Source organism: Alteribacillus bidgolensis, assembly GCF_002886255.1.
In the GTDB taxonomy this organism is placed as follows: Bacteria; Bacillota; Bacilli; order Bacillales; family Marinococcaceae; genus Alteribacillus; species Alteribacillus bidgolensis.
In genome coordinates, this window is record NZ_KZ614149.1 from 1,725,520 (window position 1) to 1,840,862 (window position 115,343).

Genomic DNA, 115,343 nt, shown 5'->3' on the forward strand with positions numbered 1-115,343 from the left:
CCAACAGATCGGTTTTTTCTATTTCTTCTTTCCGCCATTCTGTCAACCCATACACTGCTTTTTCTAATAAGGATGTCTCTGCGCTTGATCGTCCGTACCATTTCTCATAAACAGATGCATCTTTTAAACGAAGATCTCCGGAAAGATCTATTACTTTTGTGCCCGGCACGAGCTGACCGGTTAAATCAGCAGACACTCCAGGCGGTGTTGATAAAAACACGACATCATGATGTTTTAAATGTTCAACATTAATATCTTCTAGTGTTTCGTCTATAATTTCAGATACATGCGGATAACTTTCGGCCATTGTCTTTCCTTCTTGGGAAGAAGAAAAGACAGCTATTTTCTTTACTTCAGGATGATTGTGAAGCAATCGTATTAATTCTATTCCGCCATATCCAGTTGCTCCGACTATTGCAGCTTTCATAAACTTGCACCTCGTTTTATCTTTATACATTTTCCGTTGATGTTTATTATAAGTGTGAATATATATTAATGCAACTGTATTTTTATATTTTTTCTAATCTCTTTTTAATATTCTTTTAATACCTTTCTTCGTTAGGATTATTAAAAAAAACAAGCCATGTTCTGTATTTATGCCGGATATGTATTTATATACATTCTTTTGCATTTATTATTAGAAAAAATCGGTTTGCCGCCGAGTACTTATGGCGGAAGTTCTTTCCAGCTCTCCCTCACTTTTATTCAACACTTCTCTCAGATGGGCGGTGTTTTTTTAAGTTTTAAAAAAAATACTGCTTTCGTGCCAAAGCAGAAAACAGATGGCACAAAAACAGTATTTATTTTCTTATTCTAATGCTTGTCTAATTTTTTCTTCGGTCTCTTCGATTTCATCTCCCCAGAAATCATTTTCCTCCGAAGTAATTAATTCGCCGTTCTCATCAAAAACAGAAAAGCCGCGGACTGATGCATTCTCGCCTGCCATTTCTGCTTTTTCTATCGTCTCCATGGAAGCGTCAGATAAAAACGTATAAGTAAAACCGACTTCTTCTTTTAGCTCTTTATGCTGCTCTGGAGAATCATTACTAATCGCGTAAATATCTGCATCAAGATCATCAAAAGAGTCTATGTGCTGCTGCAGCTGCACGAGCTGCGATACACAGTGTCCTCAGTCAACACCCGTGAAATGGAAAAAGACTGTCGGCTGGTCTTTACCGGAGATACTGACGCCTTCCCATTCTTCATCTTGCAGCGTTAACTCTTCTTCCCCATCTCCGCCGCATGCAGCTAATGTTACAGCAGCAACAGCCAAGGTAACTAGAAAAAACGTTGTCTTTAAGAAATGATTCATGTATGATTCCCCTCCTTTTCTATTAATAATAAGAAACCATAAACAAGTGTATCACCTTGTCTATAGAAAGACTATTGATTTATCTTTATCAGCTGTTTGACAAACGTTTCAAATCTTCTACTATCGGATCAGCATCATTTTCAAGGCCGTCATAGCTGCGGATAACATTGCCTTCTGGGTCAATGAGAAAAAACTTAGTAGAGTGAATAATGTCATTTTGCTCTGGGTCTTTTTCTACTGTCGTTTGAAAGGTTTCGTTTGCTAACTTTTTTATTTCTTCATCACTGTACCCCGTTAGAAAGTGCCAGCTGCTAAAATCAGCTCCATAATTTTCTCCGTATTTTTTTAAGCGGTCCGGATTATCAAATTCTGGGTCCACAGAAAAGGAGACGAATTGTACATCCACCCCTTCTTGTTCCAGTTCTCCTTGCAGGTTAAGCATATTCGGTGTCATTAAATTACAAACGGTCGGACAGCTCGTGAAAATCATGTCAGCAATCCAGTACTTCCCTTCTAAATCTTCATTGGTTACCGTCTCTTCTGCCTGATTGGTATACGAAAAAGGCTTGACTTCTAAATCTAAGTGAGATAAATCTGATCCGTTTTCTGCAGGCTTCCCGCTATCGTACAGCCAGGCACACCCACTTAATAATAGGGTTAACAACCCAAGTGCTAATAATAAAAATTGTTGTTTCATATATCTCCCTCTTTACCTATCCTTTATAACTTTAATATTCATTAGGAAAACTTGGCTTTTCGCCAAGTCATTATGGCGGAAGACGTAGTTTTGCTTATACTTTTTTCCTTTAACAAAGTTTTTCTAAAGTATAAGTAAAGGACTTATCCGGCATACTTTCCGGGATAAGCCCTCTTCAGCCAGTGAAATAATATTCATACATCAGCGGTTTTTTAAATGATCTGCATGAGCTGGAATATCGCTGATAGTCAATTCGCCATCTTGCAGTTTTTCTTTGGTCAGCCACTGTTTAAACACATAACCAATTGTTGTTACGTATACAAATTCTTGTGTAATCTTCATTACTACACCTGCAAGCTGCTGATCTGGATGTGGATCTAAAAATGAAAAACCTCCGCCTGCATTGTTCATCAATCCAGCAGGAAGTTCAGCTCCCGGCGGAAGACAATAAGCCATCACATTAGACCAAACAGCAGGATTCGTGTATGTTTCATATAAGGGGCTTCCCGCAAATATAATAAGCGCACATGCCGGTGTGATTAATATGCCGTTTCCAAAAATATAAGCAATCCGCCGAAAATCAGATAACTGATTAGTAGAAGGCAGCGGCGCAAGCATATGCCACCACATCAGCCACGCTGTGCCAAAAAGCGCTATCTGATACAAGCTATGCAAAACAGGGGCTTGCATAATAGAGTCAAACACCATCGGTATATGATAAAACGAAAACAGCGCATTAAACCCAATCAAACCAATCACCGGACTCATAACAATCCGGTACGTCACATATGCTTTCTTTGTCCACTTATGCACCCACGTGTGCAGCACCCACTTGGGGATAGAAAGAATTAAAAGCGGAACAGCTGCAAAATAAGCTAACACCATTTGGGTCATATGAATAGTAATAATGGAATGACCTGCAATATACAATGGACTGCCCCAGCCAAGATACAGCGCAAGCAGGCCGAATAGGAAACAAAGCTTTTGTTTTATGGATATTTTTTCGGCCCCTATAAACCTATGGCGCGTTTTAACAGTTATCCAGTAATATACGAAAGCAACTGCTGCCAGTACGATGATTAGTTCGGGTGTCCATAGGGCTCGAAACGTAAATGTCGAAAAAAATTCGTTCATTATATGAGCGCTCCTCCTTTCCATGCCAAAGCATGCAGCGTGCGCTTTCAATTCGTTTTCAACTAAAGTAAAATAGATAACGGATCATTCTTCTCTAAATATAGCATATTTTTTTATAGTGTTATGCTTTCTCCATTGTAAATTCTTGATACTTTTCTTACAATCTGATGAACATGCATACACTAATACCGAACATTTATCATTATTGACAAAGAGCGGAGGAACCAATCTATGCGTAAACATTTAATTGTTTTAGACCTTGATGGTACATTGTTGAAAGATGACAAAACAATATCTACTCGTACGTATAAAACTTTGCAAAATGTGAAAAAGGAAGGACATATGATTGCAATCGCGACTGGCCGGCCATACCGGGCGAGTAAAATGTATTACCAGCAATTAGGCCTAGATACCCCGATTGTTAATTTTAATGGTGCCTATATCCATCATCCCGGCGACCGCTCCTTTGGCATTCATCACTCTCCGCTTGACTTAGAAACAGCGAAAACAATTATTGATACATGCCAGGCATTTCAAGTCAATAACATTATGGCAGAAGTGGTTGACGACGTCTTTTTGCACAATTACGATGAAACGTTTATTGATATGCTTGCATTAAGCACAGAGCCTGCAGCTCACGGAAATTTAAAAAACGTTCTTCATACAAATCCTACTTCCCTTCTCGTTTATCCGAAAAAGGAAAGTGCCGAAGCGTTAAGAGAATTAATTTCCGGAAGCCATGCTCAAGGAATTGAACAGCGTTCTTGGGGTGCTCCGCATCATTTAATAGAAATCATAAAAACGGGCAACAACAAAGCAGCTGGATTACAAAAAGTAGCAGAATATTGTAATGTTTCAATGGATGATGTAATTGCATTTGGAGATGAAAATAACGATCTGGAGATGCTTAGAGAAGCAGGTATCGGAGTAGCTATGAGCAATGGATCCAAAGAGGCACAGCAAGCAGCTGATGTGATCACAGCCGCAAATGAAGAAGATGGGATTGCCATTTTCCTAGAAGAAAAACTAAAATTACATTCCCAAACATAATGGATCAATAAGTCTTGCAAGAAATTGTGATAATATATACATGGTCTTATAAAACGCCCTGCTGATTATCAGTAAAGGAGGAAACACTGTTGAAAATTTATGAAATTCCTAACGATGCTGACCAAGAAACACGCGAGAAAGTAGCTGACTTGTTAATGGGGCAAATGGAATCCATTGGAAAAGAGAATGCGTATGAATTGCTAATGGATTCCATCAATCTTTCTTTAACGGAAAACTCTTGCGCCCATATATTTGTAGCGGAATATGAAAATACAATCCTCGGAGCAGCTTTTTTAAATCTCGGCATCAGTCTTGATAAAGGCGGATATTATATTTGGCTGAATGATTTGTTTGTACATAAAGAACACCGTAACCAGGGAATTGCCAAAAAACTGCTATTAAAAGTTATTTACTGGGCTGAAAATCATGGAATAAAAGGAATCGAATTAGAAACAGGTATAAGTAATGCAGCTACCAAAGCGTTGTATAACTCACTTGGTTTTTACGATGTCGTTTCCAAGCGGTATGGATTTAGATTTTAAGCTTCAGCCATAAATATTTTGTTCTTATTTATAAATTATATATTTCATATACAGGCAAAAAAGCAGTTTTCCAGAAAGCGGGGCAGGTAGTCTGCTTAAAACCACCATTCTTTCCCATGGTCATTTAGCGGCGCCAGGCCCCGTTTTTAAACAGTTTTTTTATCAAAAGGAAATCTCGAGATAATGTATCAGCCTTCTTTGAACTAACGAACATAATAAATAATCATGGTAAAACTGGCTGGTGTTTCCCCTATATTTTCGTATACGTGATCTTTGTTTGCTTCAAAGCGAAGCGCATCTCCTTTTTCTAGTGTAAAACAATTCTCATCAAAACGAACCTGCATCGTCCCTTCCTTTAAGAAAATATATTCTTCCACCCCTTTTGGATGAGCTTCTGAATAATAGCTTTTTAAAGGATCAATATCCACGTAAAACGCTTCAAACGGTGTATACTGGTCTTTTAAAAATACGGGTTTTACATGAAAGCCCCCATGGTCTCCTTCTAGCGTTTCGAGTTCCTTATAATCGACTCTAGTTACAGCTGGACGTTCTGCTTCAATAAAAGATGTAAAAGGAACGTTTAAACCGTTTGCAATTTTCCATAACGTCCCTACGGTTGGATTAGATTCTCCTCTTTCAATTTGTCCTAGCATAGGCTTGCTTACACCCGTTATGGAAGCAGCTTCCTCTAAATTTAATCCATTATGTTTTCTGATTTTTTTTAGCCGGCTGCCAATCTGAGCCGTTAATTGTTCTTTTTCCATATGATCACCTTGAAAGAATATTTAATATAACATACAATAAATATATTATAACATACAATATAATTGTTGATGGGAGAGGGGACCGATACATGAAAGCAGCCGTAACGCTAACAACCAATCATTCTTTTGCTGCTGGTATGAAAGATGGGGCCACTATTGCGCTCGGATATTTTCCCGCTGCCATAACTTTTGGTTTTATCGCTCAGACGACAGGGCTTACCGTCCAAGAAACAATGCTGATGAGTCTGCTCGTATTTGCAGGTGCTGCCCAGTACATGGCTCTCAGCCTGCTTGCAGCCGGCACAGGGGCTATTGAAATTATTTTTACAACGTTTATCGTAAATATCCGCCACTTTTTAATGAGCGCTTCTTTAAATGAAAAAGCCGTACAAGATCATCCATTAAAGAAAGCTGGATACGCGTTTGGTTTAACTGATGAGGTCTTTGCTGTGGCCTCTACCAAAGAAGGTACAGTTCATACCGGCTATGTTTATGGCGTGTTTTTCATATCGTATGCAAGCTGGGTCATTCATTCGGGAGTCGGGCATGCTGTCGGTCAGCTGCTTCCCGAGATGCTGCAGCAAAGCCTGACGTTTGCCTTGTATGCTTTATTTATTGCTTTGCTTGCTCCTTCTTTAAAAAAACACCGGAAAATCTTTTTTCTCGCAGCGTTAGCAGCCGTATTAAACAGTGTGTTTGCTTTGATTATGGCTGAAGGCTGGGCAATTATTTTAGCTACCTTAATAGCAGCTTCAGTGCTTGAATTCATCGAACCGCTGAACCATAAATACAATGGTGCCGGCAAGAAAAGCGGGGTGGAAAGAAAATGAGCATGGAATTACTATTCATTATTTTAGGTATGGCACTCGTAACATATATTCCAAGAATGCTTCCGCTTGTTTTTTTAAACGCCAAGAGCATTCCGCCCAGGTTAGAAGGAATTCTTAAAAATGTACCTTATGCTGCATTAGGTGCCCTCATCTTTCCGGGTGTGTTGACTATTCATGACAATATTCTTTTTGGACTTACCGGTATGGCTGCTGCATTTTTGATTTCCTTTTTAGGTGGAAATTTTATCTTCGTTGTACTAGGATCGATAGCTGTTCTGACAGTACTCACACCATTTTTTTAAACAAGTAAACGGCGGAACGTTCATGTTTTCCGCCGTTTTGTGCTGCGTTATTTAATCGTAAACGTATCTGATGTTTTTAATGGTTTTTCCGGCTTTTCTCCATTCACTTTTTGGGCAAGAACTTCAAATACGACCGTATAAGACCCTCTTTCTAACGATTTCTGCGAAATATCGTCAGACCATGTTTTGGACTCACCTGGATCTATTGTTGTTTGTTTTAAAGCCTGGGTGAACATTTTATCAGCTGAATATTGATAAACAGACTCTGACTGGCCGTCTTTTTTTATATCCACTTCTATTTCCTGGCCGCTATTAAAATTCAGCTCTAAGGGATGTTCTGAGATATTTTCGAGTTCCATTCGCCAGCTATCTGAATCCACATCAAATTCTCCTGTGAGCTTCCAATTTTCTCCCATACTTTTTTGTTCTCCTCCTCCTGTCTCATTTTCCTCGGATGTTGCGCAGGCTGCTCCTGAAAATGTTAAAAAGAATACTACCATAAAAAATAGTGTTTTATTCAAACTGATCACCCCTCTCCAAAAATCCGTTTTATATAGCAGGAAAGGAAAGTATTGGTCTAGCTTCTATAAGCATTTCTCGTTTAGCATGAAGATATTTCAAAGGGATAGGGGGTTTTAGCTGCATACTTTCAGAATAGATTCTCTACCTAAAAAACTACAGGTCTAACATATTCTGTCTACACATAGATCCATGACTGGGAAAACATTTTGCTCCGTTTAATCTTTACGAAACAGTCCAAATATACCAGCGGTGTTTACAATATTCGTAAAGGCATTTTCATCTACTTCATTAATAACTTGCTGCATAGCAAACAGTTCGTAACGCGTAATAACGATCATTAACACTTCTTTATCGGTAGCGTCGTATCCTCCTTTCGCAGGCATTCTTGTAATACCTCTTGTTATATGTTTATGAATCGCTTCTCTGAGTTCATCAGGTTTTTTGGTAACAATAAATGCTGTCACTTTTACGTGACGAGTATGAATCGTATCAATGACCCTTGAACCAACGTACAATGAAACAAGTGTATATAATGCACTTTCCCAATTAAATAGCATCCCCGCAGTCATAACTATAATACCGTTCATCGTCAAAAAGTATGTACCAACAGGCCTGTCACTCACCCGTGCTAACACAAGTGCTACAATATCGAGCCCTCCTGCAGATGCACCCCATTTCAGCGCTGTTCCCGCACCAACTGCGGTAATGACTCCTCCGAATACTCCGTTTAGCAAGATATCTTCTGAGAGTGTCTCAACTGGGATCACTTCAAGGAAAAATGTCTGTAAGGCTACGTGCAAAAAGCTGTAAAAAGTGAACAGTTTTCCAACTTTCATCCAGCCGAGTATGGCAATAGGGATGTTAATAAGAAATAAAAACATACCCGTTGAAAGCGGGAGCAGCTCAGCTAAAATTTGGGCAATCCCTGCGGCACCGCTGGCAAATACGTTTGCCGGAATTAAAAATAGATTTAAACCAATTGCCGTAATAAAGGAACCTAAAATAATTACGGTTACTTTTTGTAACTCTTGTGATAAGGTAGTATTCCTCGTAATCATGGGTTTAACACCCCCTATCCATATTTGAAGTTCATTTTATATATAATCGGCCACCCAATCTGTCATTGCAATTATTCCATCGCGTGACACCTTATGCCCGGCGGAAGGATCAAGTTGATAAACCAGACTAGCATCCTCTTTCCGATACTCTTTGATTTTTTCATAAAATGCGTACGATTCATCATAAGGAACTTCTTCATCGTCACGTCCATGCCAAAAGAAAAGAGGTCTGTCTCCTAACGTTTGCTCGTTTTGGGAAAGATCATATTCAATTAGCTTTTGCACTTGTTTTTCTACATCCTCTTCAGACAACGGCAGCGCCCCTTGCTGTTCGAGCCTTGTAATTTGCTTTCTTGCAAACACTTCCCATGCCGGGTTTCCCATTAACACAATACCGCCCTTTATCCACGGAAATGCTGTTAAAGCTCCGCACGTTAAAATACCGCCCATAGAAGTGCCTCCGACAAATAACCGTTCCTCTTGTACCAAGTTCTTTTCTTCCAACTCATTTCTTATCATTTCTGTTTCTTTTAAACTTTTCAAAACGATCGACCAAAATTCCAGTAATCTTTGTTTTTCTGTGAGTCCTTGATTCCTTTCACCGTGGTGAATGGCTTCTGGTAAAATGACTCTTATATCTTTTTTTGCCAGCCGAAAAGCAACATGCAAGTTGTGTTCCTTTCCGCTTGAAAACCCATGCCAGAAGATCAATGTCGGTAAAGGCTTTTGTTCATATTCTGCTTTACAAATATGTAATGCCGGTATGGCAGACAATAATTCTTCCTTTATAGTAACCATTAGCATCTTCCTTTTGTAGTATTGAATGATTCATCATCATAAGTCAGATAATCCTTTTTTATTGTACTTGATTGAAGTTAGGCTTAAAAGAGTAAATCTTCTCTTAAACGATGAAAAAGCTGTTCCTCCGTTACAATCAAATAGCGGGGGAACAGCTTTGTGTTTCTCTTTTAGATGTCTTTTTGCTTATTTTTCTTCCATCGTTGAGCGAAGTGGTTCTTCCTCTTCTTCTTGTGCTTTGTTATAGTGGTGTACTGAATGCATGGCACCCTCTGAAACCATTTTATTATCTTCAAAATCGTACGGTTCCGAATGACCGACTTTTTCGTTTAATTGTTCATCTTCATCTTCTTTCGTATTGCCTTTCCATTTTGCAATCGTGCGTTGGGAAGCTTGTTTTAAACGGCCGCGCTTATCCTCATCTCGTAGCAAAAATGTAGCTGTACCTACTACGCCAGCTACTGCTGATGAAAGTAGTACACTTCTTTTCCTCATAGGTTATTCCCCCTGTCCTAAAAATATACTTTAAACTGCTGCTATCCTTTTTCCCTCTTTAAAGAAGAATAAACCTAAAAGTGATGGAAAATTAATTATTTACCTTTCATATCCCTCTAGTTGAAAGGCCCACAAACCGATGCGTTCTACATTACGGTCATCATCTGCAATAAACCAAAGGCTGCCACCGTTCACATGATAGATATACACTGTTTTCCCATCTGCTTTTTCTTCTACATACTCCGATCCATGGGCTCGTCTTACATCAAACAACGAATCTCCTACCGTAACTCCCTTTGCCGTTTCATAGGAAGAAGAAGAAATAATGATATAGGTCAGCTCATCGTCCTTTATTTCTAATTGTAATTCAGGAACATCCCCGGAACGTTTTTTTCCATAACGGTCGGTGTATGTAAATTCATGCATACCTCCATAGAAACCTATATAATCGGCAGGTTGTCCATATCCTGTATTCCAATGGACATCGAAATGGCTGTTTACCTCATCCATCGAATCGCCTATTTGAAGATTGTCCACGGTGAGCAAATCAGCTGTTTCTAAATGAAGCCTTCCCGGATTATCAAGCCATTCCGCTTTTATTCCAAAGGATTGCAAGTCATTTACTCGTACGACTTCTCTGTTGTTAATTTTTTCTATGTCGTTATTTTGTTCTAAGTATTCATATGGGGAAGATCTTTCTGTATACGGCAGATCTTCCTCTATTTCAGCTTTATTATTTAAGGCTTTCACCGCAGCTTGAGCAGTCACATAAAGTATTCCTTCATGAAATATCGGCTGTCCTGCATAGGTTTGAATCTGCCCATCTATGTATAGTACATGTTCCTCCTCGTCCACTTCCTGCTCCTGCGAAGGAGGCTCTGTCTCCGTTGAAAACGGCATTGCTGCTTGTGCACCATCCGTTTGACACACTAGTGCTCCCAATAAAAGAACTTGTACAAACCATGTTTTTTTCTTCATCCCCGTTCCTCTCCTGCTCTCTCTATTTAAGTCTCCGTCTTTATTATATCGTATAATAAATCAAAATAGATAGCAGAAAAAACAGGCCTTTTTTTATTTTTATAAGACCTGTATTTTTCTCTTTATGCTCGCATTTTTCCAGTAATAAGCCTGTAGATGAGTACAATTAATGCGACAACAAGTAAAATATGAACTAATCCTCCTGCGATTTCAAACACTAACCCTAATAACCACAAAGCAATTAGAATACCAATAATCGTCCAAAACAATCTTAGTCCTCCCTTTCATTGTTTTTGCACGTAGTATTCCTTATTTTCTTTTTCTTAAAACAAAAACATTCTAAATATCAAAAAAGAACGGGCTGTCTATAACCCGCTCTTTTCCTTACCTCTTATTATATAATTGTTCAATTTCTTCCACCGGGTTTTCCATGCCAGTTTCCGTTTCATTATCCCAAGCCAGCATGCCTCCAGCAAAATTTTTCACGTTAACAATCCCGTTATCTTTAAAATAAAGAGCTGTGTGATGGCTTCTGCTTCCACTTCTGCAAACGAGAACATAACTTTCATCTTTTTTGATCTGGTCAATGACCTCCGGGACTTGATTCATTGGAAGCAGCGGCACCCCCGGTATATGTCCTTCTATATATTCCGAAGGTTCTCTTACATCAATAATAATCGGCGATTTTTCTTCTGTTTCATACAAACGTTTTAATTCTTCCTTTTCAATCTGTTCGATGCCCTCTAAATCATATGCCATGTTTATCCCTCTCTTTTAGGTTAAATCATCATCAGGCGGCTAAGTTCTTAATTTTAACAACCGGTAGGTGTGACTGACAAATACTTTCGCAACGGCGTACGTCGGTACGGCAAGCAGCAGTCCGACAATACCGGCAAAACGTGCAGCTACAAGCAATAATAAAATAATAGTTAAAGGATGAATTTGCAGTTTTCTTCCCATTACTTGCGGCGAGATGAAATTGCTTTCAATCTGCTGGACAATTACTACAACAATGATAACAAGTAAAGCCATAAATGGCGAATCAAGCAAACCAACAATGACGCCCGGAAACGTTCCAATCCACGGACCAATAAACGGAATAATATTGGTAAACATCGCTACGGCTGCCAAAACAAGCGGATAATCTAAACCGATAATAACATAGCCGATGTAGACACAAATTCCTACAAAAAAACTAACAATAATTTGCCCTTGTATATAAGAGCTTAACGCCGTATCCATATCACTTAAAATGCGGCGGCCTTCTTTTTCTTGTTTGGCCGGAAGAAGTCGTAAAATAAACTCTGGCGCCTTTTCACCTTCTTTCAGCATATAGAAAAGAATAAATGGAAGGATAATAATCACAATGACAACACTAGTTATCATCCCAACGACACTAGCAATGTTGCTGCCTAAATTAGATAACGCTTCGTTAGCGTATTCTGCTGCTCGAGATGTAACTTCACTCCACGAAAATCCTTCCATTTCATCAAGGAATCGATTAAACCACTCCTGGTTCTGAAGTTCCACAATCATACGCTGCGCTTCATTAATAAGACGCGGCGCATTATTGACCAGACCAGTAAATTGGTTTTGAAGAGCAGGCCCGACAAGCAAAATTAAGAAGGTAAGAATGCCTGCTGTGGATAAGTATATAATCAAAATAGAAAGACCTCTTGGTATTTTCAGCTTTCCAGACAGCAAGTGTACGACTGGACGAAATAAATAAAACAAAACACCTGCAATAATAATTGGAGCAAATAAAGTCGACACCAGCACGACAATAGGCTGAAAAATAAAGTCCACCAGCGTGCCTAAGTATACAATAAGCAGTAACAATATAATTCCGTAACAAACGTGAAAAAACTTCCCTTGAGGCATCTCATCACCACATCATTTAAATTTCGCATCCTGATTATATCATAATGTTATTCAAAAACATTGTCGACATGATGGATGCTTTTTTATTTCCCTTCCCTGTTTGAACCAAAAGGCTTCATGCAAGCCAAATCTAGCAGTTGCTCCAGAGATCGGTTCTTTAAACGTTTTTTAGACCAGGATGGTAAATTTCACTCAATTATGGAGCCTGAATTATTCCATTTCTCAGTTTTACCAGCTCCAGTATCACTTCTTAGTAACTACTTTGGACTTCTTTTCCCTTCTTAGGGATCCAACATCACGGATTGAGGATGATCGTTTTGAGGTTAACTTTGCTTTCTTGTTTTTCCTATTTCTCATAGTTTTTCCGGGCTGTTGCGAAGAGGCGTTCCATTTATAAGAAAAACCCTGACAGTTGTTTCTGTCAGAGCTTTATGAATGTAACGTTTTGTCGTTGCACTTTTTACAAGACTGTCTTTTAATCAGCCGGTGCGGGATAATCACAGATTTCGGTTGTATATGTTTATCCAGCATTTTATCAAATAAACATTCTACAGCTGTAGAGCCAAGGTCAAAAATATGGATGTCTACTGTTGTCATTGGCGGAGATGATAATTCAGAAATCATGACGTTGTTAAAGCTGATGATCGAAAGCTCATCCGGGACGTTAACCCCCATATCAGAAAGCATGCGAAGGACCCCAAAGGCCATGAGATCATCAGCAACAACAAGGGCGGTCGGCCGCTCCTGCAAAGACATTAATTCAATAACAGCCTCCTGGCCGCCTTCTTCCAGTTCATCATGGTAGACAATATAAGAATCATTTACTTCTATCCCGGCCTGCTCTAAAGCTTTTTTATACCCCTTCATATGGTCGATCGTGACGACATATTCCATATTGCCCCCAATAAAGGCAATCTGACGATGACCGAGAAGTGATAAATATTCCGTAACCATTTTCGCTGCTTTAAAATTATCATTATTCACATGCGTTACTTCTTCATCTGGTAAATCATATGGTCTGCCGATCAATACAAACGGAAAATTCTTTTTCATTAAATAAGGCATAATCAAGCCATTTTTACGGGAATACAACAAGACAATTCCGTCTACTCGCTGTTCTTCCACCATTTGAACGACTTCTTCAAACCTTTCTTCTTCCGTTTGGCCTGTTGACAAGTATAAGCCATATCCTTTTTGATAAGCCTTTGTGCTAATCCCTCGTATGACTTCTGGGAAAAACGGATTTTGAAAAGCTACTTTCGCTGAACTCGGCATTATAATCCCAATGGTTTTCGTGCTTTTATTGGCGAGACTTCTTGCATGAAAGTTGGGATGATAGCCGAGCTCTTCCATTGCCTCTCGTACTCTTATTTTTGTGGCATGGCTTATTCTGTTACTATTTGCAATTACTCGTGATACTGTTGACGCGGCAACGTTCGCTTTTTTTGCCACATCTTTAATCGTAACCGCCAACTGTATCACCTCCTCTACTTCTGCCAGTACTGTTTCGCCTGCTGTGTTGTCTTCTCTTAAGATTTTCGGCCGTTCGTTCATTATAACACGATACACAGCGTTTGTGGGTTTATATCAGGAAACCGTTTTCTTATTTTGCATTCTCTTCTAGTTCGTTTTAGGTTTAACCTTTCGTAGCGCCTGCGGTCAGGCCAGAAATCAGCCAGCGTTGCAGGATGAGATAAATTGTTGCAATTGGTAAGGCAATCAGAACAGAGCCTGCTGCAAAACGAGTAAAGTTATTAGAAAATTGATCGTTCACAAAGTTATACAACCCTAACGCTAACGTATAGTTCTCTTCGCTTCTCAAGATGATACTTGGCAAAATAAAATCCATAAACGGTGCCATGAAGTTAAAAAGCAGCACGACGGCAAGAATAGGTTTAGCAAGCGGCAGCATAATTGTGAAGAATACGCGGAAATGCCCAGCGCCGTCCATGCGAGCAGACTCATCCAATTCACGCGGAATCGTATCGAAATACCCTTTCACAAGAAACGCATTCATCGGAATAGCCCCGCCAATGTAAATAAGTGATAGACCTAACAGGCTGTCCAGGAGTCCAATTATGTTTAATAAAATGTAAAGAGCAACCATCCCCATTAAAACCGGGAACATTTGTAACAGTAAAAAGGCATAAATGCCATACTTCCGGCCGACAAAGCGGTACCGGGAAAACGCATAAGCTGTAAGAGCAATAATAAACGTGGCACTGATTGTTGTTGCTGTGGCTACAATCAAAGTGTTCTGATACCACTTCAAGTAAAGACTGTTTGGATCAGTAAATAACCATACATAATGCTCTAGCGAAAAATTCTTCGGTATAATACTTGACGAATAAAGACTTGCACCCTGGTTAAAAGAAATACCCAGCGTCCATAGAAGTGGATACATAATGATCACAAACATAATGAGAATGATCGTATAGCTACCTGTAAGTTCAAGTCGTTCTTTCATTTTTCTGCTCATTATACTTGTCCCTCCTCTTTAAATGAACGACTGCGACGGAATTGGAAAAAGGCAAAGATAGCAACCATCATCCCCATAATTATCGATACCACTGCAGCCATACTGTACATACTGTTTTGGAAAGTTAAATCATAAACCCAGGAAATAAGAATATCGGTACCACCTGCTTCCTGGCCTCGAACAGCCGGTCCGCCCTCATTAAACAGATAAATGATATTAAAGTTATTAAAGTTAAACGAATACTGCATAATTAATAGTGGCGCGGTTGCAAATAAAACGTGCGGTAACGTAATATACCGAAACTTCTGCCATTTGCTGCCGCCGTCCACATCTGCTGCTTCATACCAATCAGACGAAATGCTTTGCAGCACCCCTGTAAAGAGAGCATAAACAAATGGAAACCCAAGCCAAACTTGAATCATTATAATTGCGGTCTTCGCCCAAAACGGATCAGACATCCACGGCAGACCAAAACCGAGTAAAGGTTCGAGAATATCTCGGTTTATCGCACCAAAGTTATCATTAAATAAAGCAGAAAAAATCATAATCGTTACAAACGCAGGCACTGCCCAAGGCAAAATAAATACGGTACGAATCGTTCTTTTAAATTTAATCCGTTTATCATTAACAATAATTGCAAGAAGAAGTGCTAAAGCAATTTGAAGGGTGGTCGCACCAAATGTCCACGTAAGCGTCCAACTGAAAACGGATACAAATGTGTCACGCCAAATGGGTACGTTTACAATATCCATGAAATTTTGAAAACCAACCCACTCCAATAGATTCCCTGGAGGCGCATTGTAGCGATCGTAGTTTGTGAAAGCCAGTAAAACCATAAATAAAAGCGGAAATACAACGACAAAAACAAGCAAAATTAAACCTGGCGTAACTAATAGATAAGGAAAAGCATTGTCAAACCAATCACTAAGTGCCGTTCGAACAGACGGAATTTTCCATCCGTTTTGAATTTTTACTGCGTCGCGACGGGCGTCGATAACACAAGCTGCATAAAACCCTATAGCTACTACTGTTAAAAAAAGAGACAAAATCCCCTGGATAAGAAGGGTTCGGGAATCATCCACCCCCTGCATCGTACCGAGTGTAAAAAGCCCCCAATACCCGATATTTAAAAATTGAGCAAAAGTAAGAACAAATGCTGTCGCTAGGACAAGCATAATTGACCCTTTAATTATGCGCCGGTTGTAAAACTGGCCAATTCCCGGTATAAGTCCAAGGAGCGTTGCAACATTGACATTATGTTTTTTCACTTGCGGGCGAGGTTCTCTTGGATCCTTCTGAATGTTTTCTTCTTGTGATTGACGTAACGGCTCTCCCACTTAAATCACTCCTTTACATTTTGTTTAGGATAGGAGCTGTCCCATAAGTCAGTTCTCGGCAAATACAACTGGAATATACTCGCTTTCCTTGGGCGACGGTTCAGCCTCCTCGTTAGCAAAAACCGCTCACTGCTGGTCTTCACACTGTCCTATTTCCAGCAGGAGTCCCGAACATTCCAGTTGCTATAACCTTTTGAGACAGTCCCTTGTTTGTTTACTTTGCTTGCATTTCAATTTCAGCCTGAATTTCTTCCACGGCTTCATTTAATACTTCTTCAGGATCATTTCCATCCGCAATATATTCGTGAGCATCTCCCATCGGTTCCCATACCTGAGCCATTTCTGGAATGTTAGGCATTGGCTCAGCGTATTGAGTCTGTTCTGCAAACCCATTAAAATGTTCGTTTTCCTGCAAAACATCAGATTCTACGACTTCAGTGACTGCTGGAATTTGCCCAGATGCTTCATGGTATTTCTTTGCATTTTCGGTGTTCGTGATATGAAGCCCCAGCTGAGAAGCCCAATATTTATCCTCAGAATAATTAGATACGAGCCATCCTTTTACTCCTGAAAAAGAATTCAGCGGATCCCCATCATCTGTAGTCGGCAGCGGCGCAACCCCTAAATTTTCGGAACCAATTGCTTTTACGTAGTCTTTAACAGCCCACGTGCCGTTTATCACTGCTCCGACTTTTCCATCTTCAAACAACCCATTTAAAATATCATCGTTAATACCTTTAGGTATATAGTCATTTTGGTACCAGGATTGAATCATTTCAGCACCTTCGACAGCTCCTTCATTTGCCAGTCCGATATCGGAAGAGTCATATGTCCCGTCCTCATCCTGGTTAAATACATATCCGCCTTCTGCTGTCATAAAGGGATAAGTATAATAGAAGTTTGCCGCTTCCATTAAAAACCCATATTCTTCATTCGAAGCGTCCGTTAATTCTTCTGCAATTTCTTCTAAATCACTGATTGTTTCTGGAGCCTCCTCGACAAGTTCTTTATTATACAAAAGGGCATATGTTTCTGTAACATCAGGAACTCCATACAATTCTCCCTCATAACTCATCGCTTCAATCGCTGAATCTTCATAAATAGATAGCTGTTCTTCATCGGCTTGAATGGGAGACACCAATCCTTGCAAATTTGCTTCCCCGATCATGTCATGCGGTTGGTAAAATAAATCCGGGCCGTTTCCAGAAGGTCCATCTAGAGAAACCTTATCCAATTGCTCGTCCATTGGATGGTGCTCAATTTCTACAGAAATACCGGTCTCTTCTGTGAATTCTTCTGTTACCTCTTCATAAAATTCCTTTTGGTTATCATCGTCATTGACCCAAACCTTTAAGGATTCAGGCTTTTCAGGTTCTTCCCCTTCAGAGACATCCGCTTCGTCAGCGCCAGTTTCTTCACGGTCGGGGCCGCAAGCAGCTAAAATAAATATCATTGCAGTAAGTAAAATCATCGACAACCATGTTGCTTTTTTCATATTTTAATCCCCCTCTAATTCTTGATTTTTTACACACTCAAATGGACTGACACTAAATAAACCACTGATCACCCCTTCATACATTGCAATTACCTTCCATGAGCAACCGCTTGCATTAGTTAGTTTTAAATAAATCGCCCTTTTTGCGCAAGCGATTTCATTTCCGTTATAGTAATGATTGTACACATGAATTTTTCAATTAACAAGAGGAATTTGATTTTTTTGAAATTTTCATAGTCAAACTTCATCTATCACAAATTGTGCATTAATTGTGCACAACTAAGTACTGGATAATTTGTAAAATAATTAGTACGATGAAAAAAAGCTTTTTTCTCAGAAAGGACCATTTGTTTTATGTTAAAAAAACTTAAAAAACTGTTTCCTTCTCTTGTAATGGAAGATGAAGTCCCTCCTGCTGAAAGGCATTTATATGTTTTTTATAAAACGAGCACCCAAGAAAAAGCTGGTATTAAAAAAGAAGAGCTAACAAAAAAAGAAAGAGAAATGCTTGGAGTATTTTTAGATAAAGAGAATCCGGTTAAATCTTTTTATCCGCTTGATAGAGAATGGTATGCTTATTTAACAGAAGATGCCTCTCCTCCTTCCTCTTTGCAGCACGTTTCCTCTTTACGTTTTTTTCAGTTAGAAGGGAAAAAATTGTATGCCAATCAATTAGATCTTCAGGAGGCGTTGCATGTTTATTTTGATGTAGATGTAAAATGTGTTTTTTTACATACCCATTCTCTTTTAGTCATCGTCTCCGATACTTTAGAACAGCTTCCAGGTACGTTTGATGCGGAGGAGCTTGCCGGCATTCTTGCAGTAGATCTGCTGTTGGATGTAAGTGTTTATTCAGGAAGACGTGTTCATGCAACCGAAGATGTTCGTGCAGCTTATCAGCAAGAGAAGCAGTTATTTGAGCATGCTCGTCATCTCTTTCCTAAAAAGAGAGCTTTTCATGGCTATGAAGTTTTGCCGTTTGTGTTTCCCTTGCTGGAAAACAATCAACAAATACAGCTGTTTTCTTACGCTTTTGCTGGACTTAAACAAGACGACGAATTAATAGAAACGCTCTACCATTTCTTCTTATCTAATTTAAACATCAGTTTAACGGCTAAAGAGCTTCATATGCACCGAAACACCTTACAATACAGATTAGATAAATTCATAGAACAGACCGGCATTGATATGAAACAGTTTCCAAATGCGGCTGCTCTTTATGTATTGATAAAAAAGCTATGGGAGTAAGACATAACCTTGTTTTACTCCCAAATTTTTTTGCACGGTTAGAAAGGGAAGAAAAATCTTTAAATTATCAAAGGCTTTCCTAAACTGGGGACTGCTGATGTTTCAGATCTTCTTCCTTTGGAATCAGCCTTCCTTTCAGCTTATAGCACTTTAGATACCTATAGAGAACGGTGTTTCAAAATACGCAGGCTTTAACTTCTACAACTTTTTTAAAATACAAAGCATTTAATGAAAAGATTCCAGAGAAATACTTGCCAACAAATGTCCCCTCCCCTGTGGAGAGCAGGTCTTTCTAAACACTCCAGTATCTTTACTATCAAGTTGTCGAAAAACCAAATTTCCCTAGCCTTTTTTCGTCACATTGCACAAAAGATAGCGTTTTCTTTTTGTACAACTTCCCCATATGAAAGCGCTGCCGTTAACGATATACTCGTAATCAAATGAACAACACATAAAACAAAAGAAAGGATGAGGAACATGGCTGAAATTCAATTAAATCATATTGACAAAATATATGACGGAGGGGAACAAGCCGTCACTGATTTTAATCTAGATATCAAAGATAAAGAGTTTATTGTTTTTGTCGGACCTTCCGGCTGTGGTAAATCGACGACATTGCGAATGATCGCAGGACTAGAAGACATTACAGATGGGGATCTTTTAATTGATAATAATAGAATGAATGATATTCCTCCAAAAGACCGGGATATCGCAATGGTTTTCCAAAATTACGCTTTATACCCTCATATGAATGTGTTTGACAACATGGCATTTGGCCTGAAACTGCGCAAGTTTAAAAAAGAGGAAATTAAAAAACGTGTAGATAACGCTGCCAAAATTCTCGGTCTAGAAGAATATTTAGATCGTAAACCGAAAGCGTTATCAGGCGGTCAGCGTCAGCGTGTTGCATTAGGTCGTGCCATCGTTCGTGATCCGAAAGTGTTCTTGATGGATGAACCACTTTCTAACCTCGATGCTAAGCTTCGTGTACAAATGCGTGCTGAAATCATCAAGCTGCATAAGCGTTTAGATTCTACAACAATTTACGTAACGCATGACCAGACCGAAGCGATGACGATGGCGACAAGAATTGTCATCTTAAAGGATGGCTTTATTCAACAAGTGGGAACACCAAAAGAGGTATACGACTTTCCAGAAAATATGTTTGTCGGCGGTTTTATCGGATCCCCGTCCATGAACTTTATGGAAGGAAAATTAGATGGAAATCGGTTTAAGATCGGCGATGTCTCCGTTACTGTCCCGGAAGGAAAAATGAAAGTTCTTCGCGACCAGGGATATGGTAAGAAAAATATCATTCTCGGCGTCCGTCCAGAAGATATTCACGATGAACCTTTATTTCTTGAATCATCTCCGGGATCTAAAGTTTCTATGAACATTGAAGTATCGGAAATGAACGGGGCGGAATCGATATTGTACAGTAACTTGGGCGGCCAGCAAATTATCGCACGAGTGGATTCCCGTTCAGATATCGCTGCTGGTAATACCGTTGACATGGCCCTTGACATGAACAAAGTGCATTTCTTTGATCCTGATACAGAAGCTTGTATTCGATAATTTTGGCCCCCCTTATATTTATATAGATAGCGGAGCTGACCCGTTTTTCGATAAATCCATCGAAGCAGTCAGTTCTGCTTTTCTTTTAACTTTTAAAAGGAGTAGTGTTTGCTATGGAATTTACAGCCGTTTCGCATGAACCGAAATATCGTGATTCATATGCTTTGGACGCTCAAACGTTAGAAATACGGGTAAAAACAAAAAAAGGGGATGTTCAACATGCTGATCTCATTTTTGGCGACCCGTATCTATGGGAAGATGAGCAGTGGGTGAAACACAGTAAAGCTATGCACTACAGTGGAAGTTCGGAATGGTATGACTTCTGGACGGTTCGTATCCATCCTTTATATCAACGCGTTCGTTACGGTTTCACTTTCAGATCCGGCCAACAAACATGGACCTTTACAGAAAAAGGATGGTATAACGAGCCTCCAAAAGATACCGATGAATATTTTTGTTTCCCTTTTATGAATGCTGTAGAAGTGTTTCGTGCACCTAAATGGGTCGAAGAAACCGTATGGTATCAAATTTTTCCGGAACGCTTCCATAATGGCGATTCTTCTCTCAGCCCAGAAGGAACACCGCCGTGGGGGAGTAAACCCCCAACACCATCAAACTTCTTTGGTGGAGACTTAAAGGGAGTAGAAGAAAAACTAGATCACCTCATAGAACTAGGGGTCAACGGTATTTATTTCACCCCGATTTTCAAAGCGCTTTCAAACCATAAGTACGACACGATCGATTACTTTGAAGTTGACCCGCATTTCGGTGATACAGACAGCTTAAAATCATTAATTGATGCCTGTCATAAACGCGGCATACGTGTGATGTTTGATGCCGTATTCAATCATAGCGGCTTTTATTTTCCACCCTTTCAAGATGTATTAAAACACGGATCCGAGTCAAAGTATAAAGATTGGTTTCATATTAAAGATTTCCCGGTGAAAACGAGCCCTGCAGCAAATTATGACACCTTTGCTTTTACACCGCAGATGCCTAAATTAAACACCGAACACCCTGAAGTAAAAGAATACTTACTTGATGTTGCAACCTATTGGATAAAAGAATTTGACATCGATGGCTGGCGTCTTGATGTTGCAAATGAAGTTGATCATACTTTTTGGAGAGAATTTCGCATGAGGACAAAAGCGATAAAACCCGACCTCTTCATATTAGGAGAAATTTGGCATGACAGTATGCCCTGGCTGCAGGGGGATCAGTTTGACAGTGTTATGAACTATCCTTTTACAGAAGCCGCATTAGATTTTGTTGCAAAAGGCCGTATTTCTTCACACACGTTTGCGCAAAGGATTGCGCATATTTTGCACCAATATCCTTCTCCAGTCCATCGCGTTGCCTTTAATTTGTTAGGGAGCCATGATACGCCTAGAGTACTTACAGAGGCTGGCCACAATGTATCAAAGGTGAAAATGCTATATTTACTGCTTTTTGCTTTTCCTGGAACCCCATGTATTTATTACGGAGATGAAATCGGTTTAACTGGAGAGCATGATCCTGGCTGCAGAAAATGTATGGTATGGGAAAAAGATCAGCAAAACAGAGACTTATTTGCTTTTTTACAGCAACTGATCACCCTGCGAAAACAACACTCTTCTTTTAGTCCGCAGGCAGACTTATCTATCGAACATGCTGATGCCGATACGAATCTGCTTGTTCTAAAAAAGACAAACAACAACAAGGAAATCTACTTGGTGATGAATCCTTCTTTTCATTCACAATCCATGAATCTTTCTTTTTTTGAATCGACACATAAGGAAACGCTGATAGAGGAAGGGATAACTTTCGAAAATGAATCCATTTATTTAAAGCCTTATTCCTTTTTCGTCCTTCATTAACCGGTTTTTATTTTATGAGAAGGTGCTTGTATGCCATCGTCTACCAATAAACGTAACATGTCTCTTTTTGCGATTACATGGCCCATATTCATAGAAATACTGCTTCATATGGTGATGGGAAACGCCGACACGTTAATGCTGAGCCAATACAGTGACAATGCTGTTGCTGCCGTCGGTATTTCCAATCAAATCATCTCCGTTGTTATAGTGATGTTCGGATTTATTACGGCCGGTACCGGCATATTGGTTGCCCAGCAATTAGGTGCCGGCAACCTTGAAAAAGCCGGAAAAGCAAGTGTTGTATCGCTAGTCACCAATCTTTCTTTCGGCCTGTTGTTAAGTACGTTTCTCCTTTTAGGTGGCGGTTATGTTTTAAAAATGATGAATGTTCCAGAAGAAATTATGGAGGATGCCCGCCTTTATATTCAGATCGTAGGAGCTTTTATATTCATACAAGCACTCCTTATGACTCTCGGTGCTATTTTGCGCAGTCATGGCTACACGAAGGATTCGATGTATGTCACGATTGGTATGAACATCATTAATATAGTTGGAAATTTCATTCTCATTTTTGGCGTTTTCGGACTGCCTGCTTTAGGTGTGACCGGGGTAGCAATTTCCACCGTAGCAAGCCGTCTGCTCGGATTTGTTGTATTGTTTGCAGTTGTTTATAAGCGAACCAAAGACCATTTGTGTTTCCATCAAATCTGGAAAGGTCCAAAAAAAGAATTAAAGCAACTACTATCCATCGGTATCCCTTCTGCTGGTGAGCATCTTTCTTATAATACATCACAAATGGCGATTACTTATTTTGTGGTACAAATGGGAACCGAAGCTTTAACGACAAGAGTATACACCCAAAATATTACGATGTTCGTTTTTTTGTTCTCCGTTGCAGTAGGTCAAGGAAATCAAATTTTAATCGGTCATTTTACGGGTGGTGGAGAATGGGAGCGGGCCAACAAAAGATGTATACGCAGTATATGGCTTGCTGCAGGGATTTCCACCTTTATTGCTGTGATTGTATACCTAAATAGCAGCATAATATTCTCTTTGTTTACTGACAATTCGGAAATTATTGCAACTGGCTCCGTCCTTCTTCTCATTAATATCTTTTTAGAACCAGGAAGAGCGTTCAATCTCGTTGTAATAAATTCTCTTCGGGCAGCTGGCGATGTTCGTTTTCCTGTATATATAGGCATTCTTTCGATGTGGGGTATCGCCGTCATGCTATCTTACGCATTTGGCCTCGAGGCAGGGCTTGCTCTAGCTGGCATTTGGATTGCTATGACCGCAGACGAATGGCTGCGCGGCTTGCTAATGATATGGCGATGGAACAAAGGCCATTGGCGTAGTATGTCCTTTACACAAAAAAAATCAGAACAAGCTTAACAAAAAAAGTTCATCTCCTGTTCGTCATCTTTCGCCAATCTTTGCGCCAGTAAAACTTTGACAATACCAATTTTTTCTGATTAAATAAAATGTGAATATACGATTATATCACAAGATATAAGGGGGAAACAAAATGCACAAGAAGTGGTCATTACTACTTATTATGCTCTTCACGTTTGGAATGCTGCTTGCAGCCTGCGGCGGCGGTGATGAAGGCGGAGAAAATGACGGTGAAGCAGGAGGAGATTCCGGAGATAACGGTGGTGAAGAAGAAGCAGCCGGAGAAGACGCCATGACGGAATTACAGCTTGGAACGGGGTCAACTGGTGGAACATATTATCCTCTTGGTCAAGAAATTGCGAATGTTCTGAATGATAACGTAGACATCGAAGGTTTTGATGTTAGTTCCGTGTCATCTGACGCATCTGTGGACAACCTTGCTCAAATCAGCCGTGGTGATATGCAGCTTGGCATGACTGTTCACCTTACTGCTCTTCAAGCTCTTGAAGGTGAAGGTGACTTTGACGGTACCGTAATCGATAATTTTGGATTTATGGGACATATTTATCCAGAAGTAATGCAAGTTGTAACCACTGAAGATACTGGTGTTACTTCTATTGAAGAATTAGAAGGAAAAAGTGTAAACCTTGGGCCTCCTGGAAGTGCTACGAACTCTGCAGCCAAACTTATTCTTGAAGCTCATGGTCTCGAAGAAGGCGATTATGACGCTTATGAGGAAGGATTTGGAGATGCAGCTGGCCGTCTGCAAGACGGCAATTTACATGCGAACTTCGGCCTGCTTGGTTTGCCTGCAGGGAACGTAACAGAGCTTTCCACTCAGCGAGATGTTGTTATCCTTCCAATTGAAGGCGAAGCGCTTGACTATATAGAAGAAAATAGTGATTACGGTCAGCTTGATATTGAAGCAGATGTTTATGACTTCCTTGATGAACCAGTAAGCACGGTAACGGCTTACGCTGTTCTTGTAGGTTCTACTGATCAAGTTGATGAAGAAACAGCTTATGAAATTACAAAGCAGCTATATGAAAATGCAGACAGCATTTCTCACGAACAAGGACAATTCATGACAATGGAAAATATCATGAATGGTTCAGACGGTATGCCGCTTCACCCTGGTTCTGAAAGATATTTTGAAGAAGAAGGGCTCCTAGACGGAGACGGCGCTGATGAGGAAGAAGACGCCGATGCAGACGAAGGTACTGAAGAAGATACTGAAGGTGGGGAAGAGGAAACGGAAGAAGAGGAAGAATAATATCATACTAAGAGAGGGATTTCCAAATACTTTCGGGAATCCCTCTTATTATTGAATAACAAAACACTTGATCTACATTATTTTCACACTTTTGTCCCCCCGTCAGATTCCGATATATATTGTTCATGGGCTGTACGGTCACTGTTTCGTTTATCGGGTATCACACGATGAATATCGAATAATTTTGATCATTAATAAATTCTATACCCGATCTTCAATGCTCGATTTAGTAAAAATCAGTATTAAAATTTTTAGAAAATACAAAGGATTTTTTTCTCTCCTGCCTAATATTATAATATAGTAAACTAGCATTACCTAGTTTTGTCGACAGACAAAATGAAAATTATTTGTTATGATATTGAAGTCACAGTCTTTGGCGGCTATGGACAGCCTATTTTATCCCCCTTTAATTAGATGAAATATTCAAAAAACTTTGTTGAGGTGGTGACGTTTAATGGCGAATAATAAACAAACCAACCAAGAGTTAACCCAGGATGAATTGTTGAAAAAATACGACAAAGAATCTACATACCGGACGAATCTTGGAAAATGGGGAATTTTAGTCACAGTTATCGGGGTAGCATTAACAATCTTTCATTTATGGACAGCCAGCAACCCTTACCGTTCTGTTATTCAAGGTGCTATTCACTTAGCTGGCGGTTTATCGCTCATCTTTTTGCTATATCCTGCTAAAAAATCCATAACAGACCGTAAAGGTATTGCTTGGTATGATATCATACTGGCATTTACAGCTTTATTTGCCAACTTTTATATCGTTTTTAATTATGATGATTTGTTCCGTTCTTCTGTGGTGACAGGTTTTGAAACCTTCGATAAAGCGGTAGCCATAGTTTTTATTATCCTTCTATTAGAAGCAACCCGACGTGCTGTAGGACTTCCAATTATCATTATCGCAATGCTTGCCATTGCATATGGTCTTTGGGGAAATGGCATTCCCTACTTCGGGCACGCAGGATTCTCATTTGACCGGCTGATGACTGACCTGGTGTATTCCAGTGAAGCGATATTTGGTACACCTGTACAAATATCATCCACCTATATTTACTTGTTTTTATTTTTTGGTGTTATGCTCGTAAAAACAAATATTGGTCAATTTTTTAATGACCTTGCATTTGGTTTGACGGGCAGATTTACCGGCGGCACAGCAAAAGCAGCTGTATTTGCTTCCGGTCTGCAAGGTATGGTAACCGGAAGTTCCGTTGCTAACACAGTAAGTTCTGGTTCCTTTACTATACCGATGATGAAGCGAGCAGGATTTAAACCTGAATTTGCAGCGGCAACAGAAGCTTCTGCATCCACCGGGGGGCAGATTATGCCGCCGATTATGGGGGCTGCTGCCTTTATTATGATAGAAACGATTGGTGTTCCCTATAATGAGATTATACTTGTAGCACTCATTCCAGCTCTGCTTTATTTCTCAGGTGTTTTTATAGGGACACATTTTGAAGCCAGAAAGCAGCATATTTATGGCCTCCCTAAAAGCGAACTGCCTTCTGCCAAGGAATTATTGAAAAAAACAGATCTCTTGCTTCCATTGGTCGCTATTTTGTTCATGCTGTATAGCGGTTATACTCCGACCACTGCGGCTTTGTGGGGAATTTTCACAGCATTTATGATTAGTTTTTTCCGTAAAGAAACGCGGTTGTCCATTAAAGATATGCTTTATACTCTCGAACAAGGGGCGCGAATTGCCCTTCCCGTTATAGCAGCTGTTGCAACGGCTGGCATTATTGTCGGAGTAGTGGTGTTTACAGGTCTTGGCGGCAAAATTGCCAATGGGATTATTGATTTGGCAGGAGGACAGTTCTTCCTTGTTATGTTCTTTACAATGATCGCCTGTATTATTCTTGGCATGGGACTGCCTACTACCGCAAATTATGTTGTCACAGCTTCATTGGCAGCGCCGGCTTTAATTGCGTTAGATGTTCCTATTATTGCAGCTCACTTCTTTGTCTTTTACTTTGGTATTGTTGCAGATATAACGCCGCCTGTTTGTCTAGCTGCTTACGCAGGCGCTGGTATTGCACGGGCCAACCCGATGAAAGCAGGGGTAACATCTGTTAAACTAGCGATTGCCGCATTTGTTATCCCTTATATATTCGTATCAAATCCAGTACTTGTTCTGCAGGACGCCACAGCAGCTACGTTGATTCCTGCATTAATAACAGCAATAATAGGAATGATGGGTATTAGTGCTGGAATGATTAATTATTTTGTTATTAATAACAATATTCTCGAGCGTTTGATGCTGCTTGCCGGCGGTATTATGCTGCTCTTGCCGGATCTCTATATTTCCATTCCTGGTCTTGGATTAATTGTATTAGTTTACTTGATTCAACGATTCAGAAAAGAAAGACAAGGTAAGCAGGAAGCTGTAGTATCTTAAAAACAAAAGCACAATTGCCTTGAAATGTTATCCTCCATTGAAAAGTTATAGTTCCTAGATGAGAAAAAAAGCCGGAAGGATGGTGTTATTCCATCCATTCGGCTCTTTTTAATCATAAAAAACGTCAAATGTTTCCCATAATCCTTCGAGTTCTTTCAAGCGTGCTTCAACCTTTTTGTGCTCCGAACGGGTGACCGCCGTAATTAAGGCACTCACTATACTTAACGGAGCGGAAAATGAATCGATAAACGAGTTAATTTCAGTAGCGGCCAGCAATTTACGATCTCCATAAGGAACAAGCGGTGACAATAAGTGATCAGTCAATACTAATGTTTTCGCTCCGCGCTGTTTTGCATACTTTAATACTTCCACCGTCCGTTTCGTATAACGAGAAAAACCAAACCCAATAACTAAATCATCCGAAGTAATATCAAGCAAATGTTCAGATACCCCATCTGCTTCCCTCAACATTTCCGTATTTTGTAAGACGAGATCAAGATAAAATTCCAAAAATGATCCGATGCTCACTGCACTGCGGTAAGCGATAATGTAAATTCGATTTGCTCTTATAATATCATTTACAGCAGCTTCAAATACTTTTGAATCCATTTGCTGAAGCGTTTCTTTCAAATTTTGCATATCATCTGCGAGTATTTCAGTTACAGCATTCTCAGGCTGATCTTCTTCATCTGTTGTATGAGCAAACACTTCAGCTGAAGTCCATTTTCGCTGCAGGGCTTCCTGCAAATGGCGCTGCATATCTGGATACCCATTAAAATCCAAAAAAACAGCAAACCGAATGACTGTAGCCTCCCCCACTCCCGCATTTTTCGCCAATTTGGATGCGGTCAAAAAGGGGGCTGTTTCTGAATAATTAATTAAGTAATTTGCAATTTTTTTCTGGGATTTGCTCATTTGATCTTGAAGTTCCATAATGCGTTGATAAACATCACTTTCAAGCATGGCAGCCCTCATTCCTTTTAAAACCAATTAATTTGTTCAGAAAGGAGGGCAAAAGCGCTAAGGGCAAGGTATTATAACACCTTTACACTTCTATAGTCAGCCAGGAATCAAAACAGGCTGACAAATCAACTGATATCCGCTGCATTTCTCAGCAAACATCTATCAACACCTCCTGGGCAAATAAATACTTCGCGTTTTACCCAATCCTGAACATTTGTTTTAAAAACGAGCACCTTCATAAACCTCCCTCAGCACTTCATCATATGCATCTAACGTTTGATTAATGTCTTCATCGCTATGAGCTGTCGACACACTATAACGATTCATCGGCTTCACGTAAATCCCTTTGCCCAGTAATCGAAAATCTATTTCTTTTCGAGTGGCCAGGTCGGTTTTTTGAAGGTCTCGATAGTTTCGTATCTTTTCTTTATTATTTAATACTACACTAAAAATAGACCCTATGCCAACCGCCTCGCCTTGTACGCCGTACTTGCGAAGCTTTTCGTTAATGCCGTTTTTCAACTTTTCAGTCTGCTTTAAGACGTCATCTAATTCTTTTTCTAAAATGTCGAGAACCGCCATGCCTGCTGCAAGAATCATAGGATGGCCATTATACGTGCCGCTATGAAACAATACATCTTTGGATGATGAACGTTTGCTTTGGCTGCTGTCAAAAACATCTGATCCTTGTGAAGGAGCACTATGCATCATAATTTCTTTCTTTCCCCCGACGACGCCTACCGGGTAACCTCCTCCAATTGCTTTTCCTAACGCCGTTAGATCAGGCTTAATGCCATAGATATTCTGAGCTCCGCCAAGACCAGTACGGTAACCCGTTTTAACCTCATCAAAGATGAGAACCATTCCTAATTCCTCTGTGATTTGACGTAAACCTTTCATAAATGATTTTTCTGCAGGTATAAATCCTGCCTGCACGGGTTCAATCATAACAGCGCCAATTTCATCTTTATGCTGCAATAATATTTTTTTACATGCTTTCAAATTGTTAAAAGGCAATGTAATTGTATTTCTAGCATGGGAAGGATGCATTCCTTTAGATTCAGGCAATGAATAAGGAGCATCTGCATTCCCGGCTTCTCGAACAGATGGACTTACACTTACAAGCATTTGATCATATCCGCCGTGATAATGGCCTTCAAATTTTGCTATTTTATGTTTTCCTGTATGGGCTGCTGCAAGCCTTAAGGAGAGTAATGTTGCTTCTGTACCTGAATTTGTATAACGCAGCAGTTCCATGCTCGGAAAGTGCTTTTGAAGTCTTTTCCCCATTTCTACTTCAAGATAATGAGGTGTTCCAAACAACCATGTACCGTCTCTGTCCATTTGTTCCATAATGGCTTTTTTCACATGCTCGTGTCCATGTCCTGTTACAAGCGAGCCGTAACTCATTAAATAATCAATATACTCATTTTCATCCATATCAGTCAGCTTCGAACCTTTTCCGTGTTTCATGACAACAGGATGCGGCTCAAAATATTTAATATTTGCCGTTACTCCGCCCGGCATTACTTCTTCTGCTTCCTCCATAAATGCTTGAGAAGAAGGTGTTTCCTCCTTGTAATCTAAAATGGGATGTTCTACTTTCTGAACGGCCATTTTTTACGCTCCTCTTCTTATGAATTTTTCACTTCATATATATTTATATATGAATTATACATTTCATTCTAATGGAAGAACAAGTTTTTGTGAAGTGTTAATTTCATTTAATTTATTTTTGAAGTTTATATTTCACATTATATGAATTTGTTATTTCAATATCCACATTTTATGAATGTCAAACTTCAATTTGGGCTTTTTACCTTTTTTATTAGAAACTTTTCCTTCATTTTCTTTTACAATTTAAATTTTTCTTTCTTTTTTGACTATTTTTAACCCTCACTGTTATACTTCAACTGAATACCTTAATGATGTACAAATTAAGTTTTAGAAAGGTGTGGGGGCTTTTGGCACAACCAAAGTACATTACTAAAATTGATCAAATTAAAGAAATTCCAGATGAGGAACGTGAACGATTAAAAAAAATCACTGAAAAATTTGTGTTTCGTGTAAACGAATACTATTTAAGCCTTATTGATTGGGAAGATCCGAATGATCCCATTAAAAACTTAGTCATCCCAAATGAAGGAGAGCTTTCTGAATACGGACGCTGGGATGCTTCTGATGAAGATACTAACTACGCAGTACCAGGCTGTCAGCATAAGTATGAAACGACTGCCCTTTTAATCTGTTCTGAAGTGTGCGGAGCCTATTGCCGCTATTGTTTCCGTAAACGCTTGTTCCGTAATGATGTAAAAGAAGCAATGTCTGACGTGGATCCTGGACTAGAATATATCCGCAATCATCCAGAGATTAATAATGTGCTGCTTACAGGCGGAGACCCTTTAATTCTTGCAACAAAGAAACTTCGTTACATTATTGAAGAGCTGCGCAGCATTCCGCACGTAAAAATTATCCGTATCGGTTCAAAGCTTCCTGTCTTTAACCCGATGAGAATTTATGAAGATGAATCTCTTTTGGAACTCATTCGTGAATATTCCACGCCGGATAACCGCATTTATATTATGGCTCATGTTAACCATCCGCGTGAAATTACAGAAGAAGCGAAAAAAGCATTTGAAGCACTGCATGATGCAGGAGCAATAGTGGTGAATCAGACACCTGTATTAAAAGGTATCAACGCCAATCCAGACGACCTGGCGGAGCTGCTCGATAAGTTGTCCTGGGCGGGCGTAACTCCTTATTATTTCTTTATTAATCGCCCGGTAGCCGGAAACAACGACTTTGTGCTTACTTTAAAAGAAGCATATGATGCTGTGGAAGAAGCTAAAGCAAAGACGAGCGGACTTGGAAAACGTATCCGTCTTTCCATGAGTCATACTTCTGGAAAAATCGAAATTTTGGCAATTGAAGACGGAAAAGCATATCTAAAATATCACCAATCCCGCGACGGCAATTACGGTAAATTTATGGTACTTGACTACCCAGATAATGCTGCCTGGTTTGACGACCTTCCAGGCAATGAACAGTATTGGGAGAAGCCAAAGAAAAAGGTAGAAGAAGTTGTGTCTGTTAATGAAATGCCTGATATGCCGCAAAAACGAAAAAGAAAACCGAAAACGGCTGCAAAATAAGCAGCAAAAAGAGCTGTCCTCATCTGTACTGCACCCCAAAAGTTAGAGTAAAATCTAACTTTTGGGGTGTTTCTTTATGGCTAAATATAGTGAACAATTTAAGTTAATGGTAGTAAGAGAATATCAAGAGGGTTATTTGGGATATGACATGTTGGCTAAGAAGCATTGCATGACAAACAGTTCACCAATTAAAAGGTGGGTGAAACTATACGAGAAATTTGGGATAGAAGGATTAAAAAGGATACGACAAAAGAAAGTTTATTCTGTTCAATTCAAGCTGGAAGTATTAAGCTTTTATGAAGAGAACAGGTTCTTCAGAAACGGAAACAGCCCTTTAGTTTGGTATAACAAACCCTCCAATGATAAGTTCATGGCTCAAGGGTGGCATTATCAACATAGAAGTTGGGTTAAGACACTAAAGAAAAATAATGTGTTTCAGAGTATGTCGCGGAAAGGTAACTGTATAGATAATTCTCCTATGGAGAACTTCTTCGGTCTATTAAAACAAGAGATGTATCACGGTGAGGCACGATCCTCATATGAAGATTTAAAAAAGAAAATTGAAGAACATATCGATTATTATAATAACAAGCGTATAAAGCAAAAATTGACAGGTATGAGTCCAGTTCAATACCGGATTCATACTTGCCAATTAGCTGCTTAATATAAAACTCTAACTTTTGGGGGTCACCTCAATCAGGATAGCTCTTTTTCGATGTGAGAATCGACTATAAGCTTCATTTTTAAAAGGATTTTGCTGCATTTGGTACTCAACAACTTGCGATACAGTTATAAACCGTTCTCTCAAACCTATATCTTCTTTTGCTGTACCGGTATTCCGGCACCGTTCGATCCATTAAAAAATAATCTTTCCCATCAATGACAAAAAGTCTATTCTCTTTATGTGTCGCTTCCCTTCCTTGTTTTGTTAAATCCCTTTTTTCTACTGGGGCATATGTTTGTAGATTTGTAATCAGGAAGCTAAAACGAGTTTCATTGTTCGACAATTTTCCTTCTCCTCATCTTTTTTCATGTTAAAATAGACTCAAATGCAGACAGAGGAAGAAGGATGTGTACAAACATGAACAGGTTTTATCTCTTTATGATTTTGTTTCTTTTTATAATAGCCGGCTGCAGTTCCTCGTCTTCAGAAGAAAGGCTAAAGGAAGAACTCAGCACTTCCTTCTCTAACTCACTTTATGAAATAGAATTTGAAAACCTAGAAGAAAGCCGATATGAAGGCAAAGATGGATTTTTCTTACACTACTCTATTACTTCCCCGGATGAAAGCCGCGAACTTTCTCCGTCTGATATAGACATGACATTTTCTAAAGTTATTGAAGATGAATTCGGAAATGAACACTCTCAATATCAAAACACTGAAATGAAACAAGATCAAGAAAAAAATAACGTACTCTATGTTAAGCAATTTTTTACGAACAATCTTCATCATGACAGCAATCAATTGATTTCAACAGCACAATTAGTTTTACATCCTAACAAAACAGTTCGCTTTGAACAGGTAAAAAAGGACATCGTTCCTATTACCCGCGATGAATTAACGATTCAAGACATAGAATGGGATGACAATAAGCTCACTTTAACCGTAACAGACGTATTAGATATTCAAAATGTAGAATGGAGTTTATTATCTGAAGGAGAGCAGATTTATCCTGTCTTTTCTAACTCTATAGCCGAAGAAGAGCATTATTATAAAGGAGAATTTGAATTTGCTGCTGTACTAGAAGAACCATTTACAATCATTGCCGAACGTTCCGATACTTATGAATTAATTTGGGAGTTGCCGTTTGTCATTCCGGTCGATTAGAAAACATCCTAATCATTTTATTGTTTTAAAAAAATAGAGCAGCCTGTAAAGAGGCATGCTCTATTTTTTATTCACTGTATTTTTTAACTGTCCAATTCCAACTGATTGTACCACTACTTCATCACCGTCATTCAGATACTTCGGGGGATTAAACCCTTTTCCTACACCTGCAGGCGTTCCTGTGGCTATAATGTCTCCTGGTTCTAAGGTCATTCCCCGGGAAATAACTTCAATTAACTGAGAGATAGAAAAAATCATCTTATCGGTAGTTGTTTCTTGTCGAATTTCATCATTTACGAGCGTCTTTAACGACATTGTTTTCCCTTTCCAATGTTTGACGGGCACAATCGCCGGTCCCATTGGACAAAATGTGTCAAGACTTTTCCCTAGAAAAAACTGCTTATGCCGGGTTTGTAAATCTCTTGCTGTCACATCATTTAACAGTGTGCAGCCAAATATATAATCTTCTGCTTCTTCTGCTTTGATGCCTTTGCCTGTTTTTCCAATAATGACAGCAATTTCTCCTTCATAATCTAACGCATCCGTCACATCAGTATGAGGATCAATAGGTTCTTCTGGGCCTATTACGGTTGTCGGTGACTTCGTAAAAATGATCGGGTGATCAGGAATATCTGCAGCACTCCCCATTTCCATGGCGTGGTCTGCATAGTTTTTCCCTGCACAAATAATATTTTTTCTCGGAACTGGAATAGGTGCTTTCAACGTTATTTCCATAGAAGAAAGCGGATAAACATAGGAAGCATCTAAATGGTTATGCGCTGAAGCAGCTATTTTCTCGGCCTCTGCCAAAAAATTTTCTCCGTCATCAATCGCTTCTAACATTGTGCGAGGAAAACGATAATCCACATTGTATGCTTTTCCAGCTTCCTGTAGGTCAATGACATATTCTTCGTTCACTAGTGCTGCTGCTTTTTCCTCCTTATTTATTTCGATGGTAACTAGTTTCATATGACTGCCCCTTTCTTTACCTTAATAACTGAAATAACTGAGGAAAGGTTCTATCTTTTGCGTTAAATAAAATCTTTAACCCAGCACCGCCCTATCACTAGCCATTTTTTCGCCGCGGATTTTCTGAAATTCATTTAATAATTTTTCGATCGTTAACGATTGTTTGTCATTGCCATCTACATCTAAAATAATCTGTCCTTTATCCATCATAATTAATCGATTACCTAGATCAAGAGCTTGCTGCATGTTATGGGTGACCATTAATGTAGTCAGTTTGAATTTTTTTACGACTTCTGCTGTGATGTTGGTTATAAGCTCCGCTCGTGACGGGTCAAGCGCTGCCGTGTGCTCATCCAAAAGCAGAATCTTTGGTTCTGTGAATGTCGCCATTAATAATGATAAAGCTTGGCGTTCCCCGCCTGATAGAAGTCCTACTTTGGCTGTCAGCCGATCTTCTAACCCTAGATTTAATGTCTCCAGATGTTCCTTGAAAAGGGATTTTCTTTTTTTACTGACTCCTGGTTTCAAGCTGCGTTTTTTATTGCGCGACCAAGCCATTGCCAAGTTCTCTTCAATCGTCATCGAAGGGGCTGTTCCTGCCATTGGATCTTGAAACACTCTGCCAATTAATTGAGAACGCTGATATTCTTGAAGATGAGTCACCTGATTATTGTCTATGAGCACATCGCCTGTGTCAGGCAGGAGTGAACCGGAAATGATGTTCATTAGCGTTGACTTTCCGGCACCGTTACTTCCGATCACCGTTAGAAAGTCACCTTGGTTTAAATCTAGATTAACATGTTGCAACGCCTTTTTTTCATCCATCGTCCCTTCATTAAAAGTTAACGAGGCTTGATTAAGTTGCAGCATTACCTTTCTCCCCTTTCTCCGTGTCAGCCATCTCGGTGATTTCTCGCCTTTTGCGCAGTCTTCTGCGTTTTTCACGCTGTGCTTCAAGTATTTTTGGTGTAATTAATGCCGCTACCACAATAACTGCTGTAATTAATTTCATATCCCCGGTTTCCAAAAAGTCTACCCGCAAAGCCATCGACACGACTATACGATAAATAATAGCTCCGCCAATAACAGCAAGCGTCGTGCGTGCAATAGATTTCGTTCCAAAAAGGGCTTCGCCAATAATGACAGAAGCAAGACCTATAATAATCATCCCGATCCCCATACCAGCGTCTGCAAATCCGCCATGCTGAGCAATTAAGGCACCAGAAAGAGCAACAAATGCATTGGAAAGACCCAGCCCTGCTATGATGAGAATATCTGTGTTAGCTGAAAAACTGCGGATCATTTTTTTGTTATCCCCAGTAGCCCGTAATGCAAGACCAACTTCTGTCTTTAAAAAATAATCGGTAAGAAATTTGATGATGAATGTAATAATTAAAGAGAAAAATATTATTCCCCATGTTTTTGGTGTTCCTGAAACTCCAAGGGCGGCAATTATATTGTTAAATGGGGCACTCAAGTTTAAATTCTCCCAAAATGAGGTAATCGACGTAAAAAGAGTCGTTTCATTTAATAATGGAATATTGGATTTCCCCATGATACGCAAATTTATCGAATACAACGCGATCATCATCAAAATTCCCGACAATAACGGGTTAATTTTTCCTTTCGTATGCAAAAGTCCGGTTACACATCCTGCTAAAAACCCGGCAATCACCGCGACGATCGTAGCGATAAGCGGAGACTGTCCATTTATGATCATTACAGCAGCCACTGCTGCCCCTGTAACAAAGCTTCCGTCTACGGTCAAGTCCGGAAAATCCAGGACTCGGAAGGACAAATAGACGCCAAGCGCCATAAGAGCATATATAATACCAGATTCCACTGCTCCAAACATGGAAACAAACATATTTTCCTTCCCCCATTCTCTATCCAAAGAAAAGCATAAGCTCCTTGCTCGCCATTATAGAGAAACCCTCATGTGTGCGGCCGGGTGCTTACGCTAGACTTAAAAGACGCTATCATTTTATTCTTTTCTAACAGTATAAACAAAAAGCCTGGCCTGTTGCCCCTTCAAGAGGCTGGCCAAGCCTGATGCTTTATTCGTTTATAAATTGAGCTTCTTCTTCCCAGTCTTCATGGATCTCTACCCCTTGGGCCTCTGCTGCTTCTTTATTTATAAATAACTCCATATCTTCAGGATATTCAGCAGGAATATCAGCCGGTGTCTTCTCCCCGCTTAATACATCTGCTGCCATTTCACCGGCACGGTAGCCAATCGTATGATAGTCAATACCAAACGTGGCAAACCCGCCGCGCTCGAGAGAATCGGGTTCTCCTACGACCAATGGAACATCTTGCGTTTCAGCCACATCCACTACCGTCTCCAGTGCAGATACAACCGTGTTATCTGTAACAATGTACATCACATCTACATCACCAACCAGTGACTCAGCTGCCTGCTGTACTTCGGCAGAAGATGAAACACTTCTTGTAGTTGACTCTAGTTCGGTCCCTTCCATAGCCGCTTCAACTGCTTCAATTTGAGAAACAGAATTTTGTTCGCCTGAATTATAAATCAACCCTACGTTTGATTCAGGAAAGTATTCTGAAATAAAATCTACCGTCATCTCAATCGCTTCCGGATGTAAATCCATGACCCCTGTTATTAATTCACCTGGAGAGTCTACATCTTCAATTAAACCCGCATCTACAGCATCTGTTACCGAAGTAAAAATAATTGGCGTTTCAGAGCTTGCCTGGAATGCTGCTTGTGCACTTGGCGTAGAATTGGCAAAAATTAAATCTACATCCTCTGACACAAAGTTATTAGCAATGGTCGCTGTATTGCTCTGATCATTCTGTGCGTTTTGATAATCAAATTCTATGTTTTCTCCTTCTGTGTAGCCTTGATCTGCCAATCCTTCTTTAAAACCTTCATAAGCTTCATCTAAAGAAGGATGTTCCACAAACTGGGTGGCACCAACAACGACGCTGTCTTCTGTCTCCGCTTCTGTTTCTTCTTCCTCTTCGCCGCCTGCACCTGAATCGTCTTCACCAGCAGTATCCTCTTCTCCTTCTCCGCACGCTGCTAAAACGGTGAAAGATAAAGCCCCAGTTAAAAGGAAATACAGCCACTTTTTTTTCATTCTCTTTCTCCCCCTATTTATATGTAGGAATTTTCAAATATTTATATTTATCTTATAGGATTCTATAAAACTTGTAAACAATAATTTTTTAATAGTAAAACGATTGAGAAAATCGGTAAAACATGCTTTAGAAAAACCCGGCTTGCCGCCGAATTCTTTAGCAGCAAACCTTAGTTTTACTTACACTTTGATCTTTTAGCAAAGTTAAACTTTCCGAAAGTAAAATAAGGACATCTGTCCATTAAACAGATGCCCAACAACTTTCTTAAGAAAGCAATTCTATGTCCACAGCCACTCCTGGAAAATCAATTGTATTGTCCGTTTCTACATTTTCTTGAATAGATGGTTTCCATTCCTTTTCATATATTTCAGGAAAAGCAAATCTAGCACGATTTGAAAAAATGTTGTTTCCTATAATATAGCCGTTATATTCATCGACTAAGGAAGCTCCATCCTCAATAACAAATGTCATTCGGTAGGACTCCCCTTTGATTTCATCTTCCACCGTATATCCAAAATCATAAAGCCGTTCTAGCACCACATAGTCACCAAATGGAATAATCACAGCCTGTTCTGTTTCTATTCGTTCGGTACCTTCTACAGATAACACCCGTTCTCCTTGCGATGCTCTGTCTGTATAGACTTCCGTTACAAACAAATATAAAGACGCCATCATGACTGCAAGTATGATGGAAGCCAGCCTTTCCACATTCTTCCTGGAATTTTCCTTTTTTTTCATAAAAGAATGAAGAGCAAGACCTAAAAGAAATGTTACCATTAAAATAATGAGTGATAATAATAGATGAAACAACCAAGGTTCAAGTGTCAAAATCATTTCTACCATCCTTTGAACAGCCATAAATTTTCATTACTACTACTTAGGGAGAAATGAAAGCCGAACATATGATATCATATTCCTAGTGTTTTATGCGATGAAACAGCAGTAAAAGGAGCGATTTTGTTTGAATGTCGTTGTAAGTACATTAAATGCTAAATATATTCATACCTGCTTGGCTCTTCGTTATTTAAAAGCTTTTGCAAAACCCGATTATACTGTAGAGATTGCAGAGTATACCATTAAAGATCCAGCCATGAACATTGTAACAGACCTGTTTGAGAAAAAGCCGGATGTTATTGGTTTTTCCTGCTACATTTGGAATATTGAAGAAACAATCCAAGTCGTGTCTATGCTAAAGAAAATAGATCCCGCTATAACCATCGTATTGGGTGGACCAGAAGTCTCGTATGACACGGACTACTGGATGAAACGACTGCCTGAAGTAGATTTTATCGTGATGGGAGAGGGGGAAGAAACGTTTAAACATCTTCTTGAGGAACTTACCGGGGAACAAAAGTATCATATGGTGTTCGGAACAGCTTACCGTAAAAACGGCAGAGTCAGAATGAATCCGCCTCGTCCAAAAGTTCCACTTGAAGATCTGCCAAGTCCGTACCGTTTTGATGAAGACAAAAAGGCATTATCCAAACGGATTACTTATTTTGAAACGAGCCGCGGCTGTCCGTTCAGCTGTCAATTTTGTCTTTCTTCTATTGAAAATGGGGTTCGTTATTTTGATATAGAAGAAGTTAAAAAAGACCTGCTTTATTTAATAGAAAACGGTGCAAAAATGGTGAAGTTTGTGGATCGTACGTTTAACATTCAGCGCGAGTATGCAAAAGAGATCTTTCAATTTTTAATAGACAACCATCAAGGCTGTCAGTTTCAATTTGAAATCACAGCAGATATTATGCCGCCTGAACTGCTTACCTTTTTAAATGAAAACGCACCTCCGGGGATTTTCCGGTTTGAAATTGGCGTTCAATCGACCAATGATGCAACAAATAAATTAGTAAAACGCCATCAAAATCTTAAAAAATTAGAACGAACCGTAACGATGGTAAAAGAAGGCGGAAAAATTGAACAGCACCTTGACCTTATCGCTGGACTGCCGGAAGAAGATTATGACCGTTTTAAACAAACGTTTAATGATGTGTTTGCAATGGGACCAGAAGAACTGCAGCTCGGGTTTCTAAAAATGCTCAGAGGCACGGGATTACGCATTCGTTCTGAAGACCACGGCTATGTCTATATGAACAACGCTCCATATGAAATGCTAAGCAATGACGTCTTGAGTTTTGCAGACATTGCCAGAATTAAACGAGTAGAAGACATTTTAGAAAAGTATTGGAACGACCACCGCATGGATCACACGATTGAATTCCTTGTCAATCAAAGCTTTCCGAGTGCCTTTGACTTCTTCCAGGAATTCGGCGATTACTGGCATCAAAAAGGGTGGGGCCGCATCGGACACCAGCTTGAAGACCTTTTCCTCCGCCTTGAGGAATTTTTAAAGCATCACGGTGTGAAAAATCTCTCGGTGATCAAAGGATTAATGACCTATGATTATTTCTTGCACCAAAAGCATAAGCCGCGGAAATCATGGGGAACACCAGAGCTTACAAAAGAAGAGCAAACTGTATTAATGAATTTGTTTGCCGAACAGCCCGAACTCCCTCATTTACCCGTTTCTTTGAAGAAACAGGATTGGCATAAACACACAGTGACCGAACTGCTTCCGTTTTCCCTGCATGCTTATCTTGAAACAGGCAGAATCGTAAATAAGGAAGAAATACTGCTTGTTCATTATGACGTGAAAAATCAAAAACAAACGGCTAGGTTTATTCCATTTGAAATCATTTTAGAAAAACTTGGCTTGCCGCCAAGTCCAAATGGCGGAAACCGTAGTTTTTCTTATACTTTGATCCATTAGCAAAAGTTAAACTTTCCTAAAGTGCAAGAAAACCGCCCAGCTGCAGTTAAATAGTATGTCAGGTACAAAAATAAACCTGTAAAGGAGATGTCTGAATGAAGGCAGCTCCTTTCTTTTTATGCTTTTTAATGGAGCAAAAACCCACTACACCTGTAGTCTTTCTTTTACTTTGATCCTTTAGCAAAGTTAAACTTTTCTAAAGTACAAAGAGGCTCCCGCCTTAGCCGAGCCCCTCCTATTTTTTCCTGCTCAATTCTGCTGATTTTCATTTATATTTAAAAAACGTCTGCGAGACAGAGAGTTATCATTTTTTGGAACACGCAATATGAGCACATCATTAGAAAAAGATGCTGTGATTTCGTCCCCTTTTATTGACCCAAGATAAATCTTCTTATGAAATTCTTCGTATTGTGATGTTTGACGAAAAAATTTATTACCTTCGACTTTATCTGTTTGATTATGAACGGCTTTGATTGCCACATACTCATTCCCATACTCAATATGGATTCCGTCACTTTGAAAACCTGGCAGCATCGCTTCTACTACAAAGCAGCTGCCTTCGTCCCGAACGTCTATATTAAACCTGTCTCCTACTCCTTTAATCGAAGATAAGAAATCTTCTTGAAAAAAATCATGGAATGTATCAAATACTTCTCTAAAAAGTTCTGAATGCCGTCTTCCAGGCCGATTAGTCATACAACATGCCCCCTTTGCTTTTCTCATCAACTATCATATGAAACTTCGGCAAAAGTTTATAAACATCAGCCCAACTATTGAAATTAGTGATTGCCGCATACCCGCTTCTGCCATAACCATTTTCCAATTCATGAATAAAATGGAGTATAGAAAGTAAATATTTTTCACACAATGATTTTGAAAGCGTATACAAACGCCTAAGTGGAGGTGAATAACATGGGACTGTTTTCTTCAATTAAAGAATGGAACAAAGCGAGACAGGAAAAGTATTTAGCGGATATGGAAGCAAAAGGAATATGTCCGGACTGCCGCGGCAGAGGTTTTGACCTTTATTATCCAGTTGAATATTATAATACGACTCCTTCGGTAGAATGTCCCGGCTGTAACGGCAGCGGCTTGTTTTCCGATTGGACCAACCAAACCGGCCAATAAAGCAAGAGGCGGCTGAAGAGACCGTGCCATGTATACACATGAGATGATGTCCATTTACAAAAATGATTTTCTATTTCTTTCTGCTTCAGATAAGTCAAAATCCAAACCGCTTCTCATTCCTTCGTTGCCTAAACAGTTTGCAGTCTATCTCTTCTCCTTATTCATCAACAGCGGCGATTTGTAATAAGTTAACAGGACCAAAAGACATATTAACTTTGTCTTTAAAAATTGGTACAAAAATGCATTAGAAGGCTTATTTGGAAGTCATTTTTTTTGTTTTTTACTAATAAAAAATGTAAAATCCACACCAAAACTTTGCCCTGCCATACCGTTTTCTTCCCCGTTACATTAATATAAAGCCCCAATATTCTAATCTATACAGGTAAAAAATCGCTTCTATTATTTCAAGAAGCACCCCTATTTTTACTATTCCATTCGTTTTTCAACTTTGAATACATATGGAGATCAATATAGCCGTCTTCTACTTTTTCGTATTGTCTCAACGTACCCTCAAATTCAAAATCGAGTTTATCTAAAACGTTTAAAGAATGAATATTTTCCGGCTGCACTTTTGCTTCTATCCTATTTAAATTAAGATCATTAAATCCATCATGTAATAAGGCAAAAACAGCTTCTGAGGCATAACCTTTTCCCAAAAACGTCTGCCTAAATCATAGGCAATTTCAGCTCTAGCGTTTTCAAAGTCAAAATAATTATAACCGCACGTACCAATAATTTGATTTGTCTTTTTTAAGAGTATTGAATAACGAATAGCACGATTTTTTGAAGCCAACTCATTAAGAAAACGAATCATTTCTTTTGCTTGTTCAACATCTTGAAAAGTCTTGATATTCATAAACTCAGTAACATGTGGGTCAGACCAGTAATTATACAATGTTGGTGCATCACTTATTTTCATTTGGCGTAATATTAATCTTTCTGATTGTAATTCAGTATTCAATGAATGAATGCCTCCATTTTTCATATAACTCATCACTCTTTTTCACTGAAATCCTCCATATGTTTTAATAAACATGCAGGATTCCCGCCCACCACAGTGTTATCGGGTACATCTTTTGTTACGACAGACCCGGAAGCGATGACCGCATTATCCCCTATCGTAACACCAGGATTTATGATGGCTCTTCCTCCAATCCACACGTTATGGCCGATATGAACGGGTTTTCCAAATTCTGCACCTGTTTTTCTATCGTGCGGACTCAAAGGATGTGTCGCTGTGTACACATGAACACCTGGTCCCATCAAACAATTATTTCCTATGTAAATTTTGCAAACATCCAAAAAAACACAATCAAAATTGGCAAAGAAGTTGTCTCCAACGGATATGTTATATCCATAATCACAGCGAAAAGGTGGTTCTATATAGACGTTTTCTCCTGCATCACCCAACAGTTCGTTTAATAGTTCTGTTCGTCTGCTTTCTTCGGTTTCTGTTGTTTCATTGAATAGTCTTGTAAGCTTACGAGCATGCAAGCGTTCTCTATGTAGTTCCGGGTCATCAGCACGATACCATTCACCATACAGCATTTTTTCCTTTTCTGATTTCCCCATTCTATTTTTCCTTCCTTTCTTTAGAGACCTATATTCTAAAACGATCAGAACAACCGGTTTGCTGCCAAACAAATATTCTTGTTAATGAATCATTTTTTCACTTAACAATAAAATTAACGCAACGAGAAAAAAAGATGCGGCCAGCCACGTATGATAATATTCTTTTTGTTGACGATTAAATAGCCATTCTTCTATGCCCCTGATAATGTTGAGTGCAAAGAAGTAGATAAATAAAATAATATAGGCAGGAATGGTATTTATGGCAGCAAAAATACTAATCCCGAAAACAATAATGAGTACTATTTCCGTTATTAAAAAAAAAAGCGATTACGACCTTCCCAATTATTATGGAAAAATCTTTTTCCGGACTTTGTGTGAAGTTTTTTCCGTAAATACATGTCGATAGAAAAATAAATGACTACAAGTATCAAAAACATAATTATCGTCAACTCTTACTCATCCTTTCTCTTCATCCTGTAGAAGTCCTTTAAGAAATTCAACCGATGCAATCACACTCTCGTCTTTATTGTTAAGGAGATCAAATGTATACTCACTATCCGGTAATTTATAGTCTTCTTCCATATTTACATGAAGCGTATAAGGTTCCTCAACGAAATGTTCCTCTGTCCATTCAAAAGATCCTCCGCCCTCCACCGCTTCCCCGTCTGGACCACGGTAGGAAGAGCGTGCTGATAAAATATGATACCGATAACCATCTTCTTTTGTTACAGCTCCTACGAAAAATACATTTTCTCTGTCTTCAGCAAATAATATGTGTTCATTCGCTTTTTTGGTGATCCACGCTGTATTTTTTCCATATGTTCTCTTCTTCCACAAACCCTTTCGCAGCTTCTTCTGCACTATTATAAACGGGAACTTCCTTATCCGATTCTACAGATTCGCCGCTGCATCCACTTGAAAGAAAAACAGCTGTAGTTATTAACATGAAAATAGCGGTTTTCACCTGATCACCCCTTCTTTATAAAAGTTATAAAAAATATTTTTCAGCCATGATGATATTTCTGTCTCTGCTTCTTCTTTTGATCTCATATAAGCAGACAAAAAATTTTCTATATTCTAACATTACGACGAAATCAAAGGAAACAAGCTTCACATAATTATTTTCGTATCATCATAACATGTGATAGGGAGAAATTGTCATTACAGGAGGAAGCTATGAGTCAACAATATACCTGGCAGCAAATCCAAAACATGCAGCAAATGTTTCAAGCTAATATGAAAGACGAATCATACCCGATGTATCCGAACTATGGAAAAATAACGCGTTACCGGGAAGTTCCGGTAACAGTACCCGAACAGCGGCAATTCCGTCAGCCTGGATTCGAAAAATGGATGGTGCCAAAACCTATTATTGAAAATCCCCATTACAAGGGAAGCGAAAAGCTCCAGGGTAAAGCTGCTCTTATTACGGGAGGGGACAGCGGAATAGGGGCAGCGGCTGCGATTGCTTTTGCTAAGGAAGGTGCAGACGTCGCCATCTCGTATCTAGATGAACATGAAGATGCCAACCGGACAAAAGAGCGCATCGAAGAATTAGGGCAACGTTGTATCCTTTTGCCTGGAGATATTCGAGAAAAAAGCCAATGTGTGGAAATAGTGGAGAAGACCATAGAGAAATTAGGCAGTATTAATGTGCTGTGCAACCATGTCGGCATTCAATTTCAGCAATTAAGCCTGCTTGATATTACCGATGAACAGTTTGATGAAACATTTAAAGTAAATGTCTACTCTCATTTCTACACGACCCGGGCAGCGCTTCCCCATATGAAAGCGGGAAGCTCTATCATTAATACATCCTCTGTTGTGGCATATGCCGGAAACGAACAGCTGATTGATTATACGGCAACAAAAGCAGCAAACGTTGGCTTTACCCGTGCCTTAGCTAACAACGTTATAAACCAAGGGATCCGTGTAAACGCGGTGGCTCCTGGGCGAGTATGGACGCCGCTAATTCCGGCAAGTTTTTCAGCTGATGAAGTTACTCAAGTTGATAATCCAATGGACCGGCAAGGACAGCCATTTGAACTCGCGCCAGCTTATGTGTACCTTGCTTCTGATGATTCTCGTTTTATGACCGGTCAAGTGCTTCATGTCAACGGCGGGGAATCAATTGAATAGAAAAAGAGGTGAATCTATTGCTTTATACATTCAGCCCAGAAGTAAGGCTGCTGCTTGTAAACGAATCCGATGAAACAGTAGAAGTAACGTATCTTTCTTATGATTTTGTATTACCCAAGATTGGCCCGAGACCGCCTTATTTTGCGCACCCATCTTCTGAACCTTATTACCCTGTTATTTAGAACCTAAGAAAAAAATAATCATAATAATAGTTAGTATTTCTTTTAAATCCTATTTTTTCGTAAAGTCTTTGAGCTGTCATATTTTCCTTTCCTGTTTCGAGCGAAATCGTTTTTGCATCTGTCTTCTCAGCATACTCCACCGCTTTTTTTAACAATTTTTCCATATTCCTTTTTTCGCACCTTTTCTTTTACAAATAAATCGTTTAATACCTACGTCCGCTTCATACTTACAGACGAAAAAGATGGATAGAGCTGCACAAAGCCAACGGGGTCGTTTTTATCAAGAGCTATGAAAACGACTGATTCTTTATTTATTAATCTCTGTTTCAAATACTCCCTTGCCCTTCTCTGTCCGACGGCTGTTGAAAAAAATGCGGTATAAATCAAATAGTTCGGTTAGAGAATCAAGTTCCTTCCATGTTACTTTTTGAATTGTCATTAGCTACCACTCTTTTCTCCACAATTTTGCTTCCATCTTATCGACAGCTTTTTTATCAACAATAGAATATGAAAAAACAGTAACGATGCAAAGATACCAAGAATCAATAGAAAACAAGTTTCTCTCGTCCAACCGCTGTTTAAAAAAGAAACATACCAAAAATAATTTACAATGAGCCCGCTGCTTCCATATATAAGAAGTGATACAGCATAACTGTTTATTTTCTTCTTATTCATGACTAGTTTATCAGCTAAATGTGAAACAGGGATGCCTCCAATAAAAAACACAGGCACAGAGTATACAAAATATAAAATCATCAAGTTTGTAAGAGAAAAGGTGAGAACATTACTCTGCTGAGAAGTAAAGATATACATGCCAGCGTTACTGACAGATAAAAGCACTTATAAATGCCGTTAATACTTTTTCGATCACTTTCATGTAATGCCTCCAAATAACCGCATCTTTAGTCTCTTTTTTTTACGAATCAGCAACTGTTATCGTATGCGTCTTTTCGTGTGTCGTTATTTCTATCCTCCATTGATTACGATCCGGTTGATAGTCTATGTCGGTTATAGCCAGAATTCCTTGTATATTTTTTTCATCAAGCGCTTGCTTTACCGCTTCTTGTTCTGTGAGGTGTGCACCTTCTGGCTTTTCACTTGGAAGAACTTCCATATGATCCGCCTTCGATTGACCGGGATATGACTCAGCCACTACTTCATACCACACTTCTACTTTATGCCCTATGTCTGCGTTATCTGCCGCATTGGAAAACCAAATCGCGCTGAAAAATTCCTCTTGCCCGCCGGTTTCACTGTAATCCTTCGGTTCTGACGCCACCACAAGAACCTCACTTCCTCTTTTGTCGACCACATACCCCGTCATTCCCGGTGCGGAACCTGTTTTTTCATTGCAAGCAGTCATTACCATTCCTGTGAGAAAAAAAAATAAAAAATAGTAGATTTCTCTTCATACCGTTTCCTCCCCATTAAACCATCTCTAAAGAAAAACGTTTCTTATCCATATAAAACTATTTTTTCACTCACCTGTTTTTCTTTTGATGGATCATACCATTCCACTACAGCGTATATTTCGTTGACATCCTCTAGCGTGATAGGTTGGCCTTTATTATTAAAATACGTTCCGCCTTCCACTCTTCCAGTAGTCATGTCTGCCATATTTACATGGCCAGAAACAGACTTCCCTTGAATTTTTCTATCTTCATTATTTATGACAGCATAAACATCAAACGAAAAAAATTCTGATTGAAACTCATCAGTATCTTTCATATGTAGTTCTCCATCACCAGCAATCAAACGCTCTGGCATGATTTTGAGCTGATAATTGTGTATTTCCCATGTCGAGCTGTCTCCCATTAACGTTAAATAATAATTGTCTTTTCCGGTTGTTTCTTTTAATGGAAATATTACAACAGCAGCTAAAAGAATGAATGCCAGACAGATAAAGACAGGTGAATATTTTTTGCCAAACATATAAATCTCCTTTTTGTTTTGTTTATATATCATTCAAGTGTAAGTTATCATTGCAATCATTTTCTAAAGAAATAGTACTGGAAATTTGTGCTAACATGAACAAATATGATTCTACTAGATAGCTAAAATATTCAGCCCGCTGCTGTGATAGTGATGAGGTCAGCATACTTTAAAGCTGTTAGAAAATAAGGGGAAGCCAAACGAATCAGCCGGCGTGTACAAGCGCTGTAAAGGCCTCACATTTAGGCAGGAACTTAGAGTAGGCTATTCCTAAAAATTAAATGTATAAACAACTCTGCGTATAAACGGCATAGGTTGAAAAAATCATTCATAGATAGGTTTTCCGGTTCCGGGTCAGGCGAAGGGCAAGAGCGATTTCAGGTCCGACCTATCCCCAGCTTCCTTCCATCACTGCCACTCCCTATTTATTCACCTGCTTCAGGTGGAAGATTTCGAATAAACGTTTCCAAAAATAATCGGAAAAATTCGTTATAATCCATCTGTAATGCGATCTTATGTTTTATTTCTTCTTCCCCATCCAACATTGCTTGATCTGCCTCATATCTTGGACGAAAATCAGCGATGCTTGCTCCCCGTCCCGGCCCAGAACTGGTTTCGATATATATTTCTCGTTCCACAAAAGAAAACATCTCCGGATTAGTTATATACATAAACGGCAGTAAGTCATGAAACAAGGCTCCATTCAATCCTGGAATGAGCTCTTGATAGGCATCGTAGTAAAAATTGTACATTAATTGCAGCGGCTGCTTAAGTTTTTCTAGAGGCGAATACATAATAATATAATCTATCATTTCCGGGGTAACGTAGGCGCTGTTGGTTACATTTAAAGGAAAAACATGGGTTTTTATATTCTCAAAGACAAATTTAGCTGCAACAGGATCTCCATAAAAATTAGCCTCAGCAGCCGGTGTAATATTGCCTGGTGTTAAAAAAGCGCCTCCCATTATAAAATAATTCTTTGCCTGCTCCATCTTCTGTTTTCCGAGCATATAGCCAATCATTAACCCTGTATTCCGGCCAATTTCCACTACCGATACATCTTCATATTTATTAAAAACATCATAGACATCTGTAAAATTAGTTAACTGGTATCCTAATCCTTCGGGTTCAAAATCACCTAACCCTTCTACGCCATGTATTTCTGGATAAAACTCCACATACACATCCGAAACTGGCTGGTTAGCTCCTCCATATATCGGTATATCCACTTCTAACAAATTCAATATCGTTGCAATGTTTCTCGTCGCAATTTCTACTTCAACATTGCCATAACCTGCTACAATACCGACTACATTAATATCTGGATGGAGCACACTATAGATAATCGCAAAAGCATCGTCTACACCGGGGTCTGCAAATAAAAGAACATTTTTCAAAGCATTCCGCCCTTTTTCCTTTATTTGTAATGTCTATTATGATGTAACTATGCCAAGAGAGACTCCTTTATGCGAGAAAGTTTAATAGTGTTGTTCTAAAAATTGTTTTATCTCCGCGTTTATTTGCGTTAGTATCTGTTCTGAAGGAAAATGACCCATTTCAAAGGATCGACAGGTAACGAGATTAGGAATAATTTTTTTGCGGTATTCACCACGTGTTTTTCAGGAAAGAAAACGTCTTGTATACCAGCTATAACCATAGTCGGTGCATTATAATGCAGAAGCTCTTTTGCTTGTGTTAATTTAGGCATATCTTGTTCTAATGAAACACTTTTGAACACTTCACCGATAATCTTTTTATCTAGTGAACTCATGCTGTTCAGCGACATGGTATCGGCCAAGGCAATTAAATATTTTTCTGATGAGGTAAGACAGAATAACATTAACGGAATCAATATTTCTTTTATCATTTTCCATTTAGAACCGAGCGAAAGACCTGCTGGAGACAGCAAAATGGAGCATTCTATTTTGTGTGGAAGATAAGCAGCCAGCAAAAAATGCTCCCTTTTAAACAGAAGGTGAGCATTTTCTAAAGAGTGTTTTATTTTCTTTATTCCTTATCGTCGAATGCTTGTTGGATTTTAGGCATTAAATCATCCCACTCTGCATCCATTGTTTTATTAACTGTTACAAAATCGTTGTAGCCAAAGATGTTGTCCACGCCTTCAATTTGCAGCAGCGCTTTTGCAATAGGATGATCGGTTTCATCGCCTTTTTTAAGAGAGGTGCTGCCATCAAAAATCACTTGGTCTGCTGTAAATTTCACCGCATTTGGGTTCGGTGTCGATTGAGCTTGTACTTCCATAGGTTTCGTTAGTCCCCTTTCGATTTATCACACTTTAAAATGAGTCTATTTATAAAATATAACACTTTAAGCCAAATTTTAAAAATCTTATTTGTTATGACGTCCGCCAGTACTCTGTATTTCGTCTTTGCCGTTTATGACATCATCGGACATATGATAAGCATAAGAATAATTGGGTTCCTCTTCAAACGTAACATAAAACAGATAATGGCTGTCAAAAGTAGATTCACTCTTTTGGATATCCCAACCCCTGTCAGGGTAGGTTACTTCTAAATGAGCATCTAATATTTCCATCCTTTTTGGCACTTCATGATTTATAGTAACATAAGGACGGACAACCCACATACCAATTCCTGCGGCTGTAATGATAAAAATCATAACAGAAAATGTATATAAGAGCACCTTTTGCTTTTTAGAAATAAAAAGGATAACAGCAAACAAAATGGTGATGAAGTAAGCCGTGATTTTAGTAAATTGGACTTCTAAATAATGGGTTTCTGGAGCAATATTGTGACGATAAAACCACCCGAGCAATACCATAATCATCAAAAAGGCAATAAAGAACACGATCCTGATTTTCAAACGCCTCCCACCTTTTTCACAGATTAATTTACATTAATATCTTTTGTCGTTAACTGGCGCCTTAACAGCCATATACAAAAAGGTGTGATAAACGTAAGCAGTCCGATCGTGGTAAAAGCAATTCCCCAATTATAAATGTCCAGCAAAAGACCAAACAATACCGGAGAAAAGATCGTAGCACTAAACCCCATGACCGATTGAATTCCAAGTGCAGTGCCGATAATATCAGGATCAGCAATTTCGGTTAATGCGGTGTTATATATCGGAGAATCAGCAATAATCGTAAATCCATAAATAAAGACAACCGGAAGCAGTATCCAGATTGGAATTTCAATGAACCAGCCAACAGTTAAGGAACAAACAATACTGACAAAAATAAATAATTGGATAACGTTAAGCCGTCCGAACCAGTCAGACATCTTACCGCCAAGAAACGTAGCAAATCCGCCTGCCATAATAACGAGTGATCCTGTAAGATTCCCATAACTCACGGCATTTTCTACATCATTATTTGCAAAATAATAGACGAGAAACGGCCCGATCCAGGCCCACATTGCGTAAAGCTCCCAGCAATGCCCAGTGTAACTGACGTTAACGAGTAGATTTTTCTTCGTCAGCACTCGTTTCAACAATGCCATATTTAAACGCTTGCCTTCTATATGTAAGTTATTTGGAATATTAGAAAAGAAAAGCATTGCCGATGCCGCCAGAGCAGAACAAGACGTAATCAAAATAACCCCCTGCCAGCCAGTTAAGTTAATAAGCATTCCCGAGACAAGGAGTGAAAAACCGGAGCCGATCACCAACGAACCTACATAAACACCCATCGCTGCTCCTCTTTTTTCTGGAGGAGCCATTTGCGCAACGATTTTCATACCCGGCACATAAATCCCTGCTATCCCAATTCCGGACAATAAGCGCAGCAGAAGAGCAGAAATAAAACCGTCAGCCAAAAAAACAAATAAAATGCCTGACATTCCAGCTAACAACGCACCGTACATAAACGAATACTTTGGATTGTATTTATCACTTAAAAAACTATAGAAAAATACCGCCGCCACATAGCCTATATGAAAAAAAGAAACAATGATTCCGGACTGAGTTGGGGATAACCCCCACTCTCCTTCTACAATGGGCATTACCGCAGAAAAATTAAACCATACTTGCATCGCTAGAAATTGTGCAATAGCTAACCTCCATAACAACGAATTCAACGTACTGGCCACCTTTACCATAAAATGTCTTATTTCATTATAACTGATCGCCTAAATATTTCGAATTTTTTGCTTCATCTATCAGATTTTATACCTTTCTGGTGATATTTGTAGATAATTTCATGGCTGTTTTTTGCAGGAAAATGCCCTGTTTGCCACAAATGTATTAAGTAGATAATTATAAACTTAAGAAAGGTGGTCGTTGTTGGTGAACCGTGATCTCACATTGAAACAAATCGCAGAAGGCATCCCTAAGTCGGTATTAAATGCGTCAGACAAGGACCTGGAAGGGTTTCAAGAAATCCTTGACCAAACGATAAAAGTAAGAGAAGCACACAAAGATCTACAGCGGATGGTACAAACTTATTCGAATCCTAAAAAACCATCTCCTTCCGCTATGCAGCAATCTTCTTAAGCATTCTGATCAAACAATTCCCACGGCCCTCTTTTCTATTTATATAAACAAAAGTCAGCAGCATTTGCCTACTCTAAAAAGAAACAACAGTAAAAAGGGTCAGACCCATACAGGACCTGACCCATTGGATTTTTTTATATTTCATCTAAGGGACGATTGTGTGCTCGCTTATCTGCCTCTCTGGCACGTTCTTGTGCTTCTAAGTCATCCGTATCAGCAAGCTCTTCGGAATATTCCACATCTAATCCGTCATTAGCGACAATATCTTTTTTCGGCGTCTGCGACAGTCTTGCTTTATTTTTATGTTTATTATTTCTTGTTTGTCCTCTTGTCATCCTAAACACTCCCTTTCTTTTTTATTAATGTTCCTCCATGTCATATTATTATTCGTCTCTTATCAAGCGCTTATTTCCGTTTCAACTCTTTATTTCCATATTTTATTCAGGATAACCGTTTTCCAATACATTATTATTAACGCTTCTACGATAACCGGAAAAGGAATACCTTCTCGCTGGGCTGCTAAGCTAATCGCCAATTGTGTTGGGATGACGTTTTGGTGAAACGTGACAGCCGCTATATATAGAAGGACTTAATAATGATATAAAAAAGCTAAAATAGCGCAACATTCGAATAAGAGTCGTAAAATGGTACGGCTGTGTATAATCCTCTGATGCTTGTAAAAATTGAGCAATCGTTACGGGAACGACCAAATTAAATGGTGTGCCATCAACAAAAATGCCCACACGACCCTCTAATATATTTCCGGCTCTGTCTCCGCCATTGGTACTTCCCTGAACAGCATGTGAAATTCCATCCACAAAAATGACACTATCACCAGATAACAAAGCCTCATACACATTATCCATGGATGATATCGTCTTTGCTTTACTGATGGATCGTGCTCGTTCTTTTATGTACTCATACAGCTCTTCTTCATTTATTTCCTCTAATAATTCTGCTTGTAAGCATTTATCTATAAATTCATCAACCATACGTTCATCAACTAATCCATCAAGATATACAACAGTCGCACGAACACTGTGATGTTCCAACATTTTAAAAGAACGTATCATTACATCACTGCTGTTTCCAAAGTCCTCTTTTATCACTGTTATATTATGGGTAAGATCAGATGAAAGGCGGGTCGGTCTTTTATTCTTTTGTTTTCTATCTCTCTTACTAATGTTTTGGGGTAATCTTCTTCGATTAAATCTTCTTTTATGGACCAACAGTGATTCCCCCCCAACGATTGCTCGAGTTATTACGCTCCATTTTGTATAATAAAGTTAAGAACCCTCTGTCCTTTATTTTTAGTAATGAAAATTTACAATTCTTTCTTTCCAAGGTAGTTTTTCCGAAAAACATTAAATTATGTTAATTGATGTGTGAAAATATAATCGGTGGGATATTGGGGGTATGACCCTTGTTAAATCATTATTTAAGGGTCATTGTCTTTTTCAAGAGATGAACATTTAGGTGGAATACAGCAATGAACATAGTAGAAAAATTATATTCTATCATTATTTTGACAGCTGTTTTTATAGGACTGGTTATAGGACAATTTGAAATAATTAAGTCACATGCCAATTGGTTGATTTTTCCATTATTACTAGTGATGCTCTATTTTACTTTTATATCAATACCTTTAAAAAGCATAAAAAAATCGTCTCAAAATAGAAAATTTACATTTACATCACTTGTGATAAACTTTGTCTGGACGCCTGTATTCGCCTGGGGACTAGCTTCTCTTTTTTTATCGGATCATCCCGCACTGGCGATCGGGTTTATTATGCTGATGGTGACTCCATGTACGGATTGGTACTTAATTTTCACCGGAATAGCAAAAGGAAATACCCCCTTGTCTGCTTCGATTTTGCCGATAAACTTACTATTGCAGCTTTTGCTATTGCCGTTTTATTTATTTGTATTCAGCGGTACCGCTGGCTTTGTAGACTTCTCTATCCTGGCTGAAAGCATATTGCTTGTCTTATTACTGCCTTTACTGCTTGCTGTTATAACAAATACTTTTTTCCCCGGTCCTTTAAAAGAAAAAATACAATCCATGGCAGTTAACACTCCGATTGTTTTTTTAAGTTTAGCCATTGCTGCTATGTTTGCATCAAATGGCCACCTGCTGCTTGAACACCTGGATCTATTATGGAAATTGACGCTTCCCGTTTTAGTATTTTTTGCGGTTAATTTTTTGGCTGGTTTAAAAGTGGGCAGTGTAATGAAATTTGCGTATCAAGACAAAGTAAGCCTCAGTTTAACGACATTAGCAAGAAACTCACCAATTGCACTTGCTGTTGCTTTGACTGCCTTTCCAGGGGAGCCGTTTATCGCCTTAACCTTAATCATCGGACCGCTGCTTGAGCTGCCGCTGTTAGCCGGGATCAGCCAATTATTATTACTTACACGCAAATATTAATCGGTCTTGGTTTCTTTTAGCATAATATTTTTCATTTTCTCTGTACCATATGTTCCAGGATTCAAGACATTTTCTGATATATAATAAGTCGTCCGAAATGAAGTGCCTTCGTTTAAATGGATACGTATAAAGGTACGGCTGCTGTTCTTTCGTTTTTTCTCAATGTCTTCAGCGCCTGTGTAGTCTAACGAAAGGAAATCTTCTATGAAAGCGTTTGTATTCATTGATGTAAAATCGGGTATGTGACTCCCGTCTTCTATGTTAGAAGTGTACCTGTTTAATTGGCTGTAGTTACATATTGTGTTATAGAATAACATATTAACAAAAACTTATAAATAAGTGTTGGGGTGGGTAATCGGTAAAACTACTCCATATTTAAATATAGAAGGTGCTGAAAATTCCCCCTCAGCCGCGTATCGTTGGAATGGAACCTTGCCAGCAAGTATACCAACATTTTAATCCCCACCTTGAGCTGGTATATTTTCCTGTGCAGCTCACAATGACATGGTCAAGGACTTCAAAATCCTTTTATTCTTATTGGTGGGTTGATTGGCAAGGTTGATGATTGTATTTATAAAAGCAAAAACATTTGCATTTTATATTTGCTTTTTTAAGTAACAATCAACCTTAACACTTAGTTTCTCGTAGAATTATAGGTATTAGCAACCTTTAGTTATGTCATAGCTCGATTGAATTAGTGGGACTCATTTTACTTAAGTAAAGTGAAGAGCCCTAAACCTCCTATATATATTAATTCACCAGAACATAAGTAAAAACTAATAAATATCATGATTGAAAACTCCTACTTTGTTATGCTTTTTCAAGAACCTAAGTATAGTAAATTATAGGAGAAGGAGGATGAAACTGTATGATAGAATTTATTTTCTCTAATTTCTTTTTGTTAGTAATAATCTTTTTGGTGATTATACTGGGTTACAAGTTAATGTATCGGAAAAAGTAAATTTTAAAAACTTGTTTTAACCCAACAGGTTCAATATTCTCTTCGATTTCTTTTTGGGTGTCCTCATCGAGTATTAGTTCCAACCTTTCTTGAAAAGCAGCATTCTCATTTGCCTTCTCCTTAGCTTTTTCATTCATCTGCATTTTCGTTGGCAAAAGATAAACTAGTTACATTGAAGAACATAATAAAAGCCGAAATGATAATTAATAGTTTTTTCATAGTTTCTCTCCTCCTTTCAAAAAGAAGGTTACCATTTTTTTACATTATAATGAATCTACATACACCACTGAAGACGGGATAACCATTAAACGAAGTTTTGAATTTGAAGAAGTAGAAGAGGTTGAAAGCATCTCAGAAGACTTTGGAGAAGTATCGATTTTAAGTAGTTATCCTTCCACATCTATATGCGTCTATGGAGATAGTAAAATAGAAGATAAATACTACATAGACAATATATCTGTTCTATACGTAGATTCGTCATTAAGAGTATATTTTGTTGATGATGAAGTTGATCAAATTATGCGTTGGAATTATTTTAACCTAAAGGTAACTAATGGAGACTATGCAAATAAATCTACTAGCATTCCCAATCCGATAGGGTCCAGACCAAAAGCTGTTGGAACTGCTAAAGTCACTAGTGGGAACTTTGGAGAAGGGAACACAACAGATTTCAGATATGAAATTCTCTTTAATCCATTATCCACATCAGCTGTATACTAACATACTAAAACTAATTACAAGGGGTTTCATATTTTTATCATAGGATACTCAATCAACTCTAATAATTAGGATCTTATTTACAAGAATATTACGTTAAAAAGATGATCTCTGTGTTTCGCAGGGGGCATCTTTTTTTATCCCATAAAATGATAATATAATGTCAAAGAGATCTTTATAAATAACCCTGAAAGAATAACGCCCATAATAGATTCCTTACAAGACCAGGCTTTGTTATTGTGGAAGGTGAATCATATGAAGAATAAAATCAGACCATAAACGAAGTGAATAAACAAATTACTATCACCTATAAGACAGAAACTGATTCTCCTAGTGATGTTTGAGAGTTTGCTGAAGATTAGGATAATAATATACTATTAATAAGACGGAATCAGCGTAGCTTCTGCTGCCTTTCGTAAGCTGGATGGATTTGCAAAGGAGATGGATCGAAAGGATATCACCAGGACAGCTTTGATGCGTGATGTGGTTGAGCAGCTGATCCATAAACCTGTCGGGAACTGATGCAAGAAAAGTTATAGCAGAGCTTCGGCTACAAAGTGCGTATATGAATATCAGACAGCTTTTGATAAAGATATGTTAAACGAAAGAATACAAAAATATTTTAGGGAAAAGGAGGAATGATGATAAAATAAATCGCAAATGAAGGCATATTTCACAAATGATGTTTCCTAATCGACTGTAAACATTTAAAGCTAATGTTTAACTTATGGTCTTGATGTTGAACTAATGAATGATGTTGCTAAGGTGGTCTTTTTATGGATGAGCAAAGAAAAAATCTTCTTTTTTATATGACAATGGGAACGATTGGACTTCTGGCCATTGCTTTAGCCAGTATTCAAAATATATCACAAATGAATCATACGGGGCATTTAGCTATGTTTGGTTTTATTTTTATTAGTTTATATATCGAATACTTGGAAAAGAAGGTTGGAATAGAGAAAAGAATTCGTCGGTTAAACAAAATGGCATTTGTGATTGTATTTCTGGGCATTAGCTTCATGTATATTATGTAATAATCTTTTTGGTCTTTTTATAATTAAGAAAACAGAAAATGATAGCGTTATCAGAGTATAACAACAGCAATCCCTTCTTGTTGACGTTCCTTTATCTTTCGGCGTTCAAATTCGGCTGTTGCAGAAAAAATAGAAATGATTAAGTCACTGTAAGGATTAACTTCTCGTGTGTCAATCCGTTCCTTTAATGTAACAAGACCCGCCTGTTTTTCTCGTAGTTGCTTTATGACTTCGAGAATATGAATCTGTGAACGTCCAAAACGTGTAAGGTCATGACACACAATCACATCTTTAAAACGAATTTGCTTCAGCAATTTTTCAAATTCGGATCTTTCTTTTGCTCCACTTTCCTTTTCAACAACAATATGTTCACATCCATAGTTTTCTAACTCTTTAATCTGCCGATCTAAATTTTGATCAGTTGAACTCACCCTTGCATAACCAATAATCATTATTTATTCATCCCCCGTTTCTTTATAGGGATTGATTTCAAAACATACCTACAATTATTGAACAACCCTTATTAAACATTTAACATATTGATTTTAACACACTTTGAAATGTTTAATAAGGGTGTACTTTTAATGAACATCCGAACATACAAAACCCTTCAACGCTCATGTCGTTGAAGGGTTTACTAAACAATCGCGCCCGTTTGTTTAAGATCACACACTTTGTCAATACAAACTTAACGTCGAGGTTTCCGTACATTAGAGTTGTGAAGAAGAATCTGCCGATTCAGGGATTCTGGATGTTTGTTCATTAACTACAAACACGGTCAAAAAGACTATAATGTTGGCTACACCACATAAAATCCCAACCCATAAAAAGCTTCCGCCATAAAGTAAAGTGGCTGCTATAGCTGTAAATAACCCTGAACCTGCATACATGGCTGAACTATTAAGCGACATGACAGTTCCCCTTACAGTTGGGCTTAATTCAGAAATCAGCGCTGTTAATGCTGATTGTCCTAAACCATAAACGGTTGCCCAAACCACATTAATCAAAATAGCTGTTATAAAGCTTTTCGTAATAATGGAAAGAGCAAATACCGAAACAGCAACAATTATACTGGAACTTAGAATGGTACTTTTTTTACCAAAACGATCAGCTAACTGTCCGCCAACAACACTTCCAATCACACTACCTATGCCTGCAACCATAAGTACTAATCCAATTTGACCTGAGGTTAAACCATAATTTAAGTCATAAAAAACACCGACATTGGCAAACATACCTTGCAGTCCACCAAAGTACAAAAGGGTTGCCAACAGAGCGAAAAATACCGATGTATTTGAAAAGGCGGTACCGAACTGATTGAATAACCCTTTTATTGGTTGATTCGTTACCTTTTCCTTACGAGGATCTTTTGGTATTGATATCCAAATGGCGATTATGGTAACCAATGAAATCAGACCTATTAACCAGAATGTCCAGCGCCACGTAAACCATTGGGCAATATAACCTCCAATGGGTACACCGATAATGGATGCAGATATAAGAGCACCAGTGACAACACCCATAGCTCGACCCCGATGTGCATAAGAATAATGGTCACCGACAATAGCGTATACACCCGGCTCAATCATTCCAGCTCCAATGCCCGAGAGAATACGAAAAATCATTAAAACAGTAAAGGTCTCGGCAATACCTGTTAAAGCTGTGGCTACGCAAAAAGAGACATTCCCAATAACAACATTTTTTTGCGTCCCCAACGGTCAGATATTGCCCCAAAAATCGGGGCTGAAATGGCATATGCCACAGCATATGATGTTACTAACAGACCACCTAAATCAATAGGTAAATTCGTATCTTTCACCATTGTTGGAATTAACGGGACGGTTACTATTGTGTCGAAACCAACTAAAAATGAACACAAAGCTAAGACAGGTAATAACAACTTATTATTATATTTGTTGGTACTCATATGTTAATCTCCTTCTGTTCATTATGACTAGCTTTCTTTTCTTTAAACCGATTAATTTGTTCTTCTAACCGGTATTTTACTGTAGCCAATGTGTTCATTTGAGAATTAACCTCAGCCAACTTTTCTTCGTAAGTTAGCAGTAAATCTTCACAAAGGTCATCCATTTCCGGATTGGGGTTGTTACCTTTACAATTTAGAATTCCTTCAATTTGTTCAGTTGTTAGGCCTAAGCCTAAATATAATTGTATTGTCTTGATTCGATCGATGGCAGATTCATCAAAATCTCTATAACCATTATCGAGGCGATTTGGGATAATTAGATTTTTCTTCTCATAATGTCTGATAGATCGAACACTCGCCCCTGTTTTTCTAGATAATTCACCTATTTTCAATTAAAACCCTCCTCCAGATGTGTTCAACCCTATTCTAAAGTATGACATTAGTGTTAGGGTCAATAAAAAATCAAGCTTTTTAAAACTAGGATATATATGCTATTTTTAAAAAGTCAACCAGAAAAGGAATTCCGGTTGACCTTATAATTTCAAGGGTTTTTTATTTTTGGAAATGGACCTTATTTCGCAATATGGCCCTTTTCATGCAGAAAGGTACATTTCCTTACTCCGGAAATGCCCGTAGGTGATATGACCAGAACAAGATGCTTATTTATTTATTTTTATTGATCATAGATTTTGTTAATTCAATAAATGCAGAAACTGATGGAGAAACATCATTAAGGTTCGGCAGGGCCAATCCTATCGTTCGAAAGCACTCCTCCTTTAACTCAAACGAGTTCAGATTATTATTGCCGTGTATCACTATTTCTGGAACGATGCTTATACCTAGGTCTTTTTGCACCATAGCGATAATCGTTTGATTATCTGCAACTTCACAATAAACATTAGGCTTAAGATTAACTTTTTTAAAAAGTTCCTTTATCAATTCATCACATCCCGCTTTTGGCATGATAAAGGGATCAGATGCTATTTCCTGAATACTTATCTTTTTTTGTTTGTAAAGGGATAAACGCTGGGCAAAATAACATAAAGATGATCGTCAAATAATGGAATAAAATCCAGGTTCTCGGCATCATAATTAGTCAGAAAACTAACATCAATGATATTGGATGATACCATTTGTTTGAGTTCATTGTACCCACCTTCAAAAAATTCAACTTGTATCGCAGGATACTCAGACTTAAATTTTTCTAAAATGGAAGGTAACAAGTATGCCGCGACACTCGGAAACGTACCAATTCTAATTACACACCAACTTCCAAACCATTTAATCGACCCGCCTCTTGTTTCATTTTTTCTGAAAGATTCAGTATTTGTCTTATAAAATCAATGATTCTCTCCCCTTCCGAAGTTAGCGAAACTCCTAATCGCCCCCTTTTGGGGTACAAACAGCAAAACGCGGAAAAACAACGTTAAGAGTTACTTTTCAAAAAAAGAGGTCGTATAATTCTACACGTGTATGCTTCATGTGATAAAAGCCCTTTTATTGAGGAGTGATTTTATGCGTAAATTATATATTAGCTTAGTGTTATCTTTTTTATTATTACTATCTATAAGTGGTGTAGTAATGGGGTCTAATCAGCAGGAAGATCCAGAAAACCTTGGTAAACAAGAAGTAGAGGAGTCTGTAGAATTCCATGAAGCTCCATTATATTTTAAAGATGAAAACGACGAAGTTATTCTCGAGATTAATACTAAAGACATGAAAGATCGTCCAAAATGGGTAGCCAATAAATTAATGGATGAAGGACTCGAAATGGAAGAACTTCCTATAGGATTACAGGCAGAAGTAACTGGAAAAACATCCGAAAGAAATAGTAAAAGAAAGAAAAGAAAACAACAAAGGACAAAGTCAATAATTATCGAGATCCCTGATTTCGGGGATCTCATTTTCAAAAAATTGTTGGCTCATTTGTGGCTTCTTTTTCAGACCTCTAAACCAATGATGTACGCCTGCTTCCGTTAAACGGTTCGATCTTTGGGAAGGAAAAACATACGGTCTGTCTTTTTTTCGTCGTTTTTCATCTTCTTTAGCCACTTTCCCTTCTATGTTGTATAAATCTGCAATGGTTTGAGCTCTAGGGTTTTCACGTACTTGATAGACTTTTTCATCGGCAAGCACCCGAAAGTCAGCATTATAACCTTTAATACTGTAAATTTCCGTACCTACAGGCAGAAATGCTGCATCTCCATTTTTCATTTTATGATTAAAACATGCATTGTCCGGCATTTCATACTCCACTTCTCCAATCACTTTTCCTTTTTCCAATTCTGCTCCCTCATTCGTACCTTCCACTTCTACTGTATATTGCAGATCGTTTATCATTAGCACATCCATCCAGGAAATTGCAGCATCAGGACAATTCCTTATCGTGTTCGTGACATTCGAGCATGAAGCTAAAAGGATCACGAGCATGGAAATATAAAAAAACATTTCCAGTTCATGGTCTCACCTCTTTGAAAAAAAACAGACGTGACAGAAGCGGAAATGTTTCAATACTTGATCCTGTTTCATTGTTTTTATGATACAATATAATTACATTATTTTCCTTATATAGGTGGTTTTATGCAAACTGCATCTTGGATTTTGTTGACAATCGTATTTCTTCTATATTTTACAGGAAGCCAATGGTTAAAAAGAAAATTTCATATTGCTGATAAGCGTAAAAGGAGCCGCCATAAATTATTTACAGGAATGGAAATAACGATAAATGGTTTAGGCTTAGCTGCAATATTTCTTATGTCTAACATTGCTATGATTCCCTTCGTTTTGGTATTCCTCATCATGTTTATACGAGGAATCGAGGAATTGATTTTTCACCGGAAAGAAAAAATATACTATCAGTATTGGTTACGGGCATGTGCTTCCATCTTAATTTTCCTGGTTTTCCATATTACCACCGATTTAAAATGGTTACAGTAAAAATCAACGCATATCTGTATGTTTTCTTGCATATTTTCTTACCTTTTCGAGCATTTGCTGTCTTTTAGTATCCGAAGCTTGTATCACATCACCAAAATGTAAAAATGGCAGACAGTCAAATCCGCAAAAAGAGAATATTTCTTCTTTCCAAGTTTCTTCAATACGACATTTACTTCCTTTTTCAATGAATTTCTCCTCAGGGGTGCCTGTTGTATAGATCATCGCTGCTTTTTTGCCTTTCATTCGAGGTACCGGTGTTTCTCCTTCTAATTCATAAGCAAAACCGTAAGACAGGACGCGGTCTAAAAATCCTTTACCAGCAGCAGGAAAACTCCCCCACCACAACGGAAAAATAAACGTAATAACGTCCGCCCATTCCATTTTTTCATGCTCTTTTTTTATAACATCAGGATATCTCCCCTCAAGAGAAGCGTTATACTCATCGGGAAACAAATGAGGAGAAAGGTCAAGCTCAGCAATAGTACGAATATCTATCTCTTTTCCTTGTTTTTTTAATTCATCAGCATAAGTATCGAGAATAGCCCCGTTAAAACTTTGGCGGTCTGGGTGCATAAACCAAATTAAAAATCGATTCATAGATATCTCCCCTTTCTTTACAATTCATTAACAAATATTAAAAAACAACGAAATGTTGAAATATATGCTCTTTTTCTGTTTATTTTTATAAAATGAGGATATAGAACTGGCAGATATTGGCTTATCCAAAAATAAATAGCGGAGGCGAAGGCAACATGAATAAAATGCTGACAGGACTTACTGTGTGGACCTTATTTCTGGTCTTAATGGGAGTATTTTTTCCGATCCCTACAACCACTGACCTAGGCATTATAGGAAAGATCCTGCAGAGCATTACGATTTACGGATTTTTCTCTTTAACCCCGATTGTATTCTACGGTTCCATTGTATCGCTTGCGTCCGACTGGCTTGCCCGCCGGATTAAGTGGCACTTTCAGCCTCTATCTTTTTTCTTTCACATTGCAGGGGCTTGTACTGCTTATATTGTAACGCAGAATATAGATATTACCCTTATGGCTGTATTAGCTGCCGTTCTTTTCTTTGTTGCCGACAGGTTTTTCATGCTGCTGAAAGATTCTTCCCAAAGGTTTTATCTTGTAAAAAACCTGCCGATTGTGCTTGGATTTGTCGGTGTTACTATTATGGTATTTGGCTCCTCCTTCGTTTAATGGGGAACACTTTTTAAGAGGTCTTTCCCCTGCTGCTTCCCCTTCTTTGTTCTTTATTAAATATATAATTTTTCGCATAAATGATGCGCCCACACCCATGGCCAGCCAGTAAAATATATATGTTTCCGACCTAAAAAGGCTGTCTCCAATTAAACAGTGAATCACCAGTTTTGGGCAGCCTTTTGTTTATATATAAATTTCTCGATGCAGGCCGATCCCCAGCCTTCAACATCGTCAATATTATTATTCATGCTATTTCTGAACGAAGTTGTTTGTTTATTTTGTTTTTGTTGTTCCATTGAAATAATACAATAACCGCAAACAATGTAAACCCTATAATATTAGTGACGGTTCCCCCGGTAATTAATAATAACGCACTAGCTATTAATATTAACCGCTGAACCCAGCCTGTCTTCGTAATAAAATAGCCAATAAAAACAGCGGCCAATGCTGAAATGCCAACTATCCTATTAGTATAGCACCAACCATCTCAAACAAATTTCCTTGTCCTAGAAAAGCAGGATTATAAATAAACATAAATGGTATAAGAAAACCTGCAAATCCCACTTTACACGCACTTAAAGCTGTTTTCAGCCAATGTGCTTTTGCAATACCTGCAGTAATAAAAGCTGCTAACCAAACGGGCGGGGTAATACCGGATAGGTATAGCAAAGTAAAGAATAAACATATGGGTTGACAATAAAGACAACTATAAGCTGTTAAACGCAGGGGCACTAACTGAAGCAGCTAACATATATGCCGCTATGGTCGGCACTCCCATGTCTAATACGATCGTTACAATCATTCCTAATACTAACTTTAACAGAGATGTTTCCCCTATTTGGCTGATAATACTAGAAAGTTTGCTTCCAATCCCTGTCATTCCTATCCGTTGCAATCACTTGAGCGACCGCTAATATTACAGCAATTAACGTGACCGTTTTTGCGCCTTGTATCGAAGCTTCTTTCAATTTAAAGATTGACTCTTTCCATTGATTTTGTAAGAAAGACTGAATGATAAATAAAACTGCTGCACTTATTATTGCCCAATAAGCACTAAACGCTGGTGTATAGCCAATATACTAAGAGCAGTATTAAAACAAACATCGGAACAAAGAGAGTAAGAGCTTCTCCTTTTAAAAAAACATCTTTTAAATGAGGCATATCTTTTGCGTCTTTAAGTTTGAGGTTTAATTTTTTCGCCTCAAAATGAACGGATGCCCATAACCCTAAACAAAATAAGATAGCCGGAATGATCGCCGCTGTTGCCACAATGACATAATTTATTTGCATTACTTCCGCTAAAACAAAAGCGGCTGCACCCATTATCGGTGGAAATATTTACCCGCCGCAAGATGCTGCTTCTACCCCTCCTGCGAATACACTTCAAAACGGCCTTCTAACGTTATCTTTCTTTTTTGTAAAAATATTTTAAATTTATATTGACGAAAACCCTTACATTTAATAAAGTATAACTATGAAGTAATCGTTTACGTAACCGTTTAAATAAGGAAAGAGGAATTTCGGATGGCGTCTATTAAAGAAGTAGCAAAGAAAGCAAACGTTTCCACTGCGACGGTTTCTCATGTAATTAATGGGACACGGTTTGTCGCCGACCCTACGAAAGAAAAAGTATTTCAAGCAATGAAAGAACTTGATTATCGTCCGAATATGGTTGCACGAAGCTTAAGAAGCCGTAAATCTTATACAATCGGCCTGCTTGTTCCACTGGTAGCAGATGATACTTCGAATTTTTTCTTTATGTCTATTGCAAATGGAATAGAACAAGTTTTAAAAGAAAATGGGTACAACCTAATATTAAGCAACTCCAATGAAAATATCGAAACGGAACGTGAACAAATTGAAGTATTCAATACTCAGTTTATCGATGGATTGGTGATTGCTCCTGTCAACGGTATGGATGCAAATTATGAAAAAGACCTATTAGGAGATTACCCTGTCGTCGTCATTGACCGCAAACCTTCTGAATTTCAGGGCGATGTCGTTTTAGTTAACAATAGAAAAGCAACATATGATGCCGTATCTTCCTTGCTGAAAAAAGGGCACCGCAGCATTGGTTATATTTCCGGTGCTCTTGGTATTACTACTAGTGATGAAAGGCTTGGTGGTTATAAAGATGCGTTAAAAGAATACAGCGTTCCATTTGAACACCGCTTCATTAAAGAAGGTCCCGCAACCTTCCGCTCTGGCTATGAGCTGGCATCCAAGCTACTCAAAGAAGGAGTTACTGCTCTTTTTGCAGCCAATAACGTAATGACAATGGGAGCCATGTCCTTTTTACAAGAACAAAAAGTAAACATCCCAAATGAAATAGCAGTGATTGGATACGATGACTATGATTGGATGAAAGTCATGTCTCCTCCCCTATCAGTTGTCAAACAGCCTTCCTTTGAACTCGGTAAAAAGGCTGTAGAGCAGCTGCTTAAACGAATGGAAGGGTCATTAGAAGAATCAAAAGAGGTATTGTTAGAAGCTGAATTTATTGAAAGAGGTTCCTCATAAGGCACCTTTTCTTTTTAAAACTTAGGTAAACGATTACGCAAACGTTTACTAACTATTGGAGGTGAAACAGAGCTTTCTGGAAATATGGTTACTACACCACAAATGTTTAGGGGGAAAAAAAATGAAAAAATTTCGGTATGCTGTAATTAGTTCCATGCTTGCTGTATCCGTCTCGCTTACCGCCTGCAGCAGCGGAGAAAGTGGAGAAGAAGCATTGCCAAGTGAACCATCTTCATCAGACGATAATACTTCAGCAGATTCCACCGAAAACGAAGATGAAGGGGCAGATGATACGGTTAATACAGGTGATGTAGAAACTTCAGTGGAAGCAACAGGTGACGAAGATGTCGTTTTAGAGTTTTGGATTCATCAAACCGGCGAAGATGAAACAAATGTTTATATCGAGCGAATTGATGATTTTAATGAAGCCCATGAAGACATTCATGTCGAAGCTGAAGTAATTATTGATGACGGCGCGAGTGCTTATAGTGACAGTATTAATGCTGCTCTTGTTGCCGGAAATCTTCCTGATGTGATGGCAGTAGATGGACCATATGTAGCTAGCTTTGCGGATGCAGGTGTCATTCAGCCAATTGATGAATTTGTGGATGAAGAAACAAAAGAACAGTATGTTGATTCCATTATTGAACAAGGAACGTATCAAAACGAATTGTACTCACTAGGAGCTATGGAAGCCTCTGTGATGCTTTACTACAATAAAGATATATTAGAAGAAGAAGGTATTGAACCTGCTTCTTCCCTTGAAGACGCTTGGACTTGGGATGAACTAATGAATAACGCCAACCAGCTTACAACCGATGACCGCTATGGCCTTAACCTGTTTATGGATTACGACGTCGGTGAATGGCTAACGTTTATGGGAGCTCCTCTTATCTGGTCGAATGGCGGTGAATTAATTTCTGAAGATGGCACAGTCGTAGATGGCCATCTAAACAGTTCTGAAAATATCGAATCATTTGAATATATTGCATCTTTATTTGAAGACGGTGTTGTTTCAGAAAGCCCAGGACAGACTCAATTTGAAGAAGGGAAAGCTGCCCTTGCACTCGGGGGTCCATGGATCGCTGTTTCAGCGGAAGATGCTGAAATGAATTGGGGTATGATGCCTTACCCATATGTCGGAGAAAAGGTTTCTCCATCTGGCAGCATGGCTTATGCCGTAACCTCTATTACGGACCATCCACAAGAAGCAGCAGAGCTGATGAAATGGATGACAAACGAAGAATCAAGTATTGCTGTAGCAGAAGCAACTGGCATGCCGCCCGCACAAGCTTCCGCATTTGAAAAAATGGAAAAATTTAATGAAAAGCCATGGAGCATTATGAAAGAACAAGTTACTGAAACAGCAAAAGCGAGACCTTCTACCCCTGCTTATCCTGTTTTAACCGATGCCTTTGCTCAAATCTTCCATGCAGCAGCCTTAGGAGAAGATGTCGAAAAAGTCGCTGAACAGCAAGTATCAAGGGTCGAACGTGAGCTGCGGAAATTTGATTAATCATTTCATAAGGCTGTCTCAAAGATAAGTTTAGAGTATGACGGTTATCTAGCTGCTGGAATATGCGAGACTCTGCCGGAAATAGAGCAGTGTGAAGTACCTGCAGTGAAGGTTTGCTCAGAGAAAGCTAAACCATTGCCTTCGGAAGTATATTCCAGCTGCGCTTGCCGAGAACTGACTATAATCTTCTAATATTCAACTAGACAAGACTAAAGGAGGTATTGCTTATATGGAAAAAGAGTCTGTCAAAACGAAAACATCCTATTTTCCCAAACCCTATGCCGTAAAGGGTGGACGTTCTATGCCTAAGAAAAAGAAACGATTATTTCGCAAAAGTTCCTTTCGGGAAGCAGTAACCGGCTACTTTTTCTTGCTGCCAGCTCTTATTTTACTAGGAGTGTTTTTACTTTATCCAATGGCCTCTGCTTTTTATTACAGCTTTACGGACTTCTATATTTTAACTCCTGATGAAAAATCATTTATTGGTCTGGAAAATTTCACTTTCATTTTTCAAGATGCTGAATTTAGGCAAGCTTTTTGGAATACCGTTTATTTCACCATTATTGTTGTGCCCGTTCAGCTTGCGGTTGCTCTTGGTCTGGCTTTATTAATCAATCAAAAATTAAAGTTTCGCATTTTTTTCCGAACTGCTTTTTTCTCACCGGTTGTCATGTCTCTTGTCGTTGTTTCTATCTTATGGACGTTTATGTATAACCCAAATGAAGGGCTCATCAACGAGTTTTTAGGAATGGTCGGCATACCAAGTCAGCCGTTTCTCACCAGTCCCGACCAAGCCATGAATTCCATTATAGTCATGTCGGTCTGGCAGGGAGCTGGTTTTCAAATGATGATTTTTCTAGCAGGTCTGCAAAATATTCCAAATCATTTGTATGAAGCAGCGGACATAGATGGTGCGAACCGCTGGCATAAATTTTGGAACATTACGTTACCCGGCCTTCGAAATGTTGCCCTATTTATTTTTATAACGATTACGATAGCTGCATTCAAATTGCTGGTGCAGCCGATGATTATGACGCAAGGTGGTCCGCTCGGATCAACTAAATCCCTAGTCTACCACATTTATGAAACAGGTTTTAACTACCGTGACGTTGGCTACGCCTCCGCTATGGCCGTGATTTTTACAGTGATTGTTTTAATCATTACGATTGTACAGCGAATATTGATTCGTGAGGAGAGGGGGTAAGAATCGTGAAAAAGAAACGGCTTATTCATCGTGTGACTATGTACGTTATATTAACTTTTTTAAGCTTTTTGTTTTTGTTCCCGCTTATTTGGATGCTGTTTTCTTCTTTGAAAGACGAATTTCAAATCTTTCGGGATATGTCCTCATTAAAGGCTTTTCTTCCTCCTCGTCCCAGTGAAGTGGAAGGCGGGTATTTTCAAAACTATATAGCAGCCTTTCAGCGGGTTGATTTATTCGACTACATCATTAATAGCTTAATTTATACGATTGGCATTATTGTGTTTGGTCTGATTGTAAATTCCATGGCAGGCTATGCCCTCGCTCGTTTTCGTTTTCCATTTGCCGGTTTTTGGCTTGGAGTAATCATTGCTACCTTGATTATCCCGCCTGAAAGTATCTTTCTTCCATTATATGTACTCGTTTACGACTTAGGCTGGGTCAACACGTATACGGGGTTGATTGTACCTTTTATTGCTAATGCCTTTGCTATATTTTTATTCCGTCAGTTTTTCCTTGATTTTCCAAGGGAACTTGAAGAAGCTGCAAAAATGGATGGCTGTTCGCAACTGGGTATCTTTTTTCGTATCATTGTTCCCCTTTCCAAACCTGTCTTTGCAACGGTAGCCATCGTTTTATTTATTAATCACTGGAACGACTTTTTATGGCCGCTTGTCGTAGCTTCCGATGAAAGCATACGTACGATTCAAATCGGTTTACAGTATTTCATGAATGAACCACCCATTCAGTGGGGACAGGTGATGGCAGCGTTAACAGTTGCCACCATTCCTATGCTGATTATCTTTATTTTCTTGCAACGCTACTATGTACAGGGGTTAACTCACACAGGTACGAAAAACTAAAAAACGAAATAACGAGAGAGGAGTGGGTAAACCAATGCTGAAGAAAAATTCATCATCTAATGGCACCTATTATCAAGAAATATATAGACCACATCTACATTTTACACCTGAAACGATGTGGATGAATGACCCAAACGGTCTTGTCTACTACAAAGGAGAGTATCATCTGTTTTATCAATATCATCCAAACAGTAAAAAATGGGGCCCGATGCATTGGGGACACGCAGTAAGCCGTGATTTACTATCATGGGAGCATCTCCCTATTGCCCTGTTTCCAGACGAGAATGGCCTGATTTTTTCTGGAAGCTGCGTGGTAGACTGGAATAATACGAGTGGTTTTTTTGAAGAAGAAGGGCTTGTCGCAATGTTTACACACGCAGATGGGGATATACAATCGCAAAGCATTGCTTACAGTAAAGACCGGGGGCGGACATGGAAAAAATATGACGGAAACCCAGTCATTAAAAACCCGGGAATAACCGATTTCCGTGATCCTAAAGTTTTATGGCACGAGGAGACAGAACAATGGATCATGGTACTGACGATAGGACGAAAAGTAAGATTTTACTCATCTTCTAACCTTATTGAATGGAATATCATTAGTGAATTTGGTGCAGGATGGGGTGCGCAAGTAGGCATTTGGGAATGTCCAGATTTATTTCCTTTAACCAATGAAGAGACCGGGGAAACCAAATGGATATTGCAAGTTGGTATAGATAAAGGCGCTCATGCCGGAGGATCGGGCACCCAATATTTTGTTGGACATTTTGATGGAACAACTTTCACACCTGCGCATGAAAAAGAAGATGTTCGCTGGCTTGACTTTGGAAAAGATTTTTATGCAGCCCAATCGTTTTCGGATGTCCCAGACAATAGGCAAATTATTATTGCGTGGATGAGTAACTGGGAATACGCAAATGACGTACCAACCGATCCTTGGAGAAGTGCTATGAGTCTTCCACGGGAATTATCTCTTAGAAAAGAAAACGGAAAAGATATTATTGTTCAATCTCCTGTAAAAGAGATTAAAAATTTATATGCTGCTTCTCATAGCATCGACGATCTATATTTAAAGGATACCGAGCTTTTTAAAATGAGACAGCCTCAAGCTCCGTTTGCACTTGAAATGGAAGTGGATATAGAAGCGGGGAAAATGGAGTTTCACTTTTTCACTGCTCAGGAAGGCAGCAGTTTTGTTTTTGGAATAGACAAAGAACGTCAGAAGACATATATTAAGAGGACCCATCATGAGACCGTTACATTTGCAGCTTCTTATGAGGGATTGTTTGAGTCCGATCTTCCAAAGACTCTTCCTATTAACCTGCAAGTTGTTTGTGATCGTTCATCAGTTGAGATCTTTTTAAATAACGGACAGCAAGTATGGACAAATTTATTTTTGCCGGTCTTATCACCTGACTTTGAAATCATGTTGCAAGCTATAAATGGCTCGGGTACCGCAAAACAGGTAAGGCTGCAAGAGTTAAAATCAGTGTGGGATAAAACGACAGCCACTAAATCATGAAACAAAAGGAGCTGACAGCATGAACAATACAGGAGCTTTTATTTATCAAGTGTGTGAGTGGTTCATGCGCCTTGCGATCGCAAACCTTTTATGGATTTTCTTCACGTTGCTTGGTGGATTCTTTTTAGGTATTTATCCTGCTTCAGCGGCATGTACGGCGTTGTTGCATTGTTGGATGGAAGGAAAGCGCCCAGCCCCTGTTCCATTCTTTTGGAAAACATACAAACGTTCATTCACACGTGCTAATGCTCTGTTTCTACCAGCCCTCATAGCTGTATCTCTTTTAATGGTCAACCTTTATACCAGCCTGCACTTTGAAGGTGTGTGGTTTTATTTGTTTGTTAGCAGTACCGCTGTTTTTTTGCTTGCTCTTGGATTATTCTTACTTCTTGCTTTGCTTCCACTAAGCGAAGAAAAAGCATGGAAAACCGTACTTATTAAAACGTTTCGTACCCTTTTTCTTTATCCCGGGTTATTATGTTTCCTGGTGGGCGGAATCATTATTTTAGGCGCCTGTATACGTGTTGTACCAGGCATTCTCCCATTATACTCGGTAAATATTGTTCTGCTTATGAATATTTATTTATTCTCTCTTTCAGAGAAAAAGGATTCTGTTCCCATTGAATCAACCTAAAAAAGCTGTCCTTCCAGCGGTTAAACCTGCTAGAAGGACAGTATTTTTGTAATTACCGCGCCAACCAAAAAGTAAGGTGTACTCCTATTCCGTTTTATTGGCGGTAGATTTCCATCAGCTGTTTTACTGCTTGAGCTAGAGGGAGCTCGCCCGCTGTTACTTTTTGTTTGAAGGAAGGCAAATGAGATTTCACCTTTTCGGTTTGATAAAAGGACATTTTTAACTCATCTTCAATCAAGCGGTCCATCCATTCTGATAATTGAGAGGCTCGGCGTTCCTGAAAAAATCCGCTTTCTTTCATTTTTTCTTCATAGCCTTTTATGATTTCCCAAATATGAGGAACCCCTTCTCCTGTAAGAGCAGAAACGGTATAAGCTTTCGTTTCCCATCCGGGAGTTGCGGGTTGTAAATAATGAAGCAGGCGGTTATACTCTGCTTTTGCATTGAGAGCAGCTTGCTTGTTTTTTCCATCTGCTTTGTTAATAAAAATAGCATCGGCGATTTCCATGATGCCTTTTTTCATTCCTTGCAGTTCATCTCCGCCGCCAGTCAGCATGAGAACTAAAAAGAAATCAACCATAGAACGGACGGTGATTTCGCTCTGCCCCACTCCGACAGTTTCTACAAAAATGACATCATAACCGGCTGCTTCACAGATCAGCATTGTTTCTCTGCTTTTTCTTGCTACACCGCCTAGTGTTCCACCAGATGGGGACGGACGGACATAGGCATTAGGATGCTTAGACAAGGTTTCCATTCTTGTTTTATCCCCAAGTATACTTCCCCTGCTCACGCTAGAAGAGGGGTCAACGGCAAGTACTGCTAGATGGTGCCCCGCTTCACACAACATCGATCCAAACTTCTCAATCAGTGTGCTTTTCCCTGCTCCAGGCACACCAGTGATGCCTACTCTAACTGCTTTTCCTGTGTATGGCATAAGTTGTTTCAGCACTTGCTGGGCCGTTTCAAAATGCTTCGGAGAATTGCTTTCTACAAGTGTAATCGCCCGGGCAATCACTGCCCGGTCGCGATTTAGCACCCCGTTTACATATTCTTCTACAGAAAGAGATCTTCTTCGTTTTGTGCGTGGCCGCTGCTGATTGTCCATACGGGCCCTCCTTTCTCGCTGGCCCTTTCCATTTAATCCTCTTCTTCTAATCGTTTATTTACTTCTTCCATTACTTGCTTTGCTGCGGCAGGGATTACGGTACCTGGCCCAAAAATAGCGGCTGCTCCTTTTTCTTTTAATTCTTCATAATCCTGCGCCGGTATCACACCGCCTATAATGACGACAATATCTTCTCTTCCCAACTTTTTCAACTCTTCTACTACTTGAGGAAGCAGTGTTTTATGCCCTGCTGCAAGCGAACTCATCCCGAGAATATGAACATCATTTTCGACCGCTTGGATCGCAGCTTCTTCCGGCGTTTGGAAAAGCGGACCGATGTCCACGTCAAAACCAAGATCAGCAAAGGCAGTTGAAATAACCTTCGCCCCGCGGTCATGGCCGTCCTGACCCATTTTAGCGATCATAATACGTGGTCGTCTGCCTTCTGCTTCGGCGAATTCATCGGTTAACTGTCTTACGTCGTCCATTAATTCTTCCTCTCCAAATTCCGCACTGTACACTCCGCTGATCGAGCGTGTCACAGCCTGATGTCTTCCAGAAACTTTTTCGATGGCATTTGAAATTTCTCCAAGGCTTGCTCTTGCTCTAGCAGCATCTACAGCCAGTTTTAATAAATTTTCTTTGCCATCTTCTGCCGCTTTTGTCAACGCGTGTACCATTTCTTTTACTTTTTCTTCATTCCGTTCAGTACGCAGCCTCTTAAGACGTTCCATTTGCGATTGGCGTACGGCTGAATTATCAATATCTAAAATATCAAGCGGGTCTTCTTTTTCTAAACGATATTTATTAATACCGACAACCGTTTCCCTGCCAGAGTCAATGTGAGCCTGGCGGCGGGCAGCTGCTTCTTCGATTCTCATTTTAGGAAGGCCTGTTTCGATCGCTTTTGTCATACCGCCAGCTTCATCAATCTCTTCAATATGCTCCCAGGCTTTCTTAACAAGTTCGGCCGTTAACGTTTCCACATAGTATGATCCGCCCCATGGGTCTACTACGTTTGTAATGCCTGTTTCTTCCTGAAGGTAAAGCTGCGTATTTCTTGCAATCCTCGCTGAAAAATCCGTAGGCAGAGCGATTGCTTCATCAAGTGCATTTGTATGAAGCGATTGGGTATGCCCCATAGCGGCTGCCATTGCCTCGAGACATGTCCTTACGACATTGTTGTATGGATCTTGCTCCGTTAAACTCCAGCCCGAGGTTTGAGAGTGCGTACGCAGTGCCATCGACTTTGCATTTTTCGGGTTAAAAGGTTTCATTAAGCGGGCCCACAGCAGCCTGGCTGCCCGCATCTTCGCTATTTCCATAAAGTGATTCATTCCAATTGCCCAGAAAAACGAAAGTCTAGGTGCAAACTGATCAATATCAAGGCCTGCTTTCAAACCTGTGCGGACGTATTCCAATCCATCTGCAAGCGTATAACCAAGCTCAAGGTCAGCAGTAGCCCCAGCTTCCTGCATATGATAACCCGAAATCGAAATGCTGTTAAACTTTGGCATGTTTTCTGACGTATAAGCAAAAATGTCAGCAATGATGCGCATTGACATTTCCGGCGGGTAAATGTACGTATTACGAACCATGTATTCTTTTAAAATATCATTTTGAATCGTGCCGGTCAGCTGTTCTTGTTTTACCCCTTGCTCTTCTGCTGCAACGATATAAAAGGCCATTACCGGTAAAACGGCGCCGTTCATTGTCATGGATACAGACATTTGATCGAGCGGAATACCGTCAAACAGTACTTTCATATCAAGAATGGAATCGACAGCAACACCAGCCTTTCCGACATCTCCGACTACACGGGGATGATCTGAATCATAACCGCGGTGCGTGGCAAGGTCAAAGGCGATAGAGAGTCCTTTTTGACCAGCGGCTAGATTGCGGCGGTAAAATGCGTTGGATTCTTCTGCTGTTGAATAACCTGCATACTGCCTTACTGTCCAGGGCCTTGTTTTATACATGGCAGGATAAGGTCCTCTTAAAAAGGGAGCAATACCAGAGACATAGTTTGTATGCGGAAGGCCTTTTGTATCCTCTTTTGTATAAAGCGGCTTCAGCGCTATATTCTCTACTGTTGGAGAAGCCAGGTCTTCAGCATTTTTACCCGTTTTTGCTTGTACTTCTTCCTCCCATTTCGAAAGATCATGAGAAGCAAGCACGTCGTTATAATGAATTTTTGTAAAATCCGGAGTTGTCATTGAATAGACGCTCCTTTCGTACGCTGCAGCCAGCTTAATGTTTCATAGACGTTGGAATGACGATGAATCGTGCCGTCCAATCCTTTATCAGAAAGAATATTTTCTTGATCTTCTGATAATTTCCCAGCCAATAGCACTATTTTTTCTGGTGTTTTCTCTTTTATCAATTCTATAATCCCGGCTGCAAGTGCTTCATATGCTCCGTCTTGCCCGCATAAAACAACAATGGATTCCTCACTTGATATAGCAGCAGTGCTCGCTTCTATTGCATCATCTGTTCCTTCTGTCTGGTTTACTTGGAAACCGCCCGTTTGCAAAAATCCTGTTGAAAAGTCTGCTCGTGCTTTATGGTCAGCAAGAGGACCTAATGTAACCAGTAAAGCGGACAGAGGTTTATTGGTATCTTCTTGATATGCTTTAGCTGATTGACGGAGCTTTTCAAATGTTTCTGCTTCTCGTACTGGCCGTAAAGGGGTAATAAAGCTGCTGCTGTTATGTTGTGCCAGATCAGAGAGCAAAGCACCCTTTTTGGCAGCGTCTACCGCTTCTTCTATGATGCTTTTTTCTCCTTTCTTCCATTCCACCCCAGCTCTGTTTCTTTTTTTAGATTGATTGTTTTCTAGAAATGCTGATACTTGTTTTTCGTCATCCTCAGGCTTTACCGATACAGCTTTTTCATTGATATCCGGGTATTTGTTAACCCCAACATATACTTTGCGCTGTTCCTGTACTTGTTTTTCTTTATTCTTGCGTCCTTTGATGACACGTTCTTGTACATTTCCATCAAGCAGGTTTTGTTCTAGGCCCCCGTTTGCTTCGACCTCTTGAAACAAAGACCATGCTTTTTCTGCTAGTTCATGGGTTAATTTCTCTACATAGTACGAACCGCCTGCAGGGTCCATCGTACGACCAAGGTAGGCCTCCTTTTGTAAAATAATCTGGGTGTTGCGGGCAATTCGTTTGGCAAAAGAAGAGGGGCGCTGAAAAGCTGCATCAAATGGGGTTACATCTAAACAGTCAGCGCCTCCGGCCACTGCTGCAAAAGCTTCGGTCGTCGTACGGAGCATGTTGACATAAGGAGCATATACGGTCTTTGTTCTTTTAGAGGTCGTTCCTTGAAGAGACATGCTTCGTTTCTCTTCCCTGATTCCAAATGCACTTTGAACATTAGACCAAAGTCCACGAGCCGCGCGAAACTTAGCCATCTCCATAAAAAAGTTTGAACCAGCTGGAAAACGAAATTGGAAATAGGATACACTCTTTTCCGGTGAAATACCTCTATCGTTTAGTTCTTTTATATAAGAAACGGCAGCAGCCATTGCATAAGCAAGCTCCTCAACAGCACTAGCTCCGCTGTTATGGTATGGTTCACTTGAAATAAGCACTGTTTTTACGTGTATGCTCCTGTTTTCACACCATTTTATTATCTCTGCTGCGTGATTATAGCACGTACTCAGCGGTGCAGGAAGCTCTCCTGCCTTTACCCAGCTGCCAAGTGGATCGGATGCAGCGCTTCCTGAAGCTGGGGAAGAAACGTCAGCTTTCTGAAGCGCTGCAGCCCATAAAGAAAAAAGCGGAAGCGGATCGGCACCTGTTTCAAAATAAATAGGCGTGTTTTCTAAATCAACACCTTGGAAAAGCGTAAGTATATCCTCTGTATCTGAAACAAGGATTCCTGTATCACTTATCTGATTGCCCTTCATCTCTTTTCCTTCTTTTACCCCGTTATTCCAGCTCAAATTCACTGCATGTTGTCCTTTTTGCAGCCCTTCTTTTATTTCTTGGTTGGCCGCTTCAGGTGTACGTTCCCAAACGGTTTGGGCTGCTTTCCATGGGAGGGAACGTTCAGAAGCTGCACGGATACCTCTTATGTGAGGAGACTGACCAGGCAGCGTGTCAGCATAAGGGAGATTCTCTCTGTCTTCTGCTCGATAGAGCGGTTTTAATGTAATTCCTTCATCTGTTTTCGTATAGAGGAGCTTTTCTACTGACTTTCCTTTTAATGAAGCTTCTGCAGCTTCGTACCAGGCTTTTTCGTCAGGAACTGGAAAATCACAAATATTTTTCAACACCGAGCGGAGTGTTTCATCCATTTTTGTTTCCCCCTCTTTTTACAAAGGAATATTCCCGTGTTTTTTCTTAGGATTTTGTTTCTTTTTGTTTTGCAGCATTTCAAGCGCACTGGCAAGCGATTTTCTCGTGTCGCGCGGATCGATAACATCATCTACCATGCCATTACCGGCTGCAATATACGGATTGGCAAACCGTTCACGGTATTCCTGGATTTTATCTTGGCGCGTTTTTTCAGGATCAGGACTTTCTTTTATTTCTTTGGCAAAAATAATATTGGCAGCCCCTTCTGGCCCCATAACTGCTATTTCAGCGTTAGGCCAGGCAAAAACCATGTCTGCGCCAATTGCTTTGCTGTTTAGTGCTACATAAGCCCCGCCAAAGGCTTTTCTCAAAATCACCGTTATTTTGGGAACAGTTGCTTCGGAATAGGCATATAAAATTTTTGCCCCGTGCCGGATAATGCCGCCGTGTTCCTGTTGCACACCTGGGATAAATCCGCTGACGTCTTCAAAAGTAATAAGCGGAATATTAAAACAATCACAGAAGCGGATAAAACGGGAACACTTATCCGAGGAATCGATATCAAGGCCGCCCGCCATCATTTTTGGATTATTCGCAACAATTCCGACAGTCTCTCCGTTTATTCTTCCAAACCCTACAACAATATTTTTGGCAAATCCGGGCTGTACTTCCATAAAATTCTCGTCATCTAAGAGCAGCTTAATTACTTTTCTTACGTCATATACTTTTGTACTATCTACCGGTACGATATCGAGCAGTTCTTCCACTCGTTCTTCTACACCCGCTTCTTGTTTAGGTGGTTGAGCCGGCGCTTTTTCTTGATGATTAGAAGGAAGATATTGAATCAGCCGGCGTACTTCCTGAAGCACTTCTTCTTCCGTGGAAGCGGTGAAATGAGCATTACCGCTTTTACTTGAATGCACCTTAGCTCCTCCTAAATCTTCGGAGTTAATTTTTGCCCCCGTTACACTCTCAATTACTTTTGGGCCGGTTATAAACATTTGGCTTGTTTTTTCTACCATAAAAACAAAGTCCGTAATCGCCGGGGAATATACTGCGCCCCCTGCACACGGTCCCATAATGACAGAGATTTGCGGAACGACGCCTGAATAAATAGAATTGCGGTAAAAAACATGGCCGTAACCGTCTAAAGATAGGACGCCTTCTTGAATACGAGCCCCGCCAGAATCATTTAACCCGATAATCGGCGCTCCATTTTCTGCTGCAAGATCCATCATTTTTGCAATTTTTAAGGCGTGCATTTCTCCTAGCGCCCCGCCGTATACGGTAAAGTCCTGCGCAAATAGAAAGATTAATTTTCCATACACTTTTGCATACCCAGTAACTACACCTTCTCCTGGTGCTTCTGCTTTACCATAATCCATTCCGCGGTTTTCGATAAACGGATTCAGTTCGACAAAGCTTCCTTCATCTACAAGAAGATCAATTCTCTCTCGTGCGGTCAGCTTTCCCCGGTCATGCTGTGCATCAATTCGGTCTTCCCCGCCGCCTAGTTTGACTTTTTCTTTTTTTCGTTCCATTTCATCAATCCGGTCAAACATATCACTCATTGAAAACAGCCTCCTTTTCTATGTACTTGTCACTTTTGTGTTAAAACGCTTTCATTGCTTTTGCCATAAAAGGGGTATCTTCTAAAAAGATGCCCCTGACATGTGTATGGTTAAGCTGTTTTTACAAGGAACAGCGGCTGGCCGTATTCGACAAGCTCCCCATTTTCAACGAGAATTTCTACAATTTCTCCAGAAATTTCTGCTTCAAGTTCATTCATCAATTTCATTGCTTCTACAATGCAAACAACCGATTCTTCGCCTACTTTGTCTCCTTCTTTCACATACGGATCAGCATCTGGAGACGGAGAACGGTAGAATGTACCGACCATTGGAGATGTTATTTCTTCTAGAGAATCATCTTTAGCTTCCGGTGTTTCTGCTTGTTCTGGCGCTTTTGCTGGTGATTCTTCTTTAGGCGCAGCCGGTGCTGGTGCTTCCGGCTGCGGGACACTAGGAGCTGCTTGCGGCTGTGGAGTTTGAATGGTTTCAACAGCTGCTGCCCGTACCGCTCCTTCTTTTTTGATTGTAATCTTTTCTTTGTTCTCTCCGCGGATTTCAATCTCTCCTATGCTGGATTTGTCTAGTGCCCGAATCAATTCTTTAATTTCGTTTACTTTATACATGTTTTCCTACACTCCCTTATTGAGGATTAAAAATAATTACATTACACGATTAGTTCGTAAAAAGAAACGTTGATAAGCAGGTTCTTTTCTTGCTTGTTCGGTTAGAAGCGACTGCATGATCAAATCTGCATAAATGTCTGCTATTTCTTTCACCGAATATTGTCCGTCGGCTTTGTACCATTTGTACGTCCAGTTAATCATGCCGAAAATAGCCATCGATGTGATCGGGACAGGCAGTTCATCTCTGAATTCTCCTCTTTCTTTGCCTTCTTTTACGACAGAAAACATCATATCTTTGTAGACATCACGCTTTTTTTTAATACTATCAAAATAGTCTGGTGATAAATACAAACTTTCTTGATAAAAAACAGTGACGTGAGCTCGGTATACTTCAAACATTTTCACGAAAGAACGCACGGTTTCATAAAGTTTTTCCGCCGGTGTATGATAGCTGGCATGAGCTTCTGCTGCTTTATCAATGACATATGTAATAAACGAGTCATGGATGGTGTAAAGAAGCTCATCTTTCGATTTAAAATTGTGATAAAACCCGCCTTTAGAGGTGTTGCTTTCTTTTACTATTTTATCCACTGTTACCGCATGAAAGCCATTTTCTTCAAAAAGTTGAAGAGCAGCCTCTGTAATCCTTTGCTTCGTGGATTTCGCCGGCATTCTTATCACCTGCTTTCGGTCTTAATCCATAATTTGGTGCTGCTCAAGAAATTTTGTGTTAAAATCTCCTTCTTTGAAAGAAGGATGATCCATTAATTTCATATGGAACGGAATTGTTGTATCCACACCTTCTACAACAAATTCTGATAATGCTCTTTTCATCCGGGAAATTGCTTCATCTCTTGTTTTTCCTCTTACAATTAATTTAGCAACCATCGAATCATAGAACGGCGTAATAGAATATCCTGGATAGACAGCGCTGTCTATACGCACGCCCAGACCGCCCGGCGGAAGATACATTTCAATTTTCCCTGGGGACGGCATAAAGTTTTTGGCAGGATTTTCTGCATTTATTCTGCATTCAATAGCCCAACCGTCAATTTGAATGTTCTCTTGTTCAACTGATAATTTTTCTCCTGCAGCAGCGCGGATTTGTTCTTTAATTAAATCTATACCAGTTACTTCTTCGGTTACGGGATGCTCTACTTGAATTCGAGTATTCATCTCCATAAAGTAAAACTTTTTATGTTTATCAAGCAAAAATTCCACCGTGCCTGCTCCGCAATAATCCACTGCTCTTGCGGCTTTAATAGCAGCTTTTCCCATAGCCTGTCTTGTCTCTTCATCGAGAGCAGGGGATGGTGCTTCCTCAACCAGCTTTTGATGTCTTCGCTGAATAGAACAATCTCTTTCTCCAAAATGAACCACATTTCCGTGAGAGTCTGCCATAATTTGAATTTCTACATGACGAGGCTCTTCTACAAATTTTTCCATATACACTCCGCTGTCCCCAAAAGCGGTGGCTGCTTCTTGCTGAGCCATGTTTATCGCTTTTTTCAAATCTTCCGGGTCTTCAGCGACTCTCATCCCTTTTCCGCCGCCGCCGGCTGTTGCTTTTACAATCACCGGATAACCGATGTCTTCTGCTGTTTTTACAGCTTCTTCTTCGTTTTCAATAATTCCATCCGTACCGGGAACGATCGGCACTCCTGCTGCTTCCATCGTATCACGGGCAACTGCTTTGGCCCCCATTTTGCTGATTGCTTCTGGGGATGGTCCGATAAATGCAAGGTCGTGATCAGCACAAATTTCTGCAAACTCAGCGTTTTCTGCAAGAAAACCATACCCCGGGTGCACTGCATCTGCCCCTGTTTTAAGAGCGGTGGAAATGAGATTCGTTTTTTTCAAATAACTTTCTGCAGAGGAGCTCGGCCCTACGCAATACGCTTCATCTGCCATAAGTACATGCAGAGCTTCTCGGTCTGCTTCGGAATGAACAGCAACTGTTTCTATACCTAGCTCGCGGCAGGCACGAATAATACGTACAGCAATTTCACCCCGGTTAGCTATTAGTATTCTCTTAAACATCAAATGCACCTTCTCTCTGTTTTTGCTTCTTCTTATTGTTTTCAAGGTAAGCGATTACATACTAAAACACTCAAGACCGACCAGTCAGTCTGTATTTAGATTGTAAAAAAAAATTCGTAATCTGTCAAATATAATAAGAAACGTTTTGTTACTCCTACTCCTATAGTTTAAAAATTTTTATCATGGAACACAAGAAAAAATTCAGCTTACCCTTACACGTCCAGCCTTCATGATGAAATATTGTTAAAACCTGGCAGAGCCAGGCTTCCATTATTTAATGAAATATTTATCATTTTCCTTTGATAAGCGGCATTGTTACACAGCGAAAAGAACCGCCGGATTTAATGATTTCTGAGAAAGGGATTTCTAGTACCTCAAACCCCATCTCTTTCATATCTTCATTCACCTTTTTATTTTCTGGAAGACTTATTACTGTTTTATTACCTATTGACAATACATTTGTCCCTAGTCTAAATTGTTCCTCTTCTGTCACCGTAATAGTACGGTAACGCATGCATATATCGCGGACAATATCATTAGAAAGGGCGTCGGGATAAAGCAGCGCCGTTCCTGGAGAAAGAATGTTAAAAATACAATCTAAGTGAAGATATTTTTTATCAAAAGGTATGGTTATTATTTTTTTCGCAGGAAACAGTTCTTCTAACTGTTTTACTGCTTGTTCACTCGTACGGCTGCTATCCCCTACATAGATTACGTCCTCGTCAATTAACACATCTCCGCCCTCAATAGAACCATCATTTATTGATAAATAGTCCCAATGATGGTCTTGGAGCCAAGATTTAAATTCCTTTATTTCCGGCTCTCTAATATCCGTCTCCATTTTACCAGTAATAATACCTTTTTCTGTGGCAAAGCCGAGATCTCTTGTAAATACCTGCTCTGGCAACTTTGATAGCGCAGGAATAAGCTGAACGGTTACCCCGTGGTTTTTTAATGTTTCAATTAGAAATTGATGTTCTTCTATCGCTTTATCTTGATCAATATTTTCATCTTCATAAGACTTTTGGACCTCATTTATCGGTTTTTTAATACGCATTTCCTCTGGAGAGCACATCAATACTTCCTTTAGCACACCGTATTCTGTATAAGCAGAGCCTTGTCGTTTGTTTGTCATTCTCTCGTCTCCTTTCTCTCCCCTCTAGTCATACCCTTTTTCAAACTAAAATAAAAAATAGCAACGTTTAAAAACGTGCTGAAAGTGGTAAAAATGATATATCAGTATAAGATGGGATGGTGAAAATGAGTACATTAAACAACGAAGAAATTGAAAAAAAATTAAGTGATCTAAATGGATGGAATAGGGCTGATGCAAAAACAATCGAGAGAAATTTCTCGTTTAAGAAATTTCTTACCGGCATTGCATTTGTTGAGAAAATTGCTCATCATGCCGAAAACGTGCAGCATCACCCAAATATCATCATTGATCACACTTCAGTCACTGTGAGGCTTTCAACACTGGATGAAGGCGGGATCACAAAAAAAGATGTAGACTCTGCTGCTGCTTACAACCAAATCTTTCATGAAGTAAACGCGTAATCATTATAAAAGCGGAAAACATCACATTTATACACAGCATACTATGGTTATATACAATAACCGCTTTCGTTAGAGGTGAGAGAGCATGGATTTTCAACAGGAAAGAATGAAACAAATGATTGAACATGACCGCTTCCTTCATGCTTCCTATATGGAGGCAATAGAAACATGCGGGGATGAATCTGCCGCACTAAAATTATTATTTGATACGTACGTACAAAATGAACCAATGATGCGTAATGCTTATGAGCATTTAACCAATCATTGATCTGAGGGCTGTTCCCAAAAGGCAGGGAACAGCTTTTTTGTACTTTAGGAGAGTTTAACTTTGTTAAAGGATCAAAGTATAAGCAAAATTACGCTTGCAATGGCGAGTCTTTGCCTGGGAATGTCGAGTAATCAGCGTATTGGGATATGAATGGAAAATGACTACGGTCATATGATGGCTATTCAATTACCATATTTCTGTATAGCCGCGAAAATCGGTAAAATCTGTGCCATGGCACGTGACAGAGCTCGCTCTACCCGCAATGGCGAGTAAATCAGTGTATTCAGATAGTATTGGAATATAATGGAAGTTGATTACGGCCATATGATGGCTATTCAATCACTATATTTCTGTATAACCGTGAAAACCCGATTACATCTGCGCCATGGCACGTAACAAAATCCCTCCGATCCATAATGAGAAGTACATCGAAGTTAAAGGATAGTATTAGCGTCTTCCGCCATACGACGCGGCGGCAAGCCGCTAATCATTAAAAATAGTTAACTTTGCTAAAAACTTGACGGCAAACCCTGTACTTCTGATTATCTCCATTGCTAACCCAGGAGAAGCGCACATTCTTAAGTTCACCTGCCACTGTTTAAAGAAATGAACAGCAGGGTAAAACATAATGAAACAGGAGGAGAACAGGGGGAATAGCGTGGAAGTACGAAAGAACAATAAAAACTACCGGCTTGAGAAAAAAAGACGCCCAACCGACCATGAAGACGTAAAAAAACTAGAAAAGCTTATCACACAGCTTGATGACATTACCACGAAGTCCCGCATGAGAGATATGGCCTATCATTACACGAAACGATCAGAAGTAATAAAAACAAATTTGATCGCCGGAGCCGCCCGCGGAGTAGGATTAACAGTTGGCACGGCTATTATTATTGCGTTATTATTTTTTATACTGGCACAATTTGAAACGATGCCTTTCATTGGTGAGTATATTGGAAACCTTTTAGATATTGTAGAAAACGAGAGGAATTAAGGAAAAATTGTCGAAGTTTTTTTAGTAGTGATTATTTTACACATATAACTGGAGGTAGGAAGGAATGGATCTACTAGGAATCAGCTTACTTATTGTCGCAATTGCCTTCGCAGTGCTCGTTATTTTTCTAATAAGAGCATTAAATAACTTGAGCAGTGTTTTAAACGGAATCGACAAAACGGTAGAAAAACTGCCGGATCAATTAGATGAAGTTATGAAAGAATCAGGGGTTGTTATTCATAACAGCAATAAAACCCTATTGGATTTAAATGAAAAAATGCGCGCGCTGAATCCTTTGTTTCACATTCTTGGGGATGCTGGAGAAGCTTCTAGAAAACTTTCTTCCTCATTAGCGGATATTACCGTATCATGGAAAAAAAATACCGAAGAAGGTAAAGAAGCATCTCAGAAGAAAGATCTTGGAGGACTATACGGGGCCGCAGCGCTCATATATTACCTTACTCAAAAACGCAAAGCATTAAAAGAAATCAAAGAAGGAAGCGAAACCCGTAATGACAAATAAACGTATGAACCGTAAAAACAGCAGCAAACAAACATTCATTCGAGGTGCTGGAGCTGGTTTTTTCATAGCTTTTATTGGAACATTACTCAGTGCACCAATGAAAGGTTCCTCCCTTCGCCATAAAATAGCTAACCGCTTAAGTCTTTTTATAAATTATCCAACGAAAGCGATCGCTGCATACCGCGGTAGAAAAGAAAAATTTCGAGAACTTGGCCATGTTAAATATGAAAAGCTGCAATCAAAAATGCACAGTTTAAAAAATGAAGCCAAGAGCTCTGCAGAACAAAAGCGCAAGCGCCCTGAATAGATGCCGCAGGGCACTGAAGCTCTTCAAAAAGAAAAATTCCTAAAGTATTAAAGAAGGAAGCTGATTGATTCGGTCAGCTTCCTCTTTTACGTAGTCTTTTTTAATAAACCCCTTGAGACCCAAGAATATAGAACGTCCATTCGAATTTGACAGCCAGAAGTCAGGATGATTAACAACAATATCCAGGTACTTGTCCATGTTCCTTTCATCCGTATGCCTCCCGTCTATTGCTGCACATTCTTTTGAAAGTCTTTTTCCCTTTTCCTGTACTTGCAAACATTGAAATACCGAGGAGAAATATTGGCAGATTACAGCTCCTTTGTTCTTCTATTGCTTTTTTATAAAGTATTTGTTCGACTATGTTCATTACTGCTTAGGGTGTTTAAATTTTTCCTATTTTATAGAATAAATTTATTCATTGTACAAAAACTGAATAAAAGGCAGAATTGCATTTATTTAAGTATAAAAGCGCTCATACAAAATCCGATCTTTTTTATATAAAAATGATGCAGAAAAAAATAATCATGTTTGGCAGGAGGAAATATGGAGACATCAAGCCACATTCGTTTAACATCTTCTGAAATAGCAACTTTATGGACTTCTTACTTAAACAACTCTATGTCTATATGTGTACTTGAGTATTTTTTAAAAACAGTTGAAGACGAACAAATTAAATCCGCCATTGAAGATGGACTTCAATACTCAAAAGAATACAACCAAATAATTACAGAAATTTTTAATACAGAAGAGTTTCCTATCCCGCAAGGTTTTACTGAAACCGATGTAAATCTAAAAGCACCACGTCTATTTACAGATATTTTTATAATTAACTTCCTTAAAAGCATGGCGAAAATAGGACTGGTAACGTATTCGTTATCATTTTCAATAGTTTCTCGCGAAGATGTTCGTTCTTTATATAAGTATTGTACTGAAACAACAATCAAGCTTGATGAAAATTCAATAGGAGTATTGAAAAAACAGGGACTGTATATCCGCCCTCCTTATATTTCTTATCCTGACAAAGTACGTTTTGTTCATGACAAAAGTTTTTTAGCTGGTTTTACAACTCATAGAAGACCTTTAACAGCTCAAGAAATCACCTATCTGTTTACCAATATAGATACAAACACGTTAGGAAACACGCTAATGCTCGGCTTTGCTCAGACGGCTGAGTCAAAAGATGTGCAAAAGTTTATTTGGAAAGGGCAAAGAATATCAGAAAAGCATAAAAAGCAATTTTCCCAAAAGCTAATAGATGAACATTTACCTACTCCCGGACCTTGGGATACGGGTGTTACGAAGTCAACAGAAGCACCGTTTTCGGATAAACTCATGCTATACATGACATCGTTTCTAAATACATCTGGCATTAGCAATTATGGTCTGGCAATGGGGGCAAGCCCAAGACATGACCTTGGGCTTTTATATGCACGACTTGTTGCAGAAATAGTAAAATTTTCAGAAGATACTGCTGACCTGATGATCGAAAAAGGATGGCTTGAAGAACCTCCGCAATCAGAAAATCGAAATAAATTAATGAATAATTAAGTAGACAAGAGCAATTTTCCTGTTAACGGCCCGGAGTCGAAAGTCAACATGTTCAGCTAATTAAAATGAATTTCTACTAAATATAAGTGGTTTTTAATTGTACTGTAAGATGATAATCTTTTAGTCGAACAACAAAGAAAAAAGAAAGACCCGTAGTCAAATAACTGCGGGTCTTACCAAAAAGTAAATATTTATTCTTCTATGAAATATTGTTCAAGATCCTCTACCATCAGATTAGCAGCGAGATAACCTCCGGCTGTATTCCAAATAGCATCACTCACTTGATGAGCATTTCCTTCTTTTACAACCTCAAGATTTTGAAACAAAGAATCCTTTGTCCATTCTTCTTGAAGTTCTGTTGCTGCCCCATCTCCTGTCTCATACGAGAAGTAAAACAGTGCATCTCCATCCATATCTGGAATACTCTCTTTTGTAGCCTTTTCTATAAAGCTATCACTCTTTTGGTTTTCAGGACGGTCAAATCCAATGTCGTCCAAAATGACACCTGAAAAAGAGTCCTGGTGATAAATTCGGACATGGTCAGGCATAAAACGTACGACGGAAACCTTTTGATCGAGTGTGTCTTCTCCTGCTTTTTCAGCAAAATCGGAAAGACGCTCATCATACTCGGTGAGTAATTCTTCTCCTTCTTCTTCCATATTTAAGGCTTCAGCGTATTGTTTAAAGTTCGTTTGCCATTCTCCACGTAACGTTTCAGAGAAAACAGTTGGCGCAATTTCATTTAACTGATTATAAATATCTTCTTGGCGCATTTTATTTCCAATGATCAAATCTGGATTTAATGAAGCCACTTTTTCAATATTAACGTTGGATTCATCACCAACTACTTCTACCCCTTCCATTTGATCAGATATGTGATCATACCAAGGGTCTCCCGTCCAAGATTCCACGGCCCCAACTGGTTTTTTGCCAAGGGCAAGCAAAGCTTCTGTTCCTTCATTTGTTAAAATAACGATATTTTCCGGTTCTTCCTCAATGGTTGTTTCACCCATTGCGTGTTCTACTGTGTAACTTTCAAACTCTTCTGCCTTATCATCTTCTGAATCAGAAGACGCAGCTGTTTCTTCATCTGTTCCGCAAGCTGCTAATAAGAAAATACTTGCTAATACAAACATGAATGCAAAATATGTTTTTTTCATAAAAATTATGTATCCCCCCTGCAACTGATTATTATTTTCAATTACGTATCGTATCATAATATAAATCCCTATGTTTCGTCAACAAAAAATGATAATGATTCTCAAAATCGTTGACAGTAAGATCCGTAAGAATTAATGTAGAGAGTGTATATTTTGATATTGTAAACATCATTCAAAACAGGGATTTGGTTAAATATGGCAATAAAAACAACGAAAATGAAGGGATGGGGATTCGTTGCAGCAATTCTAGTGTTATGCTTGGCTACAATGGGAAGTATTGTCTTAGGATACACCGAGGTAACGTTGAATCACTTGTATCAGGTCCTCTTTCACTTTGAACAATTTAAAGAGTCTAACACACATATTATTATCCTTGAAGCTAGAATTCCTAGAGCGCTTATCGCAATTTGTGTAGGGGCATCTCTAGCGATTGCCGGGGTTCTCATGCAGGCTTTGACGAGAAACCCGCTGGCTTCTCCCAGCATTTTTGGTATTAATGCTGGAGCCTCGTTATTTATTGTAGTGGTTATTATATATATTCCATCTATTTCACTACAAGGAATGACCTGGGTCTCGTTTACTGGTGCTGCAGCAGCTTCTCTTATTGTTTATGCGGTAGGGGGATTAGGACGAGAAGGTTTAACGCCGCTTCGTTTGACACTTGCCGGTGCAGCGATTGCAGCATTGTTTTCTTCTCTGACACAAGGTTTGCTTGTCCTAAATGAAAAAGCTTTAGATGAAGTATTATTTTGGCTGGCCGGCTCTGTCCAAGGAAGAGGACTTCAATATTTATATCCAGTGCTCCCTTATTTTATCGGTGCTTGGGCAGGCTCTCTCCTTATTTCACGGCACATCAACATACTTATCATGGGAGAAGATGTTGCTCAAAGTCTAGGAGGACGAATCGCTGTTATAAAAGCGATAGCTGGAATATTGATTGTCGGTTTAGCGGGCGGGGCAGTCGCAGTAGCAGGACCAATTGTTTTTATTGGTATTGTTGTCCCCCATTTTGCACGCGCTATTGCCGGCCAGGATCATCGCTGGGTTATTCCGTATTCTGGTGTTCTTGGAGCCGTATTACTCTTATTAGCGGATATTAGTGCACGATTTATTATTATGCCGGAGGAAGTTCCAGTCGGGGTCATGACGGCTATTATCGGCACTCCCTTTTTCGTCTATTTAGCCCGAAAAGGATGGAAAGAATCATGAGCAAAAATAAGGTTTTCCGAACGAAAAACGATCGATTTTCATTTATGTTTGACCAAAAATCAGTTTTTAACATTCTTTTCATGACATGTGTGTTACTGGTTTTGTTTCTTGTCTCCGCTTCTATAGGGGAATCTTTTATACATCCGCTTCAAGTTATGAAAACATTGTTCGGACATGGGGAACCAGGCGATCAGCTCATCATTGAGACCTTGCGGATGCCAAGACTGCTTGTCGCCTTATTTGCCGGTGCAGGTCTTGCCATATCTGGAGCGATACTACAAGGTATGATAAAAAATCCGCTAGCTTCGCCAGATATTATTGGAATTACAGGGGGAGCAGGTGTGACTGTCGTTCTTTTCCTTGCTTTATTTAGCGACGATAATCACTCCCTTATCGTGAGCGTGCAATGGATGCCGTTAGCAGCATTTCTTGGGGCAGCCGTATTAGGGTTCATTGTGTATTTTCTCTCCTACAAAAACGGAATTTCTCCGATACGTCTTATCTTGATTGGCATTGGTTTATCAACGCTTATGCAAGCATTAACAACGATGTTTATGATGCTAGGCCCGATACATAGAGCTGCCCAAGCCAACCTCTGGCTTACAGGCAGTGTAAATGGGGCCAGTTGGACAGACGTTCAATTGATGGCTCCTGTTATTATTATCTTATTTTTATTGACACTCTTAAGCTTTAGAAAAGTAAATGCTCAAACGTTGGGAGGAGAACTTGCTTTAAGCATCGGAGCTCATCTGCAGCGGGACCGCATCCTTATGCTTATTTTATGCACAGGATTAGCAGGTACTACTGTAGCGTTTGCAGGAGGGATTGGATTTGTGGGGTTAATGGCTCCCCATATGGCAAGACGTCTTGTCGGTTCTTCCTATGGAGCACTTATCCCTTTATCTGCTCTTATTGGCGCCATCCTTGTTATGAGTGCTGATTTACTCGGCCGAACCGCCTTTTCACCGCATGAGGTTCCAGCCGGTGTATTTACCGCCACGATCGGGGCTCCTTATTTTATTTATTTATTATATAAAAGTAAAAACAGATCCTAAGGGGGAGAATATGTAATGAAAACGATTAAAGGCGAAAATCTAACGATTGGATACGGTGATACGACCATTATTGACTCTCTAGACGTTGCTATTCCAAAGGGAAAAGTGACCGTTTTAATTGGTGGTAATGGCTGCGGGAAATCTACTCTTCTGCGTTCTTTATCCCGTCTCTTAAAACCAGATGCCGGCCAGATTATTTTAGAAGGTGCAGATATTTCAAAAATGCGTACAAAGGAAATAGCTAAAAAGATGGCTGTTCTTCCTCAGAGCCCAACAGCACCTGAAGGCCTGACCGTTCTCCAGCTCGTTAAACAAGGGCGCTATCCTTACCAAAGCTGGGCAAAGCAGTGGTCAAAAAAGGATGAAGAGGCTGTAACAAAAGCGTTAGAAGCAGCCAATATGACTGATCTTCAAGATCGTCCTGTCGATTCTCTCTCCGGCGGACAGCGGCAGCGGGCATGGATTGCTATGATACTTGCTCAAAACACAGAAACATTGTTATTAGATGAACCTACTACTTATCTTGATATGACTCATCAGATTGACATTCTTGATCTATTATTTGATTTAAACAAACAATATGGCCGCACCATTGTCATGGTACTGCACGATCTTAATTTAGCTTGCAGGTATGCAGACCATATCATTGCTATAAAAGATAAAACGATCTATTCACAAGGACAGCCTGAAGACATTATTTCTTGTGATTTAGTAAGAAACGTATTTCAAATGGAATGCCAGGTAACCGAAGATCCACTTTTTGGTACACCGCTTTGTATCCCTCACGGAAAGGGACGCTGCTTATTTAATAAGGTGGATAATAAACATGAAAAATCCCCAGTTAAAATCGGATGAAGAAGAAAAATTTCATTCGCAAATGGCTCTACGATAAAATATTTTCTTAGCGTTTGGTTAGTGGTAAATGGTATTGGAGCGACTACCTTTGGTATATTGCAATTCAACGATCCAATGGATACAAAACACCCATCATCGCTATCTCTTCTATATGCATTGGTTTAGTTGCCTTCTTTGCTACAGACCGAAAGATTAATAAACTACCAAAAGAACAACAATCTAGTAAAAAACGAAATAAAGATATTTTAAACAATAAAGCTGTTGAGCGAATTACTCAGCAGCTTTTAATTTTCTTCAGACCAGTTTTCAATACAAATAATAACTGGCGTTTGCAACTTTTTACTGAGACATATTTTTAAAGTACTAGCTTTTATTGGGCAGAAATTGAAATTTTACCTTTTCTGCCCCAAATTTTTAAATTCATCTATAGCGTATTCTCCACAATACTATAACTTACTCCATTTTTACTCTCTATACTTAACACTTTTTTAGTTAAACGTTATTTTAATTTACTCACAATACCTTCTGCTGTTTTTCTTTCTTTTTTTCTAATAACTGCTTCAATGCCTCTTTTTCTTTTCGGGAGACAAGAATATATAAAAAATCTCCAGCTTGAATGTCCGTTTCTCCATAAGGGGTAATTAATCTCTCATCTCTTACAATAGCACTGATTGTCGCTTTCCGTGGAAAAGGAATTTCGTGTAATTTTTTACCAACAACCGCTGTTTCCTGGTTGGTTTTGAATTGCACCATTTCAGCATTCGCTTTTCCAATCGAAATTAACTCAATAGAGTGGTGAGGAGTATCCTTTTTAGGTCCCACAAGGTTTAGCATTTTTGCTACATGGGATATTGTCGAACCTTGAACTAATGCGGACGTTAACACGATGAAAAATACGACATTAAAAATCAATTGACTGTTTTCTAATTCTGCAACCACTGGAAATGTGGCTAAAACAATTGGAACAGCCCCACGTAATCCCGCCCAAGATACGAATATTTTTTCTTTAAACGTGAATTTCATTCCTAAAGTGGATAGAAATACAGCTATAGGACGTGCGACAAACATTAGTATAATAGACATTAGTAACCCGTAAAGGACGATTTCCATCGTAAATAGTTGTTCCGGGAAAGCTAGTAAGCCAAGAATAATGAACATAAGAATTTGCGCCATCCAAGCAAACCCTTCATTAAATTGAAAGATGGAATATCGATAGGTTAACTCGGAGTTGCCGATCACTAATGCAGCCACATATACAGCTAAAAACCCACTACCGCCTATAAAGGCTGTGACACTATAGGTTAATAAAGCAAACGCTACAGAAAAAATAGGATAAAGTCCACTCGATTCTAGGTTAATTCGGTTAATGGAATAAGAAGCAGCTTTTCCTATAATAAAACCAAGTCCTAACCCAATTCCCATTTGCCAAAAAAAGTTTGGAATAAGCATTAATAGACTCATATCATCTGCAAGAATTAACTCAATGAATCCAAGGGTCAAAAATACAGCCATCGGATCGTTAGTCCCAGATTCAGCCTCCAAAGCAGCCCCCATTTTTGCCTTGATGTTTCGTTCTTTTAAAGCGGCAAATACGGCTGCAGCATCTGTTGAGCCTACAATGGCACCAAAAAGGAAAGCTTCAAACCATGTTATATCAAAAATTAACATTGCTGATAAACCCACAATAGCAGAGGTTAGAAATACTCCTAGCGTAGCTAAGGAAAGTGCTGGTACAGCAACTGACTTAACAGTTGTCCATTTCGTCTGAAGGCCCCCTTCAAACAATATTACAACCAAAGCTAAAATACCAATAAGTTGGGCTGCTTCAGCATTATCGAAGTAAACTAAACCTAAACCATCACTGCCAATAATCATACCGACAAGGATAAAAAGAACAAGTGCAGGAAGCCCAAAACGATCCGAGAACTTTGCTACTAACACCCCACTAATTAACAGCAAAGCCCCCAAAAGAACAAAGGCGTCATTTCCGAATGCTTCCAAAAACATATTTAGCCTCCCGTTATAAATTCACATCTATTTTGTGTCGTTCTGTTTTTTCTACTCCGATGTATTTTAATGTCTCAGATGGAGCAGCTTGATGAAATCTTTGTTGAATGAAAGAAACGGCGATCCCTTTCACATAAGCATGATACCCAAATGTTTTCCGAAGGGTATGAGTTCCCGCTTTTTCTTTAATTCCCACTTTTTTGGCAGCTTCATTAATAATACGGTAGGCCTGCTGTCTAGTAATAGGGTTTTCGCCCCGGGAAGATTGAAACAAGTAGCTATGCTGTAAACCTATCTCGGTTTGAAAGTGATGTTTAAATGCCCGTCTTATTTGCTCATTTAAATAAACAGACTGGTTATCTATTTCCATAAAGAGGCGGAAGTTTCCCTGATTGTCAACGACATCTTCAACCTTCAATTGAAGTAACTGTCCTATACGTAATCCCGTGTTAATCCCCATGACAAACAATAAATAATCTCTGGTGGATTTCTTTTTTATTACTTCTTTCATTAATTGAATTTTCTGTACATCTTTTATAGTAGATACATATTCCACCCGTGACCACCCCAACACGTAACTTAATATCATTTTACCATGAATGTATGTTACCTAATACTAATATGCTTTTCTCGATAGCTATTTAAATGTTCTCCATCACTTTACATAATGAAGATATAAAAAAAAGCCTCCTTATTATCAAGAGGACTGCTCTCTAGTAAACTTCATTAACGAGACGGTTAATGAATCATGACTTCCAAACGGCAATTCATAATTACTTCAGCCATATTAGTTTTTGGATATCCTATCTAATTAAGGCAACTTAATCTTACTGTATTTTTGTTTTTACATCTTCCTGTTTCTAATATGAGAAATAATTTACATTCCTCCTCCATTTAAAACGGTGGTTATTATTAATTTTGTATTGCTCTTCTTGCAGGAGGAGTGGGTTGTATTTTTCTTCCAATCTATACGGAATTACAGGTAGTTTCTCTTTTTATTTGGTCCATTTTGGGGAGTATAATTACTTTATAATGAAATATGTTTACATATAGGTCAATGCTCAATCAGGGAGGATACATTCATTGAGGAAAAGAAAATTGCGTACTCCCGGTAAGTATCCTTTATCTTTTGGAAAGGTATTAATCATTTCTCTATGCATTTTCATCATATTAACTATTCAAGGTATTTGGCTGGTTAATAAACAAATTACTCCAACCTTATTGGAAATCGCAAACCTTGAAACGCAAAAAATTGCCACCTCAACAATCAACTATGCCGTAACCTCTACTTTAAAGGATGTAGACATGAATAAATTAATCGAAATAGAAAAAGGGGATAATGGTGAAGTAGCATCTATTGGTTTTAACAGTAATGTTTACAACCAAGTAACCACAAATGCCGTCTCTGAAGCCCAACATTACTTGATGAAAATGGAACAAGGGGCGGTTCCAGAATCAGCTTCCCAATTTATTGCACATCATTCAAAGGAAGAAGATAGCGCCTTATACAGTATCCCATTAGGAAGAGCTACCGATAATGCCATATTAGCTCAGTTAGGACCTTTAATTCCTATTGAACTTACTGCAATTGGTGATGTGGATGTTGAATTAAACGAAGAAATACAGGAAAAAGGGATTAACAATACTTGGGTCCGAGTCTCTCTTGATTTAGAAGTAGATGTAGAAATCATTATCCCATTTGCTACGGATACCAGCGTAGTGAAAACAACGATCCCAGTTGGAATGCTTTTTGTCCCAGGTGACGTACCTGATTTTTATAGCGAAAAAGGTGGAGGGGAAATCTCAACACCAGCAGTTATTGAAGAGGAAGAACAAGAAGTTGATAATTCTAAACAATAATATCTATAAACAACCTCCTGTGACAAACACTGAAATAGCTTACACAGGAGGTCTGACTTCTTCTATAGGAACATATTTAGCAAAAGTTCCTCATTATCGTGTGCACACAAGCAGCCCGTCCACTGATAAACATGCATCAAAAACGACAGAATGTATGCTTTCTTATCTGCTAAAAAACCTGATCCAGCAGCAGATCTGCGGACCAGGTCAGGATTAGCGGTTATCGATGTTTTCTGGATGCATGTCATGATAGAGCAGCCGTTGAGACGCCATTTCTTCGTATTTTGTTCCCGAACGGCCGTAGTTGACATATGGATCTATCGAAATGCCGCCGCGCGGAGTAAATTTCCCCCACACTTCCAAATAGCGTGGATCCATCAATTCCACCAGATCATTGACAATCATGTTGATCGCATCTTCATGAAAACCGCCGTGGTTGCGATAACTAAACAAATACAATTTTAATGACTTGCTTTCTACCATTTTCTTTTCAGGTATATAACTAATATATAAGGCAGCAAAATCAGGCTGTCCTGTTTTCGGGCAAAGCGTAGTAAACTCAGGACAGTTAAATTTTACAAAGTAGTCCCGGTTCGGATGATTATTTTCAAACGTTTCTAATAGAGACGGATCATATTCAAACGTATAGCTCGTATCTTCACTTCCCAAGTGGGAAAGGTGCTCTACACCTTTTCCTTCCGGCATATTTCTTACACTCCTTGTTTATTCCCCCACAGCAATGTATGCAGCTGCGGCAGGACTTTCACTTCGTTTAAACGCTCAGAAGCAATAACTTTTTCCACCAGCTCTTCATATCTGTTTAATAAATGAGACAGCAGCCAGCTGTTATCGGCTGTCTCGAGATGCTCATTACCTGTTTGTAAAAACATAGCAATGTGCGGGTATCGCTGATGCACGTCTACAGCATATTCCAAATCTTTATCGTCAAATATGACGATTTTTAAACTGACTTCTTTATCTTCCCGATCGTTTAATTGGCGAATATATTCATCGAGCTGCTCCCAGTTTGTATCCATGCCAGAACTAGGCGGTTTAGGAGAAATCGTTACTTCATCAATGTCTTTCATCCAGTGCTGCCAAATCGTACCTTGTGTTTCTACAGCGGTTTTTATTCCTTTTTCTTGCAGCATTTTAACGACTTCACCCAATCCGCTGTGAAGAGCTGGATTTCCGCCTGAAATCGTAACATGGTTAAAAGCAGCACCGCCAATGGTTTCGAGCTTTTCAATAATCTCATCAACGTTTAACAGCTCCGCTTGTTGCGAACCATCCCACGTAAAAGCCGAATCGCACCATGAACAGCGGTAATCACAGCCGCCGGTCCGAATAAACATTGTTTTTTGTCCGATAACCATTCCTTCTCCTTGAATAGTCGGCCCGAAAATTTCTAATACAGGGACTTTTTTCATGATGAAAAATCCCCTTTCTTCGGGCGGTACACCACATAGCTTGTCGGTGTTTCCCGCACAAGCACCTGAAGGCAGCACGGTTTGTTGTCACATTGATCTAACTCGCGCTGCACAAGCTGCCAAATCGTCCTTGCCACTACTTCTGTAGTAGGAAACGTATCTGCTGAATTTGTTTGAGACTCGCCAAATTCGTGGTAATCGTTTAATAAGGAATGGTCAAACCGCTTATGAACAATGTCTTTTAACAATTTAAAGTCGATTAAAAAGCCAGTGTCATTCAATTCGTCTCCCGCGATGGTCAGATTAATGACATACGTATGTCCATGAATATTTGTGCATTTGCCTGCAGCACTTGCAGGGATAAAATGCGCTGCTGCCAAATGCATATCCTTATTCAATTCATATCGGTATTCATGCTGTACTTGCGGGTAAAATTGATGAAGCATTATTCTTCCCGTTCCTTTTCTTTAATATATTGTTCATAACCAGCCTGGCGCAGCCTGCATGCTGGACATTCTCCGCAGCCGTCCCCTGGGACGCCGTTGTAGCAGGTTAATGTCTTTTCTTTAACATAGGAAAGTCTGCCAAGTTTATCAGCAAGCTCCCATGTTTCTTTTTTATCGAGCCACATTAACGGGGTGTGCAGTACAAAGTCTTTATCCAGCGCTAGGTTTAAAGAAACATTCAGTGATTTGACAAACACATCGCGGCAATCGGGGTAACCGCTGTAATCTGTTTCGCAAACCCCGGTAACAATGTGTTTTGCCCCTTTTTGAGACGCATAGATCGTTGCAAAGGAGAAAAATAACAGATTTCTTCCCTCCACAAAGGTATTTGGCAATTCTCCATCTTGGCCGTCCTGAACCTTTATATCATCTCTTGTTAATGCGTTTGGAGCAAGCTGATTTAATAACGACATATCCATCACTTTATGCTCTATACCATGCTCTTCTGTAATAGATTTCGCCACCTTTAACTCTTCACGATGGCGCTGGCCGTAATCGAAGGTGACAGCACTGACCTCTTCAAATCGTTCAAGCGCCCAAAACAAGCAGGTGGTACTATCCTGGCCGCCGCTAAATACGACTACTGCCTTTTCATTAGCAAAACTCAAGGCCAATCCCTCTTTCTTATCCATGTGCCTGCTTGAAGACACAACTTTTAATATATTTATATAGCCATAAGACATTGTCTGTCTTCAGCTGAACAATTATTTGTTGACAACATTCCCATTATAACATTTTCAGCTGTATTTAGCTTTTTAAAACTTCCTTGCTTAAAGAAAGCACTATTCACATAATAAATGATTTCCTAATGAAAAGGCTCGATTCTATGATGAACCGAACCCTTTACGTCTTATAGATCGTATATATAAAGTTCTAACAATTTTTTCGGCCTAGAGTAATAATAACCTTGAAGGTAGTGACATTGCAATAATTGCAGCTCACCGAACCTGTGATTCTTCTTCTATGCGTTCTGCTATCACTTTCCCAGCCGATCGGAAAAACCAATCCACAAAAACCCAAATACCAAATAAATTCCAAAGCTTCATAATTTTATTTGAAAGCAGCTGTACACGTTTGCGTTTTGTATCCGAATTTCCCCTCTATCTTCCCATAAAGAGTACAGCATCGCTATTTATTATTTCCGTTGCTTTGTTTCTTTTTAAGAAGTTACTATTAGCGCTCCCTGAATAAAGAAGAAAAAAAGAGTAATTTGAAGAAAATTAAAGAAAATACCGGTTTTTATCCGTTTCCACAGGAAATGTTTCCGTTTTCCTCTTTATATTTAGATTTTGCTAAAAAATGTATGGGAGAGGATAATGAAGACATAATGAATAGAAAGAAGGAATACAAATGAAGAAATTCTTTGAGGATTTTCTTGAAAATAAGTTTGCGCGTTCACAAAAAGAAGCTGCGCGTGTCATTAAAGAGTATCAAGCCGGAAAAGGGCATATCGACCACTTTTTCTTAAAATAAAACGAATGGAAGGTATCTTTTAAGTGTTATTCACTTAGAGGATGCCTTCTTTTTTTATACTTTGGGGATATTTGACTTTGTTGAAGGTTCAAAGTATATTGCCGTTCGGACTTGGTGGTAAGCTGAGTTTTTCTAATAAAACTGTTTTAAAACAAGCCGATTCACGGTAAGCTTCAGTACCAGCAGCCGCCTCACTCATTAACCCATTTCACCTGAAAACTCTGCTAAGTGTCAAAAGTCAAAAAATTAATGCATAAAATCAGGCTTTCTTCTGCTGCCGACTGGTTCTTTTACGGAACGGCGATGTGTTTTCATACAACATTGGAAGAGCCGCCTCCCATGCTTTTGAGACAGCTCCTTGGCGGCTTTGTTTTTGAAGTTATTTTTCACTTGTTTCTTCATCGAGGTAAACTTGGCTTCCAACTGCTTTTCGCTGTCCTTGATATTTTCCTTGGTATGGCACCGCTGCTTTTTTATCCATAAATGCGAATACGAGCTGAGCTATTCGGCGCCCGGCTTTTAACCGGATAGGCAGGCGATTAGCGTTATAAAGTTCAAGGGTGATTTCCCCTTCAAAGCCGGGGTCGACCCAGCCGGCATTTTGTATAAACAGCCCCATCCGGCCGATAGAACTTCTTCCTTCCACAAATGCAGTCACTTGATCTGGAAGTCGGATATATTCTTTCGTGGTAGCAAGCAAGAAAGAATGAGGCGGAATGATGACTTCTTCACTTTCAAACTCTACGTATTTTGCCGGTTCATCTAGAGCAATGGATTCAATCGCATTTTCATCAATTTTTAAAAAATGAGTGCCCAGTCTTATATCTACGGATGCTGGCTGGATTTGATGTTCCTTGATGGGATCGATCTGCAGCTCCTCTTGGTCTATCATGGTTTTGATTGTTTGGTCCGATAAAATCAACAGTATTGCCTCCTGGTCTCTCGTTAAATTCTTTTTCTCTTATTTAGTATATATAATTGCACAAGCTTACGCTAGAGAAGGATAAGATTGTGGTTCATTTTTTTATGGATGAATCGTTCATCCTGTTTCCATTCTAGTCTCCTCTCTACATTTTTTAGAATGTTTTTCCTTCATGTATTTCTCGGAAGCTTAATCCTACTGGCTGATCCAACCGTTTTCGAATCGTCAAATAATGCATAAACGTAAGAATAATAATGCCTGTGTTCATTCCTATAATGACCCCATCCATTTGCAGCTGCGGCATGGAGCCAAGTACATACATGAGTATAAATGAAACCGTCGTCGACCAGATAGAATGTAGAAATGCATCCTTTACGAGTCCAAGACCAATAAGAAAGGCTTGCATCGGTATGACAAAAAAATGAAAGAAAAAGTAAGGAGCCAAAAGCTGCAAGTAAACCGCTGCAGGCGACTTTTCAAAAAACAGGCTCGTCAATTCGCTTGAGAAAAAATAAAAAATCCAAACAGCCGGAACAGCATAGACAAACGTTCCCGCCATAATTTTATTTAACAGGGCGCTTAACGAAGAAACGTGTTTTTTGGCATATGCTTCAGAAACAGTCGGAATAAGAATAATCAGTAATGAATGAGCAATGAAAGCTGGGAAAAACCCAATCGTAAACGCAACCCCTGCCAGCTTTCCATATTGCACAGTAGCCTGTTCTTCTACCACTCCTGCGTTCATAAGGGCTGCTTTTATCAAAAACGGCTTGACCGCAAAGGAAGCAGCATGAAAGATTCGAAGTCCTGTTGTCGGCAGGGAAACAGCCAAAAGTGTGTGTAAGACAGATGTTTTTTTCATAGGCTCGGAAGGTGTTTTTTTCAACCTTTTCATTTCTCTTAAAAATAATACAAACAAGTATAAAAACACCACGATTTCGGTACCTATCAGAGTGCACAAGCTTAATAGTATTGCAGTATCCGCTTCAAAATGGAATAATTGGAATACTGCTATTAAAAGGACTAGTTGGACTGCTCTTCTTAAAAAATTAGCTACCGCAATTTTCCCCATATGCTGCGTTCCCATAAAATAACCTCTAGCAATCGATGACAACGCGATGACAGGAATAAGAATCAATAATAAGTATGGCAATGCTGTGTGATACTGATCAAAGACCGGAATCAGAGGAAATACAATAAAGGCCGCTGCCAAACATGCAACCATAAAAGTACCCGTAAAACGTATCGTATGGTAAAGCAAACTTCTATGGTATGTCTCTTCCTTTTCTGCTACTGCTTTTGAAATCGATATGGGCAGCTCCATACTCGCTATCACAACTAAAAATACTATCGTTGGAAGAATGGACATATACAAACCGAGTCCTTTTTCTCCCAGTTCACGGGCTAACACCATATTAATCAAGAATTCCAAACATTCTCCTAAAAATGCCGCCACAATAAGCAAGAATGTCCCGACAACAAACGTATTTTTCATATGGCCTCCCCTTCTCTCCACAACTCTTTTATTTATATGAGACAAGTTGCAGAAGTATTTATCCTGACGAAGCCTGTATGAGAAAAACTTGGCTGTGATGTCTAACGTGTACTTTCTTAACCTTAAAATTAGAAAAACTTGGCTTGTCACCAAGTCAATGATCTCTACAAAAAATGACCCCGGCCCAATACCGAGGTCACTTACTAGCAGCTTAGCGCTTTTTATTAAACTGTCCATTTTAAGGGGTACAGTTCACTTTCAACCAGGCTGACGGTGTTTCTTTTTCTATTTCACTTTAAAGTCCAACTCAATTTCATATCCTTGCTCAGAGATTACTTTGCCAAATTTGTATTCTCCAATTAAGGCATTATATTGACTTGTTAATGCTTGAAAACTTTCCGGGTCTTTCTGATCTAATGCTTTGTCAATCATGCGCTGCAGCCGCTCCTTATTAAAGGAATAAACAGCGTATTCCATGGTCATTTGGGCATATAGCGATTGAAGCACCTGTCTTGATGGTCTTCTGCCATGCTTTGCCGACTTTATTTTTTTCATAAAATGCTGTTCATGAGTAGGATGTAACATTTTCGTCGAACCCCCTATCCTTTCACCGGACTTTACCGGTATTTGGCTTTCTGTCCTGTCCTTGGCGGGCGACGCGCGCATGAAGTACTGGCCCGGGCTCAAGCATGTATTTATTTACTGACTACATACCCGCATGGCGCTTCCTCTAAACGCTTTTTGCTTACATCTTTCTATTGAAGTTTCATTCTTGATGTCTGCTTCCTGTCTCGTGTTCATAGAAAAATGATCAGTTTTTTCTAATACTTGCAAAACTTTTTCCTGTTATAAGACATGGAAGGTGTCTTAGAAGATTGAGCTGGACAACAGAGGCGGCTGGGAACAAATGAATTATGCCTTTGATTTAGCTTCTGCTTTTGAATCCATTACAGTAAACGTTGCAGCGTGTTATTGCATATATATGTGCTGGCTGTGTTAGAAATGCGGGCTATTATACAATTCTTTATTAATTATTTAATTCGATCCAGACAACGGAAATTCCTTCACAGATTTGTAACCTCCATTATCTTCCTATGCCCTATCCTGAATATTCTTTCCTCATGAGTTCTTTTATGACCGCAGAAGCCACCAAAGCTATCACTCTTTTATGATTGTTTTTATAGCTGCTCTGCACCCCTTTGTTCCCTTCGGAGAGCTTACAATCTTTACGTTTTACATTTTCATTTTTCAAATCTTTCTATCTCCACGTCTTTTCACGAGCTGTTCGGTGGTTTTATCTCTGCTTCTTTCCAATCCCGAACGACTCAAACCCCGAGCACAGAATGTTTATCTCCACGTCGCGACTTCCTCTTTTAAAAAAAGCGCGGCTTTATTTTTATTTAGGACGCATCTGTTTTTATTTTTGTATGCGCTTTCTTATATTATAACCTATGTTGCTGCTCTATTTAAATAACTGATCTCAGCTTTTTTTCTTTAAATGAAAATATTAGCGGAAAAAAACTCCACTTGTATAATAAAACGAGCTTTCGTTATAATAAAAATACAAACAAACGTTCGCAAAAATGAAAAGAGGGGTACTCGTGCAAATTAAAGAAGAAGAACATATTATGATTCATTATTTTATTTTGCTTCCTCTTGTAAAAAAAGTCCTTGAAAAAGACTTTCAACTCTTTGAAAGTGGAGCGTTTAAAGTGAAAGGTCCCTATTTGGACATGATACAGGAGGCATTACGTATGCTGCACAAAGACATGCGCCATATCAAACAATACATGCATCAAAACCGTATTCGTGTAACCTTCCAAGAAAATGACGGTATGTTTTCCCGCTACAGTTATGTGTGCAGAGGGTATGAAGGATCAAGCAGTTATTTAAATGCAAATTTAAAGCGTCAAACCCGCCATTGTATGGAAGCCTATTTTCTTAAAACCTCCCCGCTTCAATCCGACTCCGTCCTTCACTAACAAGATGTAACAAAATCGATAATTGACAAACAATAATCACGGAGAGTACATTACAATAAGAAAACGTAAGCGCCCTTGTTTTTAAAGACGTTCGGCTAAGTTCCTCACGTGCTGTGAGAACGCCGAACTGGCTTGCACAGGATGGACTGACTTTTGCGGTAGGAACACGATGTTCTCGATTTTAGCAAACGTACCTTAAACCGCCGCGGGCCTCCGAGAGGCTGGGCGCTGCAGCTAGACATCAAAGCGCAACATTTTATACTTTCTTATCTTATAAGAAAAGTACAGGCGCCCTATGATATATGGCGTTGGGGCTGTGTATATATCCATGCATAGGAAGTGGTGTTTTTGATGGCAAGTGTCCATCGCAAAAACGCCTGCGCATTTACAGCAGCCAAAATTATGTTTACCAGGGATCAGAAGGGAGACAAACAAGGCCATGAAGAAACAATTTGCTGTTATTGGACTAGGACGATTCGGTATCAGCGTCAGCACTGAACTGTATAAGCTGGGCCATGATGTACTTGCCATTGACATCAATGAATCCAAAGTAAACGAGATAGTAAATGATTCTACCCATAGTGCCGTTGGTGACGGAACAGATGAAAAAACCATGCGCAGTCTCGGTATCACCAATTTTGATCATGTCATTGTAGCCATCGGAGATGATATTCAGGCCAGCACTCTTTGCACATTGCTATTAAAAGAAATGGGAATCGATTCTGTCTGGGTTAAAGCACAAAACTACTATCATCACAAAGTTCTCGACAAAATTGGGGCGGATAAAATTATCCATCCAGAACATGATATGGGTAACAGAATCGCACAGCACCTTGTTTCAGAAAAGGTTATTGACTATATCGAACTCTCTGACGATTTTTCTATCGTGGAAATAGCAGCACCACGCTCCATGGATAACCATACACTGATGGACCTAAATATTAGAGCACAGTTTGGAATAACCATTTTAGGAATTAAAAGAGGAAAAGATATCAATATTTCCCCGATGGCGGACGACAAAATATTTGAAAACGATGTTTTAATTGTCATAGGACATAAAAACGACTTAAAACGCTTTGAAGATAGTAATTAATAAAAAAAAGCGCAAGCGCCCTTATCAGCCTCGACAGGTAAATGTTCTCCAGGCAATAAAGGGCTCTTTGCCTTTAATGACTGGAGGTTATTTAACCCCGAGAGGCTGGGCGCTGCAGCTAGACATCAAAGCGCAACATTTTATACTTTCTTATCTTATTAGAAAAGCTTGGCTTACCGCTAAGTCCGAATGGCGGAAGTCGAGTTTTGCTTATACTTTGATCCTTAACAAAGTTAAACTTTCCTAAAGTATTAGAAAAACTCGGTTTGCCGCCAAGTCCTTATAGCCCTATACTTTACTACTTTAATAAAATTAAACATCCTTAAAGTATAAAAAGTCAAAAAATGCGTTTCAAGAAAGCCGGCTTAAGGGTAAAGGCAATCAGCTATACTATTGATGTAGGAGTGACATACTTGGGAACAGACAACTATACATATACTACTAAAAAACCTGGAACTGTCTTTATTATATCCGCTATATTTGTATTCTTATTTGTGCTCTGGGGATTTATACGGCCGAATCATTTAGCCAGCATTGCTGCAACATCACTGAATTTCACCATTGAAACCTTCGGCTGGTTTTACATGATGGTTGCTGCGTTTTTTGTAACTTTTATTATATTTTTAGCGCTAAGTCCGTATGGAAAGCTTCGTCTTGGAAAGCCAGAAGACCGTCCGGAATATTCCTTTTATGCCTGGCTTGGCATGTTGTTTTCCGCGGGGATAGGCGTCGGCTTTGTGTTTTGGGGAGTAGCTGAACCAGTCCTCTATTATGTCGATACACCACTCGGCCGAGATGTGGAAACGCAAGCTGAAGCAGCACAGTTAGGGCTGGATTACGGAATTTTTCATTGGGCTCTTCATCCGTGGGCCATCTTTTCTTTAGTTGCCCTGGCACTTGGTTATGTTCAGTTCCGAAAAGACCAGCCCGCTCTAATCAGTTCGGCGTTTTATCCTTTATTTGGGGATAAGGTGCGCGGAAAAATTGGGCAGAGCATCGATATACTTGCCGTATTAGCTACCTCTACAGGGGTTGCTACTACATTTGGACTAAGCGCCATGCAAATAAGTGGAGGCCTCTCCTACCTGACAGGGATGCCTAATAATGCCGCCACACAGCTGATTATTATTGGAATCGTATCCGTGCTGTTTATGATTTCTGCTGCTTCTGGGCTCGACAAAGGCATCCGTTACCTGAGTATCGTGAATTTAACCGTTGCAGGCCTGCTTCTTATTTTTGTGATCTTTCTCGGCCCTACCATCTATTTATTAGAAAGCGTAACCACTTCGCTTGGCGCGTATATTTCCAATTTTGTTCCGATGAGTTTAACGATGACTCCGTTTACCGACAGCACTTGGATTGGGACAAATACCATTTTTTATTGGGCTTGGCATATATCCTGGGCTCCGTTTATGGGAATGTTTATTGCGAGAATTTCAAGAGGCCGCACAATTAGGGAGTTTATTGCCGGCGTTCTTTTAGTTCCGTCTTTACTCGCTGTTATTTGGTTCAGCGTCTTCGGCGGCTCAGCCTTAAACCTTGAAATGAACGGCATAGCTCCTATTGCTGATATTGTTAACGATACGGTAGAACTTGCATTGTTTGCGACTTTACAAGAATTTCCTTTAGCGGGATTAACAAATGGACTGGCATTAGTATTAATTTTAATTTTTTTCATTACGTCAGCAGACTCCGCTTCTTACACATTGGGCGCCATGACTTCAAAGGGAAGCCTTGATCCAACGCTGTTCACAAAAATTACTTGGGGACTCCTCATTGCAGGTACAGCCTCTGTGCTGCTATTGTCCAATGGACTTGAAGGGCTCCAAACCGCTTCTATTGTAGCAGCTCTACCGTTTTCCATTATCATGACCGTAATGGTATTCTCGATGTTTAAAATGTTTACGCAGGACTTAAGACAGGAAAAACAGCAAAAACGCCAGCATCAAATGAAAAAAATGAAAGAGGAAATTCTCGATGAATTAGAAGAAGAAATTGATGACTTTTCCAGAGATTCCATAAAGAACACAGACAGCGAAGACTCTTCGAAAAAATCAACCAATTAATTCAAACCGACTGACCGGTTCTCATTAAACGCCCAAAAAACCCTGTTGAGATGCCCCATCCCAACAGGGTTTTTTCGGGACTTAACAGCTGGACACTTCACCATACCCTGTTTCACCGCTAATAGTCATTCCATTACTCGTTCCTATTAAAATTTTTCTAAAGGTACAAAACCCGTTGGAAAATTAATCGTTTCCCAACAGGTTTAAAAAATATTGTTAAAAGTTTCTAAGTGCAGTGCTCCTAACTTGTTCTTAAACCATTGCAGCTATTGCTGTCTGTTTGTCAGGAAGAAAAGATAAGCTTTTGTCCACCTTGATAGGCGCTCCATCTTTTTTCCGTAAGCGAAATGATGACTTGATCTCCAGGGTGAAAAAATTCATCAGCCGGACTATGAATTGTCCACTTCTCCTCTCCTACTTGAACAGTATAATGAAGGTCTTTTCCTTGAAATTGTACGTTTTCCACATAACCTGATATCCCGTTTCCCTTTTTGCTAAGACTTAATTCTTCTGGCCGAACCGGCATGATATTTTTTTTCATAAAGTAAGGGGATATATCTTTTTTATCCCAAGCAACCATTTCGCTGCCATTAGGATGAAATTCTCCATTTTTCCAAAAGCCATGGACTAAATTGGCTTTTCCTACAAAGGATGCTACAAATTCGGTTTGTGGAAAACGATAAACAGTTTCCGGTTTCCCGATTTGTTCAATCGCCCCATCCTTCATCACAATAATTCGATCGGCCATGGCTAATGCCTCTCCTTGATCATGTGTCACATAAATAACTGTCGTTTGGGTGAGGCGATGGATCTTTTGAATTTCATTTCTCATCTCCAGCCGCAATTCAGCATCCAAACTGCTTAATGGTTCATCCATTAAGAGAAGTGTAGGTTTTGCAGCGATAGCCCGTGCCAGAGCAACCCTTTGTTTTTGTCCGCCAGATAATTCATGAGGCATTCGATCTTCATATCCACATAAGTTCACCATTTCCAGCACTTCTTTAATACGAGCTTCTTTATCGGCTTTTAGTTCTTTAGGTACAAACTTATGATGTTGGAGAGGAAAACGAACTTGTTCTTTAACTGTTAAATGAGGCCACAAGGCAAAAGATTGAAAAACCATCCCTATATTTCTTTTATCGGGTGGAGTTAAATGCGTAGGAGAAGCTACTTGCTCGTTGTTCATTTCTATATGCCCCTCACTAGGAGATTCAAAGCCTGCAAGTAATCGCAGAAGAGTTGTTTTCCCGCACCCAGAAGGACCTAGTATAGCAATGAATTCCCCTTCTTTCATTTCGGCTTCAATCGAAGAAATGGCAGTAGTGCTGCCGAATTTTTTAGTCACTCCAAGTATCTTTGTGCTCATACGTTTTTCACCTTCTTATTCCAAAGGTTTTGTAAACCAATCATTAAACCAATACCAATTAATAGCAAGAAAACAACGACGGAAGAAAACGCCGTAGAATGTGTTGTATAGCCTGCCTGTTCAAAATTAAAAATAACCAGCCCGATCGTTTCGCTGCCGGAAGACCAAAGCAACGAAGAAACCGTAAGTTCCGTTAGAGCCGTGAGAAATACTAAAAATGCTCCCCCCAAAACCCCCGGCAGAATGAGCGGTGTCATGATTTTCCTCCACTTGGTATATCCCTTTGCTCCAAAAATGTGAGATGCTTCTTCCATCGAACGGTCTACTTGCATAAAAGCCGTAACACTTCCTCTGACTTGCAAGATCATAAATCGGGTAACATAGGCAATGATTAAGATCCAAATACTTCCATAAATTCCTGGATTCCACCCAGGAAGGGGTTCCATCCAAGCAAAAATCATCGCAAGAGCTAAGACTACTCCTGGAAGAGCATAAGGAATGCTAATGACTACTTCTAAAAACCTCGTAAATGAAGAAGGCCTATTGATCCGTAAGTATGCGATTATGGTCCCTATTACTAGCGCAGTGACAGCCGTAATTAAAGCTAGAATTAAACTGTTGGCCAGGGAAGCTTGCACTTTATCATTTTCAAAAAGCACAAACTTGTAGTGATTCAGCGTCATATTTTCCCATGAAAAATTAAGACCGTACGTACGTATTAAAGAAGAAGAAACCATCGAAAATAAAGGAACAAAGCTAATAAATAAAAGAAATATCCATAATGCTGCTTCTACCCATACACGATACCTTCCAAAGGAAAAACGCGGTTTTCGGTCTTCATGCGGCGTTTCCATCTGCTTTGATTTTCTAATAAACAGCCACTGTAAAAGTGTTCCTATGACGGCAGTGCCGCCTAATAAAACGGATAATGTTGCTGCTCTTGAAAACGCTTGCGGACCTATATTTACTACTTCTTGATAAATGGCCGTGCTTAACACCGGAATATTAGCCGGTATCCCTAAAAAAGCAGGTATACCAAAATTATCAAGATTTGCCAAAAAAGCCAAAAGACCGCCCCCCGCTATACCCGGCAAAGCTAACGGAAGCGTTACTCTGCGCAATGTCGCCAATCTGCTTGCTCCAGAGGATCTAGAAGCCCATTCTAATTCACGTGGTATTTTTTTTAAAACTCCCACCGTAAATAGATATACTAACGGATAATGCGATAAACCAAGTATAAAAATCATTCCTTCTAAACTATATAAATCTAAAGGTTCTATTTCCCCTGGGAATAACTGAAGAACATTAGCAATCCAGCCATTTGAGCTCATTAATTGAGTCCAGGAAAGGGTCACTATATAAGATGGGATAATAAAAGGCAGCAACACAAAAATATGAATGAAACGTTTCGCCCTAATATCGCTGTACGTTACCACACCTGCCAAGATCACCCCTAAAGTGATCGAGAGAATAGTAGATCCAAGCACCATAAAAAAGGTATTCTTCAAGACAAACCACGTTCTTCGTTCTGATAATATGTGGCTGTAGTGACTGAGCGTGGCGCCTGTTTCGCCTGTGAAACTTAACGCAAGCAGACGAAGCACAGGCAAAATAAAAAAAATAAGTACTATTAATAACGATACAGCAATAATCACCTTTCGATTTAAAATAGCATTAGAGGAAAAAGAGGGGGATGAAATCACGTCCTTTCCTCTTTTTGGATGTACTTGCTGATCCATAAAATATCTCCTCAATCTATTATTCGTCTGAGATTTGTTCAAATTTCTGTTTGTCCTTTTCCCGTGTTTCCAGCAATTCTGCTACGTCATGGGAAAGAACATCAAATTCATTTATGTTTTTTAATCCTTCCGGCACTTCAATACCTTCTTTAATAGGTGTATATCCAAATTCTGCAGAAACTTCCTGTCCTTTTTCAGACAGCACAAAGTCGACAAAAGCCTTGGCCGCTTCTTCGTTATCTGTCTCCTCCATTATTCCAATTGGTTCGGTAATAACGGGCACACCTTCTGAAGGATAAACCAGCTCAATAGGTGATCCTTCTGCTTTAGCTCTGGCAACGATAAAATCAACAACCATTCCATACGATTTTTCCCCGGATGCTACTTCTTGAAGTACTCCTCCATTGCCTTGCACCACTGTCATACCGTTTTCTTTTAGATTCTCAAAGTATTCCCAGCCGAATCCATCTTTTCGGCTCATTACCCCAACATTATAAGCAGCAGCGCCAGAATATAACGGGCTTGGCATTATTGCTTTATCATGAGCTTCTTCTGAGGTGAGAACATCCCAGGAATCTGGAATAGAGTTCACTTCGTTTGTATTTACAGCTAGAATCGTTGCCATAATTTTTGTTCCATAATATGTATGTTCCGGATCAATGAATTCTTCTGAAATGCCTTCTGACTCTTCAGATTCATAAGGTAACAGCAGCTCTTGCTCTTTTAAACTTTCAAATGTTACAGCGTCCGCCACCAGCATGACATCAGCTTGAATATCACCAGCCTGATTTTCAGCTTGCACTTTACTGATTACTTCTTCTGTTCCAGAGCGGAAAATATCCACTTCTACTTCCGGATACTGTTCATTAAACGCAGATACTAACGCATTAGCGTCTTCATCAGGTTGAGAGGTGTAGAAACTTAGTGTTCCAGATATACTTGCTTCTTCTCCAGATGCTCCCTCATTATCGCCACATCCTGCTAATACCATGGATGTTAATAAAGTAAAACCGATCCATCTAAATTTTTTCATTACATGTCCTCCTTGTCATCACTCATTACTATTTAAACGTGTAGAATTAAGTGTCTACCTCTTATTGTAGAAAACATTTTTTAACTTGATGTGAATAAAGCTCATGTTTCATGTAAACGTTTCGTTAACATATAAATCATTCGCTTCATTGTTCTGTAAAAACATCAAAGTAATTTGTTACCTGGTACAGCCCCTGCTTTTCATCGAAAGAAATAGTAAGTTACCTGTTAAAAATGTAAATAGAATGAATAACGAATGTCCACAATCACTATTTTATCCGGCTGTTGAAGTTTGACGAAGCCGTGTTAAAAACAAAAAGACTGCTTCAGTAATCCGAGCAGTCTTTCTGTTCTCATTTAATAAGTAGATGTATTCGTGATTTTTTGCAGGTGATACAAACATTTAAGCCATAACGATGCATTTTTTCTAGCTTCAAAAAGAAATGTATAGTATGCACCCTTATTAAACCAAAGCCGGCAAAAAATAGTTGTACGTCTCTTAATGCAGGTGTATCTTTTGTTCCTTCTACAAGTACGCTGGCATCTAAATTATAATTTTTTAAGTTTCTTCGTGTGAAATTAGCAGAACCGCCAAGAGCAAATACTTTATCATCTTCTTCAATCAGCATCAGCTTTGTATGAAACTGTTCCCCTTTTGTTTCATACCAGCGAATTTCAAGGTTTTCTTTTTTATTTTTCATAAGCTCGTAAGCTACCGGTTTGTTCGGAATACCATTTTTACGCTGCCCCAACGCTTCCATGTTTTGATCAAAAATGATTTTAATATTAGCTCCTCTTTGGTGAGCTTTAAGTAGTGCTTTAATAATTTTTGTATCTGAAAGGTATAAAATGGCCAAATGTATTTTGCTTCCTGCTTTTGTTTTGTTAATTAACTTTACTGCTTCTTCTCGCGTCTGGCCTTCTGTGAGAAGCTGAATCGCTGCATCTTCTTTATGTTCAGGTGAAGCTCTGCTTTTCATCTTTTTTGTCCGCTGCGGTAAAATAGAGCCTCCGCTAAATGCAGCTACTGCTTGTTCAGATTCTAGACCATCATCTATAATATCTCCTTTAACGGCAAATCCGATATTATTAAAATAAGCACTGGCATCATGGGGATTAAAAGAGGAGATCAGTGCTTCACGATCTGTATACATTACTTTTCGGTGGTTGGCTTTTAAATTCAGCATTTTCAAATACGTTCGCAGTGTTAAAGAAAGCTGTTTTTTACTCATTGCATGCGGAAGCCATCCATAACCTTTTGTTCCAAACCATTGAAAATAAGATCTCCAAAAACCTGCTACTAAAGGGGTTGCATCACGAATTTTGCGTAAGTTCGTCATGACTACTTCAATCCCATTGTTTTTAAGCCTGCTTAAGTGAGGAGATTCATGAGTGCCATACGCCGTATTAACCGGATCAGTAATAAACATAATCTTCATATCGGGGTATGCTTTCTTTTTCTCCACTAAAGCTTCGGTTACACTTTTTGCAGCCTTTGGGCATTCTATTTCATGGCAATGATAATCATTAAACAAAAACTGATCAAGGACAATGAAGGATTCAGCTTCTTCAATCATTTTTAACATTTTAAGGTACAAATTACTTTCCCAAACAGGTTCCTTATTTTCATACCAAAGATTATATTAGAAATACTTGGCTTACCGCCAAGTCCAAATGGCGGAAGCCGTAGTTTTGCTTATACTTTAACCCTTTAACAAAGTTAAACATTCTTAAAGTACAAAAATTGTAAATCTTTCACTTTACGCTTTTTTCCTTTTATCGCTAACCCTTTAGGAAGAGGTTTAAACATGCCGTAGATCATCGCCGCAATGGGCGGAATAAGAAGAAGCCGTTTCCAAAAGTATTTCATACTGCCCCCCCTTTCTAAGATCTTTGACTAGAATTCCCTAATTATTGGTCTGTCAAACAAAAGGGGAGGGCGAGAAAATTTAATTTGTTTCTAAATCTGCAGCTGGACCGAAAAATTCAAAATGCATGCGTTCTTCTGGAATGTTGAAATCACTCTTCAACATATGATTAATAGCTTGAAGAAAAGGAAGCGGTCCGCAGAAATAATAATCTGCTTCTTTTTCAGGCAAAAGCGATGCAAGCCATTCTTTATCAATACGGCCTTGTTTTTGTATATAAGGATCTGTATTATCTTCTTCCGTTACAACATCGTAGCATACGTGATATGATACCTTGTCACATTCACCAGCAGCTTTGGCTGCAGGAGCATGCATAGCATGGTGTGAGCTGCTTTGAGCCGCTTGAATAAATGTAACAGGTCGTCTGTTTTCTTCGACAAGTGTATTAAACATGCTCATTAATGGAGTGAGCCCAACTCCGCCACTGATAAGAACTACCGGCCGGTCCGCAGGCTGCAGATAAAAATCCCCCGCAGGTGCAGTTAATTCAAGCACATCCCCTTCGTTCACTGAACGATGAAGATAATTAGACACGACCCCTTCAGGAAGCGAGTCTGACCCTTCTTCCCGCTTTACACTAATACGGAAATAATCTTTGTCGGGCGCATCAGATAACGAATACTGTCTAAGATGCAGAAACTCTTCTCCTGGTATTTCAGTTTTGACAGTTATATATTGCCCAGGTTCAAAATATGGAAGACTGCCGCCGTCTGCCGGGCGAAGATAAAAGGAAGTAATAACATTGCTTTCCGGTACTTTTTTATCAACCGTAAATGCACGGAATCCATCCCATCCGCCGGACTGCTGGGCAGTTTCTTCATACATTTTTTGTTCTACTGAAATAAACACATCAGCAATGACACCGTATGCTTCTTCCCAAGCGCTAAGGACATCATCTGTCGCTGCATCACCTAACACTTCTTTGATAGCAGCAAGCAGGTTCTCTCCAACAATAGGATATTGTTCTGGTTTAATTTGAAGACTGCGGTGTTTATGGGCAATTTGGTTTACAACAGGCAGTATGTTTTCTAGTTGATCAATGTTTTTTGCCGCAGCTAATACAGCATGTGCTAATGCCTGCGGCTGCCGGCCTTTTTTTTGGTTCGTTTGGTTGAATACGTTTAACAGTTCCGGGTTTCTTTCAAACATTCTCTTATAAAAGTGAGTTGTAATTTCCTCTCCCCTTGTTTCTAAAATCGGAGCAGTGGCTTTAACTGTTTCAATTGTTTTTGGATTCAAAGCGGTTTTACTTTGACTCATCAAAAAGTCCCCCCTTATTTAAATATACATTTATAATACATGTTTATCTTATCATAAAATGAGTATTTTAAATGCATATTTAAATGCCTTCTTATGTCTATTTGGTGAAAATATGATAATATATAGTTATTAAAATCTATCATAGATGGAGCGTTTCTCATGCAACTAACCTCTTATACAGATTATACTTTGCGTATGTTAATTTATTTGGCAGCTGTTGAGCACCCTAAGCTTGCGAGCATCAAAGAAATTGCAGCAGCTTACCAGATTTCTTATAATCATCTCACAAAAGTTGGCCATGAATTAGTAAAACTTGGGCTTATTCAGTCTATTAAAGGTAGAAACGGCGGAATACGGTTAGCCAAAACTCCAGAAGAAATTAATATTGGCTGGGTAGTTCGGCAAACAGAGGATAATCTCAATTTAGTGGAGTGCTTTGACCCTGAGAAGAGCACTTGCGTATTAACAGGACAATGCCGCTTAAAAGGGGTGCTTCAAGAAGCGCTGAAGGCATATATGCAGGTTCTTGACCGTTACACACTCGAGGACATAGCAACGAACCGCTCGGTCTTAAAAAGTCTTTTGCAATCTCCTGGTATTTCCCAATAAACCAATAATGAGGGACATTGTATGATTGTGCGGCATACTGTTTTACCAAATAAACATTACGATGAACTTGAAGCAGCTACAGGAAAATTAGAAATAGGCAGCCAAACTTTTTTTTATCACGTATATTTTTATCAAGGTGTGTTGATTGATACAGGGCCTCCGCGTGCACGAGCACATATAAACCGCTTTGTAGAGGATAAAAAACCTGACAAAGCCTTTCTAACCCATTATCATGAAGATCACAGCGGTAATGCTTCCTATTTACATCGAAATAATCATTTAAAGGTATCCTGCGGAGAAAAAACAGCTTCTATTTTGAAACAAGGGTTTGCTTTGCCTTTATACCGCAAAGTGATATGGGGGAAAGATATGAAACCTTTTACTCCTCATTCTCTGCACGATACTTATATAGATCATCGTGAGGGAAGGCTGCTTCTTATTCCTTCCCCTGGCCATTCTGAGGACCATTACAGTTTATATGATCCAAAGAGAAAATGGTTGTTTGCAGGTGACTTATTTTTAGCGAAAAGGCTTCGTTATGGAATGAGAGAAGATTCCGTCCCGCAAATGATTCAATCTTTACAAACCGTGCTCCAATACAATATCGACACGGTTTTCTGTGGACATGCAGGCATTGTGAAGCAAGGAAAAGATGCATTGCAGGCAAAACTTAACTTTCTTCTAGATCTTTCTAACCAAACGTTAACTCTTAAGCGTAAAGGGTATAACGCCAGAAGGATTACAGAAAAACTATTCTCAAAGAGCATATTAATGAAATGGGTTTCAGCAAATGAATTTTCACCTCATCATCTTGTTAACTCTATATTAAAAAGGGATTAGCAACACTCCGCTTCTCGACTATACGCTTTTTTGCCTTGTGTTCAAGGGTACCTGCAATCACAAATGGGCATGAAAATTTCCTTTTTTTTCAATACCATCTGAATTTGCTGATTTACTCGCCGACGATCACCATTTACTCGCCAATGCCATAGGAAGTGAAGGAATCCTATAGTATAAATAAAGCAGGGTCGTTGTTGCCTTCAACCCTGCTTTCGCCTATCTGTATGGGTGATACGGTAGAGTGCAGTTCGTCCATTTTCCATCGAACGTAATTGCAGGTACTCAGGCGATTCACCCTCGCTGTAATGAACATTTAAAGCCATTGCTTCCGCTGCTTTTGTTAGAAGTTTCTCGTTTTTCTCAAAAATATATATGGTAAAACATTCGTTGTCTTTAATGATAGGAACTGTAAAATGCTGACGGCTCCATGCTTTTGGATATTCTCTGTATTGAATCCAGCCAGCCATATCACCCGGCTCCTTTTCAAGGAAAGGGAGCAATAGGCCAGAGACATGGACGAGCCACAAGTAATAAGAAGTATTATGTCTAAACCAAAGCGGCGACAGCATTTGCCATTTTTCTTTAAACACGTCAGTAAGGAGTACTGCTGTCCGTTCTTCTTGCTTGTATTTTAAAACGTCGGCAGCTACTTCATTAATAACGTCCTGTACAGCACGCTTCCAACTGTCCATTTTAAATCCCTGAACCGGATAGAAGGGTCCTTCTTGCTTGAAAAAAGAGTCAAATTGTTCTTCCATTTCCCCTTCCTCCTTTCCTCTTTCTACTTTCATTGTACGCCCTGACTCAAAACCTTGTAAATGAAAAAATCAGCCGCGGGACATATATTTTGTCTGCGGCTGATTTATTATAAATATTGAATTAAAGACGTTGCAACAGTGAAATAAATCATTAAACTAATAAGGTCATTTAACGTTGTAATAAAAGGGCCGGATGCAATAGCAGGATCTAATTTTAATTTATTAATTACAAGGGGAATTGTCGTACCAATTACACTTGCCATACCAAGCGATAACACAATAGAAACGCCGACTATTCCTCCAAGTAGCGGGTCTCCATAAAAAATGGCAAGCAGCAGCGCAATAACGGCACCGGACATAACACCGATCATTAAGCCCGTAGAAAACTCACGGATAATCGTTTTCCACAATCCGCGCTTTTCTAGACTCCCTGTCGCAAGAGCACGTACAGATACCGCCAAAGATTGTGTTCCTGTGTTCCCAGCCGACCCCATAATCATCGGAATAAACGCAGCCAAAAGCACGACCGTTTCTAATGTTTCTTCAAATCTGCCAATCACTTCTGCTGTAACCAAACCGAAAAACATAAGCATAATAATCCAAGGAGCTCTTTTTTTAGCGGCTTGAAACGATGTTAAGGTTACATCTGTTGACCCTCTCGCTGCTGTAATTTCTCCTAAATCCTCTGTTGCTTCTTCTTCTATAACGTCCAACACGTCGTCTACCGTTACAATCCCAAG

General features: G+C 39.3%; 122 protein-coding genes and 6 pseudogenes (2 of these 128 only partly in view). 46 read left to right on the top strand and 82 right to left on the bottom strand.

Features of this window, described 5'->3' with window-relative positions:
* From argC to ctaG, 5 genes and pseudogenes are all read right to left on the bottom strand, one after another.
* Positions 1-427: the start of an N-acetyl-gamma-glutamyl-phosphate reductase gene (argC, locus tag CEF16_RS08720; RefSeq protein WP_091584906.1), read on the bottom strand. 605 nt of this gene lie to the left of the window's left edge; only the first 427 of its 1,032 coding nucleotides appear in the window; its start codon is at positions 425-427; its stop codon lies off the left edge, out of view.
* A gap of 381 nt (positions 428-808) precedes the next feature.
* Positions 809-1,114 (bottom strand): annotated as a pseudogene (locus CEF16_RS08730) (peroxiredoxin family protein); the annotation flags it as partial.
* 15 nt (positions 1,115-1,129) lie between these two features.
* Positions 1,130-1,312, bottom strand: a complete 183-nt coding sequence (locus tag CEF16_RS08735; RefSeq protein ID WP_091584900.1) for a hypothetical protein — start codon at positions 1,310-1,312, stop codon at positions 1,130-1,132.
* Positions 1,313-1,400: 88 nt separating this feature from the next.
* Complete coding sequence (locus CEF16_RS08740; RefSeq protein WP_091584898.1) at positions 1,401-2,009, bottom strand: SCO family protein; 609 nt, start codon at positions 2,007-2,009, stop codon at positions 1,401-1,403.
* 201 nt (positions 2,010-2,210) lie between these two features.
* Positions 2,211-3,143, bottom strand: coding sequence for a cytochrome c oxidase assembly factor CtaG (gene ctaG, locus CEF16_RS08745; RefSeq protein WP_091584896.1), 933 nt, complete (start codon positions 3,141-3,143; stop codon positions 2,211-2,213).
* Between the two features lie 231 nt (positions 3,144-3,374).
* Here ctaG and CEF16_RS08750 point away from each other — a divergent pair, with 231 nt between their 5' ends.
* Positions 3,375-4,193 carry a Cof-type HAD-IIB family hydrolase gene (locus CEF16_RS08750; RefSeq protein WP_091584894.1) on the top strand — a complete coding sequence of 273 codons (819 nt, stop codon included), beginning with the start codon at positions 3,375-3,377 and terminating at the stop codon, positions 4,191-4,193.
* Between the two features lie 86 nt (positions 4,194-4,279).
* Entirely contained in the window at positions 4,280-4,735 is a 456-nt protein-coding gene (locus CEF16_RS08755; RefSeq protein ID WP_091584892.1) for a GNAT family N-acetyltransferase, read from the top strand.
* A gap of 203 nt (positions 4,736-4,938) precedes the next feature.
* Here the strand turns inward: CEF16_RS08755 and CEF16_RS08760 are convergent, their stop codons facing one another.
* Positions 4,939-5,499 carry a helix-turn-helix domain-containing protein gene (locus tag CEF16_RS08760; protein ID WP_091584891.1) on the bottom strand — a complete coding sequence of 187 codons (561 nt, stop codon included), beginning with the start codon at positions 5,497-5,499 and terminating at the stop codon, positions 4,939-4,941.
* An 89-nt stretch (positions 5,500-5,588) separates the two neighbouring features.
* Here CEF16_RS08760 and CEF16_RS08765 point away from each other — a divergent pair, with 89 nt between their 5' ends.
* Positions 5,589-6,329 (top strand): AzlC family ABC transporter permease, encoded by a 741-nt coding sequence (locus tag CEF16_RS08765; protein ID WP_091584889.1) that lies wholly within the window; start codon positions 5,589-5,591, stop codon positions 6,327-6,329.
* Positions 6,326-6,631, top strand: a complete 306-nt coding sequence (locus CEF16_RS08770) for an AzlD domain-containing protein (RefSeq protein WP_091584887.1) — start codon at positions 6,326-6,328, stop codon at positions 6,629-6,631. The genes CEF16_RS08765 and CEF16_RS08770 overlap by 4 nt, the downstream gene beginning before the upstream one ends.
* 47 nt (positions 6,632-6,678) lie before the next feature.
* On the opposite strand, the gene CEF16_RS08775 is transcribed toward CEF16_RS08770, so the two are convergent.
* From CEF16_RS08775 to CEF16_RS08825, 12 genes are all read right to left on the bottom strand, one after another.
* Entirely contained in the window at positions 6,679-7,152 is a 474-nt protein-coding gene (locus tag CEF16_RS08775) for a BsuPI-related putative proteinase inhibitor (RefSeq protein WP_091584885.1), read from the bottom strand.
* 216 nt (positions 7,153-7,368) lie between these two features.
* Entirely contained in the window at positions 7,369-8,211 is an 843-nt protein-coding gene (locus tag CEF16_RS08780; RefSeq protein WP_091584883.1) for a YitT family protein, read from the bottom strand.
* Between the two features lie 36 nt (positions 8,212-8,247).
* A complete protein-coding gene (locus CEF16_RS08785; protein WP_170031741.1) occupies positions 8,248-9,009 on the bottom strand; it encodes a prolyl oligopeptidase family serine peptidase in 762 nt (253 codons plus the stop codon).
* A 186-nt stretch (positions 9,010-9,195) separates the two neighbouring features.
* Complete coding sequence (locus tag CEF16_RS08790; RefSeq protein ID WP_091584879.1) at positions 9,196-9,504, bottom strand: hypothetical protein; 309 nt, start codon at positions 9,502-9,504, stop codon at positions 9,196-9,198.
* 99 nt (positions 9,505-9,603) lie between these two features.
* Positions 9,604-10,482: a hypothetical protein gene (locus CEF16_RS08795; protein WP_091584877.1), complete on the bottom strand. Its 879-nt coding sequence runs from the start codon at positions 10,480-10,482 to the stop codon at positions 9,604-9,606.
* Between the two features lie 122 nt (positions 10,483-10,604).
* Positions 10,605-10,751 carry a lmo0937 family membrane protein gene (locus CEF16_RS23245; RefSeq protein ID WP_139185947.1) on the bottom strand — a complete coding sequence of 49 codons (147 nt, stop codon included), beginning with the start codon at positions 10,749-10,751 and terminating at the stop codon, positions 10,605-10,607.
* A gap of 115 nt (positions 10,752-10,866) precedes the next feature.
* Positions 10,867-11,241, bottom strand: a complete 375-nt coding sequence (locus tag CEF16_RS08800) for a rhodanese-like domain-containing protein (RefSeq protein ID WP_091584875.1) — start codon at positions 11,239-11,241, stop codon at positions 10,867-10,869.
* A 39-nt stretch (positions 11,242-11,280) separates the two neighbouring features.
* Positions 11,281-12,363: an AI-2E family transporter gene (locus CEF16_RS08805; RefSeq protein ID WP_091584873.1), complete on the bottom strand. Its 1,083-nt coding sequence runs from the start codon at positions 12,361-12,363 to the stop codon at positions 11,281-11,283.
* A 429-nt stretch (positions 12,364-12,792) separates the two neighbouring features.
* Entirely contained in the window at positions 12,793-13,836 is a 1,044-nt protein-coding gene (locus CEF16_RS08810; protein ID WP_091584871.1) for a LacI family DNA-binding transcriptional regulator, read from the bottom strand.
* Positions 13,837-13,999: 163 nt separating this feature from the next.
* Entirely contained in the window at positions 14,000-14,842 is an 843-nt protein-coding gene (locus CEF16_RS08815; RefSeq protein ID WP_091584869.1) for a sugar ABC transporter permease, read from the bottom strand.
* The gene (locus CEF16_RS08820; RefSeq protein WP_245917981.1) at positions 14,842-16,143 is read right to left on the bottom strand and encodes a carbohydrate ABC transporter permease; all 1,302 of its coding nucleotides are present in this window, start codon (positions 16,141-16,143) and stop codon (positions 14,842-14,844) included. Before CEF16_RS08820 ends, CEF16_RS08815 begins: the two co-directional genes overlap by 1 nt.
* A gap of 250 nt (positions 16,144-16,393) precedes the next feature.
* Positions 16,394-17,674 (bottom strand): sugar ABC transporter substrate-binding protein, encoded by a 1,281-nt coding sequence (locus CEF16_RS08825; RefSeq protein ID WP_091584867.1) that lies wholly within the window; start codon positions 17,672-17,674, stop codon positions 16,394-16,396.
* Positions 17,675-18,028: 354 nt separating this feature from the next.
* Here CEF16_RS08825 and CEF16_RS08830 point away from each other — a divergent pair, with 354 nt between their 5' ends.
* The 6 genes from CEF16_RS08830 (at position 18,029) to CEF16_RS08855 (ending at position 27,425) form a co-directional block, all read left to right on the top strand.
* Positions 18,029-18,922: a PucR family transcriptional regulator gene (locus tag CEF16_RS08830; RefSeq protein ID WP_091584865.1), complete on the top strand. Its 894-nt coding sequence runs from the start codon at positions 18,029-18,031 to the stop codon at positions 18,920-18,922.
* A gap of 477 nt (positions 18,923-19,399) precedes the next feature.
* Positions 19,400-20,497: an ABC transporter ATP-binding protein gene (locus CEF16_RS08835; RefSeq protein WP_091584863.1), complete on the top strand. Its 1,098-nt coding sequence runs from the start codon at positions 19,400-19,402 to the stop codon at positions 20,495-20,497.
* Positions 20,498-20,610: 113 nt separating this feature from the next.
* A complete protein-coding gene (locus CEF16_RS08840; protein ID WP_091584861.1) occupies positions 20,611-22,353 on the top strand; it encodes a glycoside hydrolase family 13 protein in 1,743 nt (580 codons plus the stop codon).
* A gap of 30 nt (positions 22,354-22,383) precedes the next feature.
* Positions 22,384-23,745, top strand: a complete 1,362-nt coding sequence (locus CEF16_RS08845; RefSeq protein ID WP_091584859.1) for an MATE family efflux transporter — start codon at positions 22,384-22,386, stop codon at positions 23,743-23,745.
* Between the two features lie 133 nt (positions 23,746-23,878).
* Positions 23,879-25,018, top strand: coding sequence for a TAXI family TRAP transporter solute-binding subunit (locus tag CEF16_RS08850; RefSeq protein WP_091584857.1), 1,140 nt, complete (start codon positions 23,879-23,881; stop codon positions 25,016-25,018).
* Positions 25,019-25,472: 454 nt separating this feature from the next.
* Positions 25,473-27,425: a TRAP transporter permease gene (locus tag CEF16_RS08855; RefSeq protein WP_091584855.1), complete on the top strand. Its 1,953-nt coding sequence runs from the start codon at positions 25,473-25,475 to the stop codon at positions 27,423-27,425.
* A gap of 108 nt (positions 27,426-27,533) precedes the next feature.
* Here CEF16_RS08855 and CEF16_RS08860 read toward each other — a convergent pair whose 3' ends face one another.
* Positions 27,534-28,388, bottom strand: coding sequence for a MurR/RpiR family transcriptional regulator (locus tag CEF16_RS08860; RefSeq protein WP_091584853.1), 855 nt, complete (start codon positions 28,386-28,388; stop codon positions 27,534-27,536).
* A 219-nt stretch (positions 28,389-28,607) separates the two neighbouring features.
* On the bottom strand, positions 28,608-30,005 hold the full coding sequence (locus tag CEF16_RS08865; RefSeq protein ID WP_091584852.1) for an aspartate aminotransferase family protein: 1,398 nt from the start codon (positions 30,003-30,005) through the stop codon (positions 28,608-28,610).
* A gap of 347 nt (positions 30,006-30,352) precedes the next feature.
* Between CEF16_RS08865 and CEF16_RS08870 the strand changes: the two genes are divergently transcribed.
* Positions 30,353-31,540: a KamA family radical SAM protein gene (locus CEF16_RS08870; protein WP_091584850.1), complete on the top strand. Its 1,188-nt coding sequence runs from the start codon at positions 30,353-30,355 to the stop codon at positions 31,538-31,540.
* A 376-nt stretch (positions 31,541-31,916) separates the two neighbouring features.
* Positions 31,917-32,204: pseudogene (locus tag CEF16_RS24355) on the top strand (transposase); the annotation flags it as partial.
* 106 nt (positions 32,205-32,310) lie between these two features.
* Here CEF16_RS24355 and CEF16_RS08880 read toward each other — a convergent pair.
* Positions 32,311-32,547 carry a hypothetical protein gene (locus CEF16_RS08880; RefSeq protein WP_091586708.1) on the bottom strand — a complete coding sequence of 79 codons (237 nt, stop codon included), beginning with the start codon at positions 32,545-32,547 and terminating at the stop codon, positions 32,311-32,313.
* 74 nt (positions 32,548-32,621) lie between these two features.
* Here CEF16_RS08880 and CEF16_RS08885 point away from each other — a divergent pair, with 74 nt between their 5' ends.
* Positions 32,622-33,368, top strand: coding sequence for a hypothetical protein (locus CEF16_RS08885; protein WP_091586709.1), 747 nt, complete (start codon positions 32,622-32,624; stop codon positions 33,366-33,368).
* 60 nt (positions 33,369-33,428) lie between these two features.
* On the opposite strand, the gene CEF16_RS08890 is transcribed toward CEF16_RS08885, so the two are convergent.
* The 5 genes from CEF16_RS08890 to CEF16_RS08910 form a co-directional block, all read right to left on the bottom strand.
* On the bottom strand, positions 33,429-34,337 hold the full coding sequence (locus tag CEF16_RS08890) for a fumarylacetoacetate hydrolase family protein (protein ID WP_091586710.1): 909 nt from the start codon (positions 34,335-34,337) through the stop codon (positions 33,429-33,431).
* 75 nt (positions 34,338-34,412) lie between these two features.
* On the bottom strand, positions 34,413-35,207 hold the full coding sequence (locus CEF16_RS08895) for an ABC transporter ATP-binding protein (protein ID WP_091586711.1): 795 nt from the start codon (positions 35,205-35,207) through the stop codon (positions 34,413-34,415).
* The gene (locus CEF16_RS08900; RefSeq protein ID WP_091586712.1) at positions 35,194-36,204 is read right to left on the bottom strand and encodes an ABC transporter permease; all 1,011 of its coding nucleotides are present in this window, start codon (positions 36,202-36,204) and stop codon (positions 35,194-35,196) included. Before CEF16_RS08900 ends, CEF16_RS08895 begins: the two co-directional genes overlap by 14 nt.
* Positions 36,205-36,394: 190 nt before the next feature.
* Entirely contained in the window at positions 36,395-37,444 is a 1,050-nt protein-coding gene (locus CEF16_RS08905; protein WP_091586713.1) for an ABC transporter substrate-binding protein, read from the bottom strand.
* A gap of 265 nt (positions 37,445-37,709) precedes the next feature.
* A complete protein-coding gene (locus tag CEF16_RS08910; RefSeq protein WP_091586714.1) occupies positions 37,710-38,279 on the bottom strand; it encodes a hypothetical protein in 570 nt (189 codons plus the stop codon).
* A gap of 127 nt (positions 38,280-38,406) precedes the next feature.
* Here CEF16_RS08910 and CEF16_RS08915 point away from each other — a divergent pair, with 127 nt between their 5' ends.
* Entirely contained in the window at positions 38,407-40,215 is a 1,809-nt protein-coding gene (locus CEF16_RS08915) for a B12-binding domain-containing radical SAM protein (RefSeq protein ID WP_091586715.1), read from the top strand.
* Between the two features lie 249 nt (positions 40,216-40,464).
* Here CEF16_RS08915 and CEF16_RS08920 read toward each other — a convergent pair whose 3' ends face one another.
* On the bottom strand, positions 40,465-40,911 hold the full coding sequence (locus CEF16_RS08920) for an Hsp20 family protein (RefSeq protein WP_170031744.1): 447 nt from the start codon (positions 40,909-40,911) through the stop codon (positions 40,465-40,467).
* Between the two features lie 216 nt (positions 40,912-41,127).
* Between CEF16_RS08920 and CEF16_RS08925 the strand changes: the two genes are divergently transcribed.
* Positions 41,128-41,343: a hypothetical protein gene (locus CEF16_RS08925; protein ID WP_091586717.1), complete on the top strand. Its 216-nt coding sequence runs from the start codon at positions 41,128-41,130 to the stop codon at positions 41,341-41,343.
* A gap of 404 nt (positions 41,344-41,747) precedes the next feature.
* On the opposite strand, the pseudogene CEF16_RS08930 reads toward CEF16_RS08925, so the two are convergent.
* The 5 genes and pseudogenes from CEF16_RS08930 to CEF16_RS23705 form a co-directional block, all read right to left on the bottom strand.
* Positions 41,748-42,304 (bottom strand): annotated as a pseudogene (locus CEF16_RS08930) (GNAT family N-acetyltransferase).
* A gap of 32 nt (positions 42,305-42,336) precedes the next feature.
* Entirely contained in the window at positions 42,337-42,915 is a 579-nt protein-coding gene (locus CEF16_RS08935) for a sugar O-acetyltransferase (protein ID WP_091586718.1), read from the bottom strand.
* Positions 42,916-42,996: 81 nt separating this feature from the next.
* Positions 42,997-43,227 (bottom strand): DUF4181 domain-containing protein, encoded by a 231-nt coding sequence (locus CEF16_RS25280; RefSeq protein WP_091586850.1) that lies wholly within the window; start codon positions 43,225-43,227, stop codon positions 42,997-42,999.
* A 144-nt stretch (positions 43,228-43,371) separates the two neighbouring features.
* Positions 43,372-43,752, bottom strand: coding sequence for a hypothetical protein (locus tag CEF16_RS08945; RefSeq protein WP_139185986.1), 381 nt, complete (start codon positions 43,750-43,752; stop codon positions 43,372-43,374).
* The gene (locus CEF16_RS23705; RefSeq protein ID WP_170031747.1) at positions 43,694-43,879 is read right to left on the bottom strand and encodes a hypothetical protein; all 186 of its coding nucleotides are present in this window, start codon (positions 43,877-43,879) and stop codon (positions 43,694-43,696) included. Before CEF16_RS23705 ends, CEF16_RS08945 begins: the two co-directional genes overlap by 59 nt.
* Positions 43,880-44,151: 272 nt before the next feature.
* On the opposite strand from CEF16_RS23705, the gene CEF16_RS08950 reads away from it, so the two are divergent.
* Positions 44,152-45,054: an SDR family oxidoreductase gene (locus CEF16_RS08950; protein ID WP_091586851.1), complete on the top strand. Its 903-nt coding sequence runs from the start codon at positions 44,152-44,154 to the stop codon at positions 45,052-45,054.
* A gap of 17 nt (positions 45,055-45,071) precedes the next feature.
* Positions 45,072-45,236: a hypothetical protein gene (locus CEF16_RS23710; protein ID WP_170031749.1), complete on the top strand. Its 165-nt coding sequence runs from the start codon at positions 45,072-45,074 to the stop codon at positions 45,234-45,236.
* Here the strand turns inward: CEF16_RS23710 and CEF16_RS24360 are convergent.
* The 9 genes from CEF16_RS24360 to CEF16_RS08995 all read right to left on the bottom strand — a co-directional run bounded on the left by CEF16_RS24360 (position 45,233) and on the right by CEF16_RS08995 (position 51,226).
* Entirely contained in the window at positions 45,233-45,400 is a 168-nt protein-coding gene (locus tag CEF16_RS24360; protein ID WP_245917808.1) for a GNAT family N-acetyltransferase, read from the bottom strand. The two genes, CEF16_RS23710 and CEF16_RS24360, sit on opposite strands and share 4 nt — an antisense overlap.
* Before the next feature lie 143 nt (positions 45,401-45,543).
* Positions 45,544-45,675, bottom strand: a complete 132-nt coding sequence (locus CEF16_RS24845; RefSeq protein ID WP_281259162.1) for a hypothetical protein — start codon at positions 45,673-45,675, stop codon at positions 45,544-45,546.
* 477 nt (positions 45,676-46,152) lie between these two features.
* The gene (locus tag CEF16_RS08965) at positions 46,153-46,599 is read right to left on the bottom strand and encodes a YobA family protein (protein WP_170031752.1); all 447 of its coding nucleotides are present in this window, start codon (positions 46,597-46,599) and stop codon (positions 46,153-46,155) included.
* 92 nt (positions 46,600-46,691) lie between these two features.
* On the bottom strand, positions 46,692-47,168 hold the full coding sequence (locus CEF16_RS08970) for a hypothetical protein (protein ID WP_091586722.1): 477 nt from the start codon (positions 47,166-47,168) through the stop codon (positions 46,692-46,694).
* A 425-nt stretch (positions 47,169-47,593) separates the two neighbouring features.
* Complete coding sequence (locus tag CEF16_RS08975; RefSeq protein ID WP_170031755.1) at positions 47,594-48,565, bottom strand: nucleoside hydrolase; 972 nt, start codon at positions 48,563-48,565, stop codon at positions 47,594-47,596.
* Between the two features lie 128 nt (positions 48,566-48,693).
* The gene (locus tag CEF16_RS08980) at positions 48,694-49,119 is read right to left on the bottom strand and encodes a hypothetical protein (protein WP_091586724.1); all 426 of its coding nucleotides are present in this window, start codon (positions 49,117-49,119) and stop codon (positions 48,694-48,696) included.
* 56 nt (positions 49,120-49,175) lie between these two features.
* Entirely contained in the window at positions 49,176-49,430 is a 255-nt protein-coding gene (locus CEF16_RS08985; RefSeq protein WP_091586725.1) for a NifU N-terminal domain-containing protein, read from the bottom strand.
* An 87-nt stretch (positions 49,431-49,517) separates the two neighbouring features.
* Entirely contained in the window at positions 49,518-50,012 is a 495-nt protein-coding gene (locus tag CEF16_RS08990; protein ID WP_091586726.1) for a hypothetical protein, read from the bottom strand.
* Positions 50,013-50,035: 23 nt separating this feature from the next.
* Positions 50,036-51,226 (bottom strand): MFS transporter, encoded by a 1,191-nt coding sequence (locus CEF16_RS08995; RefSeq protein ID WP_245917809.1) that lies wholly within the window; start codon positions 51,224-51,226, stop codon positions 50,036-50,038.
* Positions 51,227-51,434: 208 nt separating this feature from the next.
* Between CEF16_RS08995 and CEF16_RS09000 the strand changes: the two genes are divergently transcribed.
* Positions 51,435-51,641 (top strand): hypothetical protein, encoded by a 207-nt coding sequence (locus CEF16_RS09000; protein WP_091586728.1) that lies wholly within the window; start codon positions 51,435-51,437, stop codon positions 51,639-51,641.
* A gap of 134 nt (positions 51,642-51,775) precedes the next feature.
* On the opposite strand, the gene CEF16_RS09005 is transcribed toward CEF16_RS09000, so the two are convergent.
* Together CEF16_RS09005 and CEF16_RS24370 are read right to left on the bottom strand one after the other, a co-directional pair.
* The gene (locus tag CEF16_RS09005) at positions 51,776-51,976 is read right to left on the bottom strand and encodes a YfhD family protein (RefSeq protein WP_091586729.1); all 201 of its coding nucleotides are present in this window, start codon (positions 51,974-51,976) and stop codon (positions 51,776-51,778) included.
* Positions 51,977-52,065: 89 nt separating this feature from the next.
* Positions 52,066-52,750: pseudogene (locus CEF16_RS24370) on the bottom strand (spore germination protein).
* A gap of 380 nt (positions 52,751-53,130) precedes the next feature.
* On the opposite strand from CEF16_RS24370, the gene CEF16_RS09015 reads away from it, so the two are divergent.
* On the top strand, positions 53,131-54,069 hold the full coding sequence (locus CEF16_RS09015) for an arsenic resistance protein (protein ID WP_091586730.1): 939 nt from the start codon (positions 53,131-53,133) through the stop codon (positions 54,067-54,069).
* Here CEF16_RS09015 and CEF16_RS09020 read toward each other — a convergent pair.
* Both CEF16_RS09020 and CEF16_RS23715 read right to left on the bottom strand, forming a co-directional pair.
* The gene (locus CEF16_RS09020) at positions 54,066-54,293 is read right to left on the bottom strand and encodes a hypothetical protein (RefSeq protein ID WP_091586731.1); all 228 of its coding nucleotides are present in this window, start codon (positions 54,291-54,293) and stop codon (positions 54,066-54,068) included. The genes CEF16_RS09015 and CEF16_RS09020 overlap by 4 nt on opposite strands.
* Before the next feature lie 709 nt (positions 54,294-55,002).
* Positions 55,003-55,167, bottom strand: a complete 165-nt coding sequence (locus CEF16_RS23715) for a hypothetical protein (RefSeq protein ID WP_170031758.1) — start codon at positions 55,165-55,167, stop codon at positions 55,003-55,005.
* A gap of 1,356 nt (positions 55,168-56,523) precedes the next feature.
* On the opposite strand from CEF16_RS23715, the gene CEF16_RS09025 reads away from it, so the two are divergent.
* Positions 56,524-56,781, top strand: a complete 258-nt coding sequence (locus CEF16_RS09025; RefSeq protein ID WP_091586732.1) for a hypothetical protein — start codon at positions 56,524-56,526, stop codon at positions 56,779-56,781.
* A 50-nt stretch (positions 56,782-56,831) separates the two neighbouring features.
* Here the strand turns inward: CEF16_RS09025 and CEF16_RS09030 are convergent, their stop codons facing one another.
* From CEF16_RS09030 to CEF16_RS25285, 4 genes and pseudogenes are all read right to left on the bottom strand, one after another.
* Positions 56,832-57,233, bottom strand: a complete 402-nt coding sequence (locus tag CEF16_RS09030; protein WP_091586733.1) for a recombinase family protein — start codon at positions 57,231-57,233, stop codon at positions 56,832-56,834.
* A 258-nt stretch (positions 57,234-57,491) separates the two neighbouring features.
* Positions 57,492-58,708 (bottom strand): annotated as a pseudogene (locus tag CEF16_RS09035) (MFS transporter).
* Positions 58,705-59,100 (bottom strand): MerR family transcriptional regulator, encoded by a 396-nt coding sequence (locus CEF16_RS09045; protein WP_091586736.1) that lies wholly within the window; start codon positions 59,098-59,100, stop codon positions 58,705-58,707. Before CEF16_RS09045 ends, CEF16_RS09035 begins: the two are co-directional and overlap by 4 nt.
* A gap of 271 nt (positions 59,101-59,371) precedes the next feature.
* A pseudogene (locus tag CEF16_RS25285) lies at positions 59,372-59,931 on the bottom strand (LysR family transcriptional regulator substrate-binding protein).
* 292 nt (positions 59,932-60,223) lie between these two features.
* Between CEF16_RS25285 and CEF16_RS23250 the strand changes: the two are divergent.
* On the top strand, positions 60,224-60,688 hold the full coding sequence (locus CEF16_RS23250; RefSeq protein WP_139185987.1) for a hypothetical protein: 465 nt from the start codon (positions 60,224-60,226) through the stop codon (positions 60,686-60,688).
* Here the strand turns inward: CEF16_RS23250 and CEF16_RS09060 are convergent.
* Positions 60,575-61,048 (bottom strand): hypothetical protein, encoded by a 474-nt coding sequence (locus tag CEF16_RS09060; protein ID WP_139185988.1) that lies wholly within the window; start codon positions 61,046-61,048, stop codon positions 60,575-60,577. The two genes, CEF16_RS23250 and CEF16_RS09060, sit on opposite strands and share 114 nt — an antisense overlap.
* Before the next feature lie 240 nt (positions 61,049-61,288).
* On the opposite strand from CEF16_RS09060, the gene CEF16_RS23720 reads away from it, so the two are divergent.
* Positions 61,289-61,645 (top strand): hypothetical protein, encoded by a 357-nt coding sequence (locus CEF16_RS23720; RefSeq protein WP_091586740.1) that lies wholly within the window; start codon positions 61,289-61,291, stop codon positions 61,643-61,645.
* Positions 61,646-61,648: 3 nt separating this feature from the next.
* Here CEF16_RS23720 and CEF16_RS09070 read toward each other — a convergent pair whose 3' ends face one another.
* Entirely contained in the window at positions 61,649-62,242 is a 594-nt protein-coding gene (locus tag CEF16_RS09070; RefSeq protein WP_091586741.1) for an NAD(P)H-dependent oxidoreductase, read from the bottom strand.
* 155 nt (positions 62,243-62,397) lie between these two features.
* Between CEF16_RS09070 and CEF16_RS09075 the strand changes: the two genes are divergently transcribed.
* Positions 62,398-62,850, top strand: a complete 453-nt coding sequence (locus CEF16_RS09075) for a hypothetical protein (RefSeq protein WP_091586742.1) — start codon at positions 62,398-62,400, stop codon at positions 62,848-62,850.
* A gap of 247 nt (positions 62,851-63,097) precedes the next feature.
* Here the strand turns inward: CEF16_RS09075 and CEF16_RS09080 are convergent, their stop codons facing one another.
* The 4 genes from CEF16_RS09080 to CEF16_RS09085 all read right to left on the bottom strand — a co-directional run bounded on the left by CEF16_RS09080 (position 63,098) and on the right by CEF16_RS09085 (position 64,191).
* Positions 63,098-63,298, bottom strand: coding sequence for a hypothetical protein (locus CEF16_RS09080; RefSeq protein WP_091586743.1), 201 nt, complete (start codon positions 63,296-63,298; stop codon positions 63,098-63,100).
* A 14-nt stretch (positions 63,299-63,312) separates the two neighbouring features.
* Entirely contained in the window at positions 63,313-63,522 is a 210-nt protein-coding gene (locus CEF16_RS23255) for a hypothetical protein (protein WP_139185989.1), read from the bottom strand.
* Positions 63,523-63,559: 37 nt separating this feature from the next.
* Positions 63,560-63,748 (bottom strand): TRAP transporter large permease subunit, encoded by a 189-nt coding sequence (locus CEF16_RS23260; RefSeq protein WP_091586744.1) that lies wholly within the window; start codon positions 63,746-63,748, stop codon positions 63,560-63,562.
* Between the two features lie 158 nt (positions 63,749-63,906).
* Positions 63,907-64,191 (bottom strand): TRAP transporter large permease subunit, encoded by a 285-nt coding sequence (locus CEF16_RS09085; RefSeq protein WP_342750497.1) that lies wholly within the window; start codon positions 64,189-64,191, stop codon positions 63,907-63,909.
* A 186-nt stretch (positions 64,192-64,377) separates the two neighbouring features.
* On the opposite strand from CEF16_RS09085, the gene CEF16_RS09090 reads away from it, so the two are divergent.
* From CEF16_RS09090 to CEF16_RS09115, 6 genes are all read left to right on the top strand, one after another.
* Positions 64,378-65,373 carry a LacI family DNA-binding transcriptional regulator gene (locus CEF16_RS09090; RefSeq protein WP_091586746.1) on the top strand — a complete coding sequence of 332 codons (996 nt, stop codon included), beginning with the start codon at positions 64,378-64,380 and terminating at the stop codon, positions 65,371-65,373.
* A 121-nt stretch (positions 65,374-65,494) separates the two neighbouring features.
* Entirely contained in the window at positions 65,495-66,889 is a 1,395-nt protein-coding gene (locus CEF16_RS09095; protein ID WP_091586747.1) for an ABC transporter substrate-binding protein, read from the top strand.
* Between the two features lie 229 nt (positions 66,890-67,118).
* Positions 67,119-68,093 carry a carbohydrate ABC transporter permease gene (locus CEF16_RS09100; protein ID WP_091586748.1) on the top strand — a complete coding sequence of 325 codons (975 nt, stop codon included), beginning with the start codon at positions 67,119-67,121 and terminating at the stop codon, positions 68,091-68,093.
* 5 nt (positions 68,094-68,098) lie between these two features.
* Positions 68,099-68,953, top strand: a complete 855-nt coding sequence (locus tag CEF16_RS09105) for a carbohydrate ABC transporter permease (protein WP_091586749.1) — start codon at positions 68,099-68,101, stop codon at positions 68,951-68,953.
* Between the two features lie 34 nt (positions 68,954-68,987).
* Complete coding sequence (locus tag CEF16_RS09110) at positions 68,988-70,475, top strand: glycoside hydrolase family 32 protein (protein WP_170031762.1); 1,488 nt, start codon at positions 68,988-68,990, stop codon at positions 70,473-70,475.
* Between the two features lie 19 nt (positions 70,476-70,494).
* A complete protein-coding gene (locus CEF16_RS09115; RefSeq protein ID WP_091586750.1) occupies positions 70,495-71,109 on the top strand; it encodes a YesL family protein in 615 nt (204 codons plus the stop codon).
* 94 nt (positions 71,110-71,203) lie between these two features.
* On the opposite strand, the gene meaB is transcribed toward CEF16_RS09115, so the two are convergent.
* The 8 genes from meaB to CEF16_RS09155 form a co-directional block, all read right to left on the bottom strand.
* Positions 71,204-72,217, bottom strand: a complete 1,014-nt coding sequence (meaB, locus tag CEF16_RS09120) for a methylmalonyl Co-A mutase-associated GTPase MeaB (protein ID WP_091586751.1) — start codon at positions 72,215-72,217, stop codon at positions 71,204-71,206.
* 32 nt (positions 72,218-72,249) lie between these two features.
* On the bottom strand, positions 72,250-74,433 hold the full coding sequence (gene scpA, locus CEF16_RS09125) for a methylmalonyl-CoA mutase (RefSeq protein ID WP_091586752.1): 2,184 nt from the start codon (positions 74,431-74,433) through the stop codon (positions 72,250-72,252).
* The gene (locus CEF16_RS09130) at positions 74,430-76,526 is read right to left on the bottom strand and encodes a methylmalonyl-CoA mutase family protein (protein ID WP_091586753.1); all 2,097 of its coding nucleotides are present in this window, start codon (positions 76,524-76,526) and stop codon (positions 74,430-74,432) included. The genes scpA and CEF16_RS09130 overlap by 4 nt, the downstream gene beginning before the upstream one ends.
* Positions 76,527-76,544: 18 nt before the next feature.
* Positions 76,545-78,098, bottom strand: coding sequence for an acyl-CoA carboxylase subunit beta (locus CEF16_RS09135; protein ID WP_091586754.1), 1,554 nt, complete (start codon positions 78,096-78,098; stop codon positions 76,545-76,547).
* A 110-nt stretch (positions 78,099-78,208) separates the two neighbouring features.
* Entirely contained in the window at positions 78,209-78,721 is a 513-nt protein-coding gene (gene accB / locus CEF16_RS09140) for an acetyl-CoA carboxylase biotin carboxyl carrier protein (RefSeq protein WP_091586755.1), read from the bottom strand.
* Positions 78,722-78,757: 36 nt separating this feature from the next.
* On the bottom strand, positions 78,758-79,393 hold the full coding sequence (locus CEF16_RS09145) for a TetR/AcrR family transcriptional regulator (RefSeq protein WP_091586756.1): 636 nt from the start codon (positions 79,391-79,393) through the stop codon (positions 78,758-78,760).
* 21 nt (positions 79,394-79,414) lie between these two features.
* Positions 79,415-80,761, bottom strand: a complete 1,347-nt coding sequence (accC, locus tag CEF16_RS09150; protein WP_091586757.1) for an acetyl-CoA carboxylase biotin carboxylase subunit — start codon at positions 80,759-80,761, stop codon at positions 79,415-79,417.
* A 289-nt stretch (positions 80,762-81,050) separates the two neighbouring features.
* Positions 81,051-81,896, bottom strand: a complete 846-nt coding sequence (locus CEF16_RS09155) for a dimethylarginine dimethylaminohydrolase family protein (RefSeq protein ID WP_091586758.1) — start codon at positions 81,894-81,896, stop codon at positions 81,051-81,053.
* A gap of 125 nt (positions 81,897-82,021) precedes the next feature.
* On the opposite strand from CEF16_RS09155, the gene CEF16_RS09160 reads away from it, so the two are divergent.
* The 5 genes from CEF16_RS09160 (at position 82,022) to CEF16_RS09180 (ending at position 84,410) form a co-directional block, all read left to right on the top strand.
* Complete coding sequence (locus tag CEF16_RS09160; RefSeq protein ID WP_170031765.1) at positions 82,022-82,318, top strand: 4a-hydroxytetrahydrobiopterin dehydratase; 297 nt, start codon at positions 82,022-82,024, stop codon at positions 82,316-82,318.
* Positions 82,319-82,403: 85 nt separating this feature from the next.
* Positions 82,404-82,586 (top strand): hypothetical protein, encoded by a 183-nt coding sequence (locus CEF16_RS09165; protein ID WP_091586760.1) that lies wholly within the window; start codon positions 82,404-82,406, stop codon positions 82,584-82,586.
* Between the two features lie 658 nt (positions 82,587-83,244).
* Positions 83,245-83,580 (top strand): DUF5665 domain-containing protein, encoded by a 336-nt coding sequence (locus CEF16_RS09170; protein WP_245917814.1) that lies wholly within the window; start codon positions 83,245-83,247, stop codon positions 83,578-83,580.
* 64 nt (positions 83,581-83,644) lie between these two features.
* On the top strand, positions 83,645-84,103 hold the full coding sequence (locus CEF16_RS09175; protein ID WP_091586762.1) for a DUF948 domain-containing protein: 459 nt from the start codon (positions 83,645-83,647) through the stop codon (positions 84,101-84,103).
* Positions 84,093-84,410 carry a hypothetical protein gene (locus CEF16_RS09180; protein ID WP_091586763.1) on the top strand — a complete coding sequence of 106 codons (318 nt, stop codon included), beginning with the start codon at positions 84,093-84,095 and terminating at the stop codon, positions 84,408-84,410. Before CEF16_RS09175 ends, CEF16_RS09180 begins: the two co-directional genes overlap by 11 nt.
* A 39-nt stretch (positions 84,411-84,449) precedes the next feature.
* Here the strand turns inward: CEF16_RS09180 and CEF16_RS23725 are convergent, their stop codons facing one another.
* Complete coding sequence (locus CEF16_RS23725) at positions 84,450-84,608, bottom strand: hypothetical protein (protein ID WP_170031768.1); 159 nt, start codon at positions 84,606-84,608, stop codon at positions 84,450-84,452.
* 330 nt (positions 84,609-84,938) lie between these two features.
* On the opposite strand from CEF16_RS23725, the gene CEF16_RS09185 reads away from it, so the two are divergent.
* Positions 84,939-85,958: a DUF3231 family protein gene (locus CEF16_RS09185; protein ID WP_139185990.1), complete on the top strand. Its 1,020-nt coding sequence runs from the start codon at positions 84,939-84,941 to the stop codon at positions 85,956-85,958.
* Positions 85,959-86,149: 191 nt separating this feature from the next.
* Here CEF16_RS09185 and CEF16_RS09190 read toward each other — a convergent pair whose 3' ends face one another.
* On the bottom strand, positions 86,150-87,118 hold the full coding sequence (locus CEF16_RS09190) for an ABC transporter substrate-binding protein (RefSeq protein ID WP_091586765.1): 969 nt from the start codon (positions 87,116-87,118) through the stop codon (positions 86,150-86,152).
* 195 nt (positions 87,119-87,313) lie between these two features.
* Here CEF16_RS09190 and CEF16_RS09195 point away from each other — a divergent pair, with 195 nt between their 5' ends.
* Genes CEF16_RS09195 through CEF16_RS09205 form a run of 3 tightly spaced genes read left to right on the top strand, consistent with a single transcriptional unit; the run spans position 87,314 to position 90,237 of the window.
* Complete coding sequence (locus CEF16_RS09195) at positions 87,314-88,327, top strand: FecCD family ABC transporter permease (RefSeq protein WP_091586766.1); 1,014 nt, start codon at positions 87,314-87,316, stop codon at positions 88,325-88,327.
* Positions 88,324-89,382, top strand: coding sequence for a FecCD family ABC transporter permease (locus CEF16_RS09200; protein WP_091586767.1), 1,059 nt, complete (start codon positions 88,324-88,326; stop codon positions 89,380-89,382). The genes CEF16_RS09195 and CEF16_RS09200 overlap by 4 nt, the downstream gene beginning before the upstream one ends.
* A 15-nt stretch (positions 89,383-89,397) precedes the next feature.
* Positions 89,398-90,237 (top strand): ABC transporter ATP-binding protein, encoded by an 840-nt coding sequence (locus CEF16_RS09205; protein ID WP_091586768.1) that lies wholly within the window; start codon positions 89,398-89,400, stop codon positions 90,235-90,237.
* Positions 90,238-90,750: 513 nt separating this feature from the next.
* Here the strand turns inward: CEF16_RS09205 and CEF16_RS09210 are convergent.
* Positions 90,751-92,244 carry a potassium/proton antiporter gene (locus CEF16_RS09210; protein ID WP_091586769.1) on the bottom strand — a complete coding sequence of 498 codons (1,494 nt, stop codon included), beginning with the start codon at positions 92,242-92,244 and terminating at the stop codon, positions 90,751-90,753.
* A 13-nt stretch (positions 92,245-92,257) separates the two neighbouring features.
* Entirely contained in the window at positions 92,258-92,800 is a 543-nt protein-coding gene (locus CEF16_RS09215) for a tyrosine-type recombinase/integrase (protein WP_091586770.1), read from the bottom strand.
* 527 nt (positions 92,801-93,327) lie between these two features.
* On the opposite strand from CEF16_RS09215, the gene yunB reads away from it, so the two are divergent.
* Together yunB and CEF16_RS09225 are read left to right on the top strand one after the other, a co-directional pair.
* The gene (yunB, locus tag CEF16_RS09220; protein ID WP_091586771.1) at positions 93,328-94,104 is read left to right on the top strand and encodes a sporulation protein YunB; all 777 of its coding nucleotides are present in this window, start codon (positions 93,328-93,330) and stop codon (positions 94,102-94,104) included.
* A complete protein-coding gene (locus CEF16_RS09225) occupies positions 94,085-94,321 on the top strand; it encodes a hypothetical protein (protein ID WP_091586772.1) in 237 nt (78 codons plus the stop codon). The genes yunB and CEF16_RS09225 overlap by 20 nt, the downstream gene beginning before the upstream one ends.
* Here CEF16_RS09225 and queF read toward each other — a convergent pair.
* From queF to queC, 4 genes are read right to left on the bottom strand one after another with little or no spacing between them, the layout of a single operon-like run.
* Positions 94,318-94,809, bottom strand: coding sequence for a preQ(1) synthase (gene queF, locus CEF16_RS09230; RefSeq protein ID WP_091586773.1), 492 nt, complete (start codon positions 94,807-94,809; stop codon positions 94,318-94,320). The genes CEF16_RS09225 and queF overlap by 4 nt on opposite strands.
* Before the next feature lie 5 nt (positions 94,810-94,814).
* On the bottom strand, positions 94,815-95,534 hold the full coding sequence (gene queE / locus CEF16_RS09235; protein ID WP_091586774.1) for a 7-carboxy-7-deazaguanine synthase QueE: 720 nt from the start codon (positions 95,532-95,534) through the stop codon (positions 94,815-94,817).
* Complete coding sequence (gene queD / locus CEF16_RS09240) at positions 95,531-95,980, bottom strand: 6-carboxytetrahydropterin synthase QueD (protein ID WP_091586775.1); 450 nt, start codon at positions 95,978-95,980, stop codon at positions 95,531-95,533. The genes queE and queD overlap by 4 nt, the downstream gene beginning before the upstream one ends.
* A complete protein-coding gene (queC, locus tag CEF16_RS09245; RefSeq protein WP_091586776.1) occupies positions 95,980-96,672 on the bottom strand; it encodes a 7-cyano-7-deazaguanine synthase QueC in 693 nt (230 codons plus the stop codon). The genes queD and queC overlap by 1 nt, the downstream gene beginning before the upstream one ends.
* Positions 96,673-97,390: 718 nt before the next feature.
* Between queC and CEF16_RS24850 the strand changes: the two genes are divergently transcribed.
* Positions 97,391-97,513, top strand: coding sequence for a hypothetical protein (locus CEF16_RS24850; protein ID WP_281259163.1), 123 nt, complete (start codon positions 97,391-97,393; stop codon positions 97,511-97,513).
* A gap of 379 nt (positions 97,514-97,892) precedes the next feature.
* Here the strand turns inward: CEF16_RS24850 and dcd are convergent, their stop codons facing one another.
* The 3 genes from dcd to CEF16_RS09260 all read right to left on the bottom strand — a co-directional run bounded on the left by dcd (position 97,893) and on the right by CEF16_RS09260 (position 100,515).
* Positions 97,893-98,435, bottom strand: a complete 543-nt coding sequence (gene dcd, locus CEF16_RS09250) for a dCTP deaminase (protein WP_091586777.1) — start codon at positions 98,433-98,435, stop codon at positions 97,893-97,895.
* A gap of 154 nt (positions 98,436-98,589) precedes the next feature.
* Positions 98,590-99,930 (bottom strand): polysaccharide biosynthesis protein, encoded by a 1,341-nt coding sequence (locus CEF16_RS09255; protein WP_091586778.1) that lies wholly within the window; start codon positions 99,928-99,930, stop codon positions 98,590-98,592.
* Positions 99,931-100,215: 285 nt separating this feature from the next.
* The gene (locus tag CEF16_RS09260) at positions 100,216-100,515 is read right to left on the bottom strand and encodes an IDEAL domain-containing protein (protein ID WP_170031771.1); all 300 of its coding nucleotides are present in this window, start codon (positions 100,513-100,515) and stop codon (positions 100,216-100,218) included.
* 1,016 nt (positions 100,516-101,531) lie between these two features.
* On the opposite strand from CEF16_RS09260, the gene CEF16_RS09265 reads away from it, so the two are divergent.
* The 3 genes from CEF16_RS09265 to CEF16_RS09280 all read left to right on the top strand — a co-directional run bounded on the left by CEF16_RS09265 (position 101,532) and on the right by CEF16_RS09280 (position 105,071).
* The gene (locus CEF16_RS09265; RefSeq protein ID WP_091586780.1) at positions 101,532-101,912 is read left to right on the top strand and encodes a YhjD family protein; all 381 of its coding nucleotides are present in this window, start codon (positions 101,532-101,534) and stop codon (positions 101,910-101,912) included.
* Between the two features lie 439 nt (positions 101,913-102,351).
* Entirely contained in the window at positions 102,352-103,005 is a 654-nt protein-coding gene (locus tag CEF16_RS09270; RefSeq protein ID WP_091586781.1) for a potassium channel family protein, read from the top strand.
* A 413-nt stretch (positions 103,006-103,418) separates the two neighbouring features.
* A complete protein-coding gene (locus CEF16_RS09280) occupies positions 103,419-105,071 on the top strand; it encodes a BCCT family transporter (RefSeq protein ID WP_281259164.1) in 1,653 nt (550 codons plus the stop codon).
* A gap of 283 nt (positions 105,072-105,354) precedes the next feature.
* On the opposite strand, the gene CEF16_RS09285 is transcribed toward CEF16_RS09280, so the two are convergent.
* From CEF16_RS09285 to hmpA, 6 genes are all read right to left on the bottom strand, one after another.
* Positions 105,355-106,437: an ABC transporter ATP-binding protein gene (locus CEF16_RS09285; protein ID WP_091586783.1), complete on the bottom strand. Its 1,083-nt coding sequence runs from the start codon at positions 106,435-106,437 to the stop codon at positions 105,355-105,357.
* Positions 106,434-108,176, bottom strand: coding sequence for an ABC transporter permease (locus tag CEF16_RS09290; protein WP_245917816.1), 1,743 nt, complete (start codon positions 108,174-108,176; stop codon positions 106,434-106,436). Before CEF16_RS09290 ends, CEF16_RS09285 begins: the two co-directional genes overlap by 4 nt.
* A 19-nt stretch (positions 108,177-108,195) precedes the next feature.
* On the bottom strand, positions 108,196-109,209 hold the full coding sequence (locus CEF16_RS09295) for an ABC transporter substrate-binding protein (RefSeq protein ID WP_091586784.1): 1,014 nt from the start codon (positions 109,207-109,209) through the stop codon (positions 108,196-108,198).
* A 352-nt stretch (positions 109,210-109,561) separates the two neighbouring features.
* Positions 109,562-110,806, bottom strand: coding sequence for a phospholipase D-like domain-containing protein (locus CEF16_RS09300; protein WP_091586785.1), 1,245 nt, complete (start codon positions 110,804-110,806; stop codon positions 109,562-109,564).
* Between the two features lie 122 nt (positions 110,807-110,928).
* On the bottom strand, positions 110,929-111,078 hold the full coding sequence (locus tag CEF16_RS23730) for a hypothetical protein (RefSeq protein ID WP_170031774.1): 150 nt from the start codon (positions 111,076-111,078) through the stop codon (positions 110,929-110,931).
* Positions 111,079-111,157: 79 nt separating this feature from the next.
* The gene (gene hmpA, locus CEF16_RS09305) at positions 111,158-112,396 is read right to left on the bottom strand and encodes an NO-inducible flavohemoprotein (RefSeq protein WP_091586786.1); all 1,239 of its coding nucleotides are present in this window, start codon (positions 112,394-112,396) and stop codon (positions 111,158-111,160) included.
* A gap of 159 nt (positions 112,397-112,555) precedes the next feature.
* Between hmpA and CEF16_RS09310 the strand changes: the two genes are divergently transcribed.
* Together CEF16_RS09310 and CEF16_RS09315 are read left to right on the top strand one after the other, a co-directional pair.
* Positions 112,556-113,005, top strand: a complete 450-nt coding sequence (locus tag CEF16_RS09310; RefSeq protein ID WP_091586787.1) for an RrF2 family transcriptional regulator — start codon at positions 112,556-112,558, stop codon at positions 113,003-113,005.
* Between the two features lie 21 nt (positions 113,006-113,026).
* Complete coding sequence (locus CEF16_RS09315) at positions 113,027-113,845, top strand: MBL fold metallo-hydrolase (protein ID WP_091586788.1); 819 nt, start codon at positions 113,027-113,029, stop codon at positions 113,843-113,845.
* A gap of 200 nt (positions 113,846-114,045) precedes the next feature.
* On the opposite strand, the gene CEF16_RS09320 is transcribed toward CEF16_RS09315, so the two are convergent.
* Together CEF16_RS09320 and mgtE are read right to left on the bottom strand one after the other, a co-directional pair.
* Positions 114,046-114,603: a hypothetical protein gene (locus tag CEF16_RS09320; protein WP_091586789.1), complete on the bottom strand. Its 558-nt coding sequence runs from the start codon at positions 114,601-114,603 to the stop codon at positions 114,046-114,048.
* A gap of 107 nt (positions 114,604-114,710) precedes the next feature.
* On the bottom strand, positions 114,711-115,343 hold the 3' end of the coding sequence (gene mgtE / locus CEF16_RS09325) for a magnesium transporter (protein WP_091586790.1). Its footprint extends 729 nt past the window's final position; only the last 633 of its 1,362 coding nucleotides appear in the window; its start codon lies off the right edge, out of view — the gene reads right to left on this strand; the stop codon is at positions 114,711-114,713.

Excerpts from the sequence above, each read along its gene's own strand:
- CEF16_RS08735 (WP_091584900.1), bottom strand. The coding sequence starts at position 1,312 with ATGAATCATTTCTTAAAGACAACGTTTTTTCTAGTTACCTTGGCTGTT.
- CEF16_RS08740 (WP_091584898.1), bottom strand. The coding sequence starts at position 2,009 with ATGAAACAACAATTTTTATTATTAGCACTTGGGTTGTTAACCCTATTA.
- ctaG (WP_091584896.1), bottom strand. The coding sequence starts at position 3,143 with ATGAACGAATTTTTTTCGACATTTACGTTTCGAGCCCTATGGACACCC.
- CEF16_RS08750 (WP_091584894.1), top strand. The coding sequence starts at position 3,375 with ATGCGTAAACATTTAATTGTTTTAGACCTTGATGGTACATTGTTGAAA.
- CEF16_RS08760 (WP_091584891.1), bottom strand. The coding sequence starts at position 5,499 with ATGGAAAAAGAACAATTAACGGCTCAGATTGGCAGCCGGCTAAAAAAA.
- CEF16_RS08765 (WP_091584889.1), top strand. The coding sequence starts at position 5,589 with ATGAAAGCAGCCGTAACGCTAACAACCAATCATTCTTTTGCTGCTGGT.
- CEF16_RS08770 (WP_091584887.1), top strand. The coding sequence starts at position 6,326 with ATGAGCATGGAATTACTATTCATTATTTTAGGTATGGCACTCGTAACA.
- CEF16_RS08780 (WP_091584883.1), bottom strand. The coding sequence starts at position 8,211 with ATGATTACGAGGAATACTACCTTATCACAAGAGTTACAAAAAGTAACC.
- CEF16_RS08785 (WP_170031741.1), bottom strand. The coding sequence starts at position 9,009 with ATGGTTACTATAAAGGAAGAATTATTGTCTGCCATACCGGCATTACAT.
- CEF16_RS08790 (WP_091584879.1), bottom strand. The coding sequence starts at position 9,504 with ATGAGGAAAAGAAGTGTACTACTTTCATCAGCAGTAGCTGGCGTAGTA.
- CEF16_RS08795 (WP_091584877.1), bottom strand. The coding sequence starts at position 10,482 with ATGAAGAAAAAAACATGGTTTGTACAAGTTCTTTTATTGGGAGCACTA.
- CEF16_RS08800 (WP_091584875.1), bottom strand. The coding sequence starts at position 11,241 with ATGGCATATGATTTAGAGGGCATCGAACAGATTGAAAAGGAAGAATTA.
- CEF16_RS08805 (WP_091584873.1), bottom strand. The coding sequence starts at position 12,363 with ATGCCTCAAGGGAAGTTTTTTCACGTTTGTTACGGAATTATATTGTTA.
- CEF16_RS08815 (WP_091584869.1), bottom strand. The coding sequence starts at position 14,842 with ATGAGCAGAAAAATGAAAGAACGACTTGAACTTACAGGTAGCTATACG.
- CEF16_RS08825 (WP_091584867.1), bottom strand. The coding sequence starts at position 17,674 with ATGAAAAAAGCAACATGGTTGTCGATGATTTTACTTACTGCAATGATA.
- CEF16_RS08830 (WP_091584865.1), top strand. The coding sequence starts at position 18,029 with ATGTTAAAAAAACTTAAAAAACTGTTTCCTTCTCTTGTAATGGAAGAT.
- CEF16_RS08835 (WP_091584863.1), top strand. The coding sequence starts at position 19,400 with ATGGCTGAAATTCAATTAAATCATATTGACAAAATATATGACGGAGGG.
- CEF16_RS08840 (WP_091584861.1), top strand. The coding sequence starts at position 20,611 with ATGGAATTTACAGCCGTTTCGCATGAACCGAAATATCGTGATTCATAT.
- CEF16_RS08845 (WP_091584859.1), top strand. The coding sequence starts at position 22,384 with ATGCCATCGTCTACCAATAAACGTAACATGTCTCTTTTTGCGATTACA.
- CEF16_RS08850 (WP_091584857.1), top strand. The coding sequence starts at position 23,879 with ATGCACAAGAAGTGGTCATTACTACTTATTATGCTCTTCACGTTTGGA.
- CEF16_RS08855 (WP_091584855.1), top strand. The coding sequence starts at position 25,473 with ATGGCGAATAATAAACAAACCAACCAAGAGTTAACCCAGGATGAATTG.
- CEF16_RS08860 (WP_091584853.1), bottom strand. The coding sequence starts at position 28,388 with ATGCTTGAAAGTGATGTTTATCAACGCATTATGGAACTTCAAGATCAA.
- CEF16_RS08865 (WP_091584852.1), bottom strand. The coding sequence starts at position 30,005 with ATGGCCGTTCAGAAAGTAGAACATCCCATTTTAGATTACAAGGAGGAA.
- CEF16_RS08885 (WP_091586709.1), top strand. The coding sequence starts at position 32,622 with ATGAACAGGTTTTATCTCTTTATGATTTTGTTTCTTTTTATAATAGCC.
- CEF16_RS08890 (WP_091586710.1), bottom strand. The coding sequence starts at position 34,337 with ATGAAACTAGTTACCATCGAAATAAATAAGGAGGAAAAAGCAGCAGCA.
- CEF16_RS08895 (WP_091586711.1), bottom strand. The coding sequence starts at position 35,207 with ATGCTGCAACTTAATCAAGCCTCGTTAACTTTTAATGAAGGGACGATG.
- CEF16_RS08900 (WP_091586712.1), bottom strand. The coding sequence starts at position 36,204 with ATGTTTGTTTCCATGTTTGGAGCAGTGGAATCTGGTATTATATATGCT.
- CEF16_RS08905 (WP_091586713.1), bottom strand. The coding sequence starts at position 37,444 with ATGAAAAAAAAGTGGCTGTATTTCCTTTTAACTGGGGCTTTATCTTTC.
- CEF16_RS08910 (WP_091586714.1), bottom strand. The coding sequence starts at position 38,279 with ATGATTTTGACACTTGAACCTTGGTTGTTTCATCTATTATTATCACTC.
- CEF16_RS08920 (WP_170031744.1), bottom strand. The coding sequence starts at position 40,911 with ATGACTAATCGGCCTGGAAGACGGCATTCAGAACTTTTTAGAGAAGTA.
- CEF16_RS08925 (WP_091586717.1), top strand. The coding sequence starts at position 41,128 with ATGGGACTGTTTTCTTCAATTAAAGAATGGAACAAAGCGAGACAGGAA.
- CEF16_RS08935 (WP_091586718.1), bottom strand. The coding sequence starts at position 42,915 with ATGGGGAAATCAGAAAAGGAAAAAATGCTGTATGGTGAATGGTATCGT.
- CEF16_RS08950 (WP_091586851.1), top strand. The coding sequence starts at position 44,152 with ATGAAAGACGAATCATACCCGATGTATCCGAACTATGGAAAAATAACG.
- CEF16_RS24360 (WP_245917808.1), bottom strand. The coding sequence starts at position 45,400 with ATGGAAAAATTGTTAAAAAAAGCGGTGGAGTATGCTGAGAAGACAGAT.
- CEF16_RS24845 (WP_281259162.1), bottom strand. The coding sequence starts at position 45,675 with ATGACAATTCAAAAAGTAACATGGAAGGAACTTGATTCTCTAACCGAA.
- CEF16_RS08965 (WP_170031752.1), bottom strand. The coding sequence starts at position 46,599 with ATGACTGCTTGCAATGAAAAAACAGGTTCCGCACCGGGAATGACGGGG.
- CEF16_RS08970 (WP_091586722.1), bottom strand. The coding sequence starts at position 47,168 with ATGTTTGGCAAAAAATATTCACCTGTCTTTATCTGTCTGGCATTCATT.
- CEF16_RS08985 (WP_091586725.1), bottom strand. The coding sequence starts at position 49,430 with ATGGAAGTACAAGCTCAATCGACACCGAACCCAAATGCGGTGAAATTT.
- CEF16_RS09005 (WP_091586729.1), bottom strand. The coding sequence starts at position 51,976 with ATGACAAGAGGACAAACAAGAAATAATAAACATAAAAATAAAGCAAGA.
- CEF16_RS09015 (WP_091586730.1), top strand. The coding sequence starts at position 53,131 with ATGAACATAGTAGAAAAATTATATTCTATCATTATTTTGACAGCTGTT.
- CEF16_RS09020 (WP_091586731.1), bottom strand. The coding sequence starts at position 54,293 with ATGAATACAAACGCTTTCATAGAAGATTTCCTTTCGTTAGACTACACA.
- CEF16_RS23715 (WP_170031758.1), bottom strand. The coding sequence starts at position 55,167 with ATGAATGAAAAAGCTAAGGAGAAGGCAAATGAGAATGCTGCTTTTCAA.
- CEF16_RS09025 (WP_091586732.1), top strand. The coding sequence starts at position 56,524 with ATGGATGAGCAAAGAAAAAATCTTCTTTTTTATATGACAATGGGAACG.
- CEF16_RS09030 (WP_091586733.1), bottom strand. The coding sequence starts at position 57,233 with ATGATTATTGGTTATGCAAGGGTGAGTTCAACTGATCAAAATTTAGAT.
- CEF16_RS23250 (WP_139185987.1), top strand. The coding sequence starts at position 60,224 with ATGCGTAAATTATATATTAGCTTAGTGTTATCTTTTTTATTATTACTA.
- CEF16_RS09060 (WP_139185988.1), bottom strand. The coding sequence starts at position 61,048 with ATGATAAACGATCTGCAATATACAGTAGAAGTGGAAGGTACGAATGAG.
- CEF16_RS23720 (WP_091586740.1), top strand. The coding sequence starts at position 61,289 with ATGCAAACTGCATCTTGGATTTTGTTGACAATCGTATTTCTTCTATAT.
- CEF16_RS09070 (WP_091586741.1), bottom strand. The coding sequence starts at position 62,242 with ATGAATCGATTTTTAATTTGGTTTATGCACCCAGACCGCCAAAGTTTT.
- CEF16_RS09075 (WP_091586742.1), top strand. The coding sequence starts at position 62,398 with ATGAATAAAATGCTGACAGGACTTACTGTGTGGACCTTATTTCTGGTC.
- CEF16_RS09090 (WP_091586746.1), top strand. The coding sequence starts at position 64,378 with ATGGCGTCTATTAAAGAAGTAGCAAAGAAAGCAAACGTTTCCACTGCG.
- CEF16_RS09095 (WP_091586747.1), top strand. The coding sequence starts at position 65,495 with ATGAAAAAATTTCGGTATGCTGTAATTAGTTCCATGCTTGCTGTATCC.
- CEF16_RS09100 (WP_091586748.1), top strand. The coding sequence starts at position 67,119 with ATGGAAAAAGAGTCTGTCAAAACGAAAACATCCTATTTTCCCAAACCC.
- CEF16_RS09110 (WP_170031762.1), top strand. The coding sequence starts at position 68,988 with ATGCTGAAGAAAAATTCATCATCTAATGGCACCTATTATCAAGAAATA.
- CEF16_RS09115 (WP_091586750.1), top strand. The coding sequence starts at position 70,495 with ATGAACAATACAGGAGCTTTTATTTATCAAGTGTGTGAGTGGTTCATG.
- meaB (WP_091586751.1), bottom strand. The coding sequence starts at position 72,217 with ATGGACAATCAGCAGCGGCCACGCACAAAACGAAGAAGATCTCTTTCT.
- scpA (WP_091586752.1), bottom strand. The coding sequence starts at position 74,433 with ATGACAACTCCGGATTTTACAAAAATTCATTATAACGACGTGCTTGCT.
- CEF16_RS09130 (WP_091586753.1), bottom strand. The coding sequence starts at position 76,526 with ATGGATGAAACACTCCGCTCGGTGTTGAAAAATATTTGTGATTTTCCA.
- CEF16_RS09135 (WP_091586754.1), bottom strand. The coding sequence starts at position 78,098 with ATGAGTGATATGTTTGACCGGATTGATGAAATGGAACGAAAAAAAGAA.
- accB (WP_091586755.1), bottom strand. The coding sequence starts at position 78,721 with ATGTATAAAGTAAACGAAATTAAAGAATTGATTCGGGCACTAGACAAA.
- CEF16_RS09145 (WP_091586756.1), bottom strand. The coding sequence starts at position 79,393 with ATGCCGGCGAAATCCACGAAGCAAAGGATTACAGAGGCTGCTCTTCAA.
- accC (WP_091586757.1), bottom strand. The coding sequence starts at position 80,761 with ATGTTTAAGAGAATACTAATAGCTAACCGGGGTGAAATTGCTGTACGT.
- CEF16_RS09155 (WP_091586758.1), bottom strand. The coding sequence starts at position 81,896 with ATGACAAACAAACGACAAGGCTCTGCTTATACAGAATACGGTGTGCTA.
- CEF16_RS09160 (WP_170031765.1), top strand. The coding sequence starts at position 82,022 with ATGAGTACATTAAACAACGAAGAAATTGAAAAAAAATTAAGTGATCTA.
- CEF16_RS09165 (WP_091586760.1), top strand. The coding sequence starts at position 82,404 with ATGGATTTTCAACAGGAAAGAATGAAACAAATGATTGAACATGACCGC.
- CEF16_RS09175 (WP_091586762.1), top strand. The coding sequence starts at position 83,645 with ATGGATCTACTAGGAATCAGCTTACTTATTGTCGCAATTGCCTTCGCA.
- CEF16_RS09180 (WP_091586763.1), top strand. The coding sequence starts at position 84,093 with ATGACAAATAAACGTATGAACCGTAAAAACAGCAGCAAACAAACATTC.
- CEF16_RS23725 (WP_170031768.1), bottom strand. The coding sequence starts at position 84,608 with ATGGACAAGTACCTGGATATTGTTGTTAATCATCCTGACTTCTGGCTG.
- CEF16_RS09190 (WP_091586765.1), bottom strand. The coding sequence starts at position 87,118 with ATGAAAAAAACATATTTTGCATTCATGTTTGTATTAGCAAGTATTTTC.
- CEF16_RS09195 (WP_091586766.1), top strand. The coding sequence starts at position 87,314 with ATGGCAATAAAAACAACGAAAATGAAGGGATGGGGATTCGTTGCAGCA.
- CEF16_RS09200 (WP_091586767.1), top strand. The coding sequence starts at position 88,324 with ATGAGCAAAAATAAGGTTTTCCGAACGAAAAACGATCGATTTTCATTT.
- CEF16_RS09205 (WP_091586768.1), top strand. The coding sequence starts at position 89,398 with ATGAAAACGATTAAAGGCGAAAATCTAACGATTGGATACGGTGATACG.
- CEF16_RS09210 (WP_091586769.1), bottom strand. The coding sequence starts at position 92,244 with ATGTTTTTGGAAGCATTCGGAAATGACGCCTTTGTTCTTTTGGGGGCT.
- queF (WP_091586773.1), bottom strand. The coding sequence starts at position 94,809 with ATGCCGGAAGGAAAAGGTGTAGAGCACCTTTCCCACTTGGGAAGTGAA.
- queE (WP_091586774.1), bottom strand. The coding sequence starts at position 95,534 with ATGAAAAAAGTCCCTGTATTAGAAATTTTCGGGCCGACTATTCAAGGA.
- queD (WP_091586775.1), bottom strand. The coding sequence starts at position 95,980 with ATGCTTCATCAATTTTACCCGCAAGTACAGCATGAATACCGATATGAA.
- queC (WP_091586776.1), bottom strand. The coding sequence starts at position 96,672 with ATGGATAAGAAAGAGGGATTGGCCTTGAGTTTTGCTAATGAAAAGGCA.
- CEF16_RS24850 (WP_281259163.1), top strand. The coding sequence starts at position 97,391 with ATGAAGAAATTCTTTGAGGATTTTCTTGAAAATAAGTTTGCGCGTTCA.
- CEF16_RS09255 (WP_091586778.1), bottom strand. The coding sequence starts at position 99,930 with ATGAAAAATACGTTTGTTGTCGGGACATTCTTGCTTATTGTGGCGGCA.
- CEF16_RS09260 (WP_170031771.1), bottom strand. The coding sequence starts at position 100,515 with ATGTTACATCCTACTCATGAACAGCATTTTATGAAAAAAATAAAGTCG.
- CEF16_RS09270 (WP_091586781.1), top strand. The coding sequence starts at position 102,352 with ATGAAGAAACAATTTGCTGTTATTGGACTAGGACGATTCGGTATCAGC.
- CEF16_RS09285 (WP_091586783.1), bottom strand. The coding sequence starts at position 106,437 with ATGAGCACAAAGATACTTGGAGTGACTAAAAAATTCGGCAGCACTACT.
- CEF16_RS09290 (WP_245917816.1), bottom strand. The coding sequence starts at position 108,176 with ATGGATCAGCAAGTACATCCAAAAAGAGGAAAGGACGTGATTTCATCC.
- CEF16_RS09295 (WP_091586784.1), bottom strand. The coding sequence starts at position 109,209 with ATGAAAAAATTTAGATGGATCGGTTTTACTTTATTAACATCCATGGTA.
- CEF16_RS23730 (WP_170031774.1), bottom strand. The coding sequence starts at position 111,078 with ATGAAATACTTTTGGAAACGGCTTCTTCTTATTCCGCCCATTGCGGCG.
- hmpA (WP_091586786.1), bottom strand. The coding sequence starts at position 112,396 with ATGAGTCAAAGTAAAACCGCTTTGAATCCAAAAACAATTGAAACAGTT.
- CEF16_RS09310 (WP_091586787.1), top strand. The coding sequence starts at position 112,556 with ATGCAACTAACCTCTTATACAGATTATACTTTGCGTATGTTAATTTAT.
- CEF16_RS09315 (WP_091586788.1), top strand. The coding sequence starts at position 113,027 with ATGATTGTGCGGCATACTGTTTTACCAAATAAACATTACGATGAACTT.
- CEF16_RS09320 (WP_091586789.1), bottom strand. The coding sequence starts at position 114,603 with ATGGAAGAACAATTTGACTCTTTTTTCAAGCAAGAAGGACCCTTCTAT.